This is a genomic window from Burkholderia sp. Ax-1719 (genome assembly GCF_011753055.1).
Classification (GTDB): domain Bacteria; phylum Pseudomonadota; class Gammaproteobacteria; order Burkholderiales; family Burkholderiaceae; genus Paraburkholderia.
Window position 1 is genome coordinate 1 of the sequence record NZ_VWWJ01000010.1, and the last position, 113,172, is coordinate 113,172.

106 protein-coding genes, 1 tRNA gene and 1 pseudogene are annotated in these 113,172 nt (G+C 63.2%); 50 read left to right on the plus strand and 58 right to left on the minus strand.

Going from position 1 to position 113,172, the window contains the following annotated elements; all coding sequences use genetic code 11:
- Window positions 1–196 (plus strand): annotated as a pseudogene (locus F3J17_RS18755) (hypothetical protein); the annotation flags it as partial.
- Window positions 197–304: 108 nt separating this feature from the next.
- Here the strand turns inward: F3J17_RS18755 and F3J17_RS18760 are convergent.
- The 7 genes from F3J17_RS18760 to rhaM all read right to left on the minus strand — a co-directional run bounded on the left by F3J17_RS18760 (window position 305) and on the right by rhaM (window position 8,173).
- A complete protein-coding gene (locus F3J17_RS18760) occupies window positions 305–1,837 on the minus strand; it encodes a methyl-accepting chemotaxis protein (RefSeq protein WP_167061846.1) in 1,533 nt (510 codons plus the stop codon).
- Between the two features lie 339 nt (window positions 1,838–2,176).
- Window positions 2,177–3,184, minus strand: coding sequence for a rhamnose ABC transporter substrate-binding protein (rhaS, locus tag F3J17_RS18765; protein WP_167061847.1), 1,008 nt, complete (start codon window positions 3,182–3,184; stop codon window positions 2,177–2,179).
- Between the two features lie 106 nt (window positions 3,185–3,290).
- Complete coding sequence (locus F3J17_RS18770) at window positions 3,291–4,301, minus strand: ABC transporter permease (protein WP_167061849.1); 1,011 nt, start codon at window positions 4,299–4,301, stop codon at window positions 3,291–3,293.
- On the minus strand, window positions 4,294–5,346 hold the full coding sequence (locus tag F3J17_RS18775) for an ABC transporter permease (RefSeq protein WP_167061851.1): 1,053 nt from the start codon (window positions 5,344–5,346) through the stop codon (window positions 4,294–4,296). Before F3J17_RS18775 ends, F3J17_RS18770 begins: the two co-directional genes overlap by 8 nt.
- Window positions 5,343–6,872: a sugar ABC transporter ATP-binding protein gene (locus tag F3J17_RS18780; RefSeq protein ID WP_167062304.1), complete on the minus strand. Its 1,530-nt coding sequence runs from the start codon at window positions 6,870–6,872 to the stop codon at window positions 5,343–5,345. Before F3J17_RS18780 ends, F3J17_RS18775 begins: the two co-directional genes overlap by 4 nt.
- Before the next feature lie 68 nt (window positions 6,873–6,940).
- Window positions 6,941–7,828, minus strand: a complete 888-nt coding sequence (locus tag F3J17_RS18785; protein WP_167061853.1) for an amidohydrolase family protein — start codon at window positions 7,826–7,828, stop codon at window positions 6,941–6,943.
- A gap of 30 nt (window positions 7,829–7,858) precedes the next feature.
- Window positions 7,859–8,173, minus strand: a complete 315-nt coding sequence (gene rhaM / locus F3J17_RS18790) for an L-rhamnose mutarotase (protein ID WP_167061855.1) — start codon at window positions 8,171–8,173, stop codon at window positions 7,859–7,861.
- A gap of 194 nt (window positions 8,174–8,367) precedes the next feature.
- Between rhaM and F3J17_RS18795 the strand changes: the two genes are divergently transcribed.
- Window positions 8,368–9,351 carry a LysR family transcriptional regulator gene (locus F3J17_RS18795; protein WP_167061857.1) on the plus strand — a complete coding sequence of 328 codons (984 nt, stop codon included), beginning with the start codon at window positions 8,368–8,370 and terminating at the stop codon, window positions 9,349–9,351.
- 12 nt (window positions 9,352–9,363) lie between these two features.
- Here F3J17_RS18795 and F3J17_RS18800 read toward each other — a convergent pair whose 3' ends face one another.
- From F3J17_RS18800 to F3J17_RS18825, 6 genes are all read right to left on the minus strand, one after another.
- Complete coding sequence (locus tag F3J17_RS18800) at window positions 9,364–10,146, minus strand: SDR family NAD(P)-dependent oxidoreductase (protein WP_167061859.1); 783 nt, start codon at window positions 10,144–10,146, stop codon at window positions 9,364–9,366.
- 25 nt (window positions 10,147–10,171) lie between these two features.
- On the minus strand, window positions 10,172–11,350 hold the full coding sequence (gene rhmD, locus F3J17_RS18805) for an L-rhamnonate dehydratase (protein WP_167061860.1): 1,179 nt from the start codon (window positions 11,348–11,350) through the stop codon (window positions 10,172–10,174).
- A 70-nt stretch (window positions 11,351–11,420) separates the two neighbouring features.
- Complete coding sequence (locus F3J17_RS18810; protein WP_167062307.1) at window positions 11,421–12,707, minus strand: MFS transporter; 1,287 nt, start codon at window positions 12,705–12,707, stop codon at window positions 11,421–11,423.
- A 136-nt stretch (window positions 12,708–12,843) separates the two neighbouring features.
- The gene (locus tag F3J17_RS18815) at window positions 12,844–13,596 is read right to left on the minus strand and encodes an SDR family NAD(P)-dependent oxidoreductase (RefSeq protein WP_167061862.1); all 753 of its coding nucleotides are present in this window, start codon (window positions 13,594–13,596) and stop codon (window positions 12,844–12,846) included.
- Between the two features lie 12 nt (window positions 13,597–13,608).
- Window positions 13,609–14,475, minus strand: a complete 867-nt coding sequence (locus tag F3J17_RS18820) for a fumarylacetoacetate hydrolase family protein (protein WP_167061864.1) — start codon at window positions 14,473–14,475, stop codon at window positions 13,609–13,611.
- 194 nt (window positions 14,476–14,669) lie between these two features.
- The gene (locus tag F3J17_RS18825) at window positions 14,670–16,955 is read right to left on the minus strand and encodes an NADP-dependent malic enzyme (protein ID WP_167061867.1); all 2,286 of its coding nucleotides are present in this window, start codon (window positions 16,953–16,955) and stop codon (window positions 14,670–14,672) included.
- A 212-nt stretch (window positions 16,956–17,167) separates the two neighbouring features.
- On the opposite strand from F3J17_RS18825, the gene F3J17_RS18830 reads away from it, so the two are divergent.
- A complete protein-coding gene (locus F3J17_RS18830) occupies window positions 17,168–18,133 on the plus strand; it encodes a LysR substrate-binding domain-containing protein (RefSeq protein ID WP_167061869.1) in 966 nt (321 codons plus the stop codon).
- A gap of 27 nt (window positions 18,134–18,160) precedes the next feature.
- Here the strand turns inward: F3J17_RS18830 and F3J17_RS18835 are convergent, their stop codons facing one another.
- Complete coding sequence (locus F3J17_RS18835) at window positions 18,161–18,952, minus strand: DinB family protein (RefSeq protein WP_167061871.1); 792 nt, start codon at window positions 18,950–18,952, stop codon at window positions 18,161–18,163.
- Between the two features lie 183 nt (window positions 18,953–19,135).
- Here F3J17_RS18835 and F3J17_RS18840 point away from each other — a divergent pair, with 183 nt between their 5' ends.
- Both F3J17_RS18840 and F3J17_RS18845 read left to right on the plus strand, forming a co-directional pair.
- On the plus strand, window positions 19,136–19,432 hold the full coding sequence (locus F3J17_RS18840) for a type II toxin-antitoxin system RelE/ParE family toxin (protein WP_167061873.1): 297 nt from the start codon (window positions 19,136–19,138) through the stop codon (window positions 19,430–19,432).
- Window position 19,433: 1 nt separating this feature from the next.
- On the plus strand, window positions 19,434–19,736 hold the full coding sequence (locus F3J17_RS18845; protein WP_167061875.1) for an addiction module antidote protein: 303 nt from the start codon (window positions 19,434–19,436) through the stop codon (window positions 19,734–19,736).
- Window positions 19,737–19,813: 77 nt separating this feature from the next.
- On the opposite strand, the gene F3J17_RS18850 is transcribed toward F3J17_RS18845, so the two are convergent.
- Entirely contained in the window at window positions 19,814–21,136 is a 1,323-nt protein-coding gene (locus tag F3J17_RS18850) for an MFS transporter (RefSeq protein ID WP_167061877.1), read from the minus strand.
- Between the two features lie 315 nt (window positions 21,137–21,451).
- Here F3J17_RS18850 and F3J17_RS18855 point away from each other — a divergent pair, with 315 nt between their 5' ends.
- The 10 genes from F3J17_RS18855 to F3J17_RS18900 all read left to right on the plus strand — a co-directional run bounded on the left by F3J17_RS18855 (window position 21,452) and on the right by F3J17_RS18900 (window position 31,365).
- Window positions 21,452–22,195, plus strand: a complete 744-nt coding sequence (locus tag F3J17_RS18855) for a helix-turn-helix domain-containing protein (protein WP_167061878.1) — start codon at window positions 21,452–21,454, stop codon at window positions 22,193–22,195.
- 78 nt (window positions 22,196–22,273) lie between these two features.
- Window positions 22,274–23,326 carry a cyclase family protein gene (locus F3J17_RS18860; protein ID WP_167061880.1) on the plus strand — a complete coding sequence of 351 codons (1,053 nt, stop codon included), beginning with the start codon at window positions 22,274–22,276 and terminating at the stop codon, window positions 23,324–23,326.
- Between the two features lie 79 nt (window positions 23,327–23,405).
- Window positions 23,406–24,107 carry an SDR family oxidoreductase gene (locus F3J17_RS18865; protein WP_167061882.1) on the plus strand — a complete coding sequence of 234 codons (702 nt, stop codon included), beginning with the start codon at window positions 23,406–23,408 and terminating at the stop codon, window positions 24,105–24,107.
- Window positions 24,108–24,109: 2 nt separating this feature from the next.
- Window positions 24,110–25,069 (plus strand): 3-hydroxyacyl-CoA dehydrogenase, encoded by a 960-nt coding sequence (locus F3J17_RS18870; RefSeq protein ID WP_167061885.1) that lies wholly within the window; start codon window positions 24,110–24,112, stop codon window positions 25,067–25,069.
- 73 nt (window positions 25,070–25,142) lie between these two features.
- The gene (locus F3J17_RS18875) at window positions 25,143–26,468 is read left to right on the plus strand and encodes a TIGR00366 family protein (RefSeq protein WP_167061887.1); all 1,326 of its coding nucleotides are present in this window, start codon (window positions 25,143–25,145) and stop codon (window positions 26,466–26,468) included.
- Window positions 26,469–26,507: 39 nt separating this feature from the next.
- A complete protein-coding gene (catC, locus tag F3J17_RS18880; RefSeq protein ID WP_027819040.1) occupies window positions 26,508–26,792 on the plus strand; it encodes a muconolactone Delta-isomerase in 285 nt (94 codons plus the stop codon).
- Window positions 26,793–26,813: 21 nt separating this feature from the next.
- Window positions 26,814–27,110, plus strand: coding sequence for a YciI family protein (locus F3J17_RS18885; protein WP_167061889.1), 297 nt, complete (start codon window positions 26,814–26,816; stop codon window positions 27,108–27,110).
- A gap of 467 nt (window positions 27,111–27,577) precedes the next feature.
- Window positions 27,578–29,557 (plus strand): glycosyl hydrolase family 28 protein, encoded by a 1,980-nt coding sequence (locus F3J17_RS18890; RefSeq protein WP_167061891.1) that lies wholly within the window; start codon window positions 27,578–27,580, stop codon window positions 29,555–29,557.
- Window positions 29,558–29,670: 113 nt separating this feature from the next.
- Complete coding sequence (locus tag F3J17_RS18895) at window positions 29,671–29,847, plus strand: DUF1328 domain-containing protein (protein WP_103703336.1); 177 nt, start codon at window positions 29,671–29,673, stop codon at window positions 29,845–29,847.
- 345 nt (window positions 29,848–30,192) lie between these two features.
- Window positions 30,193–31,365, plus strand: a complete 1,173-nt coding sequence (locus F3J17_RS18900; RefSeq protein ID WP_167061893.1) for a porin — start codon at window positions 30,193–30,195, stop codon at window positions 31,363–31,365.
- Between the two features lie 78 nt (window positions 31,366–31,443).
- Here F3J17_RS18900 and F3J17_RS18905 read toward each other — a convergent pair whose 3' ends face one another.
- Window positions 31,444–31,842, minus strand: coding sequence for a PPC domain-containing DNA-binding protein (locus F3J17_RS18905; protein WP_167061895.1), 399 nt, complete (start codon window positions 31,840–31,842; stop codon window positions 31,444–31,446).
- Window positions 31,843–31,949: 107 nt separating this feature from the next.
- Here F3J17_RS18905 and F3J17_RS18910 point away from each other — a divergent pair, with 107 nt between their 5' ends.
- Window positions 31,950–33,134, plus strand: coding sequence for a polysaccharide pyruvyl transferase family protein (locus F3J17_RS18910; RefSeq protein ID WP_167061897.1), 1,185 nt, complete (start codon window positions 31,950–31,952; stop codon window positions 33,132–33,134).
- Between the two features lie 170 nt (window positions 33,135–33,304).
- Here the strand turns inward: F3J17_RS18910 and F3J17_RS18915 are convergent, their stop codons facing one another.
- From F3J17_RS18915 to F3J17_RS18925, 3 genes are all read right to left on the minus strand, one after another.
- Entirely contained in the window at window positions 33,305–34,471 is a 1,167-nt protein-coding gene (locus F3J17_RS18915) for a porin (protein WP_167061898.1), read from the minus strand.
- 579 nt (window positions 34,472–35,050) lie between these two features.
- Window positions 35,051–36,604, minus strand: coding sequence for a DHA2 family efflux MFS transporter permease subunit (locus tag F3J17_RS18920; protein ID WP_167061900.1), 1,554 nt, complete (start codon window positions 36,602–36,604; stop codon window positions 35,051–35,053).
- A gap of 205 nt (window positions 36,605–36,809) precedes the next feature.
- Window positions 36,810–37,736 carry a carbon-nitrogen hydrolase family protein gene (locus F3J17_RS18925; RefSeq protein ID WP_167061903.1) on the minus strand — a complete coding sequence of 309 codons (927 nt, stop codon included), beginning with the start codon at window positions 37,734–37,736 and terminating at the stop codon, window positions 36,810–36,812.
- Window positions 37,737–37,834: 98 nt separating this feature from the next.
- Between F3J17_RS18925 and F3J17_RS18930 the strand changes: the two genes are divergently transcribed.
- The 8 genes from F3J17_RS18930 to F3J17_RS18965 all read left to right on the plus strand — a co-directional run bounded on the left by F3J17_RS18930 (window position 37,835) and on the right by F3J17_RS18965 (window position 44,264).
- Window positions 37,835–38,779: a LysR substrate-binding domain-containing protein gene (locus F3J17_RS18930; protein WP_167061906.1), complete on the plus strand. Its 945-nt coding sequence runs from the start codon at window positions 37,835–37,837 to the stop codon at window positions 38,777–38,779.
- A 116-nt stretch (window positions 38,780–38,895) separates the two neighbouring features.
- A complete protein-coding gene (locus F3J17_RS18935; protein ID WP_167061909.1) occupies window positions 38,896–39,204 on the plus strand; it encodes a YXWGXW repeat-containing protein in 309 nt (102 codons plus the stop codon).
- Between the two features lie 255 nt (window positions 39,205–39,459).
- Window positions 39,460–40,110 (plus strand): RNA polymerase sigma factor, encoded by a 651-nt coding sequence (locus tag F3J17_RS18940; RefSeq protein ID WP_240161057.1) that lies wholly within the window; start codon window positions 39,460–39,462, stop codon window positions 40,108–40,110.
- Entirely contained in the window at window positions 40,107–40,604 is a 498-nt protein-coding gene (locus tag F3J17_RS18945) for a hypothetical protein (protein ID WP_167061912.1), read from the plus strand. The genes F3J17_RS18940 and F3J17_RS18945 overlap by 4 nt, the downstream gene beginning before the upstream one ends.
- A complete protein-coding gene (locus F3J17_RS18950) occupies window positions 40,601–41,128 on the plus strand; it encodes a periplasmic heavy metal sensor (RefSeq protein WP_167061915.1) in 528 nt (175 codons plus the stop codon). The genes F3J17_RS18945 and F3J17_RS18950 overlap by 4 nt, the downstream gene beginning before the upstream one ends.
- A 163-nt stretch (window positions 41,129–41,291) precedes the next feature.
- Window positions 41,292–42,749: a DUF1800 domain-containing protein gene (locus F3J17_RS18955; RefSeq protein WP_167061918.1), complete on the plus strand. Its 1,458-nt coding sequence runs from the start codon at window positions 41,292–41,294 to the stop codon at window positions 42,747–42,749.
- Window positions 42,746–43,903: a DUF1501 domain-containing protein gene (locus F3J17_RS18960; protein ID WP_345891218.1), complete on the plus strand. Its 1,158-nt coding sequence runs from the start codon at window positions 42,746–42,748 to the stop codon at window positions 43,901–43,903. Before F3J17_RS18955 ends, F3J17_RS18960 begins: the two co-directional genes overlap by 4 nt.
- Before the next feature lie 151 nt (window positions 43,904–44,054).
- Window positions 44,055–44,264, plus strand: coding sequence for a YXWGXW repeat-containing protein (locus F3J17_RS18965; RefSeq protein ID WP_167061923.1), 210 nt, complete (start codon window positions 44,055–44,057; stop codon window positions 44,262–44,264).
- A 20-nt stretch (window positions 44,265–44,284) separates the two neighbouring features.
- Here the strand turns inward: F3J17_RS18965 and F3J17_RS18970 are convergent, their stop codons facing one another.
- A complete protein-coding gene (locus F3J17_RS18970) occupies window positions 44,285–45,709 on the minus strand; it encodes a carbohydrate porin (RefSeq protein WP_167061926.1) in 1,425 nt (474 codons plus the stop codon).
- 118 nt (window positions 45,710–45,827) lie between these two features.
- On the minus strand, window positions 45,828–46,022 hold the full coding sequence (locus F3J17_RS18975; protein ID WP_167061929.1) for a hypothetical protein: 195 nt from the start codon (window positions 46,020–46,022) through the stop codon (window positions 45,828–45,830).
- 1,039 nt (window positions 46,023–47,061) lie between these two features.
- Between F3J17_RS18975 and F3J17_RS18980 the strand changes: the two genes are divergently transcribed.
- Both F3J17_RS18980 and F3J17_RS18985 read left to right on the plus strand, forming a co-directional pair.
- Window positions 47,062–47,214, plus strand: a complete 153-nt coding sequence (locus tag F3J17_RS18980) for a hypothetical protein (RefSeq protein WP_167061932.1) — start codon at window positions 47,062–47,064, stop codon at window positions 47,212–47,214.
- A 92-nt stretch (window positions 47,215–47,306) separates the two neighbouring features.
- The gene (locus F3J17_RS18985; RefSeq protein WP_167061935.1) at window positions 47,307–48,965 is read left to right on the plus strand and encodes an NRAMP family divalent metal transporter; all 1,659 of its coding nucleotides are present in this window, start codon (window positions 47,307–47,309) and stop codon (window positions 48,963–48,965) included.
- Window positions 48,966–49,039: 74 nt separating this feature from the next.
- Here F3J17_RS18985 and F3J17_RS18990 read toward each other — a convergent pair whose 3' ends face one another.
- A complete protein-coding gene (locus F3J17_RS18990; RefSeq protein WP_167061938.1) occupies window positions 49,040–49,264 on the minus strand; it encodes a hypothetical protein in 225 nt (74 codons plus the stop codon).
- A gap of 291 nt (window positions 49,265–49,555) precedes the next feature.
- Between F3J17_RS18990 and F3J17_RS18995 the strand changes: the two genes are divergently transcribed.
- Window positions 49,556–49,915: a hypothetical protein gene (locus F3J17_RS18995; protein ID WP_167061941.1), complete on the plus strand. Its 360-nt coding sequence runs from the start codon at window positions 49,556–49,558 to the stop codon at window positions 49,913–49,915.
- A 147-nt stretch (window positions 49,916–50,062) separates the two neighbouring features.
- Window positions 50,063–50,479: a hypothetical protein gene (locus F3J17_RS19000; RefSeq protein ID WP_167061944.1), complete on the plus strand. Its 417-nt coding sequence runs from the start codon at window positions 50,063–50,065 to the stop codon at window positions 50,477–50,479.
- A 57-nt stretch (window positions 50,480–50,536) separates the two neighbouring features.
- On the opposite strand, the gene F3J17_RS19005 is transcribed toward F3J17_RS19000, so the two are convergent.
- From F3J17_RS19005 to F3J17_RS19035, 7 genes are all read right to left on the minus strand, one after another.
- Window positions 50,537–50,914, minus strand: coding sequence for a Rap1a/Tai family immunity protein (locus F3J17_RS19005; protein WP_167061947.1), 378 nt, complete (start codon window positions 50,912–50,914; stop codon window positions 50,537–50,539).
- 134 nt (window positions 50,915–51,048) lie between these two features.
- Window positions 51,049–52,173 (minus strand): porin, encoded by a 1,125-nt coding sequence (locus tag F3J17_RS19010; RefSeq protein ID WP_240161058.1) that lies wholly within the window; start codon window positions 52,171–52,173, stop codon window positions 51,049–51,051.
- Window positions 52,174–52,294: 121 nt separating this feature from the next.
- A complete protein-coding gene (locus F3J17_RS19015) occupies window positions 52,295–52,678 on the minus strand; it encodes a nuclear transport factor 2 family protein (RefSeq protein WP_167061949.1) in 384 nt (127 codons plus the stop codon).
- A gap of 55 nt (window positions 52,679–52,733) precedes the next feature.
- Window positions 52,734–53,663 (minus strand): 3-keto-5-aminohexanoate cleavage protein, encoded by a 930-nt coding sequence (locus F3J17_RS19020; RefSeq protein WP_167061952.1) that lies wholly within the window; start codon window positions 53,661–53,663, stop codon window positions 52,734–52,736.
- A gap of 21 nt (window positions 53,664–53,684) precedes the next feature.
- Window positions 53,685–54,554, minus strand: coding sequence for a fumarylacetoacetate hydrolase family protein (locus tag F3J17_RS19025; RefSeq protein WP_167061954.1), 870 nt, complete (start codon window positions 54,552–54,554; stop codon window positions 53,685–53,687).
- 52 nt (window positions 54,555–54,606) lie between these two features.
- Complete coding sequence (locus F3J17_RS19030; RefSeq protein WP_167061957.1) at window positions 54,607–55,548, minus strand: VOC family protein; 942 nt, start codon at window positions 55,546–55,548, stop codon at window positions 54,607–54,609.
- A gap of 25 nt (window positions 55,549–55,573) precedes the next feature.
- Window positions 55,574–57,145, minus strand: coding sequence for a bifunctional 3-(3-hydroxy-phenyl)propionate/3-hydroxycinnamic acid hydroxylase (locus F3J17_RS19035; protein ID WP_167061960.1), 1,572 nt, complete (start codon window positions 57,143–57,145; stop codon window positions 55,574–55,576).
- 133 nt (window positions 57,146–57,278) lie between these two features.
- Here F3J17_RS19035 and F3J17_RS19040 point away from each other — a divergent pair, with 133 nt between their 5' ends.
- Together F3J17_RS19040 and F3J17_RS19045 are read left to right on the plus strand one after the other, a co-directional pair.
- Entirely contained in the window at window positions 57,279–58,019 is a 741-nt protein-coding gene (locus tag F3J17_RS19040) for a TetR/AcrR family transcriptional regulator (protein WP_167061962.1), read from the plus strand.
- Window positions 58,020–58,044: 25 nt separating this feature from the next.
- A complete protein-coding gene (locus tag F3J17_RS19045; protein WP_167061964.1) occupies window positions 58,045–58,608 on the plus strand; it encodes a GNAT family N-acetyltransferase in 564 nt (187 codons plus the stop codon).
- Between the two features lie 12 nt (window positions 58,609–58,620).
- On the opposite strand, the gene F3J17_RS19050 is transcribed toward F3J17_RS19045, so the two are convergent.
- Window positions 58,621–59,175: a transcriptional repressor gene (locus F3J17_RS19050; protein ID WP_167061967.1), complete on the minus strand. Its 555-nt coding sequence runs from the start codon at window positions 59,173–59,175 to the stop codon at window positions 58,621–58,623.
- Between the two features lie 217 nt (window positions 59,176–59,392).
- Here F3J17_RS19050 and F3J17_RS19055 point away from each other — a divergent pair, with 217 nt between their 5' ends.
- The 4 genes from F3J17_RS19055 to F3J17_RS19070 all read left to right on the plus strand — a co-directional run bounded on the left by F3J17_RS19055 (window position 59,393) and on the right by F3J17_RS19070 (window position 64,181).
- Complete coding sequence (locus F3J17_RS19055) at window positions 59,393–60,004, plus strand: glutathione S-transferase (protein WP_167061970.1); 612 nt, start codon at window positions 59,393–59,395, stop codon at window positions 60,002–60,004.
- A gap of 42 nt (window positions 60,005–60,046) precedes the next feature.
- On the plus strand, window positions 60,047–62,161 hold the full coding sequence (locus F3J17_RS19060; protein ID WP_167061973.1) for a pyridoxamine 5'-phosphate oxidase family protein: 2,115 nt from the start codon (window positions 60,047–60,049) through the stop codon (window positions 62,159–62,161).
- A gap of 85 nt (window positions 62,162–62,246) precedes the next feature.
- A complete protein-coding gene (locus F3J17_RS19065; RefSeq protein WP_167061976.1) occupies window positions 62,247–63,149 on the plus strand; it encodes a LysR family transcriptional regulator in 903 nt (300 codons plus the stop codon).
- A 33-nt stretch (window positions 63,150–63,182) separates the two neighbouring features.
- The gene (locus tag F3J17_RS19070) at window positions 63,183–64,181 is read left to right on the plus strand and encodes a zinc-dependent alcohol dehydrogenase family protein (RefSeq protein WP_205194863.1); all 999 of its coding nucleotides are present in this window, start codon (window positions 63,183–63,185) and stop codon (window positions 64,179–64,181) included.
- A 26-nt stretch (window positions 64,182–64,207) separates the two neighbouring features.
- On the opposite strand, the gene F3J17_RS19075 is transcribed toward F3J17_RS19070, so the two are convergent.
- Together F3J17_RS19075 and F3J17_RS19080 are read right to left on the minus strand one after the other, a co-directional pair.
- On the minus strand, window positions 64,208–64,615 hold the full coding sequence (locus F3J17_RS19075) for a VOC family protein (protein ID WP_167061979.1): 408 nt from the start codon (window positions 64,613–64,615) through the stop codon (window positions 64,208–64,210).
- 57 nt (window positions 64,616–64,672) lie between these two features.
- On the minus strand, window positions 64,673–65,152 hold the full coding sequence (locus F3J17_RS19080; RefSeq protein ID WP_167061980.1) for an Lrp/AsnC family transcriptional regulator: 480 nt from the start codon (window positions 65,150–65,152) through the stop codon (window positions 64,673–64,675).
- Between the two features lie 164 nt (window positions 65,153–65,316).
- On the opposite strand from F3J17_RS19080, the gene F3J17_RS19085 reads away from it, so the two are divergent.
- The 4 genes from F3J17_RS19085 (at window position 65,317) to F3J17_RS19100 (ending at window position 69,900) form a co-directional block, all read left to right on the plus strand.
- Window positions 65,317–66,534, plus strand: coding sequence for a diaminopropionate ammonia-lyase (locus tag F3J17_RS19085; RefSeq protein ID WP_167062317.1), 1,218 nt, complete (start codon window positions 65,317–65,319; stop codon window positions 66,532–66,534).
- A gap of 22 nt (window positions 66,535–66,556) precedes the next feature.
- On the plus strand, window positions 66,557–67,720 hold the full coding sequence (locus F3J17_RS19090; RefSeq protein WP_167061994.1) for a M20 aminoacylase family protein: 1,164 nt from the start codon (window positions 66,557–66,559) through the stop codon (window positions 67,718–67,720).
- A gap of 35 nt (window positions 67,721–67,755) precedes the next feature.
- The gene (locus F3J17_RS19095) at window positions 67,756–69,012 is read left to right on the plus strand and encodes a Zn-dependent hydrolase (RefSeq protein ID WP_167061997.1); all 1,257 of its coding nucleotides are present in this window, start codon (window positions 67,756–67,758) and stop codon (window positions 69,010–69,012) included.
- Between the two features lie 162 nt (window positions 69,013–69,174).
- Window positions 69,175–69,900: a DeoR/GlpR family DNA-binding transcription regulator gene (locus tag F3J17_RS19100; RefSeq protein WP_167062000.1), complete on the plus strand. Its 726-nt coding sequence runs from the start codon at window positions 69,175–69,177 to the stop codon at window positions 69,898–69,900.
- A gap of 39 nt (window positions 69,901–69,939) precedes the next feature.
- Here F3J17_RS19100 and cdd read toward each other — a convergent pair whose 3' ends face one another.
- From cdd to F3J17_RS19145, 9 genes are all read right to left on the minus strand, one after another.
- Complete coding sequence (gene cdd, locus F3J17_RS19105; protein ID WP_167062003.1) at window positions 69,940–70,341, minus strand: cytidine deaminase; 402 nt, start codon at window positions 70,339–70,341, stop codon at window positions 69,940–69,942.
- A 29-nt stretch (window positions 70,342–70,370) separates the two neighbouring features.
- A complete protein-coding gene (locus F3J17_RS19110) occupies window positions 70,371–71,591 on the minus strand; it encodes a phosphopentomutase (RefSeq protein ID WP_167062006.1) in 1,221 nt (406 codons plus the stop codon).
- A gap of 15 nt (window positions 71,592–71,606) precedes the next feature.
- The gene (gene deoA / locus F3J17_RS19115) at window positions 71,607–72,926 is read right to left on the minus strand and encodes a thymidine phosphorylase (protein WP_167062009.1); all 1,320 of its coding nucleotides are present in this window, start codon (window positions 72,924–72,926) and stop codon (window positions 71,607–71,609) included.
- 25 nt (window positions 72,927–72,951) lie between these two features.
- Window positions 72,952–73,737, minus strand: a complete 786-nt coding sequence (deoC, locus tag F3J17_RS19120) for a deoxyribose-phosphate aldolase (RefSeq protein ID WP_167062012.1) — start codon at window positions 73,735–73,737, stop codon at window positions 72,952–72,954.
- 10 nt (window positions 73,738–73,747) lie between these two features.
- Window positions 73,748–75,022: a NupC/NupG family nucleoside CNT transporter gene (locus F3J17_RS19125; RefSeq protein WP_167062015.1), complete on the minus strand. Its 1,275-nt coding sequence runs from the start codon at window positions 75,020–75,022 to the stop codon at window positions 73,748–73,750.
- A gap of 42 nt (window positions 75,023–75,064) precedes the next feature.
- Window positions 75,065–75,952: a nucleoside-specific channel-forming protein Tsx gene (locus F3J17_RS19130; protein WP_345891219.1), complete on the minus strand. Its 888-nt coding sequence runs from the start codon at window positions 75,950–75,952 to the stop codon at window positions 75,065–75,067.
- A gap of 333 nt (window positions 75,953–76,285) precedes the next feature.
- Window positions 76,286–77,710, minus strand: a complete 1,425-nt coding sequence (locus F3J17_RS19135; protein ID WP_167062017.1) for an aldehyde dehydrogenase family protein — start codon at window positions 77,708–77,710, stop codon at window positions 76,286–76,288.
- Window positions 77,711–77,724: 14 nt separating this feature from the next.
- Window positions 77,725–79,113 carry an aspartate aminotransferase family protein gene (locus tag F3J17_RS19140; RefSeq protein WP_167062020.1) on the minus strand — a complete coding sequence of 463 codons (1,389 nt, stop codon included), beginning with the start codon at window positions 79,111–79,113 and terminating at the stop codon, window positions 77,725–77,727.
- A gap of 58 nt (window positions 79,114–79,171) precedes the next feature.
- On the minus strand, window positions 79,172–80,506 hold the full coding sequence (locus F3J17_RS19145; protein ID WP_167062023.1) for an APC family permease: 1,335 nt from the start codon (window positions 80,504–80,506) through the stop codon (window positions 79,172–79,174).
- A 215-nt stretch (window positions 80,507–80,721) separates the two neighbouring features.
- Between F3J17_RS19145 and F3J17_RS19150 the strand changes: the two genes are divergently transcribed.
- Window positions 80,722–81,813 carry an AraC family transcriptional regulator gene (locus tag F3J17_RS19150; protein ID WP_167062026.1) on the plus strand — a complete coding sequence of 364 codons (1,092 nt, stop codon included), beginning with the start codon at window positions 80,722–80,724 and terminating at the stop codon, window positions 81,811–81,813.
- Between the two features lie 97 nt (window positions 81,814–81,910).
- On the opposite strand, the gene F3J17_RS19155 is transcribed toward F3J17_RS19150, so the two are convergent.
- The 6 genes from F3J17_RS19155 to F3J17_RS19180 all read right to left on the minus strand — a co-directional run bounded on the left by F3J17_RS19155 (window position 81,911) and on the right by F3J17_RS19180 (window position 89,043).
- Window positions 81,911–81,998, minus strand: a tRNA-Ile gene (locus F3J17_RS19155).
- A 169-nt stretch (window positions 81,999–82,167) separates the two neighbouring features.
- Window positions 82,168–84,576, minus strand: a complete 2,409-nt coding sequence (gene rpoD, locus F3J17_RS19160; protein WP_167062028.1) for an RNA polymerase sigma factor RpoD — start codon at window positions 84,574–84,576, stop codon at window positions 82,168–82,170.
- A 175-nt stretch (window positions 84,577–84,751) separates the two neighbouring features.
- The gene (gene dnaG, locus F3J17_RS19165) at window positions 84,752–86,644 is read right to left on the minus strand and encodes a DNA primase (RefSeq protein WP_167062031.1); all 1,893 of its coding nucleotides are present in this window, start codon (window positions 86,642–86,644) and stop codon (window positions 84,752–84,754) included.
- Between the two features lie 118 nt (window positions 86,645–86,762).
- Entirely contained in the window at window positions 86,763–87,209 is a 447-nt protein-coding gene (locus tag F3J17_RS19170) for a GatB/YqeY domain-containing protein (RefSeq protein ID WP_167062035.1), read from the minus strand.
- 256 nt (window positions 87,210–87,465) lie between these two features.
- On the minus strand, window positions 87,466–87,678 hold the full coding sequence (gene rpsU / locus F3J17_RS19175) for a 30S ribosomal protein S21 (RefSeq protein WP_027819095.1): 213 nt from the start codon (window positions 87,676–87,678) through the stop codon (window positions 87,466–87,468).
- A gap of 141 nt (window positions 87,679–87,819) precedes the next feature.
- The gene (locus tag F3J17_RS19180) at window positions 87,820–89,043 is read right to left on the minus strand and encodes an NAD(P)/FAD-dependent oxidoreductase (protein ID WP_167062038.1); all 1,224 of its coding nucleotides are present in this window, start codon (window positions 89,041–89,043) and stop codon (window positions 87,820–87,822) included.
- A gap of 138 nt (window positions 89,044–89,181) precedes the next feature.
- Here F3J17_RS19180 and tsaD point away from each other — a divergent pair, with 138 nt between their 5' ends.
- The gene (gene tsaD, locus F3J17_RS19185; protein WP_167062041.1) at window positions 89,182–90,210 is read left to right on the plus strand and encodes a tRNA (adenosine(37)-N6)-threonylcarbamoyltransferase complex transferase subunit TsaD; all 1,029 of its coding nucleotides are present in this window, start codon (window positions 89,182–89,184) and stop codon (window positions 90,208–90,210) included.
- Window positions 90,211–90,297: 87 nt separating this feature from the next.
- Here tsaD and folE2 read toward each other — a convergent pair whose 3' ends face one another.
- From folE2 to F3J17_RS19205, 4 genes are all read right to left on the minus strand, one after another.
- A complete protein-coding gene (folE2, locus tag F3J17_RS19190; protein WP_167062044.1) occupies window positions 90,298–91,104 on the minus strand; it encodes a GTP cyclohydrolase FolE2 in 807 nt (268 codons plus the stop codon).
- A gap of 168 nt (window positions 91,105–91,272) precedes the next feature.
- Complete coding sequence (gene dxs, locus F3J17_RS19195; protein WP_167062047.1) at window positions 91,273–93,180, minus strand: 1-deoxy-D-xylulose-5-phosphate synthase; 1,908 nt, start codon at window positions 93,178–93,180, stop codon at window positions 91,273–91,275.
- A gap of 85 nt (window positions 93,181–93,265) precedes the next feature.
- Window positions 93,266–94,147: a farnesyl diphosphate synthase gene (locus tag F3J17_RS19200; RefSeq protein ID WP_167062050.1), complete on the minus strand. Its 882-nt coding sequence runs from the start codon at window positions 94,145–94,147 to the stop codon at window positions 93,266–93,268.
- A complete protein-coding gene (locus tag F3J17_RS19205; RefSeq protein ID WP_167062053.1) occupies window positions 94,144–94,455 on the minus strand; it encodes an exodeoxyribonuclease VII small subunit in 312 nt (103 codons plus the stop codon). Before F3J17_RS19205 ends, F3J17_RS19200 begins: the two co-directional genes overlap by 4 nt.
- Window positions 94,456–94,784: 329 nt before the next feature.
- On the opposite strand from F3J17_RS19205, the gene F3J17_RS19210 reads away from it, so the two are divergent.
- The 3 genes from F3J17_RS19210 to F3J17_RS19220 all read left to right on the plus strand — a co-directional run bounded on the left by F3J17_RS19210 (window position 94,785) and on the right by F3J17_RS19220 (window position 98,208).
- Window positions 94,785–95,891 (plus strand): aromatic ring-hydroxylating dioxygenase subunit alpha, encoded by a 1,107-nt coding sequence (locus tag F3J17_RS19210; protein ID WP_027819104.1) that lies wholly within the window; start codon window positions 94,785–94,787, stop codon window positions 95,889–95,891.
- Window positions 95,892–96,047: 156 nt separating this feature from the next.
- Window positions 96,048–96,917 (plus strand): sulfurtransferase, encoded by an 870-nt coding sequence (locus tag F3J17_RS19215; protein ID WP_167062056.1) that lies wholly within the window; start codon window positions 96,048–96,050, stop codon window positions 96,915–96,917.
- Window positions 96,850–98,208, plus strand: a complete 1,359-nt coding sequence (locus F3J17_RS19220; RefSeq protein WP_167062058.1) for a lysozyme inhibitor LprI family protein — start codon at window positions 96,850–96,852, stop codon at window positions 98,206–98,208. Before F3J17_RS19215 ends, F3J17_RS19220 begins: the two co-directional genes overlap by 68 nt.
- Before the next feature lie 63 nt (window positions 98,209–98,271).
- Here F3J17_RS19220 and F3J17_RS19225 read toward each other — a convergent pair whose 3' ends face one another.
- From F3J17_RS19225 to polA, 3 genes are all read right to left on the minus strand, one after another.
- A complete protein-coding gene (locus tag F3J17_RS19225; RefSeq protein ID WP_167062060.1) occupies window positions 98,272–99,144 on the minus strand; it encodes a dienelactone hydrolase family protein in 873 nt (290 codons plus the stop codon).
- Window positions 99,145–99,207: 63 nt separating this feature from the next.
- The gene (locus F3J17_RS19230; RefSeq protein WP_167062062.1) at window positions 99,208–100,551 is read right to left on the minus strand and encodes an NAD(P)/FAD-dependent oxidoreductase; all 1,344 of its coding nucleotides are present in this window, start codon (window positions 100,549–100,551) and stop codon (window positions 99,208–99,210) included.
- A 219-nt stretch (window positions 100,552–100,770) separates the two neighbouring features.
- A complete protein-coding gene (polA, locus tag F3J17_RS19235) occupies window positions 100,771–103,572 on the minus strand; it encodes a DNA polymerase I (protein WP_167062323.1) in 2,802 nt (933 codons plus the stop codon).
- Window position 103,573: 1 nt separating this feature from the next.
- Here polA and F3J17_RS19240 point away from each other — a divergent pair, with 1 nt between their 5' ends.
- A complete protein-coding gene (locus tag F3J17_RS19240) occupies window positions 103,574–104,332 on the plus strand; it encodes a TIGR00730 family Rossman fold protein (protein ID WP_167062065.1) in 759 nt (252 codons plus the stop codon).
- Between the two features lie 84 nt (window positions 104,333–104,416).
- Here F3J17_RS19240 and F3J17_RS19245 read toward each other — a convergent pair whose 3' ends face one another.
- Window positions 104,417–105,322: a transcriptional regulator GcvA gene (locus F3J17_RS19245; RefSeq protein WP_167062067.1), complete on the minus strand. Its 906-nt coding sequence runs from the start codon at window positions 105,320–105,322 to the stop codon at window positions 104,417–104,419.
- A 95-nt stretch (window positions 105,323–105,417) separates the two neighbouring features.
- Between F3J17_RS19245 and F3J17_RS19250 the strand changes: the two genes are divergently transcribed.
- Together F3J17_RS19250 and F3J17_RS19255 are read left to right on the plus strand one after the other, a co-directional pair.
- Window positions 105,418–106,020, plus strand: coding sequence for a chromate transporter (locus F3J17_RS19250; protein WP_167062069.1), 603 nt, complete (start codon window positions 105,418–105,420; stop codon window positions 106,018–106,020).
- Window positions 106,017–106,544: a chromate transporter gene (locus tag F3J17_RS19255; protein WP_167062071.1), complete on the plus strand. Its 528-nt coding sequence runs from the start codon at window positions 106,017–106,019 to the stop codon at window positions 106,542–106,544. The genes F3J17_RS19250 and F3J17_RS19255 overlap by 4 nt, the downstream gene beginning before the upstream one ends.
- Before the next feature lie 12 nt (window positions 106,545–106,556).
- Here the strand turns inward: F3J17_RS19255 and F3J17_RS19260 are convergent, their stop codons facing one another.
- On the minus strand, window positions 106,557–107,324 hold the full coding sequence (locus tag F3J17_RS19260; protein ID WP_167062073.1) for a glutamine amidotransferase: 768 nt from the start codon (window positions 107,322–107,324) through the stop codon (window positions 106,557–106,559).
- Window positions 107,325–107,574: 250 nt separating this feature from the next.
- On the opposite strand from F3J17_RS19260, the gene F3J17_RS19265 reads away from it, so the two are divergent.
- Window positions 107,575–108,738, plus strand: a complete 1,164-nt coding sequence (locus F3J17_RS19265) for a fumarylacetoacetate hydrolase family protein (RefSeq protein WP_167062075.1) — start codon at window positions 107,575–107,577, stop codon at window positions 108,736–108,738.
- Window positions 108,739–108,746: 8 nt separating this feature from the next.
- On the opposite strand, the gene F3J17_RS19270 is transcribed toward F3J17_RS19265, so the two are convergent.
- A complete protein-coding gene (locus F3J17_RS19270) occupies window positions 108,747–110,273 on the minus strand; it encodes an AMP nucleosidase (protein WP_167062077.1) in 1,527 nt (508 codons plus the stop codon).
- A gap of 209 nt (window positions 110,274–110,482) precedes the next feature.
- On the opposite strand from F3J17_RS19270, the gene F3J17_RS19275 reads away from it, so the two are divergent.
- The 3 genes from F3J17_RS19275 (at window position 110,483) to F3J17_RS19285 (ending at window position 112,836) form a co-directional block, all read left to right on the plus strand.
- Window positions 110,483–110,887 (plus strand): hypothetical protein, encoded by a 405-nt coding sequence (locus tag F3J17_RS19275; protein ID WP_167062079.1) that lies wholly within the window; start codon window positions 110,483–110,485, stop codon window positions 110,885–110,887.
- Between the two features lie 144 nt (window positions 110,888–111,031).
- The gene (locus F3J17_RS19280; RefSeq protein ID WP_167062081.1) at window positions 111,032–112,042 is read left to right on the plus strand and encodes a homoserine kinase; all 1,011 of its coding nucleotides are present in this window, start codon (window positions 111,032–111,034) and stop codon (window positions 112,040–112,042) included.
- On the plus strand, window positions 112,033–112,836 hold the full coding sequence (locus F3J17_RS19285; RefSeq protein WP_167062083.1) for a BPSS1780 family membrane protein: 804 nt from the start codon (window positions 112,033–112,035) through the stop codon (window positions 112,834–112,836). Before F3J17_RS19280 ends, F3J17_RS19285 begins: the two co-directional genes overlap by 10 nt.
- A gap of 64 nt (window positions 112,837–112,900) precedes the next feature.
- Here F3J17_RS19285 and F3J17_RS19290 read toward each other — a convergent pair whose 3' ends face one another.
- Complete coding sequence (locus tag F3J17_RS19290; protein WP_167062085.1) at window positions 112,901–113,080, minus strand: DUF3563 family protein; 180 nt, start codon at window positions 113,078–113,080, stop codon at window positions 112,901–112,903.
- Between the last annotated feature and the right edge of the window lie 92 nt (window positions 113,081–113,172).

Genomic DNA, 113,172 nt, shown 5'->3' on the forward strand with positions numbered 1-113,172 from the left:
GCTGGGCGGCGGCGCAGGCGCTGCGGCAGGCAATGCGATGGGCGGCCGCACGGGCGGCCTGGTGGGTGCAGCGCTGGGCGGCGGCGCGGGTTCGGCGCTCGGCGGCAACATCTCGCGCTCGAACTCCTACGCGGACGACTATTCGCGCGGCTATCGCGGCAAGCATCACCACGGCAAGCGCCACCACTGGGATTGAGCGGCAGCAGCCTTTAAACCGGCTTTAAAGCCTGTTTAAAGCGATCCGCAAAGCAAAACGGCACGGTTTATCCCCGTGCCGTTTTGCATTTCTGAAGCTGCGCGAAAGTCAGGCGAGCCTGAACACGCCCACGGCTTCGCGCAGTTCGGCGGCCTGCTCCGCGAGCGCGTGCGCCGCGGCCGACGCCTCTTCGACCAGCGCCGCATTGTGCTGCGTCACCTCGTCCATCTGCGTAACGGCCACGTTCACCTGCTCGATGCCGGTGCTCTGTTCCTGCGACGCGGTGGAGATTTCATCGACGATCACGGTCACGCGCTGCACCGCGTCCACCATTTCGCCGATCACGTTGCCCGCATCGTTGACGAGCGCCGAGCCCGCATCGATGCGTTGCGCCGACGCTTCGATCAGCGACTTGATTTCCTTGGCCGCCGCGCCGCTGCGCTGCGCGAGCGTGCGCACTTCCGAGGCCACCACGGCAAAACCACGTCCCTCTTCGCCGGCGCGCGCCGCCTCGACGGCCGCATTCAGCGCAAGAATGTTGGTCTGGAACGCGATGCTGTCGATCACGGCGATGATGTCGACGATCTCGCCCGAGCTGGACGCAATCCCGCGCATCGTCTCGACGACTTCGATCATCAGGTCCTTGCCGCGCGCGGCCGTGCCTGCCGCGTCGCCGGCCAGTTGCGCGGCCTGCTTGGCGTTCTGCGCGTTCTGGCGCACCGTGGCCGTGAGTTCTTCCATGCTGGCCGCGGTTTCTTCGAGCGAAGCCGCCTGGTCTTCCGTGCGCGCCGACAAGCCGAGATTGCCCGCCGCGATTTCGTCGCTCGCCGATGCCACGCCCTGCGCATGACTGCGCACCTGGCTCACAACGCCCGAGAGGCTCGACTGCATGCTCTTGAGCGCGTCCAGCAGCATGGCCGTTTCGTCGCGTGCGCCGTCTTCTGCACGCACCTCGAAGGCGAGATCGCCTTGCGCCACCGCCTGGGTGCATTCGAGCGCGCGCGCCAGCGGCTTCGTCACGGTGCGGCTGAACACCCACGCGCCGGTCATCGAAACGCCCAGCGCCGCCACCATCAGGAGCGCGCTCAGCAGTGTCGCGCGATGCGCCTGCTCGGCCGCTTCGGCCGACACTTCGGCGCTTTGCGCGGCGATCTTGTGGGCGGCTTCGTCCAGCAAAGCCGCCGGGGCGCGGTCGACGCCCGCCACCGCATGATCGCCCGCCGACGGATCGAAGCCCGCCGCCTTGAACGCCGCGAGACCGGTGCGATAACCCTGCCCCATCGTCGTGTGCGCGCTGGCGAACCGATCGATCAGATCGCGGCTTTCGCCTTCAGGCAGGCTCGATTTGAGTTGCTGGGCCAGCGTGTCCACTTCGCGCTCGCGCGTTTCGAATGCAGACCAGTGCTTGTCGAGCATGGCCGGATCCTTACCGCGCAGAAGCGTGTCCTTCCACTCCTGCACCTGCACCTTGAAGGCGAGCAGCGTCGCCATCACCGCGCGCTCGTTGGCCACGCTGTTCTGAACCGTCGTGCCATACACGTTCAGCGACTGGTTCAGCGAATAGATTCCGTAGAACGCGCCCGCGAACATCAACAGGAGCGCCGCCGCGAAGGCGAGCGGAATCTTCAGGGTCAACTTCATCGTCATTTCCTTGCGGTTGGCTTGCGCGGCGTCGGCGCTCGAAGCGTGAGGGATATACGCGGAATAAGCGCGGTAATAAGGCGGCGGGAGCGATGTGAAGCGATTCGGCAGCCCTCTTGAGGCCACTGCCCCGCCATGCTATCGGCATATGCGCGCGAAACTGAAGGGCAAGCAATGACTCTTGAGAAAAGTGTTTTAATCAGACGAAATAGCTAACGAAAAAGCCGATGAAAGATTTGGTTAGAAAACGGATCGAAACGCGCAATGAAAAAGGCCCGGATCGTCCGGGCCTTTATTCTGCATACCAAATGAAATCGTTTTCGTCTTACTTCAAACAGACTAGAAGTTGAAGTTGTCGATATTCGAAGCATCGAACGTGGTGGGCGGTCCGAGAATCACTTCGCCGCTCTTGCCGACCGTGCGTTTGCCGAGTTTGCCCGCATCAAACGTATCGCCTTCCTTGCCCGTGATGGTGCCCGAAGCAAGATTTGCAGCCGCATAGGCCGCCAGATAGCCCAATGCACCCGGGTCCCACAGCTGGAACGCCTTGACCGTGCCGTTCTTCACGAAGGCGCGCATCTGGTTCGGCGTGCCGAGTCCGGTGACCGCCACCTTGCCCTTGCTCGACGACGACGAGATATAGCGCGCGGCCGCTGCGATGCCCACCGAAGTCGGCGCAACGATCGCCTTGAGATTCGGATATGCCTGCAGCAAACCTTGCGTTTCGACGAAAGACTTCTGGTCGTCGTCATTCCCATAAGCGATCTTCACGAGCTTCATCTTCGAATACTCGGGCTTCTTCAACTCTTCCTGCATCCACTTGATCCAGGTGTTCTGATTGGTCGCGTTAGGCGTGGCCGAAAGAATGGCGAATTCGCCTTCGTTGTTCATCAGCTTGGCCACCAGTTGAATCTGACCACGCCCGATGCTTTCGGCGTTGGCCTGATTCACGAAGATCTGGCGGCCGTCGGGCGCCGTATCGGAATCGAAGGTGACGACCTTGATGCCCTGCGCCATTGCGCGCTTCAGATACGGGACGAGCGCATTCGCGTCGTTGGCCGCGATCACGATGGCGTCCTGATGCTGCGTGGTGAGCGTGTTGATGTACGAGACCTGCGAGGATGCGCCCGCATCCGAAGGCCCGACCACCTTGCCGTCGCCCTTGAACTCCTTGATGGCGTCCATGCCGCCGTTATCGGCGATCACTTCGTAGGGGTTGTTGATCTGCTTGGGTACGAAGGCGATTTTCAGGCCTTCCTTGATGCCTGCTGCCTGCGCGGACAGGCCCGCGCCCAACAACATGGCGCATAGCAGCGCCGTGCAGGCGTGGCGGACTGGCTTCATCATGAACGTGTCTCCTCGATGAGGGCCCGGCGTGCGCGCCGGGCAGATTGACGGCTTACTGCCTTGTTTTACTGCTTGTTTTACAGCCTTGTCTTTACTTCACTGCGTTTCAGCTTGCCGCGCGCGCCAGCGCACGCCGGTCGCGCAGCGTGCGCCAGCGCGCCGCGAGATTGGGAATCAGCACGGAGGCAAGCAGCAACGCGCCCGTGACGATGGTGAGCGTTTCGCTCGACACGTCCGCAAGCGTGAGCGCGTTCTTGAGCACGCCTACGATCAGCAGCGACAGCAACACGCCATACATCGAACCGCGTCCGCCAAAAATGCTCACGCCGCCGAACAGCACCGCCGCGATCACCGACAGTTCGAAGCCCTCGCCGTTATCGCCGCGTGCGCTGGTAAAACGCAGCGTATAGACGATCCCCGCGAGTGCGCTCATCACGCCCGACAGCACGAAAAGCCGCAGCTTGACGCGCGCGACGTCGATACCCGAAAACGACGCCGCCGTACTGTTCGCGCCGATCGCATAGAGGCTGCGGCCAAACGCAGTCGCCTGCAAAAGCAGCGTGAATACCACCGCGCACGCGGCCACGATCAGAAACGGCAGCGGAATAAACGTGCTGCCCAGATTGCTCATACCGAACAGCGTGTAAGCAGGCGGAAAATCGGCAATCGCCTGATCGCCCAGCAGCACATAGGCAAGACCACGAAACAGCGCGAGCGTGCCGATGGTGACGGCCAGCGACGGCAGATTGAGCTTGACGATCACAAGGCCATTGAAAAGCCCCGCCAGGCCGCCTGCGATCACCACCAGCACCATTGCCAGCGGCATCGGCACGCCCAAATGCCAGAGCACGCCGAGCAGCGCGCTCGACGCGCCCAGCACGGAAGCAACGGACAGATCGATTTCGGCGGCGACGATGATGAGCGTCATCGGCAACGCCATCAGCGCGACTTCGGTGAGATCGGCGAGGATGTTGCTCAGGTTCGCGCCAGTGAGAAAGACGTCGGACAGCACGCGCCCCGCGACGAGCGAGAGTACGAGGATCACCACCAGCAGCGATTCCCACCCAAGCGGCAAACCGGCGCGACGTGTCAGCAAAGCGGAATCGGGTTTAGCCATGATCGCGTTTCCTCATCATGCGTTTGGCGACGGAGCGGGCCAGCAGCGTGTCGGCGGTAATGGCCGCGACGATCAGCGCGCCTTGAATGGCTTGCTCCCAGAAAGGCGAAACGTGCAGCACCACCAGCGCGATGCTGATGACGCCCAGCACTAGCGCACCCAGCGTGGCGCCGAGAATCGTGCCCACGCCGCCCGTGATGGCGACGCTGCCCACCACAGCAGCCGCCACGACTTGAAGCTCGATGCCCTTTGCGGTGCTCGCATCGACGGTGCCGAAACGCGCCAGCCACAAAGCGCCCGCCAGGCCCGCAATCGCGCCGCTGATGACGAAACCCACGGCCACGCGGCGCTCGACGTTGATGCCGGCCAGGCGCGCGGCTTCCGGGTTCGAGCCGATGGCGTAGTATTCGCGGCCCGGCCGGAACTGTTTAAGGTAGACGGAGAGCGCAGCAAGCAGCACGATGGCGATCAGCGCGAGCACCGGCACGCCAAACAACGCGCCGGTCGCAAGGCCCGAAAACGCGTCGGGCAGGCTCGTGGCGTTGATCTGTCCGCCATGCACCCACGCATAATCTGCACCCCGAAATATATAAAGTGTCGATAGCGTGGCGACCAGCGACGGCACACGCCCCACCGCCACCAGCAGCGCGTTGATCGATCCCGCCACCATGCCAATCGCGAGGCCCGCAACCAGCGCGACGATCACCGGCATATGCGGAAACGCCACATACAGGCTGCCGACTGCGTACGCGCTGATCCCCACCGTCGAGCCAATCGACAGATCGATATGGCGCATCAAAATCACGATCGTCATGCCCGCCGTGAGCAAGCTCACGATCGACACATTGAGCAGCACGTCGCGCAGATTCTGCAGATTGAGGAACTGCGGCTTCGCCAGCGCCGTGCCGCCGATGATCAGCAACAGCACCACAAACAGCGTGGTTTCGCGGCTTTTCGCCAGTGTCTGCGCAAACGCCGCCCCGCGCCGTGGTGCGCGCGGTTCGCCGCCGTGCAACGAATGAGGTGAAGTAGATTGACCCATCATGCTGCATGCCCCAGATGAATGTTGGCCTGACCGAGCGCGGCGCTCATGATGCGCTCCTCGTCGGCGTCGGCGCGTGCGATGTCGGCGGTAATGCGGCCTTCATGCATCACCAGCACGCGGTCGGCCATGCCCAGCACTTCGGGCAGTTCGCTCGATATCATCAGCACCGCCATGCCCTCGCTCACGAGTTCGGCGAGTGCGCCGTAGACTTCCGCTTTCGCGCCCACGTCGATACCGCGCGTGGGTTCGTCGATGATGAGCACCTTGGGCCCCGTCGCCAGCCATTTGCCCAGCACCACCTTCTGCTGGTTGCCGCCCGATAGCGTGCCGACCGGCGCATTCAGATCGCTGGCCTTCAGACGCAGGCGCGTGCCCCACTGCCCGGCAAGCTGCACTTCGCTGGCCGCGGAAATCAGGCCAAAACGCACCAGACGGCCCAGCACCGTGAGCGACGCATTGCGCGCGATGCTCAAATCGAGCGCGAGCCCCTGCTGCCGACGATCCTCGGGCACGAGCGCAAGCCCCGCCTTCACCGCACGCGCGGGACGGCCCATCGCGAGCGCCTTGCCCGCCACCTGCACCTGGCCCGCATCGCAAGGATCAATGCCGAAAATCGCTCGCGCCACTTCGCTGCGGCCCGCGCCTACTAGCCCCGCGAGCGCGACGATCTCGCCTGCGCGCACGTCGAAGGCGATATCCTTGAACACACCGCGCCGCGTGAGGCCGCGCACGCGCAACATCACTTCGCCGGGTTTCACATCGGCTTTCGGATAGAAGGTAGCGAGGTCGCGGCCCACCATGCGCGCGACGATGTCCTGCGTGGTGAGCGTAGCGGTGGGCGCGTCGAACACCTTCGCGCCATCGCGCATGATGGTCACGTGCTGCGTGAGCGCGAACACTTCTTCCAGCCGGTGCGTGATGAAGAGGATGGCCACGCCGCGATCGCGCAGCTTGCGCGCTATCGTGAAGAGCCGCTCCACTTCCGGCAGCGAAAGCGCCGCCGTGGGCTCGTCCATGATGAGCACGTTGGCGTTGAGCGACAGCGCCTTGGCAATCTCGATCACCTGCTGATCCGCAATCGATAAACCGCGCACCAGTCGCTCCGCGCGAAGATCGACGCCGAGCGTTGCGAGCAGTGCCGCCACGTCGCGATGCATCGCGTCATAGTCGATGCGGCCCATTCTGTCGAGCGGTTGACGGCCCATGAAAATGTTCTCGGCGATCGAGAGATCGAAGAACAGCGTGGGCTCCTGATAGATCACCGCAATGCCCGCATCGCGCGCCTGCGCGGGCGTGGCGAACTGCTGCACGTTGCCGTCGATCAGCAACTCGCCGCCATCGGGACGATGCACGCCTGCGAGGATTTTCACGAGCGTTGATTTACCCGCACCATTCTCGCCCAGCAGTGCATGCACTTCGCCTGGCATGAGCACGAGCGTGCCGTCCACCAGCGCGCGCACGCGCCCGAACGACTTGCTGGCCCGTCTAAGCTCAAGACGCGGCACGCTCCCGGCGGGAGGTTGCAACGGTTTCGATTCCACGCATGTCTCCTGATTCGTTGCGTCCGCAATCTTCTCGCGCGGACGCTGGATCGCTAGATACGGTAAATGCGTTCGGCGTTGCCGCGAAAGAGCGCCGTGCGCTCGCTCTCGCTGGCATCGCTCACGATGGACGCATACGCGTGCCACAAATCGGCGTATGTACCGAATTGCCGGTCCACCGGAAAATTCGATGCGAACATCGCGCGCTGCGCGCCGAACGCATCGATCGTTTCAAGCACGTAGGGACGCAGGCTTTCCACGGTCCATTCGTGATCGAACATCGCCAGACCGCTGATCTTGACCGACACGTTCGGGCACGCCGCAAGCACACGCAGACCGTCCCTCCACGCGCGCCAACCCTGCACGCCGTTGCGGTCCACGAACATGCCTGCGTGATTGACGATGAGCGGCACGCCGGGGTTAGCTCGCGCGAGCGCCGCGGCCTCTTCCATCTGCGACGGATAGAGTTGCAGATCGAACGACAAGCCATGCTGTTCGAGCAGCGCAAAATGCTTGCGCCACGCCGGCTCGCGCATATAGTGGCGGCCTACGTAGTCATAAAGCGGGTTGGCGTGGACGTTGAGTATCTGGCGGATGCCGCGCGTGCGTCCGAACGCTGCGTGCGCGGCGAGAATCTCTGGCGCATTCGGCGCGCCCAGATCGACCGCAGCGACGATTGCGTTGGGAAGCCCCTTTCCCGCATCGGCGATCGATTCGAGCCAGCGTGTCTCTTCCACTGGGTCAGCCGGATCGTGATTCGCTTCTACGTGTACGAGCTTGAGGACTTCAATATCGCCGGCCTCGCGCAGCAGATCATCGGGTAGATAGTTATGCTTGAGATCGCGTGCATCGCCCACGAAGGACGTTCCTGGATTCGCAAGCCAGGGGTAATGATGCGTATCGAGATCCCAGAAATGAACGTGCGGATCAACCACCTGCATGGTGTGCTCCTCGTAGCGGATCGGGTCTAATCAGGGCAGATGGAACACCGGCACCAGCGGCTGCGTCACGGGCACATTGCCCTCGCCGGTCGCCATGATGTCGGCCATGTAATCCCACCATTTGCGCATGATCGCCGTCTCGGGCAGGCGGTCCATGGTGTGGACGTCGCGCCGCTTGAGCACCGCAAAGAGCGCGTGGGTGCTTTCGTCGAGAAAGATCCAGTAATCATTCACGCCCGCGTCGCGCAGCGCGCTGGCGAGTTCAGGCCAGATTTCGCGGTGACGCCGCTCGTATTCATCCCGTTTGCCGGGATCGAGCTGCATGCGAAACGCAACTGTTTCCATGATCGTGTCTCCGTCCAGCCTGGTTGCTGCGTTTTTCTGGCGTAAAAGCCGGGCATTTTTCTTAGCGTTTGCCCTAAGCTCCACGCACGTATTCACATGGTTTTGCAGCGATTCGAACGACTATAATTCCGGCATCGATAGCCAACCAATCCGTAGTTGGGATCGGGCGATGCACAAACCGGATCGCAGGACTCATGAACCATCAGACCGCCGTCGTTTCGCTCGTCAATCGTCTCAAGTTCAAGCACCTCGCCCTGCTCGTCGCGCTCGACGACGCCCGCAACGTCCATCAGGCCGCTGATGCCATCAATGTCGCGCAACCCAGCGCCAGCCGCATGCTCAGCGACATCGAAGAAGCCTTTGGCTTCCGCCTGTTCGAGCGCAATGCACGCGGCATGCAGCCAACGGCGCTGGGCGTCGTCACGCTGGCCTACGCCCGCCGCGCGCTGTCCGACCTCACGCGCTTCGCCGACGATCTCGACGTCAAACGCCGTGGCGGCCACGGCCAGCTCACCGTGGGCGCGATCATGGGCGCCGCGCCCGATCTGCTCGCGCAAGCGGTTGCCACACTCAAGACCGAAAGACCGCTGCTGCACGTGCGCATTCTTGGCGAGACCAGCGACCAGGTCGTGCAACTGCTGCATCGCCGCGACGTCGACCTTGCGTTGGGCCGCCTGACTACGCCCTTGCAGCACAACGATTTCAGCTTCGAGCCGCTGGCGCGCGAAACGCTGGTACTGGTGGTGCGCGCGCGTCATCCGCTGGCGCGCCGCGAACAGGTCACGCTCGCCGAACTGATGGACTGGCCGTGGGTTGCGCAGCCCATCACCAGTCCCGCGCGCGAACTCTTCGAAGGCGAACTCGCACGCGCGGGCCTTGCCACGCCGATGAACCTCACCGAATCGGCTTCCATCTTCGCCACGCTGCAACTGCTCGAAAGCTTCGACGCCGTGGCGATGCTGCCCGAATCCGTCGTGCGCGATCATGTGCGCGGCAAGCTGCTGACCGTGCTGCCACTCGAAATCGGCAAGAGTCTGCCGGGCTTCGGCGTGCTCACGCGCAAGGGCGAAGCGCTCGCGGAACCCGCCGAGCATTTCGTCGGCCTGTTGCGCCGCTTCTCGCAGCCCTTCAAGCCCGACGAAATCGTTCGCGACATGCGCGTAGCGACACATTCCTGAGTCCTTATCGAATCATTGCAGGTTGACGAACAGGCCGCCGTCCACCAGCAGCGCCGCGCCCGTCACATAACGCGCGCGATCCGAAGCCAGAAACACCACGCATTCCGCCACATCTTCGGGCGCGCCCAAACGTCCCAGCGGAATGCGCTTTTCGAAGTACGCGCGCTTTTCTTCATCGGCGAGATCTTCGGCGTTCAGATCGGTGGCGATGGTGCCCGGCATCACCGAATTGCAGCGGATACCGTAAGGCCCGAGCGCTATCGCGCACGACTGCATCAGCGAATGCACGCCGGCCTTGGTGGGCGTGTAGTGCGTCTGCATGCCGCCGCCAACGAGCGCGCTGATCGAACTGGTCGCCACGATCGCGCCGCCCGTGCCCTGCTCCTTCATCTGCCGCGCGACCGCCTGCGTCACGTAAAACGCGCCATTCAGATTCACGCCGATGGTGCGTTCGAGCACGGCCGGCGGCATATCCAGAAACGAGTGGAACGGACAGATGCCCGCGTTGCTCGCCAGCACGTCGACATGCCCAAAATGCTCGACGGTCTGGCGCACCAGATCGACGCCCGTTTGCGGCGCGGCCACATTGCCCTCCACCGCAATCGCGCGGCGCCCTAGCCGCTCGATCTCGTCGAGCACTTCGCCGATGGCGGAACGCCTGCCGTACGAGGCGTCGTTATCGCCCCAGTAGTTGATCGCGACGTCCGCGCCTTCGCGCGCGCTCGCGATCGCAATGGCGCGCCCGATGCCGCGCGATCCGCCGGTGACGATCACCACCTTGTCCTTGAGCAGCACGATGCGTTCTCCCGCTAAATTTTGCTTAGTGTTGGTAAGGACGCGCCAGCTTGCAGTCCGGATTCAGGCGCACGCCAAAGCCCGGCGTATCCGGCACCTTCATGCGGCCTTTGACCGGCACCGGTTCGTCGAGCAGCAACGGCGTGAACATCGGCACGACTTCATCGGCCTTGGGCGCCATCATGAGGAATTCGGCGAACGGAGAGTTGTGGCGCGTCACTACAAAGTGATAGCTGTACACCGACGAACCGTGCGGCACGACCAGCGTGTTGTGCGCGTCCGCGAGCGCGGAAATTTTGATGAGTTCGGTCATGCCACCGCACCAGTTCACGTCGGGCTGGATCAGATCGCAGCAGCCCATTTCCAGCAGCATGCGAAAGCCCCAACGCGTGGCTTCGTGTTCGCCGGTGGAGACCATCATGCCGCGCGGCACGTTCTTGCGCAGTTCGGCGTAGCCCCAGTAATCGTCGGGCGGCAAACACTCTTCGATCCATTTGAGGCCGTATTCGTTGGCGGCTTCGGCCAGACGCGTGGCGTAACGCACGTCCAGGCTCATCCAGCAGTCGTACATCAGCCAGAAGTCGTCGCCCACACGCTCGCGCATCGTGGCCAGCAGTTCGATATTCTTTCTGAGGCCTTCCTCACCTTCGGCGGGACCGTGCAGCAAAGGCAATTTTCCGCCGATAAAGCCCATCTCCTTCGCCAGATCGGGACGTGCGCCAGTGGCATAGAACACCAGTTCGTCGCGCACCGGGCCGCCCAGTAATTGATAAACCGGCTCCTCGCGCAGTTTGCCCAGCAGATCCCAAAGCGCGAGGTCCACGCCCGAAATCGTATTCAGCACCACGCCCTTGCGGCCGTAATAAAGCGTCGAGTAATACATCTGATCCCAGATCTTTTCCAGATCGGTCACGCGCTGACCTTCGAGAAAACGCGCGAGATGCTTTTCGACGATGAACGCGCCAATTTCGCCGCCCGTGGTGACCGCAAAGCCCACGGTGCCGTCGCTCGCCTCCACCTCCACGACGAGCGTGCCCAGCACGTCAATGCCGAACGAGCGGCGGCTCTGGCGATACTCGGGATAGCGGGCCATCGGCGTGGAAATATGATTGTCGATCCAATGCCCGTCGGCCTGATCGTGATAATCCGCGCCGCCGCCGCGCACCGTGAAAGCGCGCACGTGTTTGATGGTAGGCATGGCCATGGATGCTTGCTCCTGAGAGTGAGGGTGCTCGACGCTGGTCGATGTGTTAGGTAAGGCACGCAATGCGCATTCAATGTGCGCCGCCGGCAGGCTGCTCGAACGCTGCGGGTCGACGTATGCCACGCGGCACGACGATGAAAACGAGCGCCGCTGCCGCGAGACTGGCGAGGCCCAGTAATTCGAGGCCCGCCGCATGCGAGGCGAAATGCCGGTCGGCGGCGGCGCGCAACAGCGGCGCGAGAAAGCCGCCAAGCCCACCGAGCGAATTGATCAACGCGATACCGCTCGCGGACGCTACGCCCGTCAAATCGCGCGCCGGAAACGTCCAGAACAAAGGTTGCGCCGCGATAAAGCCGCCGGCCGCGCAGCACAAACCGATCATGGCGACGAGCGCAACGCCCATATCACCCGCGATGCCCGACACCGCAATGCCCAGCCCGGACAACACGAGCAAGCTCACCGTCCACGCGCGATAGCTGCCGGTGCGATCCGCGCGACGCGGCACGAACCAGGTCAGCGCCAGCGCGCACACCCACGGCACGGCCGCCAGCAACCCAACCTTCAAACCCACCGCAGCGCCCGCCAGCGACGCCACCTGCTGCGGCAAAAAGAAGATCACACCGTAGACGCTCATCTGGATCAGCGCGTAAATCGCGGCATACCCCAGCACGCGTCGGTCAACCAGCGCCGCGAAAGCGCTGCGCGGGCCATGCGCCGCTGCTGCGCCTGCATCGACTTTTAGCGCCATCGTCAACGCACGCTGCTCATCGGCGTCCAGCCAACGCGCCTGTTCCGGACGGTCGGTCAGATACCAGAACGCCCAGACGCCCACCAGCGAAGCCAGCACGCCTTCGACAAGGAAAAGCCATTGCCACCCGGCTAGACCACCTACACCATGCAAATCGATCAGCAGTCCAGATAATGGCGCGCCGAAAATGAAAGCCAGCGGCGCGCCAAAATAGAACACGCCGATCGCACGCGCACGCGCCGCTTGAGGAAACCACTGCGTGAGGTAATAGATGATGCCGGGAAAGAAACCGGCTTCTGCCACGCCCAACAGAAAGCGCAACGTATAAAACGATGTGGACGACTGCACCAGTGCCATAGCCGCGGAAATCAGCCCCCAGGTCACCATGATGCGGCACATCCAGAGCCGCGCGCCGAAGCGATGCAGCAGCAGATTGCTCGGCACTTCGAACACGGCGTAACCCACGAAAAACACGCCTGCGCCGAATGCAAAAGCCGCATCGGAAAGCCCGGTATCGTGCTGCAACGCTTTCTGCGCGAAGCCAATGTTCGCGCGATCCAGAAACGCCAGCACATACATCAGCAGCAGGAAGGGCAATAAGCGCCGCATGGCCTTGCTGCCCGCGCGCTGCAAGGCTTGCGGTTGTGACGAATACGATGGTGACGCTTCGTTCGGCATCGATGTCTCCTGTCGATCCCTTTGCAGAGCGGTCCGCGTTGCGGCCGCTCCTTTATTTATCGGCGAATCAGTATGTCGCGCGGCCGCCCGAAAGATCGAACACCGCGCCGGTGCTGAACGCGCAATCTTCCGAACAGAGCCAGGTGATCATCGCCGCCGCTTCGTCCGGCATCAGGAAGCGGTTCATCGGGATTTTCGAAAGCATGTAATCGATATGCTGTTGCGACATCGAATCGAAAATCTCGGTTTTGGCCGCGGCCGGCGTGACCGCATTGACCAGCACGCCTTTCGTAGCGAGTTCCTTGCCGAGCGACTTCGTCAGGCCGATCAAGCCCGCTTTCGATGCGCTGTAGTGCGAAGCATTCGGATTGCCTTCCTTGCCCGCCACCGACGCGATATTGACGATGCGCCCATAACCCTGCTCCAGCATGCGCGGCACCACAGCGCGGCAGGTCAGATAGCTGCCGATCAGATTCACTTCGATCACGCGCCGCCACATCTCCACCGGCAGTTCCCACGTGAGACCGTTACCGCCCGTGATGCCCGCGCTGTTCACCAGCGCGTGAATCGCGCCGTGCGTGTCCACCGTGCGTTGCGCCGCGGCTTCCACCGAGGCTTCATCCGTCAGTTCGACCTTCACCGCCGATACGCTGCCAAGCTCGGACAGTTCGGCGCGCGAGCGTTCTAGTCGATCGGCGTCGATGTCCCACAACGCCACCGCCGCGCCCGAGCGCAGCGCGCGCTGCGCGATTGCATAACCCAGGCCGCGCGCGCCGCCCGTCACCACCATCACACGATTCTTGAGATCAAGCTGGTTCATAGCGATGTCTCCTCACGCATGCGTCGTATCGACCGTCGAAGCGACGGCGCGCTGCTGTTGTTCGCCGAGCCCGGCTACACCCAGGCGCATGGTTTGTCCGGCTCGCAGATAGACCGGTTGCGGCTTCTGCCCCATACCGACGCCCGGCGGCGTACCCGTCGAAATAACATCGCCCGGTTGCAGGCTCATGAAATGGCTGATGTAGGAGACGACCGTGGCCACATCGAAGATCATCGTGCGCGTGTTGCCCTGCTGGTAGCGCTTGCCGTCCACTTCCAGCCACATGTCCAGCGCCTGCGGATCGGCGATCTCGTCGCGCGTGACCAGCCACGGCCCGAGCGGCGCGAAAGTATCGGCGCTCTTGCCTTTGTCCCATTGGCCGCCGCGCTCGATCTGCCAGGCGCGCTCCGACACATCGTTGACGATGCAATAACCGGCCACATAGTCGAGCGCACGTTCGCGCGACACATTGCGCGCTTCCTTGCCGATCACCACACCCAGCTCCACTTCCCAGTCGACCTTTTGCGCGCCAGGCGGGATCACGACATCGTCGTGGGGACCGCTGAGGGAACTGGTGGCCTTGAAGAACAGCACGGGTTCGGCGGGCACCGGCATATTGGATTCGGCAGCGTGGTCCGAGTAGTTCAACCCGACGCAGACGATCTTGCCGACCTGGCCGACGCAGGGACCCAGCCGTGCATCGGCGGGCGCGAGCGGCAGTTGCGTCAGATCGATTGCGCCAAGGCGGTCGAGCGACGCCGCGCCCAAAGCTTCGCCCGCCACATCGGGCAGCACGCCCGACAGATCGCGCACACGACCTTCGCGATCGACCACACCCGGCTTTTCACTCCCCTTATTGCCCCAGCGGACCAGCTTCATGCGGTGTCTCCTGATATTGGACTTCGATCTTGGTCACCAATATAAGGAGGCCGCGATAGCCGGACAATCCGATTGCGGCATGAGGCGATAGCAAAAGCGGATCGCGATGCGGCACGACTATTCGCAGACGAAAAAAAGGCGGCGCGCTTTCGGGTCGCCGCCTTTTTACTCCGGGTTAATCCGGAGTCGGAAGTTTAATCGCGGTTGGCTTGAATCACCGTCAGCGCCGCCATGTTGATGATGCGTCGCACCGTCGAGCTCGACGTGAGGATGTTCACCGGCGCATTCACGCCCAGCAGGAACGGACCGACCGCCACGTTGCTGCCCGCGCCCGTCTTCAGCAGGTTGTAGGCGATGTTGCCCGAGTCCACGTTCGGGCAAACCAGCAGGTTCGCCGAGCCTTGCAGACGCGAATGCGGCAGGATGCGCTGGCGCAGTGCTTCGTCGAGCGCGCAGTCACCGTGCATTTCCCCGTCGATTTCCAGATCCGGCGCCTGCTCGTTGACGAGCTTGAGCACTTCGCGCATCTTCGTGCCCGAAGCCGAGCTACCCGAGCCGAAGTTCGAGCGCGACAGCAGCGCCACCTTCGGTTGCAGATTGAGCCATTCCATCTGGCGTGCGGCGGCCAGCGTGAATTCGGCGATCTGTTCGGCGTTCGGGTTGTCGTTGATGTGCGTATCGACGATCGCCACGGTGCGCTTGTCCAGCAGCAGGATGTTCATCGCTGCGTAGGTCTTGGCGTTGCGCTGCATGCCGATTGCTTCGTCGACGAAACGCAGATGGTCGTGATACGCGCCCACCGTGCCGCACACCATGCCGTCGGCGTCGCCCAGACGCACCATCATCGCGCCGATCAGCGTGAGACGGCGGCGCATTTCCACGCGCGCCATTTCCTTCGAAATGCCGTCGCGGCAACGCAGTTCCCAGTACGTGGTCCAGTATTGATGGAATCGTTCGTCGTACTCAGGATTGGTGACTTCCACGTCTTCGCCCAGCTTCAGACGCAGGCCGAACTTCTCGATACGCGCCAGCAGCACTTCCGGACGGCCGATCAGGATCGGGCGTGCCAGCTTTTCGTCGACGATCACCTGAACCGCGCGCAGCACGCGCTCTTCTTCACCTTCCGCGAACACGATGCGCGACTTCGCGCCATCGCGCACGAACTGGCGGGCTGCCGCGAAGATCGGCTTCATGAACGCGCCCGAGTGGTACACGAACTGTTGCAGCTCGTTCGTGTAGGCAGCGAAGTCGTCGATCGGGCGCGTCGCCACGCCGTCTTCCATCGCGGCCTTCGCCACGGCCGGCGCGATACGCACGATCAGGCGCGAATCGAACGGCTTCGGAATCAGGTACTTCGGGCCGAAGCGCAGGTCGTACGCGCCGTAAGCGGCAGCGACCGAATCATTCAGTTCTTCTTCGGCGAGACCGGCAATCGCGTGCACTGCCGCGATTTCCATGCGGCGCGTGATGGTGGTTGCGCCCACATCGAGTGCGCCGCGGAAAATGTACGGGAAGCACAGGACGTTGTTAACCTGGTTCGGGAAGTCCGAACGGCCCGTGGCCAGCACCGCGTCAGGGCGCGCTTCGAGCGCGACTTCCGGGAAGATTTCCGGCGTCGGGTTGGCGAGCGCCAGAATCAGCGGCTTGTCGGCCATCTTCTTGACCATTTCGGCCTTGAGCACGCCGCCCGCCGAAAGACCCAGGAACACGTCCGCGCCGTCGATCACTTCGGAGAGCGAGCGCGCCGACGTATCCTGCGCGAAGCGCTCCTTGTCCGGATCCATCAGCGTCTTGCGGCCTTGATAGACCACGCCGTCCAGGTCCGTCACCCAGATGTTCTTGAGCGGCAGGCCCAGATCGACCATCAGGTCCAGACAGGCCAGCGCCGCCGCGCCCGCGCCCGACGTCACGACCTTGACCTGGGTGATGTCCTTGCCGACAACCTTCAGACCATTGAGGAACGCCGCCGAAACGGTGATCGCCGTACCGTGCTGATCGTCGTGGAAGACCGGAATCTTCATGCGCTCACGCAGCTTGCGCTCGACCGTGAAGCAGTCCGGCGCCTTGATGTCTTCCAGATTGATACCGCCGAAGGTGGCTTCCAGGCTGGCGATGATGTCGACCAGCTTGTCCGGATCGCTTTCCGTGATTTCGATGTCGAACACGTCGATGCCGGCGAACTTCTTGAACAGCACCGCCTTGCCTTCCATGACCGGCTTCGACGCCAGCGCGCCGATATTGCCCAGACCAAGCACGGCCGTACCGTTCGTGATCACGCCCACCAGATTGCCGCGCGCGGTGTAGCGGAACGAGTTCTGCGGATCGGTGACGATCTCTTCACAGGCCACGGCCACGCCCGGCGTGTAGGCGAGCGCGAGGTCGCGCTGGGTGACGAGCGGCTTGCTGGCCGTCACCGAAATCTTGCCCGGCGTGGGGAATTCGTGATATTCGAGGGCGGCCTGGCGTTCGGTCTGATTCATGTGCTCACTCTGATGATGGGCCCCGCGCCCGGACGGCGCGGCGGTCATGGTCGAATGAGGCGATTCTAGTGAGCCGTCATAAGCTGCCCATTTTGATTTAGTATGGGGCCATTATTTTTTCATGATGCCTCCCCCAATCCCGCTCCGGCGGGCGGCGCGGGCGGCCCCAGCCCGCCTGGCCTCGCCCGGCGGGTCTCCCGGACAAGCGGATCGTGTCGTTCAGTATCGAAGAAGTCACCCGGCGCCTCAATTCGCGCCTCAAAATGCGTCATCTGGTGCTGCTGCTGCAGATCCGCCAGCACGGCTCCCTCACGCGTGTGGCCGAGCATATGGCCACCAGCCAGCCCGCCATCACCAACGCGCTCGCAGAAATGGAAAGCATGTTCGGCGCGCCGCTGTTCGATCGCTCGCCGCGCGGCATGACGCCCACGCCGCTGGGCAACGTGGTGCTCGCGCGCGCCCAGGCCATGCTGCACGACCTCGACCACCTTGCGCGCGACATCGAAGCCGTGGTCGCGGGTCATGCCACGCGCCTGCATGTGGGCGTGATCCCGTTTATTTCGGGGCGCACGCTGGCTGCGGCGATCCGGCTGGCGCAATCGCGCCTGCCGCAGCGCGTCACCATGACGATCCACGAAGGCACCAGCGACGCGCTGCTGCCGCAATTGCGCGACCACACGCTCGATCTGGTGATCGGGCGCGCCTCGGCCACGGTCGACGTCACGCAATTGCGCTTCGAAGTGCTGTATCAGCAGACGCCGCGGCTCATCGCCAGCCGCCGTCTGGCCGCGCGACTCGGGCGCAGCAAGGCGAACTGGCAGAAGCTCGCGGAACTCGACTGGATTCTGGGCGCGCCCAATACGCCGATCCGCGAGCAGATTTCCGATCTCTTCCTGCATGCGGGCGTGGCGCCGCCGGTGCCGATCATGGAGAGCTACACCTCGCGGCTGATCGGCGAGATGATCGCGGCGAACGAGAACGCCGTCTCCATCGTGCCTGCCGATATCGCCGAGGAACTCGTGCATATCGCGGGCGTGGCGATCGTGCCGTACACCTTCGACTGGACGCTGCCGCCCATCGCGCTCTTCACGCGCGCGGGCGTGCTGCGCGAAGTCGACAGCGTATTCGGGCAGGCGCTGCGCGAGCTGTATCTGGAAGCGGACGCCGCGCGGCGCTGAGGCTTTTAGCCCTTGTTTTGGGGGCTTTTATGCCGCTGTGGATTCCAGCAACTCGTGTTCGAGTTCTTCGAGTTCGAGCGCGTGGGTTTTGTCGTGATCGAGCAGTTCACGCACCAGTTCTTCCAGCGTCATCCGACGCACGCCGTCACGCAGACCACAACGCGCCAGTTGCTCGGGCGTTAGCCGCTTGAGCGATGCGCACAGGCGCTGCCGGTTGGCCGCGAATTCATCACGCGCCGCCACCAGATCCTGCGCCATATAGTTGCGCTCCTGCGCGATGGTCGTGCCGTTGACCGATTCGATCAGCGGTAGATCGGCCTTGCGTACGGCGCTAAAGCGCGCCGCGAAGACGGCGTCGAGATCGCGCAAATGGCAGGCGTGCTCCAGCAGCGAAAAGCCCGTGCCTTGCGGGCGGCGCGTCCACAGCGCATGCGGCACACGGGCGACGAGCGCGGCAAAACCTTCGGGCATTGCGGCCAGCGCTTCGATCACCGCCGCGAACGGCAAGCTCACCGGCTGGGCGCTGAACACGGCGCCATAGCTGAAAAGCGTACCGCCCACGCGTCCACGCGCCTGAACGACTTCGTGCCCATGACGGCGCATCACTTCTGCCACCATCGCGCCGCAGAACTGCCGGGCGGTGTGATCCTGCTCGACTTCCGGAAATTTCAGGGCGATTTCGTCCGTCACCGCCGAAACAGCGGCCACGCCGATGCGCGAGAGCACCGCGTATTCGATATAGCGCTGCGGCGCGTCGATCAGCGCTTCAAGCTGGCTGGCCAGCGGGGTCGTTCTGAACTGGTCGAAACGGGAATGCATGGCGCGTCCTTATGGTCGTTTTTGTAACGTATCAAAATGATACGTTATCAGCCAGACGGCTACAAGGGTTCCAAATTTGATCTCGCGCCAGGACGCGTGCGATTGATCACCTCATCGTTACGTTTTACCCCGCAACACGCGGCCAGACACTTGCACCTCCGTCCCCCATGGATTACATTAACAATGGTCACGATATTACGGACTCACCAGTTCGACGGATGGCTCGCCGGATTGCGCGACCCCGTCGCGAGCGCAGCGATCAATATCCGCATCGAGCGGGCGCACCTAGGCAACCTCGGCAACTGGAAAGCTTTAGGCGAAGGCCTGGGCGAAATGAAAATCGACGTCGGTCAGGGCTACCGCGTCTATTTCGTCCAGCGTGGCAGAGTGCTCGTCGTCCTGCTTTGTGGCGGCGACAAGTCGAGCCAGGACAGAGACATCAAGCTAGCCCGCAAGCTGGCAGGCGAACTCGAGGATTGAAATGAAACTGAGCGAACTGAAGGAATTCGATGGGGCGGACTATCTCAAGGACGAGGAGACGATCCGCCATTATCTGGCCGCCGCGTTCGAGGACGGCGACCCGCGCCTGATTCAGGCCGCGCTCGGCAACGTCGCCAAGGCGCGCGGCATGACGGCGCTGGCGCGCGACTCGGGCGTGAAGCGTGAAGCCCTATATCGCGCGCTGTCCGAAAGCGGCAACGCCGAATTCGCGACCATCATGAAGGTCGTGCGCGCGCTCGGATTGCAACTGACTATCCCGCAAACACTCCGCAAGCGCGCCTGAAATACTGCACCTGCCGTTTCTCGCAGCAACCGCACGCACAACCCAATGCGCGGCCGCTACGGAAACAGGCGGCCGGTTCAAACCCGCGCCGTCACCGCACCCTGCTCGCTCGCCACCGCCTCACCCTGCATACGCGACACCAGCATCAGCGCGCACACCAGCGTAATCAGCACGTGCACGATGCCCAGCGCCACCACCGAAACAATGCTGCCCGTCGCGCCCAGCAAAAACTGACCGAGAATCGGCGTCGTGCCCGCGAACACCATCCCGCAGATCTGGTACGCGAGCGAAATACCCGTGTAACGCACCTGCGCCGGAAAGGCCTTCGCCAGCATCCCAGCCATCGCCGCGTAGTAAAGCGAGTGCGGAATCGACGCCAGCGCCATGCCGAACATCGCAAGCTTCGTCGAGCCCGTCGCGATCAGCGAGAACATGATCGGCAGCGCGACGATCTCGGGAACCAGCATGAAAATGACGGCCTTGCGCAGATCGAGCCTCGTGGCCAGCACCGCGCCGAACGGCTGCACGATCAGCTGCACGACGATGGCGAACGTGATCACGCTCAGGAACTGCGTGCGATCGAAGCCGATCGACGTCACCGCCCACGACAGCGCGAACGTGGTCTTGAAGTAAGTCGCCGACAACGCGATCACGCAGGCGCCCACGCCCATCGCCACCAGCGCCTTGTGATGGCGCAGCACTTCGCCAATTGGCAGCTTCACCACCTTGTTCTTCGCCTGCAGTTCCTTCATGGCGGGCGATTCATCCACGCTCATGCGGATCAACATCCCGACGATCACGAGCAGCGCCGACATCAGGAACGGCACGCGCCAGCCCCACGTCATGAATTCGTGATCAGGCAGCGTCGAAATCACGAGGAACGCCACCGTCGCCAGCAGATTGCCCGCAGGCGAGCCCTGCTGCGCGAACGCCGAGTACAGAATCTCTTTCCCCTTGGGTGCGTGCTCCGATGACAGCACCACTGCGCCGCCCCACTCGCCGCCCATCGCGATCCCCTGCAACAGACGCAGCAGAATCAGCAACACGGGGGCGAGCACGCCCACCTGACCGTAGGTGGGCAGAAGTCCCATCGCCGTGGTGCAGCAGCCCATCAGCATGAGCGTGATGATCAGCGTCTTCTTGCGGCCCACCTTGTCGCCCAGGTGGCCGAACACGATGCCGCCAATCGGGCGCGCGAGAAAGCCCACCCAGAACGACGCGAATGCCGCGAGCGTGCCGACCATCGCATTGGTCGACGGGAAAAAGAGCTTGCCGAGCACAAGCGCCGCCGCCGTGCTGTACGCGTAAAAGTCGTACCACTCGATCGTCGTGCCGACGAACGAGGCGATGCCGGCCTTGCGGGCCTGACGATGCTGGGTGTCGAGAGAGGAAGCTGCCAAGGTACGTCTCCAGATTTTCGTTTTCGACCGCCGTGTTTCCCATCCGAAACACGTGGAATCCGTCTGTCTTTCCGATACGAAACGCGCGATTTGCATCCGCACATGAAAGCATTACGCAATGTTCAAATATCGAACAACCTTTCATTTATCGAACGACAGCCAGAAGGTGCGGACTATGGAGCGCCCGTTTCATAGCGTCAATTAAGGGATAACCCGCGTTCGCGTCGCGCTCAAGCTGGACAGCGCCGCGAGAGCGTTAGGTGTTTACCCGTAAGCATATTGTCAGAGCGTTATCGGTATGTCGATAATGCTCTCATGGATGTGAAAACTGCAGTACGCGTCTTCGACGTGATCAACCTCTTTGCCGAAGTCCGGCAGCCGATGATCTACAGCGAAATTGCGCGTCGAACCGAGATCCCGCTTTCGAGCTGTCACGCCCTTCTGCAAACGATGGTGGCCAAGGGCTACCTCTACGCGCCGGGCGTGAAAGCGGGCTATTACCCTACGCAGCGCCTGCTGCACGTCGCACGCGACATTTGCAGCGAGGATCCGCTCACGCTGATGTTCCAGCCGCTGCTCCACGCGCTGCGCGACGCGACTGGCGAGACCGCCGGGCTGGCGACGCTTGCGGGCAATCGCGTGGTCTATCTGGACGTGGTCCAGTCGCGCCAGAAGATCCGCTACAGCGACGAACCAGGCGGCTTCATGTCGATCGCGAGCGCGGCGGGCAAGGCGCTGCTCGGCGCGCTGGGGGCCGAGGGACGCCGCAAGTTTCTCGACAGCAACCAGCCGCTGCCGCTCGCGGCCGATGGCTCCACGCTCGATCGCGCGAAGTTCGAAAGCGAGATCGAGCAGGGCGTGATCGACGGCTGGCATCGCTCGACGGGCGAAAGCGTCGAGGACGTGGCCGGTCTCTCGCGCGGCTTCCTGATTCACGGCGAGGCATTTGCGCTCGTCATCGGCGCGCCCAAGGCGCGTTTGCTGAAAAACGAGCCGCAAGCCGTGCAGGCGCTGCTCGACGTCTATGCGCAGATACCGCCTTCGTTGCTCGCGATTTGATTTGAAGCGGGTTTGAGCCGCGTTCGAAGCGACAAGCACAGCGGGTACGCGCCGCAAGACGATGTGGAGGAAGACAGCATGCGTTGGAAGAACCGGCCGGAAGGCTCGAACTGGGGTGACTTCGGACCCGACGATCAGTTGGGCCGACCCAACCTCATCGGCGCTGAGCAGGTGCTCAAGGGCGCGCAGGAGATTCGTGCGGGCTTGAGCTTCACGCTCTCCCTGCCGCTCGACTTTCCGGGCGACAGCAAGCTCAATGTGCGTCGCCATCCGCCCGTGCTGCGTCCGACCTTCCGCGACGGTCTGCCTTATGTGAATTTTCCGTTCGCGCGCAACGAGCCGTCGGCCACCGATATCGTCAGTGACGATCAGGTGCTGCTCTCGCTCCAGTATTCGACGCAATGGGACGCGCTCGCGCATGTCGGCGCCCGCTTCGACGCCGACGGCGACGGCATGGCCGAAAGCGTCTATTACAACGGCTATCGCGCGAATCACGACATCATCGGTCCGATGGAATATCGCGCGGAAACCGGTTTTGCTCCGCATGCCTGCGGCGGCGAGCACAGCCATGCGGACGTGCTCGGCATCGAGAATCTCGCCGTCAAGGGCATGCAGGGACGTGGCGTGCTGATCGACTTTGCCGCGCATTTCGGGCGCGAATTCCGCACGATCGGCTATGACGATCTGATGCGCGTGATGGAAGCGGACAAGGTGAACGTCGAGCGCGGCGACATGCTGCTGCTGCGCACCGGTTTCGCCGAAATGGTGCTGGAGATGAACAGGCAGCCGGACGAGGCGGTGCTCGCGAGCCATTGCGGCGCGCTCGATGGCCGCGACGAGCGGCTGCTGCAATGGATCAGCGATTCGGGCATCGCCGCGCTGGCCGCCGACAACTATGCGGTCGAGCGTTATCCCGCGCGCGAACCGGCAACACCGGGCGATCATCCGCTGATGCCACTGCATCATCACTGTCTGTTCAAGCTGGGGCTGCCGCTGGGCGAACTCTGGTATCTGCGCGATCTGGCCGTGTGGCTGCGCGAACATGGGCGTTCGCGCTTCATGCTCACCGCGCCGCCGCTGCGGCTGCCGGGTGCGATGGGCTCGCCCGTCACGCCAGTCGCAACGGTTTAAGCGTCACCGCGCCGGCTTGCAGGCAGCATCAGCGATAAATCCGGCACTAATTCGATAAGCAATCCTTTTTATCATCGACATGGCTAAAGAACGAGTTCTGATCACCGGCGGCGCTGCCGGCATTGGCGCGGCATGCGCGGCACGTTGCGAAGCGGACGGTTACGAGCCGGTCGTGATCGACCGCGTGGGCAACGGCATTCTCGCCGATCTCACCGATACGCAGGCCACCGCAGCCGCACTCGAACGCGCGCTTGAGGGCGGTCCGATCACGCGCCTCATCAACAACGTGGGCATCGTGGTACCCAACGACGCCGAGCATCAAACACTCGAAGAACTGGAACTGGCGTGGGCGCTCAATGTGCGCTGCGCGCAGCAATGCATGCAGGCGCTGCTGCCGGGCATGAAGTCGGCGGGCTTTGGGCGCATCGTCAATATGTCCTCGCGCGCGGCACTCGGCAAGGAACTGCGTACCGCCTATTCGGCCACCAAGGCTGCATTGATCGGCATGACGCGCGTCTGGGCGCTGGAACTGGGTGTGCACGGCATCACCGCCAACGCGATCGGCCCGGGCCCGATCCGCACCGAACTGTTCGACCGCGCCAATCCGCCTGGCGCGCCGCGTACCCAGGCCATCATCGACGCCGTGCCAGTCAAGCGCGTGGGCACACCCGACGATATCTCGCACGCGGCCTCGTATCTGCTCGACGCGCGCAGCGGCTTCGTCACGGGCCAGGTGCTTTATGTGTGCGGCGGCATGACGGTCGGCGTCGCGGGAGTCTGACGATGACGCCCACTGCATTGCGGCGCGCGGGCATCGTTGGCGCAGGCAGCATCGGCGTGGCCTTCGCGATCGTTTTTGCGCGCGCAGGCTGGCGCGTACGCCTCTTCGATCCCGACGCGCAACGGCGCGCAGCCGCACCCGCGGAAATCGCGCTGCGTCTGGACGATCTCACGCGATTCGCGCTGATCGACGAAAGCGCCGCGCTGATCGCGGCAAGGGTGGAGATCGTCGATACGCTTGAAGCCGCAGTGATCGATGCCGATCTCGTGCAGGAATGCGCTCCGGAACGTGTCGACCTGAAGCGCGAACTCTTCGCACAACTGGATAAATGCGCGCCGCCACAGGCGATCCTCGCCAGCGCTTCGTCGTTTCTGGCGGCGTCGGAATTCGTCGATCAAGGTCTGCCGGGCCACGCGCGCTGCATCGTCGCGCATCCGGGCAATCCGCCTTATCTGGTGCCCGTGGTCGAGATCGTGCCCGCGCCCTTCACGTCCGCGGCGGCGACCACGCGCGCCATTGCGCTGTACGGCGAAGCGGGCCTCATGCCCGTGCGCGTGAAGAAAGAAGTGGCGGGCTTCATTTTCAACCGCCTGCAAGGCGCAGTGCTGCGCGAAGCGTATTGCCTCGTGCGCGACGGCGTGGCCACGGTCGACGATATCGATACCGTCATGCGTGAAGGCCTCGCGCCGCGCTGGTCAGTGATCGGCCCGTTCGAGACCGTCGATCTGAACACGCGCGGCGGCATCGCTTCGCATGCACAGAAGATGGGACCGTCGTACGAACGCATGGGCGCGGAGCGCGGCCAGCACGATCCCTGGACGCCTGAACTGGTCGAGCAGGTGGAAGCCGCGCGCCGTGCGGCCCTGCCGCTCGACCGATGGGACGCGCGCGTGTCCTGGCGCGATCGGCAACTAATGCAACTCGCGCGGCATCGCAAGAACGCCACGCACACGGACGACTGAATCACCCAGCACAAGCCCCGCTCGCGACGCGAGAGAGACCCAAGAACTATTAAGACCTGAAAGAGACACAACCATGCAGCGAGTCACTGCCTTCTTCACCGAGCTGATGCGCCGGTATCTACCCGATCCCTTCGTCTTCGCAATCGGCCTCACCCTGCTCACGATGGCGCTTGCCGTCATCGTGCAAGGCCAGGCCGTCACGGCGCTCACCACCAGTTGGGGCAAGGGCTTCTGGGCGCTGCTCGCGTTCACCACGCAGATGGCCGTGATTCTTGCGATGGGCTATGTGCTCGCCACCGCGCCGCTCACCGACCGCTTTCTCAACCGGCTCGTCTCGCACGTCGACTCGCCGCGCATGGCGATTATCGTCGCGACGCTGGTGGGCGGTGTCGGCAGCTATCTGAACTGGGGCTTCGGGCTGGTGGTGGGCGGCATCGTCGCGCGCAAACTGGCGCTGCGTGTGAAGGGCGTGCATTACCCGCTCATTATCGCGTCGGCGTATAGCGGCTTTACGCTCTACGGGCTTGGGCTTTCCGCCAGCATTCCGGTGTTGATCTCCACCAAGGGGCACCCGCTCGAAGCACAAATGGGCGTCATTCCGCTATCCGAAACAATTTTCTCGCCCACCATGCTCATTACGAGCCTGGTCACGATCATCACGCTGCCGCTGCTCAATGCGTGGCTGCATCCGAAAGCGGGCCAGCCCGTGAAGGAAATCGACCGTGCGCTCGAAGAAGCCCCGAAGGCCGCGCCCGCACTTGATATCGACGAAGGCAAGACGCTCGCCAATCGACTGAATAACAGCCGCGTGCTGAGCTATGTGATCGGCGCTATCGGCATGGGTTATGTGGCGCTGCATTTCGTGCAAGGCGGCTCGATCGACCTGAACCTCATCAACTTCTTTATTCTTTTCCTGGGCATCCTGCTGCTGGGCACGCCGATCCGCTATGTGGAGAAGCTCAATGAAGGCATCCGCACGATCAGCGGCATCATCCTTCAGTACCCGTTCTATGCAGGCATTATGGCGATCATGGCGTCGTCGGGTCTGGTTAATACGTTTTCCGAAGCATTTGTCAAAGTGGCGACGCCGGCCACGCTGCCCTTCTGGGGTTTGATCAGCTCGTTCGTCATCAACTTCTTCGCGCCCTCAGGCGGCGGTCACTGGGTCATTCAAGGGCCGTTCATGATCGAGGCGGCGAAGACGATTGGCGCGTCGGTTGGCCATACGTCCACGGCCGTGATGCTGGGCAATGCATGGAACGATCTCGTGCAACCGTTCTGGATTCTGCCCGCGCTGGCGCTTTCCAAACTCAAACTCAAGGACATCATGGGCTATACGGTCATCATGATGTTCTGGATTGGGATCGTTTATTCGGTCGCGATTCTCGCCTGGGGTTGATTCGCCCTTTTTCCGAAACGATATTCCTGGAGATTCACCATGCTGTATCTCGTGCACATGCAGGTGCAGATTCCGCACGGCACCGACGCCGCTTACGCCGACAAGCTCAAGGCCGAAGAAAAAGCCTTTTCCCAGCGCCTCCAGCACGAAGGCAAATGGCGTCATCTGTGGCGCGTAGCCGGCGAGTACGCGAATTACAGCGTATTCGACGTGGAATCGAATGACGAACTGCACACGCTGCTTTCCGCGTTGCCGCTGTTTCCGTTCATGAAGATCAGCGTGACGCCGCTCGCGCAGCATCCTTCCGCGATTGCGCCAAACTGAGATCACGTCGCGGACCACGCCATGCCCTTTCTGATCGAGACATTCGACAAGCCCGACCACGCGCATGTGCGCGCGCGTGAACGCGATGTGCATCTGGATTTTCTCGCGCAGCATAAAACCCTGCTGCTTGCCTGCGGCGCCAAGCTCAACGACGATGGATCGAGCGCGGGCGGCGGCATCTATATCGTCGATGTCGAGACACGCGAGGAAGCCGAAGCGTTCATCGCGCAGGACCCGTTCTCGCGGGTTGATCTGTTCGAGCGTGTGAGCATCGTCCGCTGGCGCAAGGCGTACGTGGACGGTGTCTGTCATCTCTAACGTAAGCCGACGTTAGCTCTCCCCTCTATTGCTTCCCTCGGACGGCGCCGCCCTGTACGGCGCCGGTTTGGCCCGTCGTGCGCCCCTCCAGCGCGACGGGCCGTTTTTCAGGGTTTGCGCGCGATCAAAGAATGTGCGACGCAACTTCTGCCAGCTTCGTGCGAATGCGTGAACACCGCTGTCGGCAGAAATGCCATAGCAGAGCGCAGCATTGACTAGCCTAAAAATCCCACTTTATTGCCCTACGGCAATATCCATTTGTCGATACTCGCCTTCATGCCGGCGCAGCGCTGACACACATCAAGATAGCCCAACATACTCACCAATCTGCGGCATGAATAACGCTTATTGGTTTTAGTTTTTATTCAGCCATCCTGAAAAAATGTCAGGGCATTTACCAGGTGTGATGCCGCTTCATCGGCTCACTACACTACGCGACGTTGTAAGACAACCTCGCGAGATCACACATGGCCTGCCACTCCGACACTTCCCCCACGCAAGGCGCGAAAGCGCTGCCCTTATTGATCTGCGCGATGAGCGCGACGCTCGCACTGGCGGCATGCGGCGGCTCGGGGGCGGCGGCGTCCGATAACGGCAGTGTCAATAACACGGCTTCGGCGCCAATGGCCGCATCGGATAGCGCGAGCGCCGACAGCCCGACTGCCGCCAGCGATGCGCCCACCACGCCAGTCACCCCCGACGCTCCCGCCAGCGGCACCAGCGGCAACACCGCGCCCACGGCGCCTGGTTTCCAGGTCGGCACGACGACCGCAGACAGCGCATTGCCGCCCGAACCCACCCTGCCCGCCGCCAGCCAGATCTGCGCGACGCTCTCCGCCGGCCTCAGCGCGCTCCCCAACGGCCTGCTGCCCGATAGCGCCGACGCCACCAGCACCGCACCCGACACCGTGCGCATCCAGAACGCGCTCACGAGTTGCACGAACGCCGCGAGCACCGGCCTCGCCACCAACAAAGTTGTGCATCTGACGACCGCCCCCGGCGGGGCAAACGCCTTCCTGTCCGGCCCGCTCAATCTGCCGGGCGGCGTCACGCTCTGGATCGATAGCGGCGTCACACTCTTCGCTTCGCGCGACCCGCGCCAGTATGACAAGACCAAAGGCACCGCGAGCTGCGGCCTGATCACGTCGAGCGACAACGGCTGCAACGCGCTCATCACGGCGGCCAAAACAAGCAACAGCGCCGTCATGGGCGATGGCGTGATTGACGGTCGCGGCGGCAGCCCGCTCCTCAGCAGCGTTCCTGGCGATCCGGCCTTGCTCAAGCGTCCTGACGGCACAGCGATGAGCTGGTGGGATATCGGCTGGCAGGCCAACGTCGTGCAGAACGCCTCGCAGAACAACCCGCGCCTTATCCAGATCAACAATGGCCGCAATTTCACGCTCTATCGCATTACGCTGCAGAACGCGCCCAAATTCCATGTGGTGCCAAGCGGTATCGACGGCTTCGTCGCATGGGGCGTAAAAATCTTCACGCCGACCGCCGCCTATGAAGCCATGACGAACTATCTGGGCGCGCCCTACAGCACGCTCAACGCGAAGAACACCGACGGCATCGACCCCGCCAGTTCCGGCCCGATCACCAGCAACCCGGGCAACCCCGGCAAGCTCACCGGCGATGCGAGCAATATCCTCATCGCCTACACGTCGATCCGTACCGGCGACGACAACATCGCCATCAAGGGTGGTACAGCCGCCGTAAATGGCCGAACCTATAACGTTACGGTCGCGCACAGTCACTTCTATGAAGGCCACGGCATGTCGATCGGCAGCGAATCGGCGGGTTCGGATAACGGTACGGCTAACGCGGACGTTACCGCCGTAGACGGCATCTATCCGAGCGTGAGTAACGTGAACGTGTACGACCTGGTTATGGACGGTGCGGACAACGGCCTGCGGATCAAGTCCGACTGGAGTCGCAGCGGGCTGATCGCCAATATCCGTTATCAGAACGTGTGCATTCGCACGGCTACGCCCACGCCATCGCTCAGTCCGCAGGCGCTGATCTTCTCGCCGTACTACAGCCCGACGACCAGCGCGGGGCTTTACCCGAACTTCCGCAATATCAGTCTGGACGGCATCCGTATCGTCAACGCGTCGGGTTATACGTTTCAGGGCTTCAATACGGCGAGCCCGATCCTCACGGGCAAGGGCTGGTCGGCAGGCGCGGCGGGCCTGCCGAATCCGCCGGTCGTCAATCCGTTGCAGATCACGCTGAATAACGTAGTAGCGGATGTCGCGCCGCTCTCCGTGACTGCCGCCGATGCGCAGATCGCCGTGGGTCCGGGTGGAACGACACTGCCGTTGCAAGGTCTCGACAGCAGCGTGGTGCTGACGCAGTCCTCTAACGGAGCGGCGAATCCGCCCGTGGATTGCAGCCTGGCGTTCGTGCCGTTCCCGGGCAGTCTGGGGGCGCGGGCGGCGCGTTGAACCAGACCGGCTTTCGCCCAGCCCAGGCACACCGCTTGCTCTCCCCTTACAGCAACCAATCAGCCCAGTCCCGGCGTGCGCTTGCGCCGCCCACACGCGAGGAGAAAACCGAAATGCTGAAACTGGCTCTGTTCTTTGCTATCGTGGCCGTCATTGCGGCCCTGCTCGGCTTTACCGGCGTCGCCGCGGGTGCCGCCGCTATCGCCAAGATCCTGTTCTTTATCTTCCTCGTCCTGTGCATTGCCTTCCTGTTGCTGGGGGTGTTCGTCGCGAAGAAGATTGTCGATTAGCGGTGCGGGCCGGCGCTGCCACATTGGCAGTGCCGGCCCGGCCTGCGCAGTGCCCCTCAAAATAACTCTGCAATACAATGCTTTAGCTCCGCCGCGCAGCGTTCGCCAGCGCGCAAATCGCCTTTCTCCGCCCTTTCTGAAGACCGCCATTAATGCGCGCTTAAATTTTTCATGTCAGAAACTTAAACCAAGTTTCATTTTGCAGGCCATTTTCGACATGTACCTGTAATTGCATTTCCTTAAATTCTCGGTTCCTGCTGCATCGCTGCGAACCTTGTGTATTGGACTCCTAACCACACGCTCGTCCAGACACAGGGTGACTTATCTTTCTACTACGGAATCGACATGAAAAAAGCGTTGTTGAATACTCTCGCGCTCGCCACCCTGGCTGCGTCGTCGATGGCGCATGCGCAAAGCAGCGTCACCCTGTACGGCACCGTCGACGCGGGGCTCGACTACATCAGCAACCAGAAGTCGTCGTCGGGTCACGGCGCCACCTATGGCATGCAATCCGGCAACGTCAGCACGAGCCGTTGGGGCCTGCGCGGCGCCGAAGATCTCGGCGGCGGCCTGAAGGCGATTTTCGACCTTGAAAACGGCTTCTCGACCGTGACCGGCAAGGGTTCGAACGGCGGCTATATGTTCGGCCGGCAAGCGTGGGTGGGTCTGTCGAGCGACCAGTTCGGCACGGTCACGCTGGGCCGTCAGTATGACGCGCTGGTGGACATGATCGCGCCGATGTCGGCGACCGGCTCGGGCTTTGGCGGCAATATTGCCGATCACCCGTTCGACAACGACAACCTGAACAACGACGTTCGCATGAACAATGCGATCAAGTTCCGCAGCGCGATCTATTCGGGCTTCCAGGCCGAAGCGGCCTACGCGTTCAGCAACGCGGGCGGCGAGTTCGCCCAGAACAGCGCCTACACGTTTGGCGCGTCGTGGAACGGCGGTCCGATCAACCTGGCCGTCGCGTACTTCCAGGGCAACCAGCCGGGCTCGACCACGAGCGGCGCGCTGTCCGCCGGCACCAACACCGACAACGATCCGATGTTCGTCGCCGCACGCACGCGCACGCTGGGCGCAGGCGGCAGCTACACGATCGGCGCGGCCAAGGTCGGTGTCGTGTTCACGCGCACGATGATCGCTTCGCCCACGGAAATCGCTCAAGGCGGCTCGCTCAATACGTTCGACGCGAACTACCTCACGTTCAACAACTACGAAGTGAACGGCCGTTACCAGCTCACGCCGCAATTCAGCCTGGGCGGTTCGTACACGTACACCGACGGTTCGCTTAGCCGCACCGCTGGCAATGCGTCGCCGCACTGGAACCAGTTCATGCTGCAGGCTGACTATGCGCTCTCGAAGCGCACCGACCTGTACCTCGAAGGCGTGTATCAGCGCGTTTCGGGCGCGAACGGCATCTCGGTGCTGGGCAATGCGTCGATCTACAACCTCGCAGCTTCGTCGAGCAACACGCAGGCTGTGGTCGCAGCGGGTATGCGTCTGAAGTTCTGATGATTCGGGCGCGAGCCTGAAATCAAGCGGTGAATGCGGCGATGCGAACGGTCCAGCTGACCGATCCATCGCCGCTTTTTATTTGCCCTTGTGCACGACGAGTTCGGGATAGCCAGTCTGCGCGTCGTGCTCGCGCGAGAAACTAAAACCTGGCAGCAGCATGACCAGCACTTCCGCCGTGGTGCGCACGATGCAGCCATGCGCGACGTGGCCGCCAAACACACGCCCCTGCGCATCGGACACGCTCATGTGCAGATGCACACCATCGGGCGCGAGCGAGCCCGCCAGCGTGAGAATTTCGTAATCGCCGCGCAGCGAAGTGGGATCGTCGATGCCCGCATAGCGCAATTCGACCGCACTCAGACTGCCGATCCCCTGCACCACATAGGCCGCGTTGACACGCTGCGCCGCAAGCAGACGGCCGAGCGCATCGCGCAGATCGTCTCCGGGCGACAATCTCAGAGGTAGCGCCTGCATGAACGGCTCCTTAAGCACATTCGGGCTTATCAGATTACGGCGGCTGGCAGCGGCGTGCAATCAGAAGCGTAATATCGAAGACCTACCGCATGTTTCAAGGCGCGTCCATGTCCTCCGCGGCACCCGTGGTCCTGTTCGGCGCATTCGATCGCCACAATTTCGGCGATCTGCTGTTTCCCCACGTGCTCGCCCGCATGCTTGCGCCGCGCGAGGTGCTGTTTGCCGGGCTTGCGGCGCGCGATCTGCGCGCATTCGGCGGACATCGAATCACGCCAGTCGCCCAGATCGCCGCCAGCCATTCAAGCGTCGATCTCGTTCACGCAGGCGGCGAACTCCTGACCTGCGATGCGTGGGAAGCCGCCGTAATGCTCGCGCCGCCAGAACGCGTGCAAACGCTGATCGCTGAAGAGCATGCGTGGAAAGCCGATCCGCTCACGTGGTCGAAAGCTCATCTCGACATTGCAGCGCGTGCGCCCTATGTGCTCTCCAAAACCGCAATGCCGGCAAGACACACCGTCTTTCAAGCGATAGGCGGCGCAGGCCTCGACCGTCGTGATAAGGCCTTCCAGCTCGAAGTCATCGAAAAACTCAAGCAAGCCGACGAAGTCAGTGTCCGAGACACGCTCACGCAAACCCATCTGCGCGAACATGGCATCAACGCGCAACTGATCCCCGACCCCGCGGTAATGGTCGCTGAGCTTTTCGGCAATCTCATCCACACTCGCACGACAACGCCCGCTCTACAGGCGATAGCGAACGCATTCCCGCAAGGCTACGCAGCCATTCAATTCGATACGAGCTTCGGCGACGATGCCACGCTCGACATCATTGCGCGCGAACTCTCGCGTATTGGCAAGGAATATGATCTGGGCATCGTGCTGTTTCGCGCCGGCGCCGCGCCCTGGCACGACGACCTCACCATTTACGCGCGCCTGAAGCAACACCTGAGCGCGAATACGGTTTTATTCGGATCACTGAATATCTGGGATATCTGCGCGTTGCTCGCATCGAGTCGCGTCTACTGCGGCAGCAGTTTGCACGGCAGAATCGTGGCGATGGCGTTCGCGCGGCCACGCGTCAGCATCATTCACAGAGAGGAAGCATTGCAGCCGCCCAAGCAGGCCGCGTATATAGCGACGTGGGAGCCGCAAGAAATCGCCGCGAAGGCGTATGTGGAAGATCTGGCCGCAGCAATCAGCAACGCATTGCATGCGGATACTGCATTACTGCATCAAACGGCGAACGATCTGGCACGCCGCTATCGTGCGGCCTTCGATACATCGCTGCGATAAAAGCCGCTAAGACAAGGCCTCAAAACGCAGCTGGCCCGCCGGCGAAACATGCCTTGTGGGCACATTTCGCACGACGGGCCAGCTTTGACGCCTGCTTGCTGACGCGCGGACGAACCGGCCGATCCGCCGCGCGCGCCTGTCAGCTTGCGTATGAAGCAGTCAGGCTTCGATTAGAAGCGGTGACGCAGACCAACCGTTGCAGCGACCTGGTTTTGCGAGGTCGACGGCGACAGCGTGTTGATCATAGCAACGTTCGCACGGCCATTGCCGAACGAGCCCGATGCGTGCTGGTAGATGCCTTCGACGTACACGTCGGTGCGCTTCGACAGCGAGTAGTCAGCTTGCAGCGAAGCCGTTTGCCACTTCGGATCCGTCGAACCAGCCGAGCTCTTCAGCTTGCCGTCCGTGAACGTGTACGATGCGTCCAGGCTCAGGGCCGGGGTCAGTGCGTAGCGGCCGTTCAGCTCGAAGTTGTCGAGGTGCAGGTTCGTGCCGGTCGGGATCGTGAAGTTCGTTGCCGAACCGTTTTGCGAGCCAGCCAGCAGGTTTTCGTATTGCGTGTGGGTCCACACGAAGCCGACCGTTGCCGGGCCGTACGTGTAGTTCACGCCTGCGCCCATCGTGCGCTGCGTTTGTGCCGTCAGGTTGAAGTTGTTGCTGTTGCCTGCGTTCACTGCGCCGCTCGACGAGTTCGACTGGCCAACCGACGTGTTCATTTGCAGGTACGAAGCAGCGGCGTTCAGCGGGCCGTTGTTGTACGAAGCGCCAACGCTCCATGCGCGGTTGTTCGAGAACTGGCCAGCGTCATTGCTGAAGCCGTACAGGCCGCCGAACTTGAAGCCAGCGTAGTTGACGCTCGTGTACTTGACCGAGTTCTTGATCGAGAACGAGTGGTCGAGGTTGTCGTTGTCGAACGGGTGAGCCGACAGGTTGTTGCCGTAGCCAGCGCCTGCTTCCGACAGCGGCGACAGGAAGTCAACCATCGAGTCGTACTGGCGGCCGAGCGTCAGCGTACCGAAACGGTCGCTTTGCAGACCGACGAACGCCTGGCGGTTGAACATCGTGTTGCTTTCCGACTGCTTGCCGTTGTTCAGGTTGAAGCCGTTTTCCAACGTGAAGATGGCATGCAGACCGCCGCCCAGGTCTTCGCTGCCCTTCAGGCCGAAGTACGTGTCGGACACGGCGCCGCTGCCCTGGTTCCATGCTGCGTGGCCGCCTGCGTTGTTCGCGTAGACGATACCCGCATCCAGCGAACCGTACAGCGTGACGCTGCTTTGTGCGTGAGCCGAAACTGCGAACGCGCTCAGGACGCCCGCGATGATCAGAGTGTTCTTCATGACTTTCCTAAATTAGCTTGCTTTGACTTGCAGACCGCAATGAAATGAATCCGGGTATTGGACCCATCCCGCAATCTCCGGCGAAGTTTAAGTGCCACAGACGTAGAAACGGATCATTTACGTGGTGGAACAGATATTTGCGAAATATGGAAATATCAGGTTTTTGGCGCTTAAAACCTTGTCTCAAAAGGGAAAAATCGCGCTGACACCGTCATCTGGCTGTCACACACGTGTGGCAATCACGCGACGCCACAGTCCAGTTAGAGAACTTGATTATTGTCAAAAGAAGCTCAATTAGGACTCAACCCCCATGCTAATATTCCGCCGTCTGAGGTAACTCCGGAACAGTTGCCAAGGACTAATGGGGTGGCCGAGTCTGCGGTCACCCCATTTTTATTGGTGCGACACAATGTCTCGCAATCATCCCGAAAGAGTCCCGAAAGCCTGCAGATGAGAAAAAGCCGGCGCACCGATAATCGGCGCGCCGGCTCAGGGAAAATCCGCCAGCTAATTTACAACTCGTAACGCGTGATTACAGTGCGTTAATCAGCGTCATTAAGCCGACGCTAATACTGGTGATTAATGCGCACCAGCCGCACTTGAAGCATCGGCAGCGCTGCGCGATGGCCTTGTAATCCAGATCAGCGGAATGATGGCAATAAAGATGATCGCCGAGATATAGAAGATATCGTTCAGGCCCATCACCGCCGCCTGTGAATCCACCGAGGTATTGAAGAGCGCATAGGCCGAATCGCCGCTCAGATGGAGCGCGCCGTGCATCGCCTCCATCTGCTGCGTGAACACCGGGTTGGTGGGGCTCGCCTGCTCCGTGAGCCGCACGTGATGCAGGATCGTGCGGTCGTTGAACGCGTTGCCAATCAGCGAAGTGCCCACCGCGCCGCAGAACGTCCGCGCGAAGTTCGACAAGCCGGCGGCGGCCGGAATCTTTTCGGGCGGCAGACCCGAAAGAATGATCGAGGTGAGCGGCACGAAGAACATCGCCATCGGAATGCCTTGCAGCAGTGTGGGCAGCACGATGTCCCAGTGCGAAACGTCGGTATAGAACTGCGTGCGCATCATGAAGACCGCGGCGAAGCCGATAAAGGCAACCGTGGCGATATAGCGCGGGTCGCTACGCGGCAGCAGGCGACCGATGATGGGCGTAAGCAGCACCGCGAACACGCCCAGCGGCGCGGTTGCCAGCCCCGAATCCACCGCGCGATAACCCAGATACCCTTGCATCCACTGCGGCAGCAGCACCAGCGTGCCGAAGAACATGCCATACGCGACCGAAATCGAAATCGTGCCGCCCGCGAAATTGCGCTGCGTAAACAGGCGAATATCGACCACGGGGTTTTCCGCGGTGAGCTCCCACACGATAAAGAACGCGAAGCCGACCAGCGCAACCAGGCCAAGCGCCACGATCAGCGGCGAATCGAACCACGCGAGATCCTTGCCCTTGTCGAGCATGATCTGCAATGAGGCCACCCAGACGACAAGCAGGAACAGGCCCACGCCGTCGATCGGCAGGCGGCGCGTGGCGGATTCGCGTTCGCGATAGATGGCCCACGTGACCGCTGCGGCGAACAGGCCCACGGGAATGTTGATATAGAAGATCCACGACCAGTTGTAGTCGTATGTGATCCAGCCGCCCAGCGACGGCCCGGCAATCGGGCCGACCAGCGCCGTCATCGACCAGAGCGCGAGCGCCGTCGACGACTTCTGTTTGGGCCACGAGCCAAGTAGCAACGCCTGCGAAAGCGGTGCCAGCGGGCCAGCCACGACGCCTTGCAGAATACGCGCGCCCAGCAGCGTAGGCAGATTCGGCGCGATGCCGCACAGCCACGAGGCGAGCACGAACAGCAGGATCGAGCTGACGAACAGCTTCACGGTGCCAAAGCGCTGCGTGAGCCAGCCGGTGAGCGGAATGGAAACGGCATTGGCCGCCGCGAAGATGGTGATGACCCACGTGCCTTCGTCGACGGACACGCCAAGGTCGCCCGAGATGGTCGGAATCGCGACATTGGCGATCGACGAATCGAGCACGTTCATGAACATCGCCAGCGACACGGCGACAGTGCCGATGGCGAGCTTGGCGCCGCTGAGCGGCGCGAGGGATTGCGGTGCGGACATGGATTACGCGTGTGATGGACAAGGGCCGGCGGCGTGGCGCGGGCCACCCGGGAGCCTGACAGAGCCAGGCGTTCCGATCAATGTCCAAACACGCATCAATCACTGACAGCTGCGGCAACAATGCGCGGCCATGGCCACGCCTTACACAACTCCAGCGCCAATTAATCAGTCATCCATATTATCCGCACCAGAATCGGCTAGCGCATCAGTCGCCCTTGAAATGCACCGTGCGTTTGGCGCGCTCATCCACCGTAAGCGAAAACACGTCCGGGCGCGCGTAGTGGCCCACCACGTCGAAGTCGTAACGGGCGCGCACCAGTTCGTCGGTATCGATCTGCGCGCTCACGAGGCCGGTCTCACCGTGCAGCGGCCCCGCGAGAATATCGCCGAGCGGCCCGACGATCACGCTGCCGCCGTTGATGAGCGCACGGGCGGGATCCCAGCCCGGCACGTCGATGCCGAGCGCAGCGGGCGAAGGCTGCACCTGGCACGCGCTCACGACGAAGCAACGCCCTTCATGCGCGATATGGCGCATCGAGCACTGCCAGACTTCGCGTTCGTCGACGGTCGGCGCGCACCAGATTTGCACGCCTTTCGCGTACATCGCCGTGCGCAGCAGCGGCATATGGTTCTCCCAGCAGATCGCCGCGCCCGCGACGCCCGCGCCGGTCTGCACCACCGGCAGCGTCGAGCCATCGCCCTGCCCCCAGATCAGGCGTTCGGTGCCGGTGGGCATGAGCTTGCGATGCTTCGCCACCAGCCCTTCGCGCGGATCGAAGAACAACGCCGTACAAAACAGCGAGCTGCCCGCACGCTCGATCACGCCGATCACGATCGACGCCTCGCAGCGTGCGGACAATGCGGCCAGCGCCTCGGTTTCCGGGCCCGGCACGTCGATGGCGTTCTCGTAGTAACGGGCGAAGGTTTCGCGTCCCTCGGGCAGACGGTAGCCCAGACGCGTGCCGAAGATTTCGCCCTTCGGATAGCCGCCCAGCAACGCCTCGGGCATGACGACGAGCGCGGCGCCCGACGCGCGGATATCCGCCTCGAACGAGAGAATATGGTCCAGCGTGGCGGCCTTGCCTTGCGGCAGCGAGCCAATCTGCAAAGCGGTGACAGTCGATTTCGGCATACAGGTTCTCCGTGATCCTTGGTTTTCCGCGTAACGTGGCGAATCCGTATCATGACGGGGTCAAAACCTCGCGCCCACGCGCGCCGCCACTTTCTGCTATGCATGCCCGTGATATCTCCGGCGTCGATCTGAATCTGCTGAAGATCTTCGAAGCCCTGTTCGAAGAAGGCGGCGCGAGCCGCGCCGCGATCCGGCTGGATATGACGCAGTCGGCCGTGAGCGCCGCGCTCAAGCGTCTGCGCGTGCTCTACGACGACCGCCTGTTCACGCCAACCGGGCGCGGCCTGGCGCCAACGGCCCGCGCACGCGAACTCAAGCCCGTCGTCACCGAGGCGCTCGACCGCGTGCGCCAGAGCCTAGCAATCGCCTCGCCGCATCCGGCCAGCTTTCACGGGCGCGCGGTCGCCATCGGCCTCTCGGACGATTTCGAGCTGGCGCTGGGCCAGCCCATCATCGCGCAGGTCGCGCGGCATGCGCCGGGGCTGCGCGTGATCTTTCGGCAGACTTACAGCCAGATCGTGAGCGACAGCCTCGCCAGTCAGGACATCGATCTGGCGATCGCAGCGGGCGGCTTTGGCGCGCGCGGGCTCAGCCATCAATCGCTCGGTCAGGGCGACTACGCCTGTCTCGTCGATGCGGCGACGCTGCCGCGTGCGGGCAATCGCGAGGGCAACAGCGCACTCCTGCTCGAAGATTTCGTGGCGCGGGGACATATTCTGGTGTCGTCGGGCGGCGTGGTCGGTATCGTTGACGAAGCGCTTGCCGCACAGGGCCTCAAGCGCACGGTGATTGCGTCGACCACCCACTTCGCCGCGCTGCCGCATCTGCTCAAGGGCACCCAGGCCGTCGCCACGATTCCGCGCCACGCCGCCAGCGCGATTGCCGCGCTCACCGGCCTGCGCCTGGTCGAATGTCCGCTCGCGCTGCCCGGTTATCCGATCGAGCTGGGCTGGCGCGCCAATGCGCTGCGCGACGCCGCCGTGGCCCGGGTGCGCGACGCCATCGATGCCTGCTCTCATTTGCTGGGCGCGCCGCGCGCCTGAAAAATATTTCACCGGAGCGCGACGGATTTCCCCCGCCCCGCCCGTTCAAGGATGACAAGGGCGCGCGGACTGCCACAGCCGCGCCGTGCGCCCGTCACCAACAACGGGAGGGTTTCATGTCTCGCACAACGCTTCAGGGATTGCGGTCGCTGCTCGTCGTCGCCACGCTGGCGCTCGCAGGCGGCAGCGCCATCGCTCAGACCGTCATCATTGCGCCGAACGCGCCGCCGCCGCCGCGCGTCGAAACCGTGCCGCCGCCACGCAACGGCTACGCCTGGGACCCGGGCCACTGGCGCTGGGACCATGGCGGCTATGTGTGGGCGCCTGGCCACTGGCAGCCGGTACGCATGGGCCACCGCTGGATTCCCGGCCACTGGATCGAGCACGGCCCGAACTGGCGCTGGGTGCCGGGCCATTGGGCCTGATCTGGCTGATAAGGCGGCAATCATGAAGACATTGCTTATCATCGCGCTGGCTGCGGCAGTCCTCACGGGCTGCATCGTCGAACCTGCGCGCCCTGCGTATTACCGGCCCGCGGTCGTCGTATATTGAACGCCAGCGAACCGGCCGACGCCGCCGCCACGGCGGCGCGGCCCGAACCGGCGCACGCCCTGGGAGGGCACGACGATGAGACCCGCACGGCTGCGGCCGCGCCGCAACCGCCCTGTCAGGACCGCGCCTTGAACGACGGTCGGGAAGACGAGTCCGCGCGCGGGCACGCGTCGAACACGGCGCGTGCACCCGAAATCGACGCCAAAGCCGACGCCAGAGCGGACCCCGACGCGCACCTGATCGCCCGCGTTGGCGCGCGCGACGCGGGCGCGGTGCGTTCGCTCGTCCTGAACAAGCTGCCGCGCCTGCTCGCGCTCGCAACGCGCATGCTGGGCGACCGCATGGAAGCGGAGGACGTGGCCCAGGAGGCGTTCATGCGTATCTGGAAACAGGCGCCGCACTGGCGCACCGGCGAGGCGAAATTCGACACGTGGCTGCATCGCGTTGCGCTCAATCTCTGCTATGACCGACTGCGCGGTCATCGCGAGACGCTCGCGCCCGATGCGCGCGCCTTGAGCGAGGAGCCCGATCCCGCCGCGCGCCCCGACGAGCGCTTCGAATCCCGGTCGCGCGATGCACGCGTGCGCGACGCACTGGCCGCGTTGCCGGTACGCCAACGCGAAGCCCTCGTGCTCACTTATTATCAGGAGCTTTCGAACGCCGAGGCGGCCGCGCTGATGGACATCACGGTCGATGCGCTCGAAAGCTTGCTGGCGCGCGCCCGGCGCACCCTGCGCGCACAACTGGCCGGCGAAGGGCCCGCCAAGGATCGAGCATGACACCCGAACGATTCCACACACTCGTCGAAGCCTATGGCGCCGATCCGCGCCGCTGGCCGCAGCACGAGCGCGCCGACGCGCTCGCCTGGGCACGCGCGCATCGCGCACAGGCCGACACCGTGCTCGAAGCCGCGCTGGAACTGGACGCGTGGCTCGCGCGCGATATGGTTGCGCCGCCCTCGCGCGCGCTCGTCGAACGGATCGTCGACAGCGCACCCGTGGCCGTGCCAGTGCAAGCCAACGCAGACCGCACGCGCCGCCGACGCTTCTGGTGGTCGGGCGCGGCCTTCGCGGGTGTCGGACTGGCGGGCGCGTTGGCGGGCGCTTTAGCCATGTCGATCATGCTGACGGGCAATACGTTGACGACAGGTTACGGAGCAAGACCGGACGCACAACAGGACGCGCTGCATGAAGTGCTGCACGATGCCACGCACGAGAGCAGCTATTTAGGTACGAGTTTCGGCGGTTCGAGCGCCGATTGGGGTGATGAATGAACGCACGCTCGTTGAAGGTGCTGATTGCAGGATCGGTCCTGCTCAATGTATTTCTGCTCGGCGGGATTGCGGGCGGCGCGTGGCGCTGGTTCGCCGCGCACGATGTCACGCAGGCGCAGACGCTCAAGGAAAGCCAGCAAGTGCAGCCGGCCCAGCGCGCGGCGCTGCGCTTCGCCACCGACTATCTCTCGCCCGAGCGGCAGCAGCAATTTGTCGATGCCTTGAAGGCCGCGCGCCGCGAGGGCCGCGACGACGCGCGCGCCGCCCGCGACGACCGCCGTCAGGTGCTCGATCTGCTCGCCGCGCCGAACTTCGACCGCGCCGCGCTCGATGCGGCGCTCGCGCACACGCGTGAATCCGATATTGCGTTGCGCACCCGGGTGGAAAGCGGAGTGGCCGATTACGCCGCCACGCTTACGCCCGAGGAACGCGTGAAGTTCGTCGAAGGCTTGCAGCGCAGCGGGCAATGGCGTCTGCCGCCGCCAAAGCGCAAGGCCGATGCATCGGCCAGCTCGGCGCAGTAATCACGTGCAATGAGCGCATGCAGTAAGCGCATGCAGTAAGCGAACGCAATAAAAAAATTGGCAGGACAGCGACGGATTCGCGCGGGAGTCCGCGTTTAAAGGAAGGACGAGGACAGCACATAGCGCCTCGAACGCCCTTCACCCGACCTGACAAGGACCGCGCATGGACAGCCAGCCCACCGCCCGCGACGCCGCGATCGCGATGAACCGCTTCGGCCTGGGCGCGCGCGCCGACGATACGCCGCCCGCCGATCCGCAACACTGGCTGCTCGACCAGTTCGCGCGATACGAGCCGCTACCCGCTGCCTGGCGCGACGAGCCCGGCGCGGTCGCACTGGCGACACGCTTTGGCGAAGAGCGCCAGCAAGGCATGGCCGATAACGCAGCCAGCGGCGTGCAAAACACGGCCGCGAATAACGAAGCGGCATCGGCTGCGTCCAATCCGCAGGCCGCGCGCCAGGCCGTGAATCGTGCAATCCGCCGCGAGAGCGCCGATATCTATCGCAGCGCGGTCAACGCGCGCCTCACCAGCGCGCTGCAAACCGATACGCCCTTTGTCGAGCGTCTCGTGCATTTCTGGTCGAACCACTTCGCGGTTTCCGTCGACAAGGCCGCTATTGCCGGTCTGGCGGGCGCGTTCGAAATGGAAGCGATTCGCCCGCACGTGCTCGGCAATTTCGAGGACATGCTGGTGGCCGTCGAGCAACATCCCGCCATGCAGCTTTTTCTCGACCAGACGCGCTCGGTCGGGCCGGACAGCCGCGCCGCGCTGCGCGCCGATCAACGCGATCCCGCCCACAAACGCGGCCTCAACGAGAATCTGGCGCGCGAGATCATGGAGCTTCACACGCTGGGCGTGCGCACCGGCTACACGCAGGAAGACGTGACCGAATTCGCGCGGGCGCTCACCGGCTGGAGCGTGGCCGCCGCGCGCGGCCCGCAGCCCGGCAATGCACAGCCCGGCGCATTCGTGTTTCGTCCGGCCTTGCACGAACCCGGTACGCGCACGGTGATGGGCCGTCAATATGATCAGGATGGCGAAGCACAGGCGCGCGCCATTCTGCACGATCTTGCGCGCGCGCCCGCTACCAGCCGCCACATCGCTTTCCAGCTGGGACGTCATTTCGTCGCCGATAACCCGCCGCCCGCGCTCACCGAGCGGCTTTCGCAAGCCTTCGAACAAAGCGGCGGCGATCTGCCCACGGTCTATCGCGCGCTGGCAACCGCACCCGAAGCCTGGAGCGCGCCCGACACCAAGTTCAAGACGCCGTGGGAATGGACCGTGTCGTCGATGCGCGCGCTCGGCTGGCGCGATCGCGGCGATCTCAATGCCGCGCCGCTGCTCACGCAACTGGGCCAGCCGATCTGGCGGCCTGGTTCGCCCGCGGGCTACGACGACATTGCCGCAAGCTGGGCCGCGCCCGATGCGCTGGTGCGGCGCGTCGAAGTCGCGCAGCGTTTCGCCGCGCGCGTGGGCGACCGCATCGATCCGCGCGCGCTCGCGCCTGCTGTCTTGCCGGGCACATTGACGCCGCCCACCGCTTCGGCCGTCGCGCACGCGGAAAGCGCGCCGACGGCGCTCGCCCTGTTGCTCATTTCGCCTGACTTTCTGAGGAGATAACCGCCATGCTCTCCCGTCGCCATTTCCTGCGCGTCGCTGCCGCGGGTGCGGGCGCGATGCTCGTCGCGCCGCAAATCGTGTTCGCCAGCGCCGCCACCGATCGCCGCTTCGTCTTCGTGATCCAGCGCGGCGCAGCGGACGGCCTGAATATCGTCGTGCCGTACGCCGAACCGGCTTACGCGGGGCTGCGCGGTGCGCTCACCATCGACACCGCCAACGCCACCAAACTGGACGGCACCTTCGCCCTGCATCCCTCTTTGGCGCAGACCGCGCAGATGTATAAGTCGGGCCAGGCGCTGTTCGTGCACGCGGTGGCTTCGCCGTATCGCGACCGCTCGCATTTCGATGGCCAGAACGTGCTGGAAACCGGCGGCCGCGCGCCGTATCAGGTGAAGGATGGCTGGCTCAACCGGCTCGTCGCGCAGGTAGGCGGCACACGCGAGAACGCCATCGCATTTGCGCCCACCGTGCCGCTCGCCTTGCGCGGCGCGGCGCGCGCGACCTCGTATGCGCCGTCCGCCCTGCCCGCCGCTTCCGACGATCTGCTCACGCGCGTCTCCGCGCTCTATGAGGGCGATGCGCAATTGCATGGTCTGTGGACGTCGGCGATGACGGCGCGCGGACTGGCGGGCGATGTGAGCGCCAGGCAGGACCCGGCGAGCGTGGGCAAACTGGCAGCGGGTTTTCTCGCGCGCGCGGACGGCCCGCGCATCGCCATGATCGAGACCGGCGGCTGGGATACGCATAGCGCACAGAACGCGCGCTTATCGAATCAGCTGAAAGCGCTCGACACGATGATTGCCGCCTTGCGCGACAACCTTGGCCCCGCATGGGACAACACTACCGTGCTAGTGGCGACCGAGTTCGGCCGTACCGCCGCCGCCAACGGCACGGGAGGCACCGACCACGGGCAGGGTTCGGTGGCGATGTTGATGGGCGGCGCTGTCGCGGGCGGTCGCGTCATCGCCGACTGGCCAGGCCTGCGTCCCAACGATCTCTACGAAGCACGCGATCTCAAGCCGACTGCGGCGCTCGATGGGCTGATCGCAGGAGCCGCCGCCGAAAGCCTGCGTCTCGATCCGCAACGCACCGCGGCCACGCTGTTTTCGCAAGCGGGCACGACGCGTCCCATCACCGGACTCGTGCGGACCTGACGTAACGATCGGGACAACGCGCCGCGAAACACAACGAACAAGGACGGATTCGGTGCGAGGAGACCATTTGCTTCGGCATCCAAAATTTATGCCGAAGCCTCGCACTCACACTCAAGCCAACGATAAATCCGTCATCAAGGAGGAATTCACCATGAAAACCAGACTCTCTTTCGCCGCGCTCGCTTGCGCCGCCCTGCTCTGCGCCTGCGTGGTCGAACCCGCGCGACCGCCCGAACCGCCGCCGCGCGTCGAAGTCGTGCCGCCCGCGCCCCAACCTGGCTACCACTGGGTCAAGGGCCATTACCGCTGGGAAGGCAACCATTGGGACTGGGTGCCGGGCCACTGGGCGGCTGCCTGGTAAGCCCGGGTCAAGTCACTGCGTCAGAACGCGATCGTGGTGCGCACGCCGACGATCGCTTCATCCCCCACGCGGCGCGCGGCATTCTGCGGATCGGGAATGCCGCCCGCCGGCCTGAACAGATACTGGAAGTCGGCCTGCATCTGCCACCACGGTGCAACCTGATATTGATACGTCGCTTCCAGCACGGTTTCCGCGCTGCGCGACGGATAGCCCGGCGTCACGGCCGCCGTATCGCTCGCCAGATCCTGCGCGTGCGAGCCGATCTGCGCATAGCCCACCGCCAGGCCCACCACGTCGTTGTCGCGGCCCTTGAACGGCGCCTTCAGGCTCACGCCCGCATTCACGGCGAGATCGACGAGATTGCGGTCGCCTGGCGCGGCCATCACGCGCGCAAAGACGCCCAACGATTGCGGGCTATCTGCTGCTGGGCGCCAGATCATCTGATCCGCGACCGCATAGACGCCATAGTCGCCCTTATGCATGCGCGGCACGCCCGTGCTTGCCGGATTCGCCAGCGAGAGGCCGGTGTTATCGAAGCGCTGGTCCGCGAACTGCGTGGTGTCGTACCAGAATCCCACCTTATAAGTGCCTGGCAATCCTGATGGCTTCGCAGCGGATGCGTCGGAAGGCGCCGGATTGAGCGCGTATTGCACCTCGCCGATAAAGAGCGCGCCATCATGCAGATTGAAATTCGTGCCATGCGCATTGAGCTTTTGCGGATCGCCGCTGCCGTTGCCGGACGGGTTACCGTCGAATACGCCAGCCAGCACCGTCCACGTGTCGGATGGCATCGCACGCAGGCGCACGCCCAGCGCCGAGAGCGGATATGCAGGGCCGCCCGCCGGCATATCCACGGACGGCAGCACCGGCCAGCCGAACGTCGCGTTCATGAACGTGTTCGCGTACTGGCTCGTCATGAATTCCTGATCGAGACTTTGCTGGCCGATCTTCACATCGGCCTTGCCACCCGCGAAGCCTTGCTGATACCAGAGCTCCCACAGACGCGTGGTGGAGTCAGCCTCGATACCCGAAGCGGGCTGAAGCGCCAGCAGATTGCGCTGCGTGAGATTGCTGCCATGAATCTGCAACGCAGACACATTGAAAATGCCGCCCGGCAGTCCGAAGGCCTTTTGCGTATCCACGCCCACGCTCATTTCCGTGAGGCCGTCGTAAGCGCCGCTGCGATGAACGCCGCCTGAGAGATTGTTCAGATATTCGCTGGTCTCCTGCAGGCCAAACGAAATGCCCCGGTCGCCGAGCCAAGGCCGCAGCCCGCCCATATCGCCGAACAGCGTCGCGCGATCCCATAGACCTGGCGGTGCAGCGGGAGCCGCAGCGTCATTGGCCTGAGCAAAAGCCGCTGGCGCAAACGCAAAAGCGAGCAACGCAGCGGCACAAAATCGCGAAACCCGGAACGACGGCGTAGTGTTGAAGTGCTTATTCATGATGTTTTTGTAGGGACGAGTGTGCCCCGCGCAATGGCGGAGCGATTGCGAAAGTGACTCGATTTCAATCAGGCCCGCGCAAGCGGGCGAGGAACTGCGCTCGATGTGGCGAGTACGCCTAAGAGAACCACCAGTTCAAACGCAGCGCGCGATCAATCTCTGCGGCGGCGGACGACGCGCACAGCAGCGCCGCGAGCGCGATAGCCGCGATGACTGCAACGGTCAGCGCCAGCGTGAGCGCGGCAGGCGCAACGCGCGGGCAAGGCGGACGAGGTCCGCCCAGGCATGACGTAACGATGAATTTGACGGACATAAGCCCACCTCCGCCCGCCCGAACCGATCGGGCGGCGAATGGATGCACGCAAGCAGGCGTGCAGGCGCCTCGCAGGCAAGCCTGCGAAAGACGGTTCAACAGAGGGAGCGTGCTACGGAAAACGAAGAAGCGCGCCAACCCGACCAGAGCGAGTTGGCGGCGAAGGAAAAGTCCTGCGGCGCCTAACTCGCGGATACGACGCCGGCGCAGGCCGGCATCCAACTTCCACTGCTAGAGCATGTGTCCACGAGGGACTCCTTTCGATGTAACGGGGCGGATTGTATTCGGCACTTGCGCAAAACCGCAAGTAAAAAACGCGTCAAAAGATTGTGCGTTGTTTTCGGCGCCTTAACGCAAAAGCGATGCGAATGCGATGCGATAACCCGGCCTCGAAAATGCAATTCAGACGCAAGCCGATGGACAGGTTTCCTATGCAATTCACAGGGCCGATTCTTTCATTTTTATTCCCGCCACGCCGTTCGGATTTAATTTGCATCGAATGCAAGAAACCGGTTGACGCATCAAACGCCCGGTGCCTAGAATCCCGGAATCTTCACTAAGGGGGCTGACGCCTTGGACACCAGCAGTAGTCGATCTTCGAACTGTTTCGCCGCCTGACCGGCTCGACGTCCGCGCTCACCTCCCGTTAGCCGCCGTCCTGCCAGCAGGCAAGACGGTGCGCGCCGCAGTAACTCTCCGTGCACCCTTGAATTCGCGCCATCCGGCCGTGGCTTTCGCACGTCCGTCTGGTTTTCGTTGCATTCGCCGTTGCGGGCCGACGCCCGTGACTGCGTACGCGTACGCCCGTCCTCACCGCCATCTCAATGGCGCGGACCGCGTTCGCCTTGCCGATAAAAGGAGCCGCCATGCCGGACAGTGACAGTTATCCCTTACCCATGCCGATAAACCCATCGTCCCTGAACAGGGAAAGCCGGTAGACGTTCGCCGCCTGCGCTTCGTGCGCACGGCCTCCGGTCCGCTCGCTTTCCCGCGAACGCGTCGTATCCAACGCCTGACGTTCGACGCCCGGAGCAATATCATGAACTTCGCACTCCTGCTTTCCAACCTGCCTCACGTCGATGAAGCACGCGGCCACTACGACCGCATGCTCGCACTGCACGAACGCACGCCGGGCCGCGCTGCCCAGCGTATCGCGCAACTCTGGCAGCGCCTCACGCAACGCTTTTCCTGAGCGGATCTGCCCGCTCGCGCAACCGCCTGCCTGGACGGTTGCGCGAGCACGCACGCCGATCTTCCACACCACAACGATAAAACGGAACCATCATGTCCACGCCAGCCAACTTTCCCCAATCGAACGTGTCGCCGCCACGCAGCGCGGTGCTCGACGAAGCCCATGTGGGCGATATTCACGGTGCGCTTGGCACCATCTCGCGTCATGACCTCGCGCCACGCACGACCTGGTGGGCGCGCTTTCGCACCTTGCTCGCCATCCTCGGCCCCGGCCTGATCGTGATGGTGGGCGATAACGACGCCGGCGCCTTCGGCACCTATACGCAGGCGGGCCAGAACTACGGCACCACCTTGCTGTGGACCCTTCTGCTACTCGTGCCCGTGCTTTATGTGAACCAGGAAATGGTGCTACGCCTGGGCGCGGTCACCGGCGTGGGTCACGCGCGCCTGATCTTCGAACGCTTCGGCAAGTTCTGGGGTGCGTTCAGCGTCATCGATCTCTTCGTTCTCAATGCGCTCACCATCGTCACCGAGTTCATCGGCATCACCTTCGTGCTCGACTTCTTCGGTCTGCCAAAGATTGCAGGCGTGTGCGTGGCCGCGGCCTTGACGATGGCTGCGGTGAGCACCGGCAATTTCCGGCGCTTCGAACGCTTCGCCGTGGTGCTGTGCCTGCTGAGTCTGCTGCTGGTGCCGGTTCTGGTGTCGATCCATCCGCCCGTCGGCCAGATGACGCGTGACTTCTTCGTGCCCAACTGGCCCGCTCACGCGAAGCTTTCCGACGTGATGCTGCTCGTGATCGGCATCGTTGGCACCACGGTCGCGCCGTGGCAACTGTTCTTCCAGCAGAGCTATGTGATCGACAAGCGCATCACGCCTCGCTTCATGAAGTATGAAAAAGCGGATCTGTGGATCGGCATTCTGTTCGTGCTGATTGGCGCAGTGGCCATGATCGCGTTCTGCGCGCAGCTTTTCGCCGGCAAGCCCGAATTCGGTAATTTCAGCGATGCGGGCGGCGTGATTGCCGGTCTGGAGAAGTACGCGGGCCATACCTCGGCGGTGCTGTTTGCCGTTGCGCTGTTCGACGCGGCCATCATCGGCGCGGCGGCCGTGTCGCTGTCGACGGCCTATGCTATCGGCGATGTGTTCAAGATTCGCCATTCGCTGCATCGCGGCGTGTCGGATGCGAAGGGTTTTTATCTCGTGTATTTCGGCATCGTCGCCATGGCTGCGGCCATCGTGCTGATTCCGGGCAGCCCGCTCGGGCTGTTGACCGAAGCCGTGCAGACCCTCGCGGGCGTGCTGCTGCCGAGCGCCACCGTGTTTCTGCTGCTGCTTTGCAACGACCGCGCTGTTCTCGGCCCGTGGGTCAACTCGAAGGCGCTGAACCTGTTCACGGGGGCGGTGGTGTGGGTGCTGGTGATGCTGTCGATCGTGCTCACGGCGTCGGTCATGTACCCGGATATGAGCGGCGAGACGATTCTGGAAATTCTCGCAGGCGGCACGGTGCTCGCCGTCGCGGGTTATGCAGCCACGCTCGCGCTGCGCAAACTGCGTCGCGAACCTGCGGCAGTGACGCAAATCTGGCCCCAAGGCGCACGCGATATGTGGCGCATGCCTCCGCTCGCGGAACTGCCTGCGCCCGATCTCTCACTATCGAAGCGGGTATGGATGGGCGTGTTGCGCGGCTATCTGCTGGTGGCGGTGATTCTCGTGATCGTGAAAGTCGTGCAGATGACGTTCCTTTCCTGACATTCATCGGCTGAACCATTGAAACGAAGCGGCGCGCCGGATCGATATCGGCGCGCCGCTTTACCATTCAAGTCTCAGTCATGCTCCGGCGTCAGATCGAAAACCGGTTCGGTCTTGATCGCGTCGTAAATTTCGGCCATCGGCATATCGCCGACTTCAGTGCGAATATAGGTTCCAAACGCGCGTTCGTAGAGATCGCGGCCCGGCTGCGATTCAAGCGTGAGGTCGAAACATTTAAGAACGAATTCGGCCATCCTGTCCGCATCGACAAGAAGGCGCTCGGCTTTCTTCTGATCCATTCGTGCACCCTGCGGCAACGCCGCCCTACATTTGAGCCGCGCATCTTACCTGAAGTGCGCAGGCGCTGTGATAGAGGGCACGAACGCACGCTCGTGCTCATCCCGTCTAACCCTCTTTAACCCTCTCCTGTGTGCTTGCATGGGGTTTGGGTCATGCCCCTCGCAATTGGCCGCCGAAGCGCGCGCGCGCTTTGACACACATCATTTTAGGAAAAAGCGTGGCGACTATAGTCCCGTGCGGCCGGGCATTTTGACCACGGCTTCTTGCACCCATCATCGCGGGAGAAAACCATGTCGATCAAGAACAGGGAAGTGGAGACAAGAATCTTAGCGGCAACACCCCTATCCGGCGTATCGGATCTGGTTGCCGTCATGACCGCGGGCGTGCGCTATAGCGCGCGGGAACTCGGGAAACTGCTAGGCGTTCGCGCACAGATACTCAACGCGATCCTTGGTCAGGCGCTCGAATCGGGCACGCTGTGGGAAGCCGGGCGATCGGCGAATAATCGCTACTGGATCCCCACTGCGGAAGAACTGGCGCACAGGGCGCGGCTTCAGCAACGCAACTGGTGGTGTCAGGGCGCGCTCACCGGTTATGAAGAGGAGCGTAGTCGGTTTCGCAATCTCTGCATGCTGGTGAGACGCAGATAAGCCCTGGACGACGTTCCTTCACGCAGGCCTTGTTTTCAGGATGAAAGGCTGTCAAGGCCGCTTAGAATCCCGCGCGCGTCGAGCGCCCCCGCGTCTCGCGTCTGGCGAAATCCAGAACGCCGGAATCCCTGCAAGAGGAACCCATTGATGGAAACCAGTCAAAGCGATAGCCGCCACGCGGCTCCCACCGTCACCGCGGCAATCGCAATGGAACGTCTGCAACAAGCCAGCCTTCAGACCGACGCGCTCGCGGGCTCCCCTCCCGTCGTACCGGTCCCCAGGCTCAACGACGCGTTCGAGTTGCTGCACGAACAGGTGCGCCTTGCGAACGATGAATTCGCCACGCTGTTCAAGATGCTGGAACCGCATCTGCCACGACATCTATTCAATAGCGGCGCGCATATTGGGCCTACGCTGGATAGCGATCCCGCCAAAAACTTCGAAGCCCATCCATCGCGTGGTCCGGAGTTTAGTCCGACCTATAGCAAGGTGGTGAACGCCGCTGAAGCCGTGAATCGCATGCGCCGAGGCATCGAAGCGATCATGAAGCATCTGGTGGTCTGAAGATTTGCAGGTCCGGCCGCTGCCACCGGCCGGACGACTACACGGTGCGGCGCGTAATTATTTACAGGGGAAAGCCGCGAGCAGCGCCTTGTAGAGAATTGCGCCGGTCGGTTCGAGCATCTGATCGAGATGCCCCTTCATGTAAATGAGCACCACGCGTAACTGGTCCTTGCGCGTGAGGTTGGATGGCAGACAGTAACGGGGCCGCTGCTTGTCGATCAACGCCTGCACGAGCGTGCCGTTCGAATAGCCCGCCAGATACATCGAGCAGGCATCGATATTTTCCTCCCGCTGGCATGCGCCAAAGAAGCCGTCCCCTTGATCGATGGACGGCACAGCGGAAGGCGCGGGAGGCGCGGGAGGCATCTGCGCGGCGGCATTGCCAACGCCGAGCGCAAAAGTAAGCGCGAAGGTCGCGAGGATGGATGTTTTCATGTTGGCGTTGCTCCGGAAATAAGCCGGCGCAAGCATAGCTTCGGCGCAGACGGCCGGGTTTGCCTGCCGTCAAGGCCGAATCATCGCAATGCAAACAATGGACAGATCCTTGCGTTCGCCTTCGCGCTCAGGCATCAGAAAAACGTCTGCATGCCGATATGCGCCGCAAACTGATGATTGTTGTCAGACGGCATCAGGCCGCCGATCCACGCGTTATGGGTGCCAGCCACATCGCCGCCGGTCCATTGATACGCGGCGTCGACATACAGCATCGTGCGTTTGGACAGCGAATATTGCACGGCCGATGTCACCTGCTGCGCGCGATTGTGGTCCAGTTGCGCGTTGCCCTTGATGTACTGATAGTTCACGCCCAGACGCCAGAACGGATTGAACGAGTACAGCCCGCTAACCTGCCCCACCTGCGCCATGCCGCCCGTCAGCGTGTTTTTCGTGTACGTATAAAGCGCGCTCGCATAGAGATCGCCGAAGGTATTGCCTACACCCACGCCAAAATTGCGAATGCCGTCGTGCCCGTCGTTCATCGACGCATAGCGGGTTTCGTTGTACGCCGCGCCCGCACCGAACGTGCCGAACACGTAGTTCATCCCGAAGCCCACCGTATTGTTGGCCGAGAGGCTGCCCGCCGTATTGCCGAAGCCATATAGCGCGCCCACGCGCAAGCCGTCGAATACCGCCGATGTCACCTTCACCGAGTTCGACACGCGCGTCATGCCCGCCGTCTCGTCGAAGTCGAGCGAGCCGGTCATATTCCCCGGAATAGCCAGCGCCGAGAACGGTCCCTGACGCATATTGAACAGACCACCGTAAAGGAAAGCGCCATCGAGTCGCGCAGGCGGGAAGAACAGGAAATCGAATAACAGGTTGTACTGCTGGCCAAACGTGATTTTGCCGATCCCTTCCTTCTCGATGCCGAGATACGCACCGCGATTGAAATCCGCGTTCGGGCCAGGGACGCCTGCGCCAGAATCGATAAAGAACTGCGATTGCAGATCGAATATCGCCTTATAGCCTCCGCCGAGATCTTCAACGCCATGCAGTCCCCACAGACTGGGTGTGTAGGCCGAGTCCTGAGCGAGCACGGCGGAATGGCCGTTTTCGTTCGACGCATAGGTCACGCCTACGTCGAGAATGCCGTACAGGGTGACGCTGCTCTGCGCGTGTGCTGCGGGCATCGCCAAAGCTGTGATGGCGACGCCGAGAAACGCCGTCATGCGTCGGGGCTTTTTCGTCTCTTCCATTGTCTCTCCAACCGTATTCGTTTGTTATGCGTCTCTATGGACTTGAATCGAATCTCAAACTATTTACTATGCAATCCTATGTTTATTTCATAAAGTCGCGCGCAAGCTCCAGCATTTGCTATCAGGCCACGAAGCTCTGTATTGCCACCATGCGCCAGCCATCGGCGGACAGCATCCACACCGACTCATAGCGACTCGCAATGGCGAGCGTTGCAGGCTTTGCGCCGGAAATTCGGACCGTCGCCGCCATCGCCCCGCCCAGCAACGCGAAGCGCTCACGCACGGCGATATCGCTTACGTCGAGCGTCACGGCTTCGTAGCGCATCGCGCCGCTCGACAGCTTCGCGAGGTAGCTGGCGCGGCTGTCACGGCCGCCTGTCGAGTGGACATAAACGAGCCCTTCGTCGAAGAGCGCTTCGAGCGCCAGTGTGTCCGCAGCCAGCATCGCCACGCGCCGCTGCTCCTCCAGCGCGCGTATGAGCGCCACGTTTTCCTGATCCGTCATCGTAATGTCCTTATCGAGGCGCGCTACGCGAAGCTGCGCGTAGCGCGCACGCGTTTTAAAGCCGCGTCTTGTCGCGTCCCTTGAGGCCCAGCATCTGGCGTGCTTCGTCGGGCGTAGCGATTTCGAAGCCCAGGCGCGTAAGCACATCGCGGATCATCTCGACCTGTTCGGCGTTCGAGGTGGCGAGCTTGCCCGGCCCAATCGACAGCGAATCTTCCAGCCCGACGCGCACGTTGCCGCCCATCAGCGCCGCTTGCGTGATGAGCGGCATCTGGCTGCGCCCCGCACCAAGCACGGACCACTGATAGGTGTCACCAAAGAGCTTGTCGGCGATGCGTTTCATGTGCACGAGATTTTCCGGGTCTGCGCCAATGCCGCCCAGAATCCCCAGCACGAATTGCAAAAAGATCGGCCCCTTCACCAGACCGCGGTCGACGAAGTGCTTGAGGTTGTACAGATGCCCCACGTCGTAGCACTCGAACTCGAAACGCGTGCCGTGCGCCTGCCCCAACCGCGTGAATACGTCTTCGATATCGGCAAAGGTATTGCGGAAAATCGCGCGGCGTGTGCCCTCGATATATTCGCGCTCCCACTCGTGCTTGAAGGTCTTGAGCTTGTCGAGGATCGGGAATACCGCAAAATTGAGCGAGCCCATATTGCAGGACGCCATTTCCGCCGATACATCGATGGCGGCAGCCAGACGCTCGTCCAGCGTCATGCTGACCGCGCCGCCCGTCGTGATGTTGATGACGGCATCGGTGGCCGCGTGAATGCGCGGCAGGAAGCGTCGATAGGCAGCCGGGTCGAACGCCGGGCGGCCGTCCTCGGGGTTGCGCGCATGGAGATGCAGAATCGCCGCGCCGGCCTTCGCAGCGGCAATGGCCTGCTCCGCGATTTCGTCTGGCGTGACAGGAAGATACGGCGACATACTCGGCGTGTGGATCGAACCGGTAATCGCACAGGTGATGATGACTTTTCTTGCCATTTGGATGCTCGCGTACGTTTGTTAGACCGGTTCCGCCACGACCACATTTTCGATGTGGCCCACGCCGTCGATTTCCACGCGCAACACGTCGCCGATACTCAAAAAGCGCGGCGGCTTGTGCGCGGCGCCCACACCCGAAGGCGTGCCGGTCGCCAGCACATCGCCGGGTTCGAGCGTCATCACGGTCGACAGATACGCAATCTGCTGCCAGACGTTGAAAATCATCTCGCCCGTGCGCACTTCCTGGCGGCATTCGCCGTTCACGAGCATGCGCATCTGCAACGCGTGCGGATCGGCGATCTCATCGGGCGTAACGATCCACGGACCGAACGGACCGTGCGTATTGAACGACTTGCCGAGCATCATCGTCGGCGAACGCATCTGCCAGTCGCGCACGGAAACGTCGTTGCACACGACGTATCCTGCGATCACTGAAGCGGCCTCCGCCTCCGACACATGACGGCAGCGACGCCCGATCACGACGCCCAGTTCCGCCTCGTAATCGAGCTTGTCGGAGACCTTGGGCATATGCACGGGATCGAACGGCCCGTTCACGCACGAGACCTGCTTGTTGAACCAGACCTGGCTGTCCGGCACCTGAATGCCCGCCGCGCGCGCCTCTTCCACATGACGCCGATAATTCATGCCGATGGCGAGAAACTTCGACGGATTAGGCACCGGCGCGTCGAGCCGCACATCGGCGAGCGGCCAGGTGACCGCCTGTTCAAGACGCACTTCGCGCGCACGCTGCATCATGGCGGGGCCGCCCTGCAGCAATTCGAGCATGGTGCGCGGCAGTGCGGGATCGCTCGCGGGCAAATCGATGATCTGCTGACCTTCGACCTTGCCGATCGAACGGTAGCCGCGGCTCTGGAAAGTAACGAGTTTCATGTCGGTCCTTCTGGATCGGATTGAGTGAATCGCGGGTGCGGGCGTGAGCCCGTCACGCGCCTTGTTCGGAGTTTTCGACGAATATCGCAGGCAGGTCAGGGCCCCAGAGATACATGCCATCTTCGGGCGCGTGATCTTCGGCCACCCAGTCCGCCGAGGCCGGAATAAAGTCCATCGTCGCGCTGTATTCGGAGAAACTGCCCCACGGGTCCTGCACGTAATAGAAGTAGTTGGAACCCAGTACGTGACGCCCCACGCCCCAGCCGTTGCGGTATCCCGCCGAGGCCATCTGCATGTAGCCCAGCCCCACGTCTTCCACCGTCGGCACGTCCCAGCTCAGGTGATGCAGCGCCGGGCCGGAACTCATCGCGAAGGCAAACAGATGGTGATCGCCGCCGTGCGGTGCGTGCAGGAAGGCCACGCCGTCGCCGGATCGATCCGACAGGCGCAGGCCCAGCACGCGTTCGCAGAATGCGATCTGCGCAGGCACGCTGGCAGTCGCGAAGGCGATATGCGAAAGACGCGCGGGCTGCACCTTCGCCGTGTGGCGACGATACGGCGCGCAACGCACACCGTTCTCCGGCAACGCGGGCTGGTGATGGCTGGCGTGATCGAGCGTGGTCTTGATGCCGGCGCGAATCTGAATAGCGATGCCATCAGGACTACGAATCCAGAATCCGGAAGTATCCGCGCCAGATAGCGGTTCGATGAATTCCGCGCCCTCGTTCTTCGCGCGGACTTTCAAGGGTTCCAGTTCGTCCTCGAAGCAATGCAAGGTCACGGAATCGAACTTCTTGCGCGCGCCTTCGCGCAAGCGACCCCACACATACGGCGAGCCGAAGGTACGGATCAGCAAGCCGCCGTTGCCGTCGGGCTGGACATCGAGACCGAAGGCCGAATAAAAGCGCTGCGCCTCGTCGAGCGACGGCACGCTCATGCCAAATTCGCCGATGGAGTGAATGCCGAGGCGGTCATGCCTGCGAGTGTTGGTCATACGCGTCTCCTGTTTATCGTTAGGCTCAATTCGCGGGCTGCATCGCCCCGCGCCAGTCATCCACCAGCGCATCGAGCGCCTGTACGTCGGATGCCGCGCCAAAGCTGTAGAAGTCGGGCCGAACCAGCACCGCCACCGCCCCGTGTTTCGCGAGGTAATCGGCATACACGCCTTGCACATCGACAAAGCCGCCCGCGCCAAAATGCGTCACGATTGCGCCCTGCTGTTCCAGCGCCAACCGATTAGCATGACTAATCGTATCGAGCACGGCTTGATCTCTTGCCACCAATGCGAAACGTACGCCGAAGACATCGTCGAACAGACCGCGCCGCCCATTGAATTCGACGATGCCTTGCGGCGTCAGCCAGCCGCTGCCCGGCGCATGCGTGTCGTAGAGACCCGCGCCCAGCCGTGGCTGCGGTGCTTGCGGCGCGGTGAAGCCTGGCGTCGCCTGTGCGGCCAGCATGTCGCGATCGCGCGCAGCGGCCGCCTCAGGATCCGTAATGCAGATCACCTTGCCCAGTTCGACCGAGAAGCCGATGATCTCGCGCACATGGTTGCAACGTTCCGGCCCGTAGCTGTCGAGTAACGCGTCGGCTGCCTTGCCGCGCAGAATCGCGTCGAGACGCCAACCCAGCGCGGCAGCGTCGCGCAGGCCGCTGCACATGCCCTGGCCCGCGAACGGCGGCATCAGATGTGCGGCGTCGCCGGCCAGCAGCACGCGGCCCGCGCGCCAGTCTTTCGCCCAACGTCCGCGGAAGGTGTAGACGGCATGGCGCTCCAGTTCTGCGTTGTCCGGCGTGACGTCCCAACGCGCAAGCAGGTCCCACGCCACCGCAGCCTGATTCATCTGCTGCGCGGTCTCGCCCGGCAACAGCATGAACTCCCAGCGGCGACGTCCCGGGCCGCCTGGCACGATGGTGGTCGGGCGCGCGGGGTCGCAGAGTTGCCAGGTCTTCGGCGTCCACTCGCGCGGCACGCGCGGCTTTACATCGACCACCAGCCAGTCGAACGCAAAACCCAGGTCCTCGCACTCAATGCCCAGCGTCTCGCGCACCATCGAATTCGCGCCATCCGCACCCACCAGATAGCGCGCGCGAATCGTCTCGCGCTCGCCGCCCGCCTGCCACTTGCCTTCCGCCAGCCGGCCCGTCTCGATCTCCAGACGCACGCCGTCGGCCTCCTCATGCAGCGCCGTGGCCGACCAGCCCTGGCGCACCGTCACGTTGGGCAGTTGCTTGACGTGGCGATCGAGCACGCGCTCCAGTTCCGGCTGCGAGAACATCGTCGAGACCGGCCAGCCGCTCGGACCATTGCCGCCCCAGTTGAAATCCATCAGCAGATCGTGATTCGCGTTGCGCCACTGATAGCGGTCCGTGATCTCGGCGATGCTGTTGATATCATGGACGACCCCGCAGGACTGGAAGAGCCGCGCGATCTCGTGGTCGAAATGGACCGCACGCGGCAGCGGGTAAAGATTGGGCCAGCGCTCGACCACGGCCACGCGATGCCCCGCGCGGCCCAGCATGAGTGCGAGCAACTGGCCGGTCGGGCCATAGCCGACGATCGCAACGTCGACGCTCAGGTCTGCCTCCATGTGTTCTCCGGATTCGGTGTTTGTTTAGGCCTTGTGCGGGCTCTTTTTTAAAAATGACATTTCTGTACAATTCGGACTGTATTGTCAACTTGATAAGATCATCAATTCAATGGGGGAAACCCGAGGTGCAGCCGTGACGGCCACGCGAGCGAAATCTGCGAAGGCGGCCAGCGCGCCTCCCGTGCCAGACATCGAGGAAAAAGAGGACCACCGCGTGCGCACCGGTGCAGTCCGGCGCGAGGCTACGCGGCGCAAGATGCTGGGCGCGGCGGTCAGCGTGTTTGCGCAGAAGGGACCGGATGCGGCCTCGATCGACGATTTCATCGCCGCGGCGGGGGTCGCGCGCGGCACGTTCTACAACTACTTCAAGACCACGGCGGAGTTACTGGACGCGGTGACGTCGGAGTTGAGCGACGAGGTGGTCGCGGCCATCGAGCTGTGTGTCGAGAAGATCGATAACCCGATCGAGCGGATCTGGATCGGCTGCCAGACCTATGTGCAGGTGGCGCTGATGCATCCCGAATGGGGCGCGTTCATCACGCGCACGGGCATTCGCGGCAACGCCAGTGGGCGCCTGACGGATATCTATCTGCCCCGCGATCTGGAGGCGGCGCGCACGCGCGGCATCGCGCATTTCGACAACACACGCGCGGCGAAGGATCTGGTGATCGGCGCGATTTATCAGAGCATCGAAACGGTGTTGTCGGGGGCCGCGCCGGGCGAACATCCGCGTGCGGTCATGAAACTCGCGCTCGGTGCGCTGGGTGTGAAGCCGGCGCTGCTCGCAGCGCTCGATGGTCGTGCGTTGCCGGATCTGGAATTGCCGGACGGGTTGAAATCGCTGGAAGCGGCGTCGGTGAAGGCGCGCGGATAAGTTTCTATCGAGAGGGCAAGCACGTATGTCGCAGCAGAAACCACCCGCCATTCTGAAGACCGATCGCCTGATCCTGCAGACGGTGGCAATCAGCGACGCGCCGGAACTGCTGCGATACCAGCTTGAAAACCGCGAGCATCTGCGTCCGTGGGAGCCCTTGCGCTCCGACGGGTACTACACCCTGGCGGCAATCGCGCAACGGATCGACAGCATGGTCCAGCAGATGGAGGCCGGAAACGCGCTGCATTTGCTGATCCGTCACGCGGGGCGCGAGACCGTGATCGGCGAGTGCAATTTCACGAATATCGTGCGTGGTCCCTTTCAGGCGTGCCATCTGGGATTTTCGATCGCGGCAAGCGAACAGGGTCAAGGGCTGATGGTTGAAGCCGTTGCGCATGCAATCGAATTCGTCTTCGAAACTTATGCGCTGCATCGCGTGATGGCGAACTACCGCCCGGAGAACATGCGTAGCGGGCAATTGCTGAAGCGTCTGGGGTTCGAGATCGAAGGCAAGGCGCGGGCCTATCTGAAGATCGACGGCCAATGGGCCGATCACGTGCTGACTTCGCGGATCAACGACAAGGTGTAGCGCCCGCTACGTTCAATTCAGCGCTCGCGCAGGGTCGACGCGCCCAGCACACCCCGCGCACTGGTAGTAGATCGTGAGCGGCTGCGGCTGGTTGCCGAGCGCCGCTTCCTCCTGCAACGCCAGGCGAATGCGTTCGAGCACACCGTCGTCCGCCATCGCATGACGGCGCTCGCAGTCGCGGCACACGACCTGATGGACCGTTTCGCCACCCGGCTTCTGTAACGACACATAAGCAGCGCGCGCGCCGGTCAGCCCCGCGACCCACTGGCGACTCACCACACCGGCCTTCTCGAACTCCACGAGCGTGCGATAGATCGTTGCCTTGCTCATGCTTTCGCGCTTCCGGATGATGTGGCGAAAGAGCGTTTCGCCATTCACCGGGCGGTCGAATTCGCTGAGCAGCGCGAGCACATGCAGCCGTGTCTTCGTCACGTTGAGCCCTTTCGAGCGCAGGAACGCGCACACGGCCGCGTCGGGCACGTCTGCGTTGTCCAGCTGGTCAAGGTGGTCAAGGTGGTCAAGGTGGTCGAGATCGTCGTCAGGGTCCTTCAATTTGGCTGTCTCCATGGCGCGCTTATGCATGTGTCGCTGGCTCAAAAGCGCTGAAATTGTAAATGCAAATCACTATCATTCGCAATGTGTATGCCTTTTGCATCGCGCACCATTCGCGTTAGCGCAATAGTGAAATCGCGCGGCGGCCGATTCTGTTCCCGCACGCACTTGCCTAGACTGGCTTTCATCACGGTCGATGCCGTGTTCTCAACCCAGTCGAGGAAGCCGTCACATGAAGCTGCACTACACACCGCTGTCCGGTCATGCGCATCGCGCGCAACTGTTTCTCGCGCTGCTCGGCGTCGAGCACGAACTCGTGCCGGTCGATCTCCCTGCAGGCGAGCACAAGTCGCCTGCCTTTCTGGCGCTGAACCGTTTTGGCCAGGTGCCGGTGCTCGAAGACGGCGAGATCGTGATCGCCGATTCGAACGCGATCCTCGTCTATCTGGCGAAGAAGTACCAACGCACTGACTGGCTGCCGGAAACGCCTTTGGGCGCGGCGCAGGTGCAGCGCTGGCTCTCGGTCGCGGCGGGCCAGATCGCGTATGGCGCATGCGCCGCGCGCCTCAATACCCTCTTCAACGCCACGTTCAACGCCGATGAAGTGATCGCCCGCGCCCACGCGAGCCTGGCCGTTATCGACGCCGAACTGGCGCAGCGCGAATGGATCGCGGCCGCGCATCCGACCATCGCCGATGTCGCGCTGTACAGCTATATCGCCAACGCGCCCGAAGGCAACGTCGATACCAGCGCGTACCGCCACATCGCTGCGTGGCTCAAGCGTGTCGAAGCCCTGCCGCGTTTCGTGCCGTTCCCGCAAAGCCGCGTGGGCTTGCGCGCCTGATAGTGACGCACCCAGTCGCCGCTCGCCGAAGGACATCCGATCATGGACACCGCAACCGCTTCTACCGCTGCTTCCCCTGTTACTGCGCCCTCACCGTGGCATGCGGGAGAACTGGCAATGCAACGCGCCGCCGGTGTCGAGCAGCGGATGGACGCGGTGGGGCGGCGCAATCTGCGCGATCATCTGATCGAGCAACATCGGCAGTTCTATCCGCAACTGCCGTTCGTGGTGTTGGGCGCAGTCGATCCTGCCGGCGATGTATGGGCCACGGTGCGCGCGCATCGGCCCGGTTTTCTGCATGCGCCGGACGCAAAACATCTGCACGTGGCGCTCGATCACGACCCGGACGATCCCGCTGATGCCGGCATGCACGACGGCGCGGCCATCGCGCTGCTCGGCATCGAATTGCCCACTCGCCGACGCAACCGCCTCAATGGCACCGTGCAACGCGCGTCGCAGGACGGCAGCGAGAGCTTCGATCTGCTGGTCGAGCATAGCTACGGCAACTGCCCGCAATACATCTTCCAGCGCGACGCGAAGTTCGTGCGCGATCCCGATCTGCGCAGCGATATCGAACCCGTCGCGAGCGACCGGCTCGATGCGCGTGCGCGCGCCATCGTCGAACGCGCCGATTCGTTTTTCGTCGCTACCTATGTGGATCGCGATGACGGTCATCGTCAGGTGGATGTTTCGCATCGCGGCGGCAAGGCTGGCTTCGTGCGCGTGGACCCACAAGGCGTGTTCACGGTCCCGGATTTCGCCGGCAACCTGTTCTTCAATACGCTGGGCAATATTCTCGTCAATCCGCGCGCGGGCCTGGTGTTCGTCGATTACGCCACGGGCGATCTCCTGCAATTGACGGGCACTGCCGAAGTGTTGCTCGACTCGCCGGAAATCGCCGCATTTCAGGGCGCGGAGCGCTTGTGGCGTTTCACGCCCCAACGCGTGATCTATCGCGCCGGTGCGCTGCCGCTGCGCTGGACCTCGCGCGCCAATGGCGCGTCGCCCAACGCGGCCTTGACGGGCGACTGGAACGAGACCGCCGAACGCATGAAGGCGGGTGCGCTTGCCAACGCATGGCGGCCATTCAAGGTGTCGCGCATCGCCGACGAGAGCCGCACGATCCGCTCGTTCTATCTGCAACCCGCCGACGATGCGGGCCTCGTTCGCCACGAAGCCGGACAACATCTGCCGATCCGCGTAACGCTGCCCGGCGATGCGAAGCCCACCATCCGCACGTACACGCTTTCGGTTGCGCCATCGGACGGTCAATACCGCATCAGCGTGAAGCGCGAAGGCCGCGTGTCCCGCCATCTGCATGACACTCTGAAGGTCGGCGATCGTATCGAAGCACGCGCGCCAGCGGGCGAATTCACGATCGATGCGCGCGCAACCAGACCGGCCGTGCTGCTTGCCGCTGGCGTGGGCGTCACGCCGATGCTCGCCATGCTGCGCCATCTCGTCTACGAAGGATTGCGCACCCGCCGCATTCGCCCGACGTGGTTTCTCTACGCGGCCCGCAACAAAGCCGATCGTGCCTTCGACGAAGAACTCCAGGCGCTCGTGCGCGCGGCGGGCGGCGCGGTCACGCTCGTCAACGTGCTGAGCGATTCGACCGATGCCTTATCGGGCGTCGACTATCAGGCGCTGGGCCGCATCGACATGGCCATGCTCGGCGAAGTCTTGCCGTTCAACGATTACGACTTCTACCTGTGCGGCCCCGGCGGCTTCATGCAGTCGATCTACGACGGCTTGCGCGGCCTGAATATCGCCGATCAACGCATTCATGCCGAAGCGTTCGGTCCCGCCGCGCTCAAGCGTCAGGCCGATCCCGGCGTACAACCGGCCACTCCTCCGCGCGCCGCTGCAAGCGTCGAAGTGCCGGTGCGTTTCGCGCGCGCCGCAAAAGACGCGCAATGGTCGCCTCAAGCGAGCGGCACGCTGCTGGACCTTGCCGAAGCAAACGGCCTCGCGCCCGAATTCAGCTGCCGCAGCGGCAGTTGCGGCACTTGCCGCACGCGCATTCTGGAAGGCGCGGTCGCCTATCCGGATCAGCCGCCTGCCGCCGCCGTAGGCGAACACGAGGCGCTGATCTGCTGCGCCGTGCCCGCCGCAAGCGACGACGACTCAACACCCAGGCTGGTGCTCGACCTGTAAGCGCATGGACCACGCGACGATGCTACCCCACTGTATACTGCGGGCACCTGTCACCTTTGTTCCGCCCTTGCGCGGACCCCGCGCTATGGACCGTCTGCAGGCGATGACCGCTTTCCTCTCGGTAGTGGACAACGGCGGTTTCGCCGCCGCGGCGCGCAAGCTCAAAGTCTCGCCTTCCGTCATCACGCGCATCGTCAGCGAACTCGAAGACACGCTGGGCGTACGACTTTTGACCCGCACCACGCGCATCGTGCGCGTGACCGAGGCGGGCGCGGGCTATGCCGATAGCTGCCGGCGCATTCTCAGCGATATCGAAGAAGCCGATCACGCCGTCGCGGGAAGCCTGGAGGTGCCGCGAGGACTCCTGAGCATTACCGCATCGGTATTGTTTGGGCGCATTTTCGTTACACCCATCGTGCTCGACTATCTGCGCACTTATGACGATGCCGATGTGCGCTGCTGGTTTCTCGACCGGCTGGTGAATCTGATCGACGAAGGTATCGACGTGGGCGTGCGGATCGGCGAACTGGCCGATTCGTCGATGCAAGCCGTGCGCGTGGGCAGCGTGCGACGCGTGGTGGTCGCTTCGCCGGATTACCTCGCAAAGCACGGCGTGCCCGCACGCCCCGACCAGCTCGACGGCCATGTGCTGATTACGGTGAGCGGCGCGTCGTCACTGCCCGAATGGCGCTTTGGCGCGGGCGCGCCCCGCATGACGGCACAAAAGCGCGCGCGCCTTTCCACCACCACCAACGATTCCGCCATCAGCGCCGCTGCCGACGGCTTCGGCCTCACTCAGGCGCTCTCCTATCAGGTCGCGCAGCAGCTCGAAGCCGGCCGCCTGCAGATCGTGATGGCCGATTACGAGCCGCAGCCGCTGCCAATTCACGTGCTGCACCGCGAAGGCCGCCACGCCACCCGCAAGGTGCGGGCGTTTCTCGATCTGGCGATCGAGCGTCTGCGCGCGAATGCCTCGCTCAATCCCTAGACACTCGCTTCACACTGCATCATCGGAGATGCCATGTCGTCCAACACCATGAAAGCCACGCTGCTGGCCGCGCCCAATGCGCCCTTCGCGCTCACCGACGTACCACGCCCTCGCGCCGCCGCAGGCGAAGTCCTCGTGCGCATTCACGCAAGCGCGGTGAATCCGCTCGACACCAAAATCCGGCGCGGCGCGGCCGGGCACGCGCAACACCCGCTGCCGGCCATTCTCGGCATCGACACGGCGGGCGAAGTCGTGGAAGTCGGCGAAGGTGTCACGGCGTTTCAATTGGGCGACAAGGTGTACGGCATGACTGGCGGAGTCGGCGGCGTGCAAGGCTCACTTGCGGAATCCGCGGCCGTCGATGCGCGCCTGCTCGCGCCCGCGCCTTCGACGCTGAGCCTGCGCGAAGCCGCTACATTGCCGCTGGCGTTCATCACGGCATGGGAAGGACTGGTCGATCGTGCACGCGTGCAGCCCGGTCAGACTGTGCTCGTATTGGGCGGCACGGGCGCGGTTGGCCAGGCCGCGATCCAGCTCGCGAAGGCGCTGGGCGCGCAGGTATTCGCCACGGCGGGCGCAGCGCGTCGCGCGAATGTAGAACGATTCGGCATCCAAAGTATTGATAGCGCGACCGTCGATATAAAAGATATCGTTGCGCGCTACACGGACGGACGCGGCTTCGACGTGGTCTACGACACCGCGGGCGGCGAAAGCCTCGACCGCGCGTTTCATGCGGTCGCGCGCTTCGGCCACGTGGTCAGCGCGCTAGGCTGGGGCACGCATGCGCTCGCGCCGCTGTCATTCCGCGCGGCCAGCTATTCGGGCGTGTTCACCCTGCTGCCCTTGCTAACCGGCGAAGGCCGCGCCGCGCATGGCGAGATCCTGCGCGAGATCGGCAAGCTCGCCGAACAGGGCAAGATCGATGTCACGCTCGACGCGCGCCGCTTCACGCTGGCGAATGTCGACGATGCGCATGCACTGGTGGAAACACGCCAGGCCGAGGGCAAGGTCGTTGTCGATATCGACGTCTAGCAACTCACCGGGCAATGCGCAATGCGCTAGGCCGCGAGATCGAATTCGATGCGGATGCCGCCCGGCTCGTACACCATCATGTGCCGTTTCGGGCCTTTGCCCAGCAGCTCCGGCCCAAACTCCACGCGCGCGCCAGGCCAGTTCGACACACGCTCGAACAGCGTGGCGAACGCCGCTTCGCTGGCCGCGCGCAGCGCGAGGTGATGCAAGCCGATATTGGCCTTGCGATCGAAATCGACGCCCTTATCCGCGTCGGTGCGCTGCCAGAGCGTCACGAGCACATGACCGTCCGAGACGAAAATCGCCGGGTATTCGGGCCGCTCGCCCACCTTCTTCCAGCCCAGGCAGTCGATAAAGAATGCGCTAGTGGCCGCAAGATCCTTCGCGGTGAGTCCGACGTGATCAATGCCTGCGGTCAGCGTTTGCGTGCTCATGAACTGGCTCCTTTCGCCATGACGTGTGCTGGAACGAGGGAATTCAGACGCGGCGATTCATTCTGCCGAAGAAACGAGCGGCACTTCCAGCCCGACCTTCACCCGGCTCATGCTCACCAGCGTCTTGAAGCGCTTCACATTATTGTTCGAGAAGAATAGCTGGCGCGTGAGTTCCGTGTACTGGTCCATGTCGCGCACGGCCAGAATCAGCACGAAATCCCATTCTCCCGCCACGTAATAGCACTGCTGGACCTGCGGGCAGCGCGCGAATGTGCGCTTCATCGCGTCGAGCAGATCGATCTGTTCGCTCTCCACTTCCACGTTCGCCACCACCGTAATCGGGTGGCCGGTCTTCTCGGGCGAAACGATGGCCGCGTAGCGGTCGATCACGCCCTCGTCCGCAAGCCGACGCAGCCGTCGATTAACAGCCGCTGTCGAGAGATTCACGCGTGCGCCCAGTTCGCTCTGCGGAGTCTGGGCGTCGCGCTGCACCTCCATTAGAAGTTTGCAATCGAAGGCGTCGAGTTCGGTCGCCATAACGCTGGCCTCTGGAGAAACGAGATTTTTTTGCAGGAAACCCCGCGATTATGCGATTTTTTCACGGCACCTGCGCAATATGATTTCAGCACTGAGGGCGCGTGCTGCGCCTCCCATCCTTATCGGGCCTTGCTGCCCAGGAGTGCTGCTTCATGTCGACTGCGATGTTCGTTGCCAATCCCCGCGCGCTGCGCGCCCCGTATCCCGACGCGCTCGCGCGCATTCTCAACGTCGCCGCCGGCGATGAAAGCCGCGCGTGGCTTTCGCATTGGGAGGCAATCAGCGCGCAGCCCACTCCGCTCGTCGAACTGCCGGGCGCGGCGGCACAACTCGGCGTCGCGCAGGTGAGCGTAAAGGACGAATCGTTCCGCTCGCCGCTGGGCAGTTTCAAGGCGCTGGGCGCGCCGATCGCGCTGATGCGCCTTATTCTGCGCCTGTGGCCCGAGCACACGCTCGATCCGCAGGCGCTGATTCAAGGCCGCTATCGCGAGATGCTCACGCATCTCACCGTCATCAGCGCAACCGACGGCAACCACGGCAAGGCGCTCGCTGCCGCCGCGCAGTCGATCGGCTGCGAGTGCGTGATCGTGCTGCACGCCAACGTGAGCGTCGAGCGCGAGCAGGCCATCGCCGCCTACGGCGCGCGCATCGTGCGCATCGCGGGGAATTACGACGAATCGGTCGAGCACGCGGCGAAGCTTGCGCGCGACAATGGCTGGCACGTGGTCTCCGATACCTCGTACGAAGGCTATGAAGCGATCCCGCGCGACGTGATGCAGGGCTACGGCGCGATTGCAGCCGAAATCGTCGAACAGACACGCGACACCGCCTTCACGCATGTCTTTCTGCAAGGTGGCGTGGGCGGCCTCGCCGCGGGTGTTGCCAGCTATCTGTGGGAGATTTACGGCGACGCGCGGCCGCGCTTTATCGTGGTCGAGCCGCGCCAGGCCGATTGCCTCTATCAAAGCGCACTCGCGGGCCGCGCGGAAAAGGCGACCGGCTCGGTCGATTCGGTGATGGCGGGACTGGCGTGCGGCGAAACCTCGCCGCTCGCGTGGCAGATTCTTGAGGCATGCGTGGACGATTTCATGCTGATCGAAGACGACGACGCGGTCGCTGCAATGCGTACATTAGCGGCAGGCGAAAACGGCGACGTGCCGCTGGTTTCCGGCGAATCAGGCGCAGCAGGTTTCGCCGGGCTCGCAAAACTCATAGGCGATGCGGAACTCGCTCGCGCCGCCGGTCTGAACGCGCAATCACGCGTGCTGGTCATCAGCACCGAAGGCGCGACTGCGCCCGGCGTCTACGCAACACTCGTGGGCGAAGCCGCCGAAGCAGTGGCCGCGCGCCGCGACGAACGCCTCGCCGTAGTTGCACCGTAACGCCCAGAACAAGGACACGCTCATGGAAAGCACGCTGCAAGGCCAACTCAAAAGCTGGCGTCATCACCTGCATCAGCGGCCCGAAACGGGCTTCGAGGAAGTCGATACTTCCGCCTTTGTTGCGAACATCCTCACGACGCTGGGGCTGGAAGTGGCGCGCGGCATCGGCGGCACCGGGCTGGTGGCGACGCTGCGCGTGGGCAGCAGCCCGCGCGTCATCGGCCTGCGCGCCGATATGGATGCGCTCAATATCGCCGAACACGCACCGGGCCGCGCGCACGCCTCGCTCAACGCGGGCAAGATGCACGCCTGCGGGCACGACGGCCATATGTCGATGATCCTCGGCGCGGCGCGCCTGCTGGCCGAGCGGCGCGACTTCGACGGCACGGTGCGTTTCATCTTCCAGCCCGCCGAAGAACACGGACGCGGCGCCAAGGCGATGATGGCCGACGGCCTGTTCGAACGCTTTCCCGTGGATGCGATCTTCGGCGCACACAATATGCCGGGCATGCGCGCGGGCACGTTCGCCACGCGCGCGGGCGGCATCATGGCCAGCGAAGATAACTTCGTTATCCATATCAAGGCGCGCGGTACGCACGCCGCGCGACCGCATATGGGGATCGATCCGATTGTGATCGCCTCGCAGATCGTGCTTGCGCTGCAGACCATTGTGTCGCGCAATCTTGATCCAGGTCTGCAGGCCGTGATCTCGTGCACGGAGTTCATCACGGACGGCATCCGCAACGTCATTCCCTCCAACGTCACGATCAAGGGCGACACGCGCAGCTATGCGAAGGACGTCCAGACGTTGCTGGAAACGCGCATGCGCGAGATCAGCGAAGGCATTTGCCGCATGCATGGCGCGGAATGTCACTTCGAATATACGCATGAATTTGCGCCTACGGTCAATTCACCAGAGTATGTCGATCTCGCCGTGAAGGCGGCACAGAACGTTGCAGGCGCAACCGCTGTCGATGCAAACGTTCAGCCGATGATGATCTCCGAGGACTTTGGCGCGTTTTTGCAGGCCGTGCCCGGCAATTTCATCTTTATCGGCAATGGCGAAACCAATGCGCACGGCGGCGTGCCGCTGCACAACGCCACCTACGATTTCAACGACGACATTCTGGAAACCGGCGCGCGTTACTTCGCGGAAATCGTACGGCTCGCACTGCCGCGCAGTTGAGCCGCCTACGCCCCTCCACCTACGATAGACAGCAGATGAATACCGATACGACCTTGCATATCAACGGCGCGCGCCTGATCCAGCAACTCCAGCAACTGGGCGAAATCGGCGCGGATCATGAAGCGGGCGGACGCACCCGCATCGCGCTGACCGACGCCGAACGCGCGGGCCGCGATCAGGTGGCGGCGTGGATGCGCGAACTCGATCTCGACGTGCGCGTCGACCGCATTGGCAATCTGTTCGGCACGCTGCGCGCCGAAGCTGACAATGGCGACGGCACGCACCAGCCGCTGATGATGGGTTCGCATATCGACACCGTGAAGAATGCGGGCGCGCTCGACGGCTGCTATGGCGTGCTGGCCGGGCTTGCAGTGGCGCGCGCGTTCCGCGAAGCCGGCGTGAAGCCGCGCCGCTCGATTACCATCGGCGCGTTCACCAATGAGGAAGGCGTGCGTTATCAGCCGGATATGATGGGATCACTGGTGTACGCAGGCGGTCTCGATGTGGAAACGGCGCTTGCGACCGTGGGTATCGACGGCACGCGGCTGGGCGACGAGCTGGCGCGCATTGGCTATGCGGGCGATCTGGAGCCAGGCGCGATCGTGCCGCACGAATACGTCGAACTGCATATCGAGCAAGGGCCGATACTCGAAGCCGAGCAGATCCAGATTGGCGTGGTCGAAAACCTTCAGGGCATTTCCTGGCAGCAGATCACGGTGCAGGGCAACGCGAATCACGCGGGCACCACACCCACGCATCTACGCCATGACGCAGGCTGGGTGGCCGCCGCCACCATCGCGTTCCTGCGCGAGCTTGCCGTGACGTCAGGCACGACGCTCGCGACAACGGGCATGCTGCGTATCGAGCCGAACGTCATCAACGTGATTCCGCGCAAGGCGGTTTTTACCGTGGATTTGCGCGATCCCGATGAACAGCGGCTGCAGGATGCGGAGCAAAAGCTCGCCGCGTTCCTCGATCAGATTGCGGAGAAAGAAGGGGTTTCGGTCAGCGCCGAGCGTCTGGTGCGTTTCGAGCCGGTGGTGTTCGATGCGGGCATTGCCGCGACGATTGAGGCGTCGGCGCAAGCGCTGGGGTTTTCGCATCGGCGTATGACGTCCGGTGCCGGTCACGATGCGCAGATGATTGCGCGCATTGCGCCTGCCGCGATGATTTTCGTACCGAGCCGTGGCGGCATCAGCCACAACCCACGCGAACATACCGACGATGAGCAGTTGATCGACGGCGCGCGGGTGCTGCTCGATGTGGTGTTGCGGCGGCTCTCCGTGAACTGATTCGCCATCCTTATCGAATTCTTCCCACGAATCCGCCATATCGGCTGCTGATGTGCGTTATTGCACAAAGGCGGCCAATCGGCGCGCCTCCTCTTGTTATAATCCTCTCATCCACATGCCATAAAACGCGCTTCGCGCCGCATTCAGTCCCTCAGGACTTCCATGCTGAAATCTGAACGTCTTTCCGCACTCGCCGACGCCATCGCTCAACACAAGGTCGTGCATCTGCGCGATGCAGCCGCGCTGCTGGGCGTATCGGAAATGACGGTACGCCGCGATATCGCCGCCAGCGACCAATTCACCTATCTGCGCGGCTATATCGTCAGCGCGACCGACGTGCAGAACGGCGCGGGCTATTCGCTGGAGCAGGAAAAGGATCATTTCGCGCAGGCCAAGGCCGAAGCCTCTGCCATTGCAGCGAAACTGATCGACGATAACGATACCCTCTTCGTCGATTGCGGCACGACGCTCACCACGCTCGCGCGTCTGATTCCCGCCGATCTTCATGTGACCGTCGTGTGTTATTCGCTGAATGTCGCGGAGATCCTGCGCCGCAAGCCCAATGTCCGGATGATGCTGCTAGGCGGCCTCTATGTTCCCGCGTCCGATTCGTTTTCCGCTGACGAAACGCTCGATATCCTGCGCCGCATGGGCATCAACAAAGCCTTTATTTCGGCGGGCGGCGTGGATGAAACGCGCGGCGTGACCTGCTGGAATTTTCACGAAGTGGCCATCAAGCAGGCGGCGATGCAAAGCGCCGTGGAACGGCATCTGGTGATCGACAGCAGCAAGTTCGGCGTGGTGAAGGCGGCGCGTTTCTCGCAGATCGGCGAATTCGATTCGATCATCACCGAAAACGGCCAGACGCTGCGCGAGCGCGCGGTTTGAAGCGGCGGCACGCTCGCGCCACCGCATAGCTTCCAAGCCTTATTCCTGCGGATTCAGATAAAACGCTTCGGGCAGCAAGGCGTCGGCGCTCGTCACGCGCACATCGCCCTTGAGATTCACGAGGATCACTTCCAGCGCGGGCGTGCCCAGTTCGATCATCACCTGACGGCATGCGCCACACGGCGCGACCGGCCCATCGGTTTCCGCAACTACCGCCATCGTGGCAAAGTCACCCGGCCGATAGCCCGCAGCGATGGCCGAAAACAAGGCCGTGCGTTCCGCGCAATTGCACAGGCCATACGAGGCGTTTTCCACATTACAGCCGTGAAAGACCTTGCCGTCCTTCGTGCGCAGCGCGGCGCCTACCTTGAAGCGCGAATACGGCGCGTAGGCTTTTTCGCGGGCCGCTTTGGCGGCGTCGATCAGTGTCTGTGCTTCCATGTCCTTGTCCTTATCGTTGTCCTTTTCGTTTATCGATTCAGGAACGCGACGCCGTCAGCGAACGGTTCCAGTCCATACCAGTTGGCGAGACTCTGGCCGAGATCCGCGAACGAGCTGCGCACGCCCAGGCTGCCGGGCGCCACGCGCGCCCCATATGCCAGCAGCGGCACGTGTTCGCGCGTGTGATCGGAACCGGGCCAGGTGGGGTCGCAGCCGTGATCGGCGGTGAGAATCAGCACGTCGTCTTCACGCATGAGCGGATAAAGCTGCGGCAGCAGCGCGTCAAAGCGCTCCAGTTCCGTCGCGTAACCGGCCACATTGCGGCGATGCCCATAAAGCTGGTCGAAGTCGACGAGATTCGTCATCACTAGGCTCCCTACGGGCGCTTCGCGCACGGCGTCGAGCGTGGCGCGCCACAAGGCGTCAAGGCCATCGGCCTTGATCTTTTGCGTCACGCCCACGCCCGCGTAAATGTCCGAAATCTTGCCGATGGCGATCACTTCGCCGCCCGCTTTCGCGAGCTTTTCGAGCACGGTCGGCGCGGGCGGCGGCACGGCCAGATCGCGGCGATTGCCGGTGCGTTTGAAGTCGGCGCGGCTCGCGCCGGTGAACGGTCGCGCAATCACGCGGCAGATGTTGTAGCGGTCCACTTCCTCGCGCGCGATTTCGCACAGCGCGTACAGCCGCTCCAGCCCGAACGTCGCTTCATGGCAGGCGATCTGGAACACCGAATCAGCGGAGGTGTAGAAGATCGGCTTGCCCGTTGCGATGTGCTCTTCGCCCAGCGCGGTGATGATTTCCGTGCCCGACGCGTGGCAATCGCCAAGGTAACCCGGCAGGCCCGCGCGGCGCACGAGCGTGTCGAGCAGTTCGCGCGGGAACGTCTGCGTGGGCTGAGAGAAATAGCCCCAGTCGAAACGCACCGGCACGCCCGCCAGTTCCCAGTGCCCGGAAGGCGTGTCCTTGCCCGACGAGACCTCGCAGGCCGCGCCATACGCGCCCAGCAACGCGGGCTGCGCCGTCATGCCTTCGGGCAGCGTGCCCGTCGCCAGCTGGCTGGCGAGCGCGAGGCCGTGGCGCTCAAGATTCGGCACCTTGAGCGGGCCGCTGCGTTCGGCGGTCTCGCATTCGCCTTGCGCGCAGCGCTGCGCGATATGACCGAATGTGTTCGATCCCGTGTCGTTGAAGCGCGCGGCGTCGGGCGCCGCGCCTATGCCTAGCGAGTCCAGCACCAGTACGATTGCGCGCATGCAGGTCTCCCGCGCTCAATCGAGCAAGGCGTGAATCGTCGGCGGCAACTCGCCCGCCGCATCGCCAAGCGAATAGGCGCGCTGCACTTCGCTCACGGCGCGCTTTGCGGCGTCCTCATCGCGCGCGTGCACGACGCCGAGCGGCTGGCCCTCTTCCACGCGCTCGCCCAATTCGATCAGCGCCGACAAACCCACCGAATAATCGAGCGTATCGGTCGTTTTCATGCGCCCGCCGCCCAGTCCCACCACGGCGATGCCGAGCGCACGCGCATCCACGCGCGCCACCGCGCCGGCGCGAGGCGCGGGCACCGGCACGATCACGTTGGCGCGCGCCAGATGCGTGTGCGGACGCTCCAGCAGATCCGCCGGGCCGCCCAGCGCTTTCACCATGCGCGCAAAACGCTCCGCCGCCGCGCCCGATTCCAGCACCGCCAGCAGGCGAGCGTGCGCATCGGCCTCGTCTTTCGCGAGCTTGCCGATGATGAGCATCTGCGCCGCCAGCGCCATCGTCACGTCATGCAGTCGCTGCGGGCGCGATTTGCCGGTCAGATAGTCGATCGCGCAGGCCACTTCCAGCGCGTTGCCTGCACAGGGCGCGAGCGACTGGCTCATGTCGGTCAGCGTGGCCGTGGTCTTCATGCCCGCGCCGTTGCCGACATCGACGATACTGCGCGCCAGTTCGACCGATTTTTCGTAGGTCGGCATGAACGCGCCCGAGCCCACCTTGACGTCCATCGCCAGGCCGTCGAGTCCCGCCGAGAGCTTCTTCGAGAGAATCGACGCGGTGATCATCGACACCGATTCGACCGTGGCCGTCACGTCGCGCACCGCGTAGATGCGCTTGTCAGCGGGCGCGAGGCGCGCGGTCTGGCCGATGATCGCCACGCCCACTTCCTTCACCACGCGGCGGAACGTGTCCGTATCCGGCGCGACGTTGTAGCCTGGAATCGATTCGAACTTGTCGAGCGTGCCGCCCGTATGGCCGAGACCGCGCCCCGAGATCATCGGCACATAGCCGCCGCAGGCGGCCACCATCGGCCCGAGCAGCAGCGAAGTCAGATCGCCGACGCCGCCAGTCGAGTGTTTATCGACGACCGGGCCGTTCAGATTGAGTGCACGCCAGTCGAGCACGTCGCCGGAATCGCGCTGCGCGAGCGTGAGCGCCACGCGCGCGTCGATCGGCAATTCGTTGAAATAGACCGCCATTGCGAAGGCGGCGATCTGGCCTTCGGTCACATGACCGCTCGTCACGCCTTCGACGAATTGCGCGATTTCCTGCTTGTCGAGCGGCTGGCGATCGCGCACCTTGCGCACGAATTCCTGGGGCAGAAACATGATTGGTTCTCCGAATGATGGGCGTTTAATAGGCCGATTGACGTTTCGCGTCCTTGCCGTGGCCGAGCGTCGCGAGCAGGCTGCCGAGCAGCCCCGACGCGCCAAAGCGGAACTTCGCCGGTACCGTATAGCCGACGCCCAGTTCGCGCTCCGCCAGCGCGAGATAGGCGGCCGCTTCCTGCGCGGTGCGCACGCCGCCCGCCGCCTTGAATCCCACCGTGCGCCCCGCTTCGCGGATCGCCGCGAGCATGGCCGCTGCCGCGTCGAGCGTGGCGTTCACCGGCACCTTGCCGGTCGAGGTCTTGATGAAGTCCGCGCCCGCTTCGATGGCGATTTCACTGGCGCGACGGATCAGCGCTGCATCGCGCAGCTCGCCGGTTTCCAGGATCACCTTGAGGCACTTGTCGCCCGCCGCCACGCGGCATTGCGCGACCAGTTCGCGGCCCACCTGCGCGTCGCCCGCGAGCAGCGCGCGGTACGGGAACACCACGTCGATTTCATCGGCGCCCAGCACGACGGCATCGGCGGTTTCGCGCGCCGCTGCGTGCGGATCGGCTGCGCCCGCGGGGAAATTCGTCACCGTTGCGATCGGCAGCGCGAGGCCTTTGGCCGTCAGCGCCGCGCGCGCCGTGCCCACGAAACGCGGAAACACGCACAGCGCGGCCGGCGTGCCCACCGGCGTATCCGCCGATGCGGCCAGCGCCTCGATGGACGCGTCGGTGTCGTCGTCGTTGAGCGAGGTGAGATCGATGAGATGCAACGCCTGCAATGCGCGCTCGGCGAGCTGGTTGCGTGTCAGTGCCTGGTCCATGAAAAGCCCGTCAGGAAAGAGAGAAAAACAGTCCGGCGATGGTCGCGCTCATCAGGTTCGAGAGCGTTGCCGCGGCAAGCGCGCGCATGCCGAAGCGCGCGACTTCGCCGCGCAACTCCGGCGCGACCGCGGTGAAGCCGCCCGTCAGGATCGCGATCGACGAAAAATTGGCAAAACCGCACAGCGCGAACGAGACAATCGCGACGGTCTTGGGCGTGAGCAACGGCAGCCCCGCCGCCACGACGTGCGCGCTGTCCTGCAGATACGGCGACAGCCCGCTGTACGCCACAAACTCATTGAGAATCAGCTTCTGGCCGATGAAATTGCCGGCCACCACCGAATCCTGCCACGGCACGCCGATCATCCACGCGAGCGGTGCAAACAGCGCGCCAAGCAAAGATTGCAGCGTGACATGCGCAAAACCCAACCAGCCTGCCACCACGCCGACGCCCGCATTGAGCAGCGCGATCAGGCCGATAAAAGCCACCAGCATGGTGCCGACGTTCACGGCGATCTTCATGCCCACGCTCGCGCCCGAAGCGCCCGCCTCGATCACGCTGGTGGCGCGCTTCTCGTCGAATTCAAGCGCGCCAATATCGACCTCGGTCGCTTCCACCGAGGGGCACAGCATCTTGCCGAACAGCAGACCGCCGGGAATCGCCATAAACGATGCCGCAAGCAGATACTCCATCTTCACGCCGAGCCCCGCATAACCGGCCAGCACCGACCCCGCCACGGACGCCATGCCGCTCGACATGACCGCGAAAATCTCCGGGCCGGACAGACGGCGCACGAACGGCTTCACGAACGCGGGCATCTCGCTCTGGCCGAGGAAAATCGTCGCCACGGCCGAGCAGCCTTCTGCGCGGCTCACGCCCAGCAGTTTCGACACCGCCGTGCCGATAATCGCGATGATCCACTTCATCACGCCAAGGTAGTACAGCACGGCGATCAGCGATGTGACAAAGATGATCATCGGCAGCACGCGCAGGCCGAAAGCGAAACCATCCGCGCCGAACAGCGCAAACATCTTGTCGCCGACCAGCCCGCCGAACAGAAAGGTCAGCCCGTGCTGGCCCATTTCGAGCACGCCGTTCACGGCCGTGGCGACCAGCGCCAGCACGTGACGGCCCATCGGCACAAACAGCACGAGCGCGCCGATCACGATCTGCGCCGCGAGCGCGGCCAATACCGTGCGCGCACGCACGGCGCTGCGGTTCATCGACAGACAGTAGCCAAACACCAGCAGCACCAGAATGCCGCATAGACTGCGCAGGATATCCATATCGAATCCTTGAGGAATGAGGGCTTTGCGTGAGAACGTGCTTCAGAACCGATACCCGACGCTGGCGTAATAGCCCCAGCCGGTCGAGCGGTTCTGGAAGGGTCCACTGCCAAAATTCAGCGTGCTGCCATTCCACTGTCCGCCGTTGTGGAAATAGCGCGCCGCGGTCCAGAAGCGCCAGTGTTTGAACTCGTAGATCAACACGTTGGTCGAGACGAATGCGGTATCGCTGCGCGTGTTGCCGCCGGTTTCTTCGGCCAGGCGCGAGCCGAAGTCGTAGTTGAAGAAGCTCACGAAGGTGAGATTGCCGCCTTTGTAAGTGCCGATCGGATACGCGAGTTTCATCTGCGCGCGATAGCCGTCCCAGCTATTCGCATTGGCCGCGCCGTAGTTTTCCCACTGGCGGCGCACGTAGAGATTCGCGGATAGATAAACCGGCAGCGGCGTGGCGATATCGGTGCCAAGGCCCATATAGAGGGTGTTCTGGCGGCCCGAGACGTTATGCCCCTGGTCATAGATCCAGTCGAAGGCGGCGTACCACTCCTTGAACGGCCCGAAGCCCAGATGCTTGCCCAGCAGATCGTCGATGGAGACGCGCGGCTCCTGCTCCGAGAAAAGCGGCGAGCCCTTGTTGGTGATGCCCGTGTCGTAGCCGTTGCCTACGCCGAAGGCGCGCGGCACGTCGACGTAGCCGTAGAGATCGAATGGCCCTTTGCGGCCGAAGTATTCGTACTCCAGGTACACGTCGTTGGTGGTGTACGGGCCAAAGCGGATGTCCTTCGAACCGATCACGCCAAGGCTCTGGTGCAGCCAGTCCGAGAGATAGCGCGGCGCGGGCTGCGCGGCCGCAGCGCCTGTCGCGACAGGCGTATTGAGTTCAGGCGGCGTGCCGCCGGTTTCGGCCAGTGTGTCGGCGCGCGCGTGAGCCACGCTCAATGCAAGCGCAAGCGCCGATACGGCGATCGGGCCGAATCGATGGGTACGACATGGCGATGTCTCCGGAGCTGTGCGCCACGGTCTCCTCCTTGGGTCCACGGTCTGCTTCCTTATCTGTCTTGAATATCTCATGCAAATGAGATCATCGGAACACGATTTGTTATGTTTATAACATTATCAAAAATGCGTGTCTCAAGAGAGTCAGGGAAAACCCAGAGGAGTTTGAGAAGGGTTGAGGTGGCGCAGACAAAAGGCCCAGGTTGACCGGGCCTTTAATGGAGAACATGCGATGAGAGATCGACGCGTCGTCAGCGCCGAGCGCGGCGTTCAGGCATAACCCGTCGTGCCCTTGATTTCCAGATATTCGACAAGACCGAATTCCGCATATTCACGGCCATTGCCGGAACGCTTGAAACCACCAAACGGCGCCGCCGGATTCCACGCCGGATAGTTGATATGGACGTTGCCGACCCGCAGCCGCGCCGCCACGCGACGCGCATGCTCCAGATCCTTCGACTGCACATAGCCCGCCAACCCATAGACCGAATCGTTAGCGAGCGCAATCGCTTCCTCTTCGGTTCGATAGGCCATGATCGACAGCACGGGCCCGAAGATTTCCTCGCGGGCGATCGTCATATGCGGCTGCACGTTCGAGAACACCGTCGGCTGAACATAGAAGCCTTCGCGCAACCCTTCAGGCCTTCCCAGGCCGCCCGCGACGAGCGTCGCGCCCTCCTCGATGCCCTGCCCGATCAGATGCTGGATGCGATCGTATTGCACACGGCTGACGACCGGCCCGATACCGGTCTCGACCGCACGCGGATCGCCAACCACCGTGCGCTGCGCTTCGGCGCGAGCGGCTTGCTCCGCAATCGCCAGATGGTCCGCGTGCACGAGCATGCGCGTGGGCGCGTTGCAGGACTGCCCGCTATTGCTGAAGCAACTGCGCGCACCAAGCGTCACAGCGCGTTCGATATCGGCATCGGGCAGGATGAGGTTGGGGCTCTTGCTGCCCAGTTCCTGATGCACGCGCTTGACGGTATCGGCGGCGGCTTTCGCGACTTCGATACCCGCGCGCGTCGAGCCCGTGAACGACACCATATCGACATCGGGATGCCGCGAAAGCGCGTCGCCCACCACATGCCCATAGCCATGCACGAGATTGAACACGCCGGGCGGCACACCCGCTTCGTCGAGGATCTCGGCGAACAGGATGCCGCTGAACGGCGCAACCTCGCTGGGCTTGAGCACCATCGTGCAACCCGCCGCCAGCGCGGGCGCGACCTTGCAGACGATCTGGTTGATCGGCCAGTTCCACGGCGTGATCAGCGCGCATACGCCGATGGGCTCGTGCGAAACCAGCATTGAATCGGTCTGCCGACTGAACTGAAACGTCTTCAATGCACGGATCGTCTGTTCCAGATGTGCGGTGCCCACGGCAGCTTGCATCGCGCGCGCAAACGCAATGGGCGCGCCCATTTCCTGGCTGATGGTCTGCGCGACTTCTTCGTAGCGACGCTGGTAGATTTCAAGCACGCGCTCCAGCAGCGATACGCGCTGCCCGACGCTCCAGCGCGAAAATGTGTCGAACGCCTGCTTCGCTGCACGCACAGCGCGATCAACATCGACTTCCGTGCCAATCTTCAGTTGTGCATAGGGACGTTCATTGGACGGATCGATGACATCGATCGCCTGTGCGCGGTCTGGATCGAACCATTCTCCGGCGATAAAACTCTGTCGCGACATGCGCATTGTTCGCTCCTCCCTTACACAGCGCGCGCGTAGGCAGCGGCGAGAATGTCGCGAATCTGAGCGACGAACCACGTGATTTCATCGCGCGACATCACGAGCGGCGGCGAGAACTGCACGATGGGCGTGCCTTCGTGATCGACACCCGCGCGGCACAGCAGCCCGGCTTCGAAGAGCGCCGGAGCCAGCACCGTCGAGACGAAGGTCTGCGCGCTCATGGTCGCCGTCCAGCGACGCGCTTCCTTGTCGGAAACGAGTTCGAGCGAGTAGTGGTAACCATCGCCGCGCACATCGCCCACGCAGGGCAGTTCGAGCAGCGCGTCGAGCGAGGCGCGGAAGTGACGCTCGTTTTCGCGCACGTTGCCGATCACGCCTTCGCGTTCGATGATGGCGAGATTCGCAAGCGCCGCCGTACACGCCACCGGATGGCCGCCATAGGTCGCGCCATGCAGAAACATCTGCTGCGGCCCCTTGAGCACGGTGTCGACGACCGCATCGCTTGCGATCACGCCGCCCAGCGGCACATAACCCGAGGCGATGCCCTTCGCGAACGTGAGCACATCGGGCTTCAGCCCATAGCGGCGCGAACCGAAGTATTCGCCGAGGCGACCGAAGCCGCAAATCACTTCATCGGCGACGAGCAGCACGCCATGACGATCGCAGATTTCGCGCAGCCCCGCCGCGTAGCCAGCCGGCGGCGTGAGACTGCCACCCGCATTCTGCAGCGGTTCGACCACGATGGCGGCGACCGTATCCGGCCCTTCCTGGACGATCAGCGATTCGATCTCGTCCAGCAGGAAGCGCGTGAACTGCGCTTCGGTCTCGTCCGCCGGCCGGCCATAGCGCTTCGTGTTGTTGACGTGGCGTACGCCCGCCATCAGCGGTTCGAAGTGCTTGCGGAAGTTTGTCATGCCATTCAGCGCGAGCGCGCCGAACGAGGTGCCGTGATACGCCACGCGGCGCGCAATGAACTTGCGACGCTGCGGTTCGCCGCGGGCCTGATGATACTGGCGCACGAGTTTGATCGCCGATTCATTGGATTCCGAACCACTCGACGTGAAGAACACGCGGTTCAGCCCTTCCGGCGCGAGCGTTGCGAGCTTGTGCGCGAGACGGATCGAGCTTTCGTGCCCATTGCCCCAGTTGGTCGCGAATGGCAGACGCACCATCTGCTCGCGCACGGCATCGCCAATTTCGGCGCCGTGACTGTAGCCCACCTGCACGCAGTACAGGCCAGCCAGCGCATCGAAATAGCGCTTGCCGTTCTGGTCGATGAGCCAGCAACCCTCGCCGCGGTCGAATACCGTCAAGTCCTTGTCGCCGTAGGCATCGGCATGCGTAAAGTGCATCAGCAGATGCCGCTTGCCCATTTCCTGCAGATCCCGTTGGGTGTCCTTACCGCTCATAGCCATGCTCCTTCTTCATAAGTTCAACAACGTCATTGTTTGAATATTCGATTGCGGCTCAACTGATCGTGAGCGTCGGCGCTGGGCGCGTGAAGCCGCGCGTGAGCCATACGAGCTGACACAGCCCTACCACGAGCCAGCCGACGCCCACATAGAACGTCTGTCGCGACAGCCCAGACCAGAGCCACACATTCATCGCGAAGCCAATCGCGGGCATCGCGCCGAACTTGATCCAGCCTGCAAAATGACGGTTTTCTCGCCGCGTGAGGTAACTGCGCATCACACACAGATTCACCCCGGCGAAGGCGACGAGCGCGCCGAAACTGATCATCGTGGACGCCAGGTCGAGCGTGATGAACAGCGCGGAGAACGACAGCGCACCGACCACGAGCGTCGCACGCACCGGCGTGCCCAGCCGTGCATGCACATGCCCGAAGACGCGCTCTGGCAATACCTGATCGCGGCCCATCGCGAACAGCACGCGCGTCACGCTCGCCTGTCCGGCCATCGCACTCGCGAAACAGCCAGCGACATACACCGCCACGAAGAATGCAGACAAGGTATTGCCGCCCACGCGCTGCATGAGTTCGAGGCTCGCGGAATCGAGGTCCTTGAAGGTGTGCCAGTCCGGATAAACCACCTGCCCGACGAACGCCACCAGGAAGAACAGCACGCCGCTTGCCAGCGTGCAGAGCAGAATCGCGCGCGGCACTGTGCGACGCGGATCGCGTGTTTCTTCGGCGAGCGTCGACACGGCGTCGAAGCCCAGAAACGAGAGGCACAGAATGGCCGACCCCGCGAAAATCGCACTGGCGCTATCAGCGTGCGGGAGCGCGAACGACACCGGCATGTCGTGCGCGACTGCAAGCCGCGACGCAGCGAACAGAAACACGGCGATGAACACCATCTGGCTGGCGATCAGAATGAGATTCACACGGCTGACGAGTTTGATGCCAAACACGTTCAGACCCGTGACGAGCGCGATGCTCGCCACCACCCATAGGGTTGCGGGCACGGCTGGAAAGACCTGCTTCATATACACGCCAATCACCAGATAGCTGATCATCGGAATGAAGAGGTAGTCGAGCAGCAGCGACCAGCCGACCATAAAACCCGCCGATGTGCCGAAATTGCGCGTCGCAAACGTGTAGGCCGAACCGGCGCTCGGCATGAGTCGCGCCATATGGCCGTAGCTGCACGCCGTGAACAGCATGGCGATCAATGTGACCGCGTAAGCGGCGGCGAGGTGGCCGTTCGTCTGACTGCTGACGAGGCCGTAGGTGGTGAAAACCGTCATCGGCAGCATATAGGCGACGCCGAAAATCACCAGCGTGAACAGTCCCAGCCGACGCGTTCGCGTATTGCTTGTTGCATGTCCAACCTCTTCTTGCACGGCTCGTCTCCTGTCATTGCTCAGGAAAGAGTGTGGTACGACAAAAAGTCGACCACGAATGAGAAAAGAGGACGTAATAAGGGGATATATTCGGACACACCGATGACGACGCACCCGGAGAACCTCAGCTGCGATGCGCCTTTATGCGGTCATGCACTGGCGGGCAGCGCGCATTCCCGCTATGTTTGCTGCATGCCACATGCAGGTGCACGCTCATGAAAGACGAATCCCGCCATAGCCAGAGCACGGCCGAGCGCCGTTTGCGATCGTCTCTTGGCCTGGAGGATCCAATCGGACGCCAGGAGGACATTCCGGCGACCGTCCATGCAATCGCCGCCGCGCTGGACGAATGCCGCGTGCGCCATATCGACGATGCCGCGCTGCTCGAAGGCACCGGGCTCGACGCCCGCGAAGTCGCTTCGCCCACGATTCATGTCAATCGCAACCAGGAACAACGTTGCTTTCACAACCTTCTTCTCCATAGCGACAGTCCGTCGATTGGACTGGCGATTGGCGGCCGCCTGCATGTTTCGACGCTCGGTCTTGCTGGCTACGCCATGCTGATTAGCGGGTCCGTGATGCAGGCGTTCAGTTGCATGAGCCAGTTTCCGCTGTTCATGGGCCTCTACTTCGACGTGCGTGCGCGTGCGACGTCGAGCGGCATGACGGTGTCGATAGGCCGTTATAACGGCGAGCCCGATATCGAGACCTATCAGGCCGATATGTGCCTGGCGAGCCTGCGCCTGATCGTCTCCGATCTGGTCGGCCGGCCGGTCTGGCCGTCGGAGGTCAATCTGGCGCGCCGAACGCCGCGTTACGCCGCTGAGTACGCGCAGCACTACGGCTGTCGTGTGCGCTTCAATGCAGGCCAGGATGCGCTCGTCTTTACGGCGGTGAGCGGCATGGAAACGCCGCGTCTCGCAAACGAAGTGAGTTTCAATGCGCTACATCGCCAATGCGAAGTGCTTGAGCGTGAATGGGCCGCTTCGATCGGCACGCGTTTCGCCGATCGCGCGAAAGAACTGATGAGCCGCGATCTGGCGCGCTTCAAGTCGATGACGGCGCTGGCCAGCGCGCTGCATATGACGGAACGCACGCTACGCAGGCGGCTGGAGAAGGACGGATTGTCGTTTCAGGCACTGCTGGACGAGGTGCGTCATCACGCGGCAATCCAGTTACTCGATGATGACGCGCTCACGGTCGCAGCGATCGCGGAACGGCTGGGGTATAGCGAGCCACGCAGTTTTCGGCATGCGTTCCGCAGATGGACCGGGAGGGCGCCGCGGGGCAATGAGGGGGAAGATTGAGGCGCGTCAGGCGCGGATCGATATTTCGGTGTACGAAGCAGTTGAGGCAACAAGGAAACCGGACGGAACAACATCCAGTGACTTGAAAAGGAGAATCTGGTGGGCCGGGTGGGGTTCGAACCCACGATGGGATTTCTCCGGTGGATTATGAGTCCACTGCCTGCAACCAACACGGCGTCCAGCCCACGGAGTTAAAGCGAGAGTTTGCCAACAAAAAAGCCCGGTCTGAACAGAGCCGGGCTTTCCGACGGCAGGCCGACATACTACACGAAACTGGGCCAGCCTGGCCATCCATCACACGCTTTTACTTGCGCTGGATGCGTTCTGCCTCGGGCAAAGCGCACGCAAACGCGATCAATTGCCTTCGAGGAAAGACTTGAGCTTGTCCGAACGGCTCGGGTGACGCAGCTTGCGAAGCGCCTTCGCTTCGATCTGGCGAATCCGCTCGCGCGTCACGTCGAACTGCTTGCCCACTTCTTCCAGCGTGTGATCGGTGCTCATCTCGATACCGAAGCGCATACGCAGCACCTTGGCCTCGCGCGGCGTGAGCGAATCGAGCACATCCTTCACCACGTCGCGCATCGAAGCGTGCAACGCGGCATCGGCGGGCGCCACCGTGTTGTTGTCCTCGATGAAGTCGCCCAGATGCGAATCGTCGTCGTCGCCGATCGGCGTTTCCATGGAGATCGGCTCCTTCGCGATCTTCATGATCTTGCGGATCTTGTCCTCCGGCATTTCCATCTTTTCGGCCAGCGTTGCCGGATCCGGCTCAAGACCGGTTTCCTGCAGGATCTGCCGCGAAATACGGTTCATCTTGTTGATCGTCTCGATCATGTGAACCGGAATCCGGATCGTGCGCGCCTGGTCCGCGATCGAGCGCGTGATGGCCTGACGGATCCACCACGTCGCGTAGGTCGAGAACTTGTAGCCGCGACGATATTCGAACTTGTCCACCGCCTTCATCAGGCCGATGTTGCCTTCCTGGATCAGGTCGAGGAACTGCAGGCCGCGGTTGGTGTACTTCTTCGCAATCGAAATCACGAGACGCAGATTGGCCTCGGTCATTTCGCGCTTGGCCTGACGCGCCTTCAGTTCGCCGGCCGCCATCTGGCGGTTGGTTTCCTTGAGGTCTTTGAGCGGCAGCACCACGCGCGCCTGCAGATCGAGCAGACGTTGCTGCTGTTCGCGGATCGCCGGCACGTTACGCGAGAGAATCGCGCTGTACGAATGGCTTTCCGCGACGACCTTGTCGGCCCAATCGAGATCGGTTTCGTTGCCCGGGAAGCGCGTGATGAATTCCGAGCGCGGCATGCCGCACTTGTCGACCACCGTGTGCAGGATCTGACGCTCGACCTGGCGCACTTCGTCCACCTGCGCGCGCAGCGTGTCGCACAGACGCTCCACCGTACGCGCCGTGAAGCGGATCGACATCAGCTCGGTCTGGATCGTTTCCTGCGCCTTCAGGTAGGCCTTCGACTTGTAGCCTTCCTTTTCGAACGCACGGCGCATCTTGTCGAACCATTCGCTGATGAGCGCGAACTTTTCGAGCGCGGAGCGCTTGAGGGCTTCGAGCTGCGCCGCATTGGCCGTCGCCTGCGCCGTGCCGTCGTCTTCCTCTTCTTCGCCCTCTTCCTCTTCTTCCTCTTCGGCGTTCTCGTCCTCGTTCTCGATCTCTTCCGCTTCCTTGGCGTTGAAGCCATCGGTATCTTCGGCGTTGGGATCGATCAGGCCATCGACGAGCTCATCCACGCGAATCTCGTCGTTAGCGACGCGTTCGGCCATGGCGAGAATATCGGCGATGGTGGTCGGGCAGGCCGAAATGGCCATGACCATGTGCATGAGGCCGTCTTCGATACGCTTGGCGATTTCGATTTCGCCTTCGCGCGTGAGGAGTTCGACCGTGCCCATTTCACGCATGTACATGCGCACCGGGTCGGTCGTGCGGCCGAATTCGGAATCGACGGTGGAGAGCGCCACTTCCGCTTCTTCTTCGACTTCGTCGTCGGAAGAGGCGTTGGGAGCGTTGTCGTTGAGCAGCAGCGTTTCAGCATCGGGCGCCTGTTCGTAGACGGCGACGCCCATGTCGTTGAACGTGCTGATGATGCCTTCGATCGCCTCGGTTTCCGTGAAGTTGTCCGGAAGGTGATCGTTGATTTCGGCGTAGGTGAGGTAGCCGCGCTCCTTGCCAAGCTTGATGAGCGCGCGCAGCTTGTTGCGCCGCTCTTCGAGTTCCTCGACGGTCCCGGGCTGCGAGGAGGCGAACGCGTCTTTCAGCAGCGCCTTCTCTTTCGCTCGCCGGTCGCGCGCACGAGTGGTCTTCTCACCCTTGCCCGCGGCGGGCGTGCTTTCTTCGCTCTGGTTTGCGTCGTCATCGACGGACACTTCATTCAGCTTTTTCGTCATGGAGTTCGCCGTACCGGCTGTAGTCTCGACTCGGGGCTGTTGGACAACAGCCTCTTGAACCGTGGATACTGGAGCCTCGCGCTCTGCCGCATCGTCCGCAACGGCAGGCGCTAGCCTTGCACTACTCGGACCACCGGAGCGTTTCGTTGCCGGATGCGTGACGGCTTTCGCCGCCTTCGCAGGCGCCGCTCGCGCGGCCGAAACAGTCCGGGTTTTCTTCGGGACTGCGGGAACTTCATGACTGGCGGTTGCCGCGTTGCGACGGGAACCGGCGGAAGAGGGATGCGTGGCCTGTGACCTGTCGGTCTGCTCCGTCGAGCTATCGCCTGCCGCCGTCTTTCCGCCTGTAGTCTTTGCCATTGCCATTCCGCCCCTTGCTGGAAACTGGACACCTTTCGGCATCACCCGGCGAAATGACCTCCGAGTGATACGTGTGCTGCCCGCCCGGAAAAAACAAAAACAACAAAAACAAACCGCTGAAAACCTTCGATTTTAGCACGCACGGTAATAATTGCCCGAGCGCGATCCTCCCTGCCTACAGCCCAAGCTGACGCTTCATGTCAGCCCGCGCCTGATTCAATTTAACGTATTCGGCCAGTTCCTCGGGCGTGTGCCGCGACTGGCGCGAAAGCACTTCGAGCCGCTCGCTGCAGGCGTCGAAACGCATCTTCAGGATGGCCGCCGTCAATTCCTCGCTCACGAGCCGCTCCTGCTCGCGGCGCTCCTCCAGCACGGCGCCATCTTCTGGGTTTTTCATCAGCAAATCCCGAACGTTTTCATCATAGTCCAGAATTTCCCGAAAAATCTCCTCGAAGGTTGGAGCATTGGCCCCATTTCTCAAGAGATCCGACAACAGCTGGAATTCAGCCGCATCGCCCAGTGCGCGGGCATGCGTGGTGACTTCCTCGAACAGTTCGCCGTGCCGCGTGAGCGTAATGAGCGCCTGTTCGGCCTCTTCGTCCAGTTGCACGACGATGCGCGGGTGCATCACCAGGTTGCGCAGCGCCTTGCGCTCGATCCCCGTCACCAGGTGCCGATCCTTGCGGGCGGGCGCCTGGCGCGCAGCCTGGGCAATGCGGGCGTCGACCTCGCACAGCCCCGCCACTTCCTCGAACGGCACGTCCAGACGGTCCGCGATCATGTGCATGATCTGCGCGCGCAGCGCATTCGCGGGCAGCGCCTGCAACAGCGGCTTGGCGTCAAACAGCGCGCGGGCGCGGCCTTCCGGCTGGTCCAGCTCCTTGCCGGCCATCACCTCGTTCAACATGAACTGCGAGAGCGGCATGGCGCGCTCGACCTGTTCCTTGAAGGCTTCCGTGCCGAATTCGCGCACGTAGCTGTCCGGATCGTGCTCGGCCGGCAGGAACAGGAAGCGGATCGTGCGGTTGTCCGCCGCGTGCGGCAGGCAGGCGTCCAGCGCGCGCCGCGCGGCGCGACGGCCCGCCGAATCGCCGTCGAAGCTGAAGATCACCGTATCGGTCTGACGCATCAGCTTCTGGACGTGAATGGGCGTACAGGCCGTGCCGAGCGTCGCCACGGCGTTCTGGAAACCCAGTTGCGCCAGCGCCACCACGTCCATATAGCCTTCCACCACCAGCACGTAGTGCTGTTCGCGGATCGCCAGACGCGCCTCGAACAGCCCGTACAGTTCGCTACCCTTGTTAAATAGCGGCGTTTCCGGGGAATTCAAATACTTGGGTTCGCCGCCGTCCAGCACGCGGCCGCCAAAGCCAATCACCTGCCCCTTCACGTTGCGGATGGGGAACATCACGCGGTCGCGGAAGCGGTCGTAGCGGCGCGCCTGGCCTTGCGCGTCCTGCTTTTCGCTGACGATCACGAGGCCCGATTCGACGAGCGAATCGTCGCGATAGTCCTGGAAGGCGGATTCGAGGTTCTGCCAGCCGTCCGGCGAATAGCCCAGCCCGAAACGGGCCGCGATTTCGCCGGTCAGGCCGCGCTTTTTGAGGTACTGGATCGCATTGGGCGCGCTGCGCAACTGCTTGCGGTAATAGTCGCAAGCGGTCTGCATCACGTCGGACAGCGCGTTGGAAACGGCTTTCGAAACGCCGGGCGCGTAACCGCCGCCCTCGCCTTGTCCGCCACGGCCGCCACCGTAGCCGCCGCGCACCGGCGACGGCTCCTGCGGCACAGTCAGGCCGACCGACTGGGCGAGATCGTTGACGGCCTCGGGAAACGACAGGCCGGCGTGCTCCATGAGAAAGCCGATGGCCGTACCGTGCGCGCCGCAACCGAAGCAGTGATAGAACTGCTTCGTTGGACTAACGGTAAAGGAAGGGCTTTTCTCGTTGTGGAACGGGCACAGGCCCATGAAGTTCGCGCCGCCCTTTTTGAGCTGCACGAAGCGTCCCACCACGTCGACAATATCGACGCGGTTCAGCAGATCCTGCAGGAACGAATGCGGAATCATCAGGCTCGGTCGCTCGGTTATTTCTGGCGGGCTGGACGCAATGCCCTGGTCGGCACGCGCCCGACGCAAGCCCCGCGCGCCACCGCTCACGGCAACGCAGGGAGCCCGCGCGTGGCCCTTACTTCGAGAGCGCTGCCTTGACGAGGCCGGAGACGGCCGTCATATCGGCGCGGCCGGCCAGCTTCGGCTTGAGCACGCCCATGACCTTGCCCATGTCCTGCGGGCCCGCAGCGCCCACCTGTGCCACGGCTGCCTGCACTTCGGCGGCGATTTCCGCATCCGAAAGCTGCTCGGGCATATAGGTGGTGAGCACGACCAGTTCGGCCTGCTCCTTTTCGACGAGGTCGGCGCGGGCCGCGGCTTCGAACTGGCTGATCGAATCCTTGCGCTGCTTGATCATCTTGTCGATGACCGCCGTGACGGCGGCGTCGTCGAGCGTGATGCGCTCGTCGACTTCGCGTTGCTTGATGGCGGCGAGCAGCAGACGAATCGTGGCGAGGCGCTCGGTTTCGCGGGCGCGCATCGCGGTTTTCATATCGTCGTTGATTCGGTCTTTGAGGCTCATCACTCACCTGAAATGCGTTGGGGTTGCACAATCCCGGATTCACCGGGCAGCGCGGCCGCTTGGCCAGAATTTGGCACCGAATTCACACCGAAGCATCGCAGGAATGCAAAAACCCGCCTGGAAGCGTTTCCAGGCGGGTCGGTGCGGGTTCGGCTGGTTGCGACCACACCAGAGGACAGCGCGGCGCACAGGCTGCCGGCTGTTTTGCGTCGCCGTGGATTTCCTCAAATGCGGAAAAATCACGGCGGCGCCGAAATCAGTACATCTTCTTTGGCAGCGTCTGGCTGCGAATACGCTTGAAGTGGCGCTTGACCGCCGCTGCCTTCTTGCGTTTGCGTTCAGCCGTGGGCTTCTCGTAAAACTCACGCGCGCGAAGTTCGGTCAAGAGACCGTTCTTTTCGATCGTGCGCTTGAAGCGGCGCATGGCAACTTCAAACGGTTCGTTTTCTTTTACGCGGATGGTCGTCATTTTCCAATAACGGATCGGGGGTAAAGGGAGCCAGTATAGCAAAACTATACCTGTGCATCGTGAGGGCGCCGGAAGGAAAACCCGAATCCAGGCGCCCCCTGACCACTTCCCGCACAGCCTTACCAGAAGCGGGATTGAGCCTTATGCACCAGCCGCGAGCGCGAACTCCGCCGCGGCCTCGCCAGCCGCAACACCCGACGCCCAGGCCCACTGGAAATTGTAGCCGCCGAGCCAGCCCGTCACGTCCACCGCTTCGCCCACGAAGTAAAGCCCCGGTACGCGCTGGCTCATCATCGTCGCGGAAGACAGCTCGCGCGTGTCCACGCCGCCGCGCGTCACTTCGGCCTTCTTGTAGCCTTCGGTGCCGGTCGGCGTGAGCGTCCACTGCGACAGCCCCTCGCCGATACGGCGCAGCGTCTTGTCCGGCAGATCGGCGAGGCGCGCGTCGAGCGCCACGCCATGCGTTTCGAGCCATGCGTGCGCAAGGCGCGCGGGCACCCATTCGGCGAGCAGATTGCCGATCTGGCGTTTGGTCGACCCTTTGGCCTCGATGAGCGCTTCCGTGGCGTCGCGATCCGGCAGCAGGTTCACGCGGATCGGCTGCCCGGGCTGCCAGTAGCTCGAAATCTGCAGCACGCCCGGACCCGACAGGCCCCGATGCGTGAACAGCAGGTCTTCGTCGAAAGCGCCGCCGGTCTTGCGCTCGCCGGTCGCCACATGCACGTCGAGCGAAACACCCGACAGCGGCACATACGGCTCCCACTCCTGCTGCGCGAAGGTCAGCGGCACCAGCGCGGGGCGCATATCGATGAGCTTGTGGCCGAACTGCTTGGCCACGCGATACGCAAAATCGGTCGCGCCGATCTTAGGGATCGACAAACCGCCCGTGGCGATGACAAGCGCCTTCGCGCGGATCTGGCCTTGCGGCGTGCCGAGCGTGAAGCCCGCGCCGTCGGCATGCGCGACGTCTTCGACGGGCAGCGGGCGACGCCAGGCGACCTTGCCGGCGTCGCATTCGGAGCGCAGCACGTCGATGATCGCTTCGCTGGACTGGTCGCAGAACAACTGGCCCTTGTGCTTCTCGTGCCAGGTGACGCGATGCTGGCGCAGCAGCGCCAGAAAATCGCGCGGCGTATAGCGCGCGAGCGCCGAGCGGCAGAAATGCGGGTTATTCGAGAGATAATTGGCCGGGCTGGCGTGCAGATTCGTGAAATTGCAGCGGCCGCCGCCCGAAATGCGGATTTTTTCCGCGAGACGCGGTGCGTGGTCGATCAGCGCTACGCGGCGGCCCTTCTGGCCCGCCACCGCCGCGGTCATCATGCCGGCGGCTCCTGCGCCGATCACGGCGATGTCGAAAGATTCCATGCCGCGCATTTTACCCGCGCGGCGTTCGCGCCGGTCGGCGTCAGCCGGGAATCCCCCGCGCTGCTATACTTTCAGGCTTCCCTTTCACTTTGATTTAGCGACGGTTTTTGTCGAAACGACGCCGTTGCACGCCACACCATGCTTGTTCTCGGCATCGAAAGCTCCTGCGACGAAACTGGCCTCGCGCTCTACGACAGCGAGCGCGGCCTGCTCGCGCACGCGCTGCATTCGCAGATCGCCATGCACCGCGAATACGGCGGCGTCGTGCCGGAACTCGCCTCGCGCGACCATATCCGCCGCGCGCTGCCGCTGCTCGAAGAGGTGCTCGCGAAAAGCGGCGCCGCGCGCAGCGACATCGACGCCATCGCCTTCACTCAAGGTCCGGGCCTCGCCGGCGCGCTGCTGGTAGGCGCGAGCATCGCCAATGCGCTGGCGATGGCGTGGAACCGGCCGACCGTCGGCATTCACCATCTGGAAGGGCATCTGCTCTCGCCGCTGCTCGTGGATGCGCCGCCGCCCTTCCCGTTCGTCGCGCTGCTGGTTTCCGGCGGCCACACGCAACTGATGCGCGTGACCGACGTGGGCGTGTACGAAACGCTCGGCGAAACGCTGGACGATGCGGCGGGCGAAGCTTTCGACAAAACCGCCAAGCTGCTGGGCCTCGGCTATCCGGGCGGCCCGGAAGTCTCGCGTCTGGCCGAATTCGGCACGCCGGGCGCGATCGAATTGCCGCGTCCGATGCTGCATTCGGGTGACCTCGACTTCAGCTTCAGCGGTCTGAAAACGGCCGTACTCACGCATGTGAAGAAGCTCGGGCCGAATATCTGCGAACAGGGCAAGGCCGATATCGCACGCGGCTTTGTCGATGCCGCCGTGGACGTGCTGGCCGCGAAGTCACTGGCCGCGCTCAAGAAGACGAAGATGAAGCGCCTCGTGGTGGCGGGCGGCGTGGGCGCGAACAAGCAGTTGCGCGAGAAACTGTCGGCGGCGGCGCAAAAGCGCGGCTTCGAAGTGCATTACCCCGATCTTTCGCTGTGCACCGACAACGGCGCGATGATCGCCCTCGCCGGCGCGCTGCGCCTGCAACGCTGGCCCGATCAGGCCACGCACGACTACGCGTTCACCGTGAAGCCGCGCTGGGATCTGACTTCGCTTTCGCAGCAATAACGCAGCAATCGCTCCAGACAAGCGCCAATGAAAAAGCCGCCTGAAAAAGGCGGCTTTTTTACGTCACTTACGTCACAAGCAGATCGATCAAGCGACGCGCTTGTCGTGCTCGATCACCGCGTACGCGCTGTGATTGTGAATCGACTCGAAGTTTTCGGCTTCGAGCGTATACGCGATCACGCGCGCATCGGCGTTCAGGCGCACGGCCACATCGCGCACGAGGTCTTCCACGAACTTCGGGTTCTCATACGCACGCTCGGTCACGAACTTTTCGTCCGGACGCTTGAGCAGGCCCCACAGTTCGCACGACGCTTCCTGTTCGGCGATCACGATGAGTTCTTCCACCGGCAGATCGCCGTCGAACTCGACATCCATCGTCACATGCGAGCGCTGGTTGTGCGCGCCGTATTGCGAGATCTTCTTCGAGCACGGGCACAGGCTCGTCACCGGCACGAGCACCTTGAGGAACAGGCGCGTCACGCCATCGCGCGCGTCGCCCGTGAGCGTCACTTCGTAGTCCAGCAGGCTTTCCACGCCCGAGACCGGTGCGACCTTCTTCACGAAGTACGGGAACGACACTTCGATACGGCCTGCCTGCGATTCGAGCTTGGCGAGCATCGCCGTCAGCATGGCGCGGAACGTTGCCGGTTCGAGCGGCGTCTTGTTCTCTTCGAGCAGCGCCACGAAGCGCGACATGTGCGTGCCCTTCTGGTCCGCCGGCAGATGAACATCGAGGTTCCATGTGCCGACGCTCGGCTGGACGTCGCCCGCGCCGGTCTTCACGGTGAGCGGATGGCGCACGCCTTTCACGCCCACACGCTGGATCGGGATCTGACGGGTATCGACGGAGCTCTGGACGTCCGGCATCACGAAAGCCGGGTTCATCTGATTCATATTCTTATCCTCAAGTCGCGCCAAATGTGGCGCGCAAATGGCAAGCGCCGGCATGTGCCGGCGCTTGCTGGCGGAACAAGGCAACACGCCCCTTCCGACGGTTCAAGGTATTCGAGCGGCTGCGCCCAAAAAAGAGCGCAGCTTCAGGCTGATTCGATGCCCAGCCGCTTACGCGACGCGCATCACCGACTTGCCCGACGCGTTCGCCGCGCCATCGAGGAAGCGCTCGCGAATGGACTTCGCGATGCCTGCCGCGTCGAGGCCGACGCCCGCCAGCAGCTTCGCCGGATCGCCGTGATCGATGAAGGTGTCGGGAAGGCCCAATTGTAGTACGGGCTTGATAACCCCACTTTCAAGCAGGGATTCCACGCAGGCCGAACCCGCGCCACCCATGATGCAGCCTTCTTCGACGGTCACGAGGTAGTCGTGCGTCTCGGCGAGTTGCTTGATGAGTTCCGCGTCGACCGGCTTCACGAAGCGCATGTTCGCCACGGTGGCGTCCAGTTCTTCCGCAGCCTTGAGCGACGGCGCAACCATCGTGCCGAACGCGAGGATTGCCACGCGCTTGCCTGCCGGTGCGTTGCTTTCGCGACGCACTTCGCCCTTGCCCACCGGCAGCGCGGCCATCTGCTTGACGGTCGCGACGCCCGTGCCCGCACCGCGCGGATAGCGCACAGCCGTCGGGCAGTCCTGCTGGAGCGCCGTGTAGAGCATCTGACGGCATTCGTTTTCGTCCGACGCCGCCATGATCATCATCTTCGGGATGCAGCGCATGAAGGCGAGATCGTACGCGCCCGCGTGCGTCGCGCCGTCCGCGCCGACCAGACCCGCACGGTCGATAGCGAACACAACCGGCAGATTCTGCAGCGCCACGTCGTGGATCAGCTGGTCATAGGCGCGTTGCAGGAAGGTCGAGTAGATCGCGACCACCGGCTTCATGCCTTCAGCGGCCAGACCGCCCGCGAACGTCACCGCGTGCTGCTCGGCGATGCCGACGTCGAAGTAGCGATCCGGGAAACGCTTTTCGAATTCGACCATGCCCGAACCTTCGCGCATTGCCGGCGTGATGCCGACCACGCGCGAATCCAGTTCAGCCGCGTCGCACAGCCATTCGCCGAACACTTGCGTGTAGGTCTTCTTGGCGGGCGTGGTCGACGGCTTGATGCCTTCGGCCGGGTTGAACTTGCCGGGACCGTGGTACAGGACCGGATCGGCTTCGGCGAGCTTGTAGCCCTGGCCTTTCTTGGTCACCACGTGCAGGAATTGCGGACCGCGCAGTTCCTTGATGTTCTGCAGCGTGGGGATCAGCGAATCGAGGTCGTGACCGTCGATCGGGCCGATGTAGTTGAAGCCGAATTCTTCGAACAGCGTGGCCGGCACGATCATGCCCTTGGCGTGCTCTTCGAGCTTGCGGGCGAGGTCGAGCACCGGCGGCGCGTGGCGCAGCACGCGTTCCACGCCTGCACGAGCGGCGGCGTAGAAGCGGCCCGACATCAGGCGCGCGAGGTGGCGATTCAGCGCGCCCACGGGCGGCGAAATCGACATGTCGTTGTCGTTGAGGATCACGAGCAGCGGCACGTCGTCTTCGACGCCACCGTTGTTCAGCGCCTCGAACGCCATGCCGGCGGTCATCGCGCCGTCGCCGATCACGGCGATGCCCATGGCGTTATCGCCCTTGAGCTTGCTCGCGACGGCCATGCCGAGCGCCGCCGAAATCGACGTGCTCGAGTGCGCGGTGCCGAAGGTGTCGTATTCCGACTCGTCCCGCTTCGGGAAGCCGGAGATGCCGCCGAGCTGACGCAGCGTGGACATCTGGTCGCGGCGGCCCGTCAGGATCTTGTGGGGATAGGTCTGATGGCCCACGTCCCAGACGATACGATCGCGCGGCGTGTCGAACACGTAATGCAGCGCGATCGTCAGTTCGACCGTGCCGAGGTTGGACGACAGGTGGCCGCCCGTTTGCGACACGCTGTCGAGAACGAAGGCACGCAGTTCGTCGGCAAGCGGTTGCAACTGGCGGCGATCAAGGCGGCGCAAATCCGCCGGGTCGTCAATGGTTTTCAGCAAGTCGTACATCGTCGTTCCATTGTAGGAAATCGGGCGCTCCCGCACTTCTATCGCGCATTACTTCCCGTTCATGCGCGCGGGCGGGTTGGCGCAATCAGCTGACCCGGTTCACAACCAGATCAGCGAGTTCGGCGAGGCGCTGGGCGCGCGCACCGAACGGTTCGAGTGCCGCGTGTGCATCGGCGCGCAGCTGCTGCGCGAGTGCACGCGAGGCATCCAGACCGATGATCGACACGTAGGTCGGCTTGCCGTCCTTCGCGTCCTTGCCAGCGGTCTTGCCCAGAGTCGCCGAGTCGGCGGTCACGTCGAGAATATCGTCCACCACCTGGAAGGCGAGGCCCACAGCCGCAGAGTACTTGTCCAGCGCGGCGAGCGCATCGGCCGAGGGCGTGTCGCCCGCCAGCGCGCCCATGCGGACCGCGGCGCGCAGCAGCGCGCCGGTCTTCAGGCGGTGCATGGTTTCGAGCTGTTCGCGGGTGAGCGAATGGCCCACGCTCGCGAGGTCGATCGCCTGGCCGCCGGCCATGCCGATCGAGCCGCTCGCCAGCGCCAGTTCGCGCACCAGCGCGGCCTGATGTGCGGCGTCCATAACGTCGGACGTCAACGCGACGAACGCCTGCGATTGCAGCGCGTCGCCCACCAGCAGCGCCGTCGGTTCGTCATATTTGACGTGTACCGTCGGTTTGCCGCGGCGCATGTCGTCGTCGTCCATGCAGGGCATGTCGTCGTGCACCAGCGAGTACACGTGGATCATCTCCAGCGCGCACGCGGCGGCGTCGAGCGCTTCCGGCGTGGCGTTGGTGAGTTCGCCTGCGGCGTGGCACAGGAGCGGGCGCACGCGCTTGCCGCCGCCCAGCACGGCATAACGCATGGCGTCATGCAGGGGCGCGGGCTGCACATCGGCAGCCGGCAAATAGTGATCGAGCGCGCTCTCGACCCGGTCGAGCACCGTCCGGGTCCATTGGTCAAAATTCATAGATCGTCGTCTCCGCCATTTGCGGATGTCGTATTGAGGGGCACGGGCCGCAGCGTTTCGCCGTCCAGCACGCGCACCTGTTGTTCAACCTTTTCGAGCTGCTGCTGGCAGAACTTCACCAGCACCGCGCCGCGGCGATACGCGGCCAGCGATTCCTCGAGGCTCAGACTGCCGCCTTCCATGCGCGCCACCAGCGCGTCGAGTTCCGCCAGAGCGGCTTCGTAGCTCTCGGGCAGGGCTTCGGCGGCGGCTGTCTGAGACGCCGCTGCACCGTCCGCTGCACTGTCTTTCGATGCGGATTTCGCCATCTGGGGCCGCCAAAATGAAACAAGGCGGACATTCTACGGCAAAAGCACCCCGGCCGCCCCGCTCGCCGGCTCGTGTCACCTCTCGACCACATTACCGCGGGTTGCCCAAAACAGTTCCAGAAGGCTTTTTCAGGGCATTTTCTATGCGGTTCCCACTGCGATTCTGTCGCTTTCTTGCCCGCTTCTTGTTCATTTTCCGGTGCAATTCCGGCAAAAATCAGCCACTTAGCTACCCTTTTAAGGGTAAACCGGATATACTTGCCGGCTCCCTAAATCGAATCTTCGATGGTTGGGTTGTTCACTGCTTTCACGTCTAATCGGGAGTGGGAATGTCCAATCTGAGCAATGCATTGCAGCTGAAGTCCATTCACAGCCAGCTGCCAGTCACGGCTTACTTTGACGAAGCGCTACTGAAGCGCGAAATCGACACGCTTTTCCAGAAAGGTCCTCGCTACGTCGGGCACGAATTGATGGTGCCTGAAGCGGGGAATTATTTTGCGCTGCCCGGCGAGAAAGAGGGTCGCGTACTCGTTCGCAACAAGAGCAACGAGATCGAGCTGCTCTCCAACGTTTGCCGCCACCGTCAGGCCATCATGCTAAACGGTCGCGGCACGGCAGACAACATTGTATGTCCGCTGCATCGCTGGACGTACGACCTCAAGGGCGAACTGCTCGGCGCGCCGCACTTTGCGGACAAACCCTGCCTGAACCTGAACAGCACGCCGCTGCAGAAGTGGAATGGCCTGCTGTTCGAGTCGGCCGGGCGCGATGTCGCGCGCGATCTCGCACGCCTGGGGCCGGCCAGACACCTCGACTTCACGGACTATATGTTCGATCACGTCGAGGTCCACGAGTGCAACTACAACTGGAAGACCTTCATCGAGGTCTATCTGGAGGACTACCACGTCGTCCCGTTCCACCCGGGCCTGGGTCAGTTCGTCTCGTGCGACGACCTGAAGTGGGAGTTCGGCGAGTGGTACAGCGTGCAGACGGTTGGCGTGCACAGCCAGCTCGGCAAGCCGGGCAGCCCGACGTACCGCAAGTGGCACGACGAGGTCCTGCGCTTCCGTAATGGCGAGCCGCCCGAGTTCGGCGCGATCTGGATGGTCTACTACCCCGGTCTGATGATCGAGTGGTATCCGCACGTGCTTATCTGTTCGTGGCTGATTCCGAACGGCACGCAAAAGACCACCAATATCGTCGAGTTCTATTACCCCGAGGAAATCGTGCTGTTCGAGCGCGAGTTCGTTGAGGCCGAGCGCGCCGCCTATATGGAAACAGCCGTGGAAGACGACGAGATCGCCGAGCGCATGGACGCGGGCCGCCGCGCCCTGTTCGAGCGCGGCGTATCGGAAGTCGGTCCGTACCAGAGCCCGATGGAAGACGGCATGCAGCACTTCCACGAGTTCCTGCGCCGCGAACTGGGCGAAATCTGATGCTGGCGCGGCCTCTGCCGCCACGCGAATGCAGCAAGGAAAGACGGGCTTAGGCCCGTCTTTTTGTTTAGACTGACGGCATCGGGCCGGTGCTGCCATAGGGCACGTCGGCCACGCACGATCCAGGTATCCAGGTATCTAGATAGAGGAGCCGTCATGCCCCACACGCACTACACCACCCTGATTTCAGCCGCCAACCTGCACGAGCGCATCACCGCCGCGCCGGGCAGCGTGCTCGTCGTCGACTGCCGCTTCGATCTGCTCGACCCGCAAGCCGGGGAGACCGCCTACGCCGCCGGTCACCTGCCCGGCGCGCGCTATCTCCACCTCGACCGCGATCTTTCCGGGCCCAAGACCGGCAAGAACGGCCGCCATCCGCTGCCCGACCGCGCCTCGCTCGTCGCCACGCTGGCCGACTGGGGCTTGAACGCGGGCCAGCAAGTGGTTGCCTATGACGCCCAGGGCGGCTCGTACGCCGCGCGCCTGTGGTGGCTGCTGCGCTGGCTCGGGCATGATTCGGTTGCCGTGCTCGACGGCGGTCTGCAGGCGTGGGAGGCGGCGGGTTATCCGCTGTCGAAGGACGTGCCCACCGCCACGCAAGGCACGTTCAAGGCAGGCGCGCCGTTGCAGGTGACCATCGATGCCGCAGCCGTCGTGCGCAATCTGGGCACGCGCGAATTGACCGTCGTCGATGCGCGCGCCAATGACCGTTATCGCGGCGAGAACGAAACCATCGATCCTGTTGGCGGCCATATCCCCGGCGCGAAGAATCGCTTCTTCAAGGACAACCTCACCGCCGACGGCCGATTCAAGTCGGCGCACACGCTGCGCGAGGAATTCACGGCGCTGCTGCCGGGCATCACGCCGGAGCATGTGGTGCTGCAATGCGGCTCGGGTGTGACAGCATGTCACAACGCGCTGGCGATGGAGATCGCCGGCATGCATGGCGCCGCGCTCTATGGCGGTTCGTGGAGCGAGTGGGTCTGCGACCCGTCGCGTCCGGTGGCGACGGGTGCGAATCCCTGATCGTAGACCATTGACCGTTGGCACGAAGGCGAAAAGCCGCTTACCCGCAAGGGTCGGCGGCTTTTTGCTTGTTGCGCGCCTCACGCAATCGAGTATCGACAAACCTTCAATGAAAATAACCACAACGCTCGCCCTTGTTCCGCTGGCTCTCGTGATGTCGGCGGCGAATGCTGCTTCGTTCGATTGCAGCCAGGCGAAGACGCCGGTGGAACATGCGATTTGCAGCGACCCGAAGCTCTCCGCTTCCGACACGCAACTGCAAAGCGCGTACGAGGCCGCCGTGGCCGCGATGCCGGCCGAGGCGCGCCCCGCCATCCGCGCCGGGCAGCGTGACTGGCTCGGCTATCGCAATGCCTGCGCCCAACCGACGCAGGGGTATAGCTTGCAGCGGTGCCTGACGGAGCGCATCGACGCAAGGATTCAAACCCTTCAGGATGACGCCGGCAAACGCAAGTCATATGCGACGATCCAGGCCATCACCAGCTTTATCCCCGAGCAGCCGGCCACCGCCGCGCAAATGCTCCGGCAATACCCCGACAACGCGCTCGGCCAGGCCTGGCTGGCCTACATCGGACTGCACTACCCGGCCGGCGGCGTCACAGCGAAGGAAGTGAGTTCGGCACTGCGACACGCCGAGGCGGGCGTCGATTCCACCGACCATGACGATCAGGCGTGGACCGAGTACACCGACAAGAAGCAGCCTCGCGCCACGGCGGTTTATTACCTGCTGCGTCTGCTGATGCGCGAAAACCCCGACCCCGGACTGATCACCTGTGCGCACGCGTTCATCTTCCGTAACGACCTGAAAAACGCGTCCGCGGCGTTTGGCGGCATCAACGGTTCGACCCGGGACGCCGGCGCGCCTTATTGCGAACCGCTCAACGGGCTTTTCTGGCTGACGTCGTGGCGCACGATGGATTCCGCCTTCAGCGGCCCGATCGATCTTGCGCTGGAGCACGCCGGGACGATGTCGCGCGGCGTGCTGGCCAACATGAAGCTGGATGCGGTCCACATGTCGATCGCGCCGCAAAGTTATGGCACGGCAACCAACATCGCGAAAATCGACGCTGCGGTGCAAACCATGAAGCAGTGGCACGAAGAACCGGCATGGAGCCGCGCGGATCGCGACAAGGCCATCGCCACGATTCCCGCCGCGATTCGGGAGACGAAAAACTGGGCGATACGCAATTACGGTCTTGCGCCCGACGATGCCCAGCGCGCGGCACAAGGGATCGTCGGGGTCTACCTGGAAAGCTGGATAAGATTTATCCGCGATCCGGAAGACGGCTAGGACGCGGTGGGCAAGTCTGACGGCAAGCAAAGCGCGATCTGCGTTGGCCGCCGGGCGCCGCCCTCAAGCGACGCCGTGCTCCTTGAACCACGCTATCGCGCGCTTCCACCCATCTTCGGCATCGGCCTTGCGATAGCTCGGCCGATAGTCGGCGAAGAAAGCGTGGCCCGCATCGTCATACACGACGAACTGCGAGCCGCGGCCGCCCTGCGGCCCTTGCGCGATCGCCGATTTCATCTGTTCCAGGGTGTCCTGCGGAATGCTGTTGTCCTGCCGCCCGTAAAGACCCAGTACCGGCACCTGAAGATCGCCAGCCAGATCGAGCGGATTGCGCGGCGTATTCGCCGTGTGATCGCCCGCCACGCGCCCGTACCACGCCACCGCCGCTTTCACGTGCGGGTTGTGTTCGGCGTAAAGCCAGGTGATGCGGCCGCCCCAGCAAAAACCATTGACGCCAAGCCGACGTGTGTCGCCGCCATGCTGCGCGGCCCATTCGACCGCCGCGTCGATATCGCCGAGCACCTGCGCATCCGGCACCTTGCTCACCAGTTGCTCGTTCAATTGCTGCATCGTCGGATACGCCGATGCATCGCCCTCGCGCACGAACAGATCCGGCGCGATCGCCAGATAACCGAGCTTCGCAAAGCGTCGGCATACATCGGCGATATGCTCGTGTACGCCAAAAATCTCGTGAATCACGATGATCACAGGCAGATGCGTCTTGCCGCGTGGCTGCGCGCGATAGGCGGGCACGAGCGTGCCGTTCGATTCGAAGCCGATCTCGCCTGCATCCAATCCTTCGGCATCCGTATGAATCGTCTGTGCGGAAACCGGCAATACAGCGGCGGCGAATCCCGTGCCAAGCGCGGCCTTGATAAACGTGCGCCGATCGAACGGCACGTGGGGGACGAGGCTATCGATTTCAGGCTTGAGCATGCAATGCTCCTCGCGATAGAAACAGCGCCATAAAAAAATGCGCCCGCAGGCGCATAGGTGAAATCAGTGCAGCTTGACGCGCGGCAGCGTCGTGCGCCGCAGCCAGTGTGCGACGGTGTCGAGCATCATGCGCGCATAGCCATGCAGCGCGGCGATATGCAGCCGGTACAACGACATATACATGAAGCGCGCGAACAGCCCTTCGATCAGCATGCTGCCGCCAATCAGGCCACCCATCAGATTGCCGACCGCGCTGAAATGGCCCAGCGACACCAGCGAGCCGAAGTCGCGATAGGTGAATTCAGGCAGCGGCCGACCATCGAGCAGATTGCCCATCGACTTGAACAGGAACGAAGCCTGCTGATGCGCGGACTGGGCGCGCGGCGGCACATTGCGATCGGTGCCATGCCATACGCACGCGGCGCAGTCGCCCAGCGCGAAGACGTTATCGTCGATTTCGGTTTGCAGCGTGCGCCGCACGATCAACTGGCCGAGCTTGTTGACCGTGAGACCATCGAGTTGCGAAAGCACCGCTGGCGCCTTGATGCCTGCGGCCCAGACGGTGAGATCGGCGCGGATGGCCTTGCCGCTTGCGGTACGCACCACACCGGGCGCGACCTCGGTCACGCGCTCGCCGGTGAGAACGCGCACGCCGAGCTTCTCCAGCAATTCCGCCGTCGCCGACGACACGCGTTCAGGCAGCGCCGGCAAAATGCGCGGCCCCGATTCGATCACTGCGATGCCCACGTCATGACTCGGATCGAGCTTGTGCAAGCCATAAGCCGACAACACCTGTGCGGTATTGCGCAACTCCGCGGATAACTCCACACCCGTTGCGCCTGCACCGACGATCACCACCTGCACGCGCGGCTCTTCCTTGCCTTCGTGATCGCGCGTGATGACGGGATCGGTCTGATGCTCCGCGCGCACGCACGCCGCGATCAGGCGCTTGCGAAAGCGTTCAGCCTGTTCGACGGTATCCAGCGCGATGGAGTTTTCCGCCGCGCCCGGCACGCCAAAGAAGTGCGTCGTGCTGCCGATGGCAATCACGAGCGTGTCGTATTCGAGCGTACGCACCGGCAGCATCGCCGCGCCGTCTTCGTCCTGTACCGCGCCAAGCGTAATGCGCCTGGCAGTGCGATCGAGTTCAACCAGTTCGCCCTGCTGAAACTCGAAGCCATGCCAGCGCGCCTGCGCGGCATATTCGAGCTCCTGCGTGAACGGGTCCATGCTGCCCGCCGCAACTTCGTGCAGCAGCGGCTTCCAGATGTGCGTTGGATTGCGGTCGACGAGGGTGACCGTCGCGCGCGGCTGGCGGCCACGGCCCACCTTGCCGTAACGGTCGCCTAATCGGGTCGCCAGTTCCAGCCCGCCAGCGCCCCCACCTACAACGATAAAACGATGCATAAATTCTCCGTGCATGTCGATGGGCGTTAGAAGGTCCGACGCTCGCGTGCTTCACGCAATGAAGCGCGACGACGTCGGCCTTCGTCTCATTGTCGGCGGACGGGACGCGCGGCGGCAAGATGTGAAGCTCACATTGAGGTCATGTGCATGCCCTACTTGTGCGTGGCCACCTGTGCGCTCACTGCTTGTCCAACATCACGATTTCGCAATGTGAGTGCGTCAATGCGCCTCTTCCCAATTCGCACCGACACCCACCTCGGCGACGAGCGGCACCTTGAGCTTCGCCACCGAGCACATCAGTTCCGGCAGGCACTTACGTACTTCGGACAACTCTGCATCCGGCACTTCGAGCACCAGTTCATCGTGCACCTGCATGATCATCTTCGTGCCGATCTTGCGCTCGTCGAGCCACTTCTGCACCGCGATCATCGAGAGCTTGATGAGATCCGCAGCCGTGCCCTGCATCGGCGCATTGATGGCGGCGCGTTCGGCAGCCTGGCGGCGCGGGCCGTTGCCGCCGTTGATTTCGGGCAGCCACAGGCGGCGGCCGAATACGGTCTCGACGTAACCGCGCGACTTCGCATCCATACGCGTCTCGTCCATGTAGCGAGCCACGCCCGGATAACGCGCAAAATAGCGGTCGATATAAAGCTTCGCCGCATCGCGCGTGATGCCGAGATTCGACGCGAGACCAAACGCGCTCATGCCGTAAATCAGGCCAAAGTTAATCACCTTGGCGATACGGCGCTGATCGTTGCTGACTTCCAGCGCGGTGACGCCGAACACTTCGGCGGCAGTCGCACGGTGAATATCGTCGCCGCGCGCGAAGGCCGCGAGCAGCGATTCGTCGCCCGAAATATGCGCCATGATGCGCAGTTCGATCTGCGAGTAATCGGCGGAAACGATCTTGCAGCCCGGCGACGCGATAAACGCCTCACGGATGCGTCGACCTTCGCCCGTGCGCACCGGAATATTCTGCAGATTCGGATCGTTCGAAGCCAGACGGCCCGTCACCGCCACGGCCTGCGCATAGTTAGTATGCACACGGCCCGTCTGCGGATTGACCATGCGCGGCAGCTTGTCGGTGTAGGTCGACTTGAGCTTAGAGAGGCCGCGATGTTCGAGCAGCAGCTTGGGCAGCGGATAATCTTCCGCGAGCTTCTGCAGCACTTCTTCGTCGGTGGAAGGCGCGCCGCTCGGCGTTTTCTTCACAACGGGCAGTTGCAGTTTTTCGAAGAAAATCTGGCCGATCTGTTTGGGCGAACCGAGGTTGAATTCGCCTTCCGCCAGCACATAGGCCTCTTTTTCCAGCTCGACCAGACGCACGGCGATCTCTGCGCTCTGCTTTTCCAGACGTTCCGTGTCGATCAGCACGCCGTTGCGCTCCATCTTGCGCAGCACGCGCGCCGTGGGCAGCTCGATATCGCGATACACGTATTGCAGGCCCTTTTCGGGCTCGATCTGCGGGTAAAGCGCGAGGTGCAGTTGCAGCGTGACGTCCGCATCTTCGGCTGCGTATTCGGCGGCCTTTTCCAGCGAAACTTCATCGAAACCAATCTGCTGCGCGCCCTTGCCCGCAACCTCTTCGTACTTGATCGTCTTGATGCCGAGATGGCGAAGCGCAAGGCTATCCATATCGTGCGTGCGATGCGATTCAAGCACGTACGATTCGAGCAGCGTGTCGTGCTCGACGCCATTGAGTTCGATGTCGTAGTTCGCCAGCACCTGCTCGTCGTACTTCATGTGCTGGCCGACTTTCTTGTGCTGCGTGCTTTCGAGCCACGGCTTCAAACGCGCGAGCACTTCATCGATCGGCAGTTGTTCCGGCATATCCGGCCCGCGATGCGCGAGCGGCAGATAGGCGGCGCTGCCCGGCTCGGTCGAAAACGACATACCCACGAGCTTCGCCTGCATCGGATCGAGCGCCGTGGTTTCCGTATCGAACGCGGTGAGCTTCGCGGCTTCGATCTTCCTGAGCCAGGCGTCGAACTGTTCCCACGTCTGGATCGTTTCGTAATTGCGCGGCGCATCGACGAACAGCGCGGGCTGCACGTTGGCGTCTTTTTCCGGCGCATTGCCAGTCGTTGCCGCGGGCACCGTCTGCTTTTGTTCCGAAGCCTCAGTGATCTCGCGCAGCCAGGTCTTGAAACCGTGACGCGCGAAGATATCGCGCATTTCCTCGCGCGCTTCGGGACGCGTGCCAAGCGACGCTTCAATCGACTCCAGATGCGGCGCGAGATCGCAAGCCGTTTCCACCGTGACGAGCTTGCGCGCCATCGGCAGGAAGTCGAGCGCGTCGCGCAGATAACCGCCCACTGCGCCCTTGATTTCGTCGGCATGTTCGACGATGCCGTCGAGCGAGCCATATTGCGTGAGCCACTTCACCGCCGTCTTCGGGCCGCACTTGTTCACGCCCGGCACGTTATCGACCGTATCGCCGATCAGCGAGAGATAGTCGACGATACGCTCCGGCGGCACGCCGAACTTCGCGATCACGCCTTCGCGATCGAGCAGTTCGTTCGTCATCGTGTTGATGAGCGTGACGTGATCGGTCACGAGCTGCGCGAGATCCTTGTCGCCCGTGGAGACGATCACCTTCATGCCGAGCTTTTCCGCCTGGGCGGCGAGCGTGCCGATCACATCGTCGGCTTCCACGCCTTCGACCATCAGGAGCGGCCAGCCGAGCGCGCGCACCGCCGCGTGGATCGGCTCGATCTGAGCCGCAAGCGGCTCCGGCATGGAAGGCCTGTTGGCCTTATAGTCGGGATACCAGTCATCACGAAACGTCTTGCCCTTGGCATCGAACACGCACGCGCTATACTCTGCCGTAACGTCCTTGCGCATACGACGCAGCATGTTGATGATGCCGTAGAGTGCACCTGTGGGTTCGCCGTCGGGACCGCGCAGATCCGGCATCGCATGGAAGGCCCGATAGAGATAGCTAGAACCGTCGACCAGCAACAGGGTCTTACCTTCCAGCTGATTTTGTAGCTTCGTTTCCACGCGTAGTTCTTCAGGCATTATGGACAAGAGAAAAGTGATTCCGAGTCTGCGTTCACTCGCAGATCAAGAGCGCGCAACGGCCAAAAAGGCGCGCGCATCGTGGCAGATGTTCACGATTATGGCAGAGTTTATCGAGGCGACCGAATACCTGTCCGAGATCCGGCCAGCGGTCAGCATCTACGGCTCTGCACGCCTGAAACCGGACTCAAAGTACTACCAGCTGGCCTCCACGATCGCGCGAAAAGTCTCGGATGCGGGCTTCGCCGTGATCTCCGGCGGCGGCCCTGGCATCATGGAAGCCGCGAACCAGGGCGCGCACGCGGGCAAGTCGCCATCGGTGGGTCTGAACATCGAATTGCCGCACGAGCAGTCGGGCAATCAATGGCAGGACATCTCACTGCGATTCCGCCACTTCTTCACGCGCAAAGTGACGTTCGTGAAGAACTCGGATGCCGTGATCGTCATGCCGGGCGGCTTCGGCACGCTCGACGAACTGGCCGAAGTGCTCACGCTGATCCAGACGAAGAAGTCGCGCCATGTACCCATCATTCTGGTGGGCGCGGAGTTCTGGGAAGGACTGCTGGCGTGGTTCCGTTCGGCGCTGGTGCCGATGGGCCTCATCAATCCGGAAGACCTGGATCTGATGCAGGTGATCGACGATCCGGATCAGGTGCTCGAAGCGGTGCTGAAGTTCTACGAGGACAGCGGCGAAGAAGCGGAAGACACGGAACATCCCGCTCGCCCGGACTCGGACGAAGACCGCATGTTCTATCTGTGATGCATTGCGTTTGATGGACTGCGTGGGGCGCCCCGCCCCGCGCATCGACATGCAGCGTGCGTCCTGCGCGCTGCATGTCTTTCCTCACGCTTTCAGGCGCGCTGCTTGCGCGCCGCTGCCACTTTCTTCCTCCAGCCAGCGGCAAAACTGCGCCACGATAGGCGTTTTGGCGATTTCGCGCCGCGCGACCCACCAGTAACCACGCGCATCGAGATGCGGCCCCGCCAGCGGCGCGACGAGCCGCCCTGACGCCAGTTCGTCGTCCAGCAAGGGCAACGGCCCAAGCGCGACACCCAGACCATCCACCGCCGCCTGCAAGGCCAGATAGAAATGGTCGAACGACTGCTTTTTGCGGCACTTCGCCGTGACGCCCGCAGCCGCGAGCCATGTGCGCCACGCATCGGGACGCGTATCGGAATGCAGCAGCACATGGCGCGCAAGATCGTTGGCGTTGTCGATCGGCACGCGTTTGAGCAACGCCGGACTGCACACGGGCAGTTCCGTTTCGCCGAGAAAGTGCCCGCTCTCGCAATCGGGCCAATGCGAGGGGCCGCGCCGCACAGCGACATCGAAAGCATCGAGCGTTTCTACTGGCGCATTCGAGGTTGCCAGACGCAACTCGACGTTGGGATTGAGCCGCTGGAACTGCGATAGACGCGGCAGCAGCCACTTCATCGCAAAGGTGGGCAGCGCATTCACGCGCAAAACGTGAACCACGCCGGTATCGCGCAGCTGTTCCGTAGCGCGTGCAATATTGTCGAACGCAGCCTGCACTGCGCCCAGGTAACGCCGCCCGTCCTCGGTCAGCGCGACGCGCTTGCCATGCCGATGAAACACCTGCACGCCCACCCACGCTTCCAGCGCGGCAACCTGCCGGCTGATTGCACCGTGAGTCACATGGAGTTCCGCCGCGGCGGCGGTAAAGCTGTTGTGCCGCGCTGCGGCCTCGAAAGCGCGCAGCGCGGGAAACGGTGGGAGAGAACGTGCCATGCTTGTGATTCTAGATCACAAAGGAACGGCCAAAAAATCGTTTTGCTGCCCAGCGATTCGGCGCTACGCTCGCAGCTTGTCTCAGAGGTTCCCGCATGAACTCAAATCCCGCCCCCGCCGCCCCGCATGTCGATAGCCACGACGCGCTCGTGACGCCCAGCGTCAAAGACCTGTTCCTGGGCTTTCTCGGCCTTGGTTTCACCTCGTTCGGCGGCGCGTTGCCGCTCGCGCGCCGCACCATCGTCGAGCAGCGGCGCTGGCTCTCCGGCGCCGAATTCACCGATCTGCTCGGCTTGTGCCAGTTCCTGCCTGGCGGCAATGTGATCAATCTCTCGGTGGCGCTTGGCATGCGTTTTCAGGGCTGGCGCGGCGCGCTCGCCGGGCTGCTCGGCTTGATCGCGGGACCCTCGCTGGTGGTGATCGGGCTGGGCGTGCTGTATGAGCGCACGCAGAACGATCCGCATGTGCGCCACCTGTTCGTGGGGCTGGCCGCTGCGGCAGCCGGTCTGCTGGTGTCGATGGCCGTGAAGATCATTCTGCCGCTGCGCCGCGATCCGGCCGCCGCCGTCATCGCCGCGCTTGGCTTCATCGCCATTGCGCTGCTGCGCACGCCGCTGTTGCCGACCATGCTGGTGCTCACGCCTATTGGCATTGCGGTTGCGGCGCGCGCCGCGCGTCGCTCGGGAGCCTCGCAATGAACGCCACGCTGCTTGCGCTCGCGACGATTTTCAGCCAGCTTTCGCTGCTCGCGTTCGGCGGCGGCAACACCATCCTGCCGGAGATGCAGCGCCAGGTCGTGGAGGTCCATCACTGGATGCCCGCCAGCGAATTCAGCGCGCTGTTCGCGCTCGCGCAGGCCGCGCCCGGCCCGAACATGATGATCGTGACGCTGGTGGGCTGGCACGTGGCCGGCTGGGCGGGCATGCTGGTGACGTCGGTGGCGAAGTTCGGGCCGTCGTCGCTGGTGACGATCGCGGCGCTGCACGCGTGGGACCGCTTCAAGGACCGGCCGTGGCGGCTTATCGCGCAGCGCGGGCTCGTGCCGGTGACGGCGGGCCTCGTGGCCGCCAGCGCGGTGCTGATCGCGAAGGCGTCCGATCCTTCGTGGATCGCGTGGGCCATCACGGGCGTGTGTGCGGTACTGGCGTTCCGCACGAAGATTCACCCGCTCTGGCTGCTGGCAGCGGGCAGTTTGATTGGGCTGACGGGGTTCGGGCAGTAGGCCGGCAGCCCTTTACACCGCCACGCGTTCCCCAGCCTGATGAATTTCGCCGCTGCTTTCGCGAGCTTGCACGATGGCCGCGAAGCGCGGCAAAAGACTCGCGGCGTCAGGCGTTTCGCACACGCCGGCGCTCAATGCGTCGGCATCGTAATTTTTGTCGCGCGCCTCGATCGGCATGGCGTGGATATAGGCGCGCATGGCGTCCGTCGAGAACTCCGGATGGAACTGCACGCCCCATGCGGCGCGACCGACCCGGAACGCCTGGCAGGCTTCACCTGCACTGGCCGCCAGTAAAAACGCACCGTCCGGCAAACGCACAACCGATTGCCGATGAACCAGTTGCGCGCCGAACCGTTGCGGCATGGCGTCGAACAAGGGATCGCCCTGGGCGCCCGCGCTCAACCCGACCGTATGCGTGCCGATCTCGAACTCGTGGTTCGCACGATCGGACACGAGCCCACCAAACGCATGCGCGAGCAACTGATGGCCATAGCAGATGCCAAGGACCGGAACGTCCGCGGCGACGCATCGCGTCAGCCATTGCGCCAGACGCTCGCTCCACGGCTCGCGGTCGCTCACCATCGAATGCGATCCGCTCAGCACCACACCCGCCAGATCGGACGGATCGGGCCACGCTTCAATCGTCTGCGCGTTCACCAGCCGGTGCGAAACCGCCTGACCTAAGCCGTTGGCGATCCATGCGCCGAAGTCGCCTTGAGTTTGCGCGATCTGGGGGAAAGTGCTGCCGGTCGCGACAATGAGAACTGGCCTGGACATCATGCTTGAAGGAGTCTGGGAAATCAGGAACGGGTGAATCGGGGTCCGATACGACGGGCGCGGCGCCAGCGCAGCGCCTTTGCCGAGCCGCGATGGTAGCAAAGCGCGCATCGAAGCGAAACATGGCCCTCAAGCGCTGTGCCATACCGCATCGACATGTCATCCAACAGATTGGACAACACGTCATTCCTTTGGACGCATGCGGGCTTCGCCCCTACGATCTATCGCGCCCCCTCATTTCGGAATCGCTACCATGCCCTCGATTTCCAGCTATCTTCCGCACGATCTCGACCGCGCGCTGCTCGTTGGCCGGGTCTGGCGCTCCAACCCGCAAGGCGATGGCCCGTGCGTCGTCGCCGTGCGCGGCGGCATGGTCTTCGACATCACGTCAATCGCTCGCACCACGGCCGACCTGTTCGAGCGCGCCGATCTGCTCGACGTCGTACGAAACGCACCTGGTGAGCCGCTCGGCGATGTGCGAACGCTCATCGAACAGAGCCTGCAAGCGAGCCAGCCGATATTGCTCGCGCCCTGCGATCTCCAGGCGATCAAGGCGTGCGGCGTGACGTTCGCCGTGAGCCTGCTCGAACGCGTAATCGAAGAACAAGCCGGTGGCGATCCCGCCAAAGCCCAGGACGTGCGCAACGACATCACGCGTCTGATCGGCACCGATCTATCAAAAATCAAGCCGGGCTCTGACGACGCGCTCAAGCTGAAACGGGAGCTTCAGCGGCGCGGGGCGTGGTCGCAGTACATGGAAGTCGGCATCGGTGTGGATGCCGAAGTATTTTCGAAGGCGCAGCCGATGTCCGCGGTGGGCTTTGGCGCGGATATCGGCCTGCATCCGGCATCGGCATGGAATAACCCGGAGCCGGAAATCGTGCTCGCGGTCAACAGCCACGCTCAAGTCGTGGGCGCAACGCTGGGCAACGACGTCAATCTGCGCGACATCGAAGGCCGCTCCGCCCTGCTGCTGGGCAAATGCAAGGACAATAACGGCTCGTGCGCCATCGGCCCCTTCGTACGGCTATTCGACGACGTTTTCACGCTCGACACGATACGCGCCACCAGCGTGTCACTACGCGTGGCAGGCAGCGACGATGATTTCCTGCTCGAAGGCGTGAGCCACATGCAGGAAATCAGCCGCGATCCGCTCGATCTCGTTGCGCAGACGTGCGGCCGCCATCATCAGTATCCGGACGGTTTCATGCTGTTTCTCGGCACCATGTTCTCGCCGATCAAGGATCGCGATACGGCGGGCGGCGGCTTCACCCACCATCTGGGCGACCGCGTGACGATCAGCGCCCCGCCGCTGGGCGCGATCGTCAACACCGTGCGTCTTTGCACGGAAATCGCACCATGGACGTTCGGTGCGCGCGCGCTCATCGCAAACCTCGCCGCGCGAGGTCTCGTGTAACGCACGCCTTACTGGAACGCCACCTCGGCGAAACTGCGCAGTTTGCGGCTGTGCAGCTTATGCAGACCATTGGTGCGCAGAATCTCCATCGCCTTCACGCCGATCTGCAGATGCTGATCCACCTGCGCGCGATAGAACGAATCGGCCATGCCCGGCAGCTTCAGTTCCCCGTGCAGCGGCTTATCGGAGACGCACAGCAAGGTGCCGTAAGGCACGCGGAAGCGGAAGCCATTCGCGGCGATGGTCGCGCTTTCCATATCCAGCGCGACCGCGCGGCTTTGCGAAAGACGTTGCACCGGCTCGCGGTGATCGCGCAGTTCCCAGTTGCGGTTGTCGACGCTGGCTACCGTGCCCGTGCGCATCACGCGCTTGAGCTCCGCGCCTTCGAGACGCGTGACATCCGCTACCGCGCTCTCCAGCGCGAGTTGCACTTCGGCGAGCGCCGGAATCGGCACCCACAGCGGCAGGTCGGCGTCGAGCACGTGGTCTTCGCGCACATAACCGTGCGCCAGCACGTAGTCGCCCAGCCGCTGCGTATTACGCAGTCCCGCGCAGTGGCCCAGCATGATCCACGCGTGCGGACGCAGCACGGCGATGTGATCGGTGATCGTCTTGGCGTTCGACGGCCCCACGCCGATGTTGATCATCGTGATGCCGCTGCCGTCGGCACGCTTGAGGTGATACGCGGGCATCTGCGGCAGGCGCGCGGGCGCCGTGCCTTCGTCGTCCTGCTCGCCGAGGTTCGCGTTGTACGTCACGACGTCGCCCGGCTCCACGAACGAGGTGTATTCGCTGCGATAGTTGCGCAGATCGGCGTCGTCGGTACGCGCCATCATCGCGCGGCCGAGTTTCACGAACTCGTCGATATAAAACTGGTAGTTGGTATATAGCACGTAGTTCTGCACGTGCGTGGGCGAGGTGGCCGTGTAGTGCTTGAGCCGATGCAGCGAAAAGTCCACGCGCGGCGCGGTAAAAAGCGCGAGCGGAAACGGCTCGCCGGGCAACGGCTCGTAGGTACCGTTGACGATGCGATCGTCGAGTTCCGCCAGATCGGGCACGTCGAACACATCGCGCATCGCGAAAAGACGCTCGCGGTCCAGGTCGCCTTCGAGGTGGATGCCTTCGGCAAACGCAAAGTGAACCGGAATCGGCTGCTCCGACACGCCCACTTCGATCTGCACGTGATGGTTCTTCGCCAGCAGACGCAGTTGCTCGCGGTAGTAATTGCTGAACAGGTCGGGACGCGTGATCGTCGTCTCGAACACGCCCGGCCCCGCAACGAAGCCGTACGAGCGGCGCGAGTCGATGTGCGTGTTGACTTCGGTGCGGATGCGCACGAACGGATAGCAGGCGCGCACGCGGCGCTCGAACGACTCGCCGCGGCGGTAGCGCGCGAAGGCATCGCGCAGGAACGACGTGTTGGCTTCGTAAATCGCGGCCAGGCGCGCGACGGCGTCGGCGGCATCTTCGAAGGCTTCGAGCGGGAAGTCGTGCGGGGGCGTCATGAAAGTTCGCCGGTTGGTATCGTTGTTCATTGTCGTTCGCCTCGGTTCGTTTGAACGACATTAGCACGGAAGCGAGACATTCTGACAACGCCCTTCGTCATCGCCCTTCAGGCAGCGCGGAAATGCGCGGACAAGACGGAATGAGGTGGCGCAAGGCGGAACAAGGCCGATGCAGCGGTTCAGGACGGGTGGCGCGGCGCGGATTTGCTAGAATTCGAGAATCCCATCGGAGAATCACCATGAAGTCGCATCTTCTTGCCGCCGTCGCCGCGACGCTTGCGTTTAGCGGGCTCGCCATGGCAGCGCCGGCCGACGACGCCAAAACGGCTGTCGAGGCCCAGTCCGCGCAGTCCGAGAACGAGCGGGCCGGTCTGCCCGATCTCGCGGCAATCAACCGTCCGGCTGCACAGGTCAGCTCGAAGGTGGACATCAACGACGTGCCGCGCACGCCGAGCTTTCATGAAGTGAGCCCGACCGGCACCGAAATCACCGAATACCGCGACAAGGGCAAGCCCGTCGAAATCAACGTGCATTCGAACTTCGGCACGCGTTACACGATGAGCGCGAACCCCGACACTTCGCCGCAAGTGCGCCCGAATGGCCAGGCCAGCACGCGCCTGCCGTCGATCAACCTGCATTACTGACACACCGCCCTCGCGCGTGGGCGGCGTGCGCTGTCCGCGCCGCCTCCCGCCCGGGCGCGCTCGAGCCCGTCCCGACCCTCAAGCCTGCACGTTGCCAAGTGCATATGAGCCGGGCCCCATTACGAAAACCACACGACCTCTCGCATGGCCGTCTTCACCGCTGTCACCGAAACCCAGCTCGCCCAATGGATGCGCGACTACGATCTTGGCGATGTAACCGATTTTCGCGGCATCCAGTCCGGGATTGAAAACAGCAACTTCTTCCTGACGACGACGCGCGGCGAATACGTCCTGACGATCTTCGAAAAGCTCACCGCGCAGCAGTTGCCGTTCTATCTGGACCTGATGCGCCATCTCGCGTCGCACAGCGTGCCGGTGCCGGACCCGATGCCGCGCGCCGACGGTTCGCTGTTCGGCATGCTGCACGGCAAGCCGGCCGCCATCGTCACGAAGCTCGACGGTGCGCCGGAACTGGCCCCGCAGGTTGAGCATTGCGCCGAAGTCGGCCAGATGCTTGCGCGCATGCATCTCGCGGGCCGCGACTACGCGGGCGATCAGCCGAATCTGCGCAGCCTGCCGTGGTGGGAAGAAAACGTGCCGACGGTGCTGCCGTTTCTGGACGGCGCCCAGCGCGATCTGCTGACGAGCGAACTCGCGCACCAGCAGGCCTTCTTCGCGAGCGACGACTACGCGTCGCTGCCGGGCGGTCCGTGCCACTGCGATCTGTTCCGCGACAATGCCCTGTTCGCGCACGCCAATCCGGCAACGGGCCATACGGTGCGCCTGGGCGGCTTCTTCGACTTCTATTTCGCCGGTTGCGACAAATGGTTGTTCGATGTGGCGGTGACGGTCAACGACTGGTGCGTCGATCTCGCCACGGGCGTGCTCGATGCGGCTCGCGCCGAAGCGCTGCTGCGCGCGTATCAGACGGTGCGCCCGTTCACGGCCGCCGAGATTGCCCACTGGAGCGACATGCTGCGCGCCGGCGCGTACCGCTTCTGGGTCTCGCGCCTGTATGATTTTTATCTGCCGCGTTCGGCGGAGCTGCTCAAGCCGCACGATCCCGGCCATTTCGAGCGCATCCTGCGCGAGCGCCGCGCCGTCACTCCCGGCGACATTCAAGCACTTTCTGGCCTGCCCCGTTCATGCAACTGATCGAAGTCCCCGCCAAGCAGGGCTATGTGTGGTTCCGCCAGGGCATCTGGCTGTTCCGCCGCAATCCGCTGGCGTTTCTCACGCTGTTCTTCGCGTATCTGCTCGCCATGACGCTGATCTCGGCAGTGCCGCTGATCGGCGGCGTGCTGCCGCTCATCTTTGTGCCGGGCGTGGCGGTCGGTTTCATGGCCGCGTGCCGCGACACGATCGCGGGCAAGCCGGTGTTTCCGACGATCCTCGTGGACGGTTTCCGTTCGTACGGACCTAACGTCACGAAGCATCTGTTCGTTCTGGGCGGGATTTACGTGGTGGCGATGACGCTGGTGCTCGCGGCGTCCGCGCTGGTCGACGGCGGCGAGCTGCTGCGTCTGATGACGCTGGGCGGGACGCTGGACACGGAGGCGATCGAAAACAGCAATGTGCCGCTCGCCGTGCTGGCGTCGCTGGCGGTCTATTTGCCGGTGTCGATGCTGTTCTGGTTCGCGCCGGTGCTGACGGCCTGGCACGACGTGCCGCCCATCAAGGCGATGTTCTTCAGCATCGTGAGCTGCTGGCGCAACAAGGGCGCGTTCGTGGTGTACGGCGCGCTGTGGTTTGCGCTGTCGATGGGCGTGGCCATCGGCCTGTCGAATCTGCTGCGCGCGCTGGGCGCGGGCGAATACGCGCTGGCGATCGTGATGCCGGCGCTGATTCTCGTCACGACGATGATCTACTGCTCGTTCTACGCGACGTACCGCGGCTGCTACGGCATTCAGGAGAAACCGGCTGAGCAAGCGCCCGATTCGGGCCGCTAGTCGTTTACAGCTGCAGCACACATCTACGGGGCGCCAGCATGCGCCCCGTTTTTATTGCTACGGCTTAGCCGTAGTGGTTCATCCACGAAGGATGACGGCCGGTCTTCTCGCGATCGAGCTTGCGCATGCGGAATTCCAGATCGTAGATATCGGCCGATTCGGCCAGATAGGCTTCTTCGCGCTCCTTGCGGGCGACGTCGGCGGATTTCGTGAGGAACAGGAAAAGGCGGCTAAGCAGGTACATGGTCTGGCTCCGGATACTGGGCACATGCCCTCGTAAGGAATGGAGCTATTATAGGGAAAACCCTGATTAGGGTAAACCCTTGAATTGATACG

Bases quoted from the DNA above. Each gene is read 5' to 3' on its own strand.
- F3J17_RS18760 (WP_167061846.1), bottom strand. From the start codon at position 1,837: ATGAAGTTGACCCTGAAGATTCCGCTCGCCTTCGCGGCGGCGCTCCTG.
- rhaS (WP_167061847.1), bottom strand. From the start codon at position 3,184: ATGATGAAGCCAGTCCGCCACGCCTGCACGGCGCTGCTATGCGCCATG.
- F3J17_RS18770 (WP_167061849.1), bottom strand. From the start codon at position 4,301: ATGGCTAAACCCGATTCCGCTTTGCTGACACGTCGCGCCGGTTTGCCG.
- F3J17_RS18775 (WP_167061851.1), bottom strand. From the start codon at position 5,346: ATGATGGGTCAATCTACTTCACCTCATTCGTTGCACGGCGGCGAACCG.
- F3J17_RS18785 (WP_167061853.1), bottom strand. From the start codon at position 7,828: ATGCAGGTGGTTGATCCGCACGTTCATTTCTGGGATCTCGATACGCAT.
- rhaM (WP_167061855.1), bottom strand. From the start codon at position 8,173: ATGGAAACAGTTGCGTTTCGCATGCAGCTCGATCCCGGCAAACGGGAT.
- F3J17_RS18795 (WP_167061857.1), top strand. From the start codon at position 8,368: ATGAACCATCAGACCGCCGTCGTTTCGCTCGTCAATCGTCTCAAGTTC.
- rhmD (WP_167061860.1), bottom strand. From the start codon at position 11,350: ATGGCCATGCCTACCATCAAACACGTGCGCGCTTTCACGGTGCGCGGC.
- F3J17_RS18810 (WP_167062307.1), bottom strand. From the start codon at position 12,707: ATGCGGCGCTTATTGCCCTTCCTGCTGCTGATGTATGTGCTGGCGTTT.
- F3J17_RS18815 (WP_167061862.1), bottom strand. From the start codon at position 13,596: ATGAACCAGCTTGATCTCAAGAATCGTGTGATGGTGGTGACGGGCGGC.
- F3J17_RS18820 (WP_167061864.1), bottom strand. From the start codon at position 14,475: ATGAAGCTGGTCCGCTGGGGCAATAAGGGGAGTGAAAAGCCGGGTGTG.
- F3J17_RS18825 (WP_167061867.1), bottom strand. From the start codon at position 16,955: ATGAATCAGACCGAACGCCAGGCCGCCCTCGAATATCACGAATTCCCC.
- F3J17_RS18835 (WP_167061871.1), bottom strand. From the start codon at position 18,952: ATGCATTCCCGTTTCGACCAGTTCAGAACGACCCCGCTGGCCAGCCAG.
- F3J17_RS18840 (WP_167061873.1), top strand. From the start codon at position 19,136: ATGGTCACGATATTACGGACTCACCAGTTCGACGGATGGCTCGCCGGA.
- F3J17_RS18845 (WP_167061875.1), top strand. From the start codon at position 19,434: ATGAAACTGAGCGAACTGAAGGAATTCGATGGGGCGGACTATCTCAAG.
- F3J17_RS18855 (WP_167061878.1), top strand. From the start codon at position 21,452: ATGGATGTGAAAACTGCAGTACGCGTCTTCGACGTGATCAACCTCTTT.
- F3J17_RS18860 (WP_167061880.1), top strand. From the start codon at position 22,274: ATGCGTTGGAAGAACCGGCCGGAAGGCTCGAACTGGGGTGACTTCGGA.
- F3J17_RS18865 (WP_167061882.1), top strand. From the start codon at position 23,406: ATGGCTAAAGAACGAGTTCTGATCACCGGCGGCGCTGCCGGCATTGGC.
- F3J17_RS18870 (WP_167061885.1), top strand. From the start codon at position 24,110: ATGACGCCCACTGCATTGCGGCGCGCGGGCATCGTTGGCGCAGGCAGC.
- F3J17_RS18875 (WP_167061887.1), top strand. From the start codon at position 25,143: ATGCAGCGAGTCACTGCCTTCTTCACCGAGCTGATGCGCCGGTATCTA.
- catC (WP_027819040.1), top strand. From the start codon at position 26,508: ATGCTGTATCTCGTGCACATGCAGGTGCAGATTCCGCACGGCACCGAC.
- F3J17_RS18885 (WP_167061889.1), top strand. From the start codon at position 26,814: ATGCCCTTTCTGATCGAGACATTCGACAAGCCCGACCACGCGCATGTG.
- F3J17_RS18890 (WP_167061891.1), top strand. From the start codon at position 27,578: ATGGCCTGCCACTCCGACACTTCCCCCACGCAAGGCGCGAAAGCGCTG.
- F3J17_RS18895 (WP_103703336.1), top strand. From the start codon at position 29,671: ATGCTGAAACTGGCTCTGTTCTTTGCTATCGTGGCCGTCATTGCGGCC.
- F3J17_RS18900 (WP_167061893.1), top strand. From the start codon at position 30,193: ATGAAAAAAGCGTTGTTGAATACTCTCGCGCTCGCCACCCTGGCTGCG.
- F3J17_RS18905 (WP_167061895.1), bottom strand. From the start codon at position 31,842: ATGCAGGCGCTACCTCTGAGATTGTCGCCCGGAGACGATCTGCGCGAT.
- F3J17_RS18910 (WP_167061897.1), top strand. From the start codon at position 31,950: ATGTCCTCCGCGGCACCCGTGGTCCTGTTCGGCGCATTCGATCGCCAC.
- F3J17_RS18915 (WP_167061898.1), bottom strand. From the start codon at position 34,471: ATGAAGAACACTCTGATCATCGCGGGCGTCCTGAGCGCGTTCGCAGTT.
- F3J17_RS18920 (WP_167061900.1), bottom strand. From the start codon at position 36,604: ATGTCCGCACCGCAATCCCTCGCGCCGCTCAGCGGCGCCAAGCTCGCC.
- F3J17_RS18925 (WP_167061903.1), bottom strand. From the start codon at position 37,736: ATGCCGAAATCGACTGTCACCGCTTTGCAGATTGGCTCGCTGCCGCAA.
- F3J17_RS18930 (WP_167061906.1), top strand. From the start codon at position 37,835: ATGCATGCCCGTGATATCTCCGGCGTCGATCTGAATCTGCTGAAGATC.
- F3J17_RS18935 (WP_167061909.1), top strand. From the start codon at position 38,896: ATGTCTCGCACAACGCTTCAGGGATTGCGGTCGCTGCTCGTCGTCGCC.
- F3J17_RS18945 (WP_167061912.1), top strand. From the start codon at position 40,107: ATGACACCCGAACGATTCCACACACTCGTCGAAGCCTATGGCGCCGAT.
- F3J17_RS18950 (WP_167061915.1), top strand. From the start codon at position 40,601: ATGAACGCACGCTCGTTGAAGGTGCTGATTGCAGGATCGGTCCTGCTC.
- F3J17_RS18955 (WP_167061918.1), top strand. From the start codon at position 41,292: ATGGACAGCCAGCCCACCGCCCGCGACGCCGCGATCGCGATGAACCGC.
- F3J17_RS18965 (WP_167061923.1), top strand. From the start codon at position 44,055: ATGAAAACCAGACTCTCTTTCGCCGCGCTCGCTTGCGCCGCCCTGCTC.
- F3J17_RS18970 (WP_167061926.1), bottom strand. From the start codon at position 45,709: ATGAATAAGCACTTCAACACTACGCCGTCGTTCCGGGTTTCGCGATTT.
- F3J17_RS18975 (WP_167061929.1), bottom strand. From the start codon at position 46,022: ATGTCCGTCAAATTCATCGTTACGTCATGCCTGGGCGGACCTCGTCCG.
- F3J17_RS18980 (WP_167061932.1), top strand. From the start codon at position 47,062: ATGAACTTCGCACTCCTGCTTTCCAACCTGCCTCACGTCGATGAAGCA.
- F3J17_RS18985 (WP_167061935.1), top strand. From the start codon at position 47,307: ATGTCCACGCCAGCCAACTTTCCCCAATCGAACGTGTCGCCGCCACGC.
- F3J17_RS18990 (WP_167061938.1), bottom strand. From the start codon at position 49,264: ATGGATCAGAAGAAAGCCGAGCGCCTTCTTGTCGATGCGGACAGGATG.
- F3J17_RS18995 (WP_167061941.1), top strand. From the start codon at position 49,556: ATGTCGATCAAGAACAGGGAAGTGGAGACAAGAATCTTAGCGGCAACA.
- F3J17_RS19000 (WP_167061944.1), top strand. From the start codon at position 50,063: ATGGAAACCAGTCAAAGCGATAGCCGCCACGCGGCTCCCACCGTCACC.
- F3J17_RS19005 (WP_167061947.1), bottom strand. From the start codon at position 50,914: ATGAAAACATCCATCCTCGCGACCTTCGCGCTTACTTTTGCGCTCGGC.
- F3J17_RS19010 (WP_240161058.1), bottom strand. From the start codon at position 52,173: ATGGAAGAGACGAAAAAGCCCCGACGCATGACGGCGTTTCTCGGCGTC.
- F3J17_RS19015 (WP_167061949.1), bottom strand. From the start codon at position 52,678: ATGACGGATCAGGAAAACGTGGCGCTCATACGCGCGCTGGAGGAGCAG.
- F3J17_RS19020 (WP_167061952.1), bottom strand. From the start codon at position 53,663: ATGGCAAGAAAAGTCATCATCACCTGTGCGATTACCGGTTCGATCCAC.
- F3J17_RS19025 (WP_167061954.1), bottom strand. From the start codon at position 54,554: ATGAAACTCGTTACTTTCCAGAGCCGCGGCTACCGTTCGATCGGCAAG.
- F3J17_RS19030 (WP_167061957.1), bottom strand. From the start codon at position 55,548: ATGACCAACACTCGCAGGCATGACCGCCTCGGCATTCACTCCATCGGC.
- F3J17_RS19035 (WP_167061960.1), bottom strand. From the start codon at position 57,145: ATGGAGGCAGACCTGAGCGTCGACGTTGCGATCGTCGGCTATGGCCCG.
- F3J17_RS19045 (WP_167061964.1), top strand. From the start codon at position 58,045: ATGTCGCAGCAGAAACCACCCGCCATTCTGAAGACCGATCGCCTGATC.
- F3J17_RS19050 (WP_167061967.1), bottom strand. From the start codon at position 59,175: ATGGAGACAGCCAAATTGAAGGACCCTGACGACGATCTCGACCACCTT.
- F3J17_RS19055 (WP_167061970.1), top strand. From the start codon at position 59,393: ATGAAGCTGCACTACACACCGCTGTCCGGTCATGCGCATCGCGCGCAA.
- F3J17_RS19060 (WP_167061973.1), top strand. From the start codon at position 60,047: ATGGACACCGCAACCGCTTCTACCGCTGCTTCCCCTGTTACTGCGCCC.
- F3J17_RS19065 (WP_167061976.1), top strand. From the start codon at position 62,247: ATGGACCGTCTGCAGGCGATGACCGCTTTCCTCTCGGTAGTGGACAAC.
- F3J17_RS19070 (WP_205194863.1), top strand. From the start codon at position 63,183: ATGTCGTCCAACACCATGAAAGCCACGCTGCTGGCCGCGCCCAATGCG.
- F3J17_RS19075 (WP_167061979.1), bottom strand. From the start codon at position 64,615: ATGAGCACGCAAACGCTGACCGCAGGCATTGATCACGTCGGACTCACC.
- F3J17_RS19080 (WP_167061980.1), bottom strand. From the start codon at position 65,152: ATGGCGACCGAACTCGACGCCTTCGATTGCAAACTTCTAATGGAGGTG.
- F3J17_RS19085 (WP_167062317.1), top strand. From the start codon at position 65,317: ATGTTCGTTGCCAATCCCCGCGCGCTGCGCGCCCCGTATCCCGACGCG.
- F3J17_RS19090 (WP_167061994.1), top strand. From the start codon at position 66,557: ATGGAAAGCACGCTGCAAGGCCAACTCAAAAGCTGGCGTCATCACCTG.
- F3J17_RS19095 (WP_167061997.1), top strand. From the start codon at position 67,756: ATGAATACCGATACGACCTTGCATATCAACGGCGCGCGCCTGATCCAG.
- F3J17_RS19100 (WP_167062000.1), top strand. From the start codon at position 69,175: ATGCTGAAATCTGAACGTCTTTCCGCACTCGCCGACGCCATCGCTCAA.
- cdd (WP_167062003.1), bottom strand. From the start codon at position 70,341: ATGGAAGCACAGACACTGATCGACGCCGCCAAAGCGGCCCGCGAAAAA.
- F3J17_RS19110 (WP_167062006.1), bottom strand. From the start codon at position 71,591: ATGCGCGCAATCGTACTGGTGCTGGACTCGCTAGGCATAGGCGCGGCG.
- deoA (WP_167062009.1), bottom strand. From the start codon at position 72,926: ATGTTTCTGCCCCAGGAATTCGTGCGCAAGGTGCGCGATCGCCAGCCG.
- deoC (WP_167062012.1), bottom strand. From the start codon at position 73,737: ATGGACCAGGCACTGACACGCAACCAGCTCGCCGAGCGCGCATTGCAG.
- F3J17_RS19125 (WP_167062015.1), bottom strand. From the start codon at position 75,022: ATGGATATCCTGCGCAGTCTATGCGGCATTCTGGTGCTGCTGGTGTTT.
- F3J17_RS19135 (WP_167062017.1), bottom strand. From the start codon at position 77,710: ATGCGCATGTCGCGACAGAGTTTTATCGCCGGAGAATGGTTCGATCCA.
- F3J17_RS19140 (WP_167062020.1), bottom strand. From the start codon at position 79,113: ATGAGCGGTAAGGACACCCAACGGGATCTGCAGGAAATGGGCAAGCGG.
- F3J17_RS19150 (WP_167062026.1), top strand. From the start codon at position 80,722: ATGAAAGACGAATCCCGCCATAGCCAGAGCACGGCCGAGCGCCGTTTG.
- rpoD (WP_167062028.1), bottom strand. From the start codon at position 84,576: ATGGCAAAGACTACAGGCGGAAAGACGGCGGCAGGCGATAGCTCGACG.
- dnaG (WP_167062031.1), bottom strand. From the start codon at position 86,644: ATGATTCCGCATTCGTTCCTGCAGGATCTGCTGAACCGCGTCGATATT.
- F3J17_RS19170 (WP_167062035.1), bottom strand. From the start codon at position 87,209: ATGAGCCTCAAAGACCGAATCAACGACGATATGAAAACCGCGATGCGC.
- rpsU (WP_027819095.1), bottom strand. From the start codon at position 87,678: ATGACGACCATCCGCGTAAAAGAAAACGAACCGTTTGAAGTTGCCATG.
- F3J17_RS19180 (WP_167062038.1), bottom strand. From the start codon at position 89,043: ATGGAATCTTTCGACATCGCCGTGATCGGCGCAGGAGCCGCCGGCATG.
- tsaD (WP_167062041.1), top strand. From the start codon at position 89,182: ATGCTTGTTCTCGGCATCGAAAGCTCCTGCGACGAAACTGGCCTCGCG.
- folE2 (WP_167062044.1), bottom strand. From the start codon at position 91,104: ATGAATCAGATGAACCCGGCTTTCGTGATGCCGGACGTCCAGAGCTCC.
- dxs (WP_167062047.1), bottom strand. From the start codon at position 93,180: ATGTACGACTTGCTGAAAACCATTGACGACCCGGCGGATTTGCGCCGC.
- F3J17_RS19200 (WP_167062050.1), bottom strand. From the start codon at position 94,147: ATGAATTTTGACCAATGGACCCGGACGGTGCTCGACCGGGTCGAGAGC.
- F3J17_RS19205 (WP_167062053.1), bottom strand. From the start codon at position 94,455: ATGGCGAAATCCGCATCGAAAGACAGTGCAGCGGACGGTGCAGCGGCG.
- F3J17_RS19210 (WP_027819104.1), top strand. From the start codon at position 94,785: ATGTCCAATCTGAGCAATGCATTGCAGCTGAAGTCCATTCACAGCCAG.
- F3J17_RS19215 (WP_167062056.1), top strand. From the start codon at position 96,048: ATGCCCCACACGCACTACACCACCCTGATTTCAGCCGCCAACCTGCAC.
- F3J17_RS19220 (WP_167062058.1), top strand. From the start codon at position 96,850: ATGGCGGTTCGTGGAGCGAGTGGGTCTGCGACCCGTCGCGTCCGGTGG.
- F3J17_RS19225 (WP_167062060.1), bottom strand. From the start codon at position 99,144: ATGCTCAAGCCTGAAATCGATAGCCTCGTCCCCCACGTGCCGTTCGAT.
- F3J17_RS19230 (WP_167062062.1), bottom strand. From the start codon at position 100,551: ATGCATCGTTTTATCGTTGTAGGTGGGGGCGCTGGCGGGCTGGAACTG.
- polA (WP_167062323.1), bottom strand. From the start codon at position 103,572: ATGCCTGAAGAACTACGCGTGGAAACGAAGCTACAAAATCAGCTGGAA.
- F3J17_RS19240 (WP_167062065.1), top strand. From the start codon at position 103,574: ATGGACAAGAGAAAAGTGATTCCGAGTCTGCGTTCACTCGCAGATCAA.
- F3J17_RS19245 (WP_167062067.1), bottom strand. From the start codon at position 105,322: ATGGCACGTTCTCTCCCACCGTTTCCCGCGCTGCGCGCTTTCGAGGCC.
- F3J17_RS19250 (WP_167062069.1), top strand. From the start codon at position 105,418: ATGAACTCAAATCCCGCCCCCGCCGCCCCGCATGTCGATAGCCACGAC.
- F3J17_RS19255 (WP_167062071.1), top strand. From the start codon at position 106,017: ATGAACGCCACGCTGCTTGCGCTCGCGACGATTTTCAGCCAGCTTTCG.
- F3J17_RS19260 (WP_167062073.1), bottom strand. From the start codon at position 107,324: ATGATGTCCAGGCCAGTTCTCATTGTCGCGACCGGCAGCACTTTCCCC.
- F3J17_RS19265 (WP_167062075.1), top strand. From the start codon at position 107,575: ATGCCCTCGATTTCCAGCTATCTTCCGCACGATCTCGACCGCGCGCTG.
- F3J17_RS19270 (WP_167062077.1), bottom strand. From the start codon at position 110,273: ATGAACAACGATACCAACCGGCGAACTTTCATGACGCCCCCGCACGAC.
- F3J17_RS19275 (WP_167062079.1), top strand. From the start codon at position 110,483: ATGAAGTCGCATCTTCTTGCCGCCGTCGCCGCGACGCTTGCGTTTAGC.
- F3J17_RS19280 (WP_167062081.1), top strand. From the start codon at position 111,032: ATGGCCGTCTTCACCGCTGTCACCGAAACCCAGCTCGCCCAATGGATG.
- F3J17_RS19285 (WP_167062083.1), top strand. From the start codon at position 112,033: ATGCAACTGATCGAAGTCCCCGCCAAGCAGGGCTATGTGTGGTTCCGC.
- F3J17_RS19290 (WP_167062085.1), bottom strand. From the start codon at position 113,080: ATGTACCTGCTTAGCCGCCTTTTCCTGTTCCTCACGAAATCCGCCGAC.